Annotated in this window: 82 protein-coding genes and 1 pseudogene; 46 read left to right on the forward strand and 37 right to left on the reverse strand. The window is 66.9% G+C overall.

Annotation, left to right across the window (positions count from 1 at the left end):
• Window positions 1-87: 87 nt before the first annotated feature.
• A complete protein-coding gene (locus AC5P7E_RS09195) occupies window positions 88-960 on the reverse strand; it encodes a DMT family transporter (RefSeq protein WP_099490393.1) in 873 nt (290 codons plus the stop codon).
• A 115-nt stretch (window positions 961-1,075) separates the two neighbouring features.
• On the opposite strand from AC5P7E_RS09195, the gene AC5P7E_RS09200 reads away from it, so the two are divergent.
• Together AC5P7E_RS09200 and AC5P7E_RS09205 are read left to right on the forward strand one after the other, a co-directional pair.
• Window positions 1,076-2,020 carry a LysR substrate-binding domain-containing protein gene (locus AC5P7E_RS09200; RefSeq protein WP_005408722.1) on the forward strand — a complete coding sequence of 315 codons (945 nt, stop codon included), beginning with the start codon at window positions 1,076-1,078 and terminating at the stop codon, window positions 2,018-2,020.
• 68 nt (window positions 2,021-2,088) lie between these two features.
• Entirely contained in the window at window positions 2,089-2,382 is a 294-nt protein-coding gene (locus AC5P7E_RS09205; protein ID WP_005408721.1) for a hypothetical protein, read from the forward strand.
• Between the two features lie 31 nt (window positions 2,383-2,413).
• Here AC5P7E_RS09205 and AC5P7E_RS09210 read toward each other — a convergent pair whose 3' ends face one another.
• A complete protein-coding gene (locus tag AC5P7E_RS09210) occupies window positions 2,414-3,202 on the reverse strand; it encodes a DUF4349 domain-containing protein (RefSeq protein ID WP_005412726.1) in 789 nt (262 codons plus the stop codon).
• Window positions 3,203-3,225: 23 nt separating this feature from the next.
• Window positions 3,226-3,582 carry a GFA family protein gene (locus AC5P7E_RS09215; RefSeq protein WP_012479600.1) on the reverse strand — a complete coding sequence of 119 codons (357 nt, stop codon included), beginning with the start codon at window positions 3,580-3,582 and terminating at the stop codon, window positions 3,226-3,228.
• A gap of 112 nt (window positions 3,583-3,694) precedes the next feature.
• On the opposite strand from AC5P7E_RS09215, the gene AC5P7E_RS09220 reads away from it, so the two are divergent.
• Together AC5P7E_RS09220 and AC5P7E_RS09225 are read left to right on the forward strand one after the other, a co-directional pair.
• A complete protein-coding gene (locus AC5P7E_RS09220) occupies window positions 3,695-5,503 on the forward strand; it encodes a DUF885 domain-containing protein (protein ID WP_005408718.1) in 1,809 nt (602 codons plus the stop codon).
• A gap of 145 nt (window positions 5,504-5,648) precedes the next feature.
• Window positions 5,649-6,644: a polysaccharide lyase gene (locus AC5P7E_RS09225; protein WP_099527836.1), complete on the forward strand. Its 996-nt coding sequence runs from the start codon at window positions 5,649-5,651 to the stop codon at window positions 6,642-6,644.
• Between the two features lie 9 nt (window positions 6,645-6,653).
• Here AC5P7E_RS09225 and agp read toward each other — a convergent pair whose 3' ends face one another.
• The 3 genes from agp to AC5P7E_RS09240 all read right to left on the reverse strand — a co-directional run bounded on the left by agp (window position 6,654) and on the right by AC5P7E_RS09240 (window position 11,536).
• Window positions 6,654-7,877, reverse strand: a complete 1,224-nt coding sequence (agp, locus tag AC5P7E_RS09230) for a bifunctional glucose-1-phosphatase/inositol phosphatase (RefSeq protein ID WP_111173844.1) — start codon at window positions 7,875-7,877, stop codon at window positions 6,654-6,656.
• A gap of 67 nt (window positions 7,878-7,944) precedes the next feature.
• The gene (smrA, locus tag AC5P7E_RS09235; RefSeq protein WP_049454688.1) at window positions 7,945-9,777 is read right to left on the reverse strand and encodes a multidrug efflux ABC transporter SmrA; all 1,833 of its coding nucleotides are present in this window, start codon (window positions 9,775-9,777) and stop codon (window positions 7,945-7,947) included.
• A gap of 199 nt (window positions 9,778-9,976) precedes the next feature.
• Window positions 9,977-11,536, reverse strand: coding sequence for a serine hydrolase (locus tag AC5P7E_RS09240; RefSeq protein WP_043034840.1), 1,560 nt, complete (start codon window positions 11,534-11,536; stop codon window positions 9,977-9,979).
• A gap of 110 nt (window positions 11,537-11,646) precedes the next feature.
• Between AC5P7E_RS09240 and AC5P7E_RS09245 the strand changes: the two genes are divergently transcribed.
• Genes AC5P7E_RS09245 through AC5P7E_RS09255 form a run of 3 tightly spaced genes read left to right on the forward strand, consistent with a single transcriptional unit; the run spans window position 11,647 to window position 13,887 of the window.
• On the forward strand, window positions 11,647-12,090 hold the full coding sequence (locus AC5P7E_RS09245) for a VOC family protein (RefSeq protein ID WP_087803324.1): 444 nt from the start codon (window positions 11,647-11,649) through the stop codon (window positions 12,088-12,090).
• Complete coding sequence (locus tag AC5P7E_RS09250) at window positions 12,087-12,905, forward strand: DUF72 domain-containing protein (protein WP_062607480.1); 819 nt, start codon at window positions 12,087-12,089, stop codon at window positions 12,903-12,905. Before AC5P7E_RS09245 ends, AC5P7E_RS09250 begins: the two co-directional genes overlap by 4 nt.
• Window positions 12,906-12,939: 34 nt before the next feature.
• Window positions 12,940-13,887, forward strand: a complete 948-nt coding sequence (locus tag AC5P7E_RS09255) for a DMT family transporter (RefSeq protein ID WP_012479593.1) — start codon at window positions 12,940-12,942, stop codon at window positions 13,885-13,887.
• Window positions 13,888-13,932: 45 nt separating this feature from the next.
• Here AC5P7E_RS09255 and AC5P7E_RS09260 read toward each other — a convergent pair whose 3' ends face one another.
• The 6 genes and pseudogenes from AC5P7E_RS09260 to AC5P7E_RS09285 form a co-directional block, all read right to left on the reverse strand.
• Entirely contained in the window at window positions 13,933-15,093 is a 1,161-nt protein-coding gene (locus AC5P7E_RS09260; protein ID WP_329761612.1) for an AAA family ATPase, read from the reverse strand.
• Window positions 15,094-15,256: 163 nt separating this feature from the next.
• A complete protein-coding gene (locus AC5P7E_RS09265; RefSeq protein WP_087803326.1) occupies window positions 15,257-16,327 on the reverse strand; it encodes a sensor domain-containing diguanylate cyclase in 1,071 nt (356 codons plus the stop codon).
• 144 nt (window positions 16,328-16,471) lie between these two features.
• A complete protein-coding gene (locus AC5P7E_RS09270) occupies window positions 16,472-17,194 on the reverse strand; it encodes a pseudouridine synthase (RefSeq protein WP_005408708.1) in 723 nt (240 codons plus the stop codon).
• Between the two features lie 34 nt (window positions 17,195-17,228).
• A complete protein-coding gene (locus AC5P7E_RS09275; RefSeq protein WP_087803328.1) occupies window positions 17,229-18,893 on the reverse strand; it encodes a sensor domain-containing diguanylate cyclase in 1,665 nt (554 codons plus the stop codon).
• A 109-nt stretch (window positions 18,894-19,002) separates the two neighbouring features.
• Window positions 19,003-21,425, reverse strand: a pseudogene (locus AC5P7E_RS09280) (putative bifunctional diguanylate cyclase/phosphodiesterase).
• Window positions 21,426-21,643: 218 nt separating this feature from the next.
• Window positions 21,644-23,599: a DEAD/DEAH box helicase gene (locus AC5P7E_RS09285; RefSeq protein WP_043034837.1), complete on the reverse strand. Its 1,956-nt coding sequence runs from the start codon at window positions 23,597-23,599 to the stop codon at window positions 21,644-21,646.
• Window positions 23,600-23,866: 267 nt separating this feature from the next.
• Between AC5P7E_RS09285 and AC5P7E_RS09290 the strand changes: the two genes are divergently transcribed.
• Window positions 23,867-24,088 carry an RNA-binding S4 domain-containing protein gene (locus AC5P7E_RS09290; protein WP_005408703.1) on the forward strand — a complete coding sequence of 74 codons (222 nt, stop codon included), beginning with the start codon at window positions 23,867-23,869 and terminating at the stop codon, window positions 24,086-24,088.
• Between the two features lie 11 nt (window positions 24,089-24,099).
• Here AC5P7E_RS09290 and ubiM read toward each other — a convergent pair whose 3' ends face one another.
• From ubiM to AC5P7E_RS09310, 4 genes are all read right to left on the reverse strand, one after another.
• A complete protein-coding gene (gene ubiM / locus AC5P7E_RS09295; RefSeq protein ID WP_111117851.1) occupies window positions 24,100-25,278 on the reverse strand; it encodes a 5-demethoxyubiquinol-8 5-hydroxylase UbiM in 1,179 nt (392 codons plus the stop codon).
• A gap of 79 nt (window positions 25,279-25,357) precedes the next feature.
• Window positions 25,358-25,747 carry an MAPEG family protein gene (locus AC5P7E_RS09300; protein ID WP_005412709.1) on the reverse strand — a complete coding sequence of 130 codons (390 nt, stop codon included), beginning with the start codon at window positions 25,745-25,747 and terminating at the stop codon, window positions 25,358-25,360.
• An 11-nt stretch (window positions 25,748-25,758) separates the two neighbouring features.
• Complete coding sequence (locus tag AC5P7E_RS09305; RefSeq protein ID WP_043034835.1) at window positions 25,759-26,319, reverse strand: DUF4019 domain-containing protein; 561 nt, start codon at window positions 26,317-26,319, stop codon at window positions 25,759-25,761.
• 58 nt (window positions 26,320-26,377) lie between these two features.
• Window positions 26,378-27,541 carry a COG3904 family protein gene (locus tag AC5P7E_RS09310; protein ID WP_005408698.1) on the reverse strand — a complete coding sequence of 388 codons (1,164 nt, stop codon included), beginning with the start codon at window positions 27,539-27,541 and terminating at the stop codon, window positions 26,378-26,380.
• Window positions 27,542-28,122: 581 nt separating this feature from the next.
• Between AC5P7E_RS09310 and AC5P7E_RS09315 the strand changes: the two genes are divergently transcribed.
• The 3 genes from AC5P7E_RS09315 to AC5P7E_RS09325 all read left to right on the forward strand — a co-directional run bounded on the left by AC5P7E_RS09315 (window position 28,123) and on the right by AC5P7E_RS09325 (window position 31,767).
• A complete protein-coding gene (locus AC5P7E_RS09315) occupies window positions 28,123-29,601 on the forward strand; it encodes an AlkA N-terminal domain-containing protein (RefSeq protein ID WP_495222838.1) in 1,479 nt (492 codons plus the stop codon).
• Window positions 29,598-30,089: a methylated-DNA--[protein]-cysteine S-methyltransferase gene (locus AC5P7E_RS09320; protein WP_021202265.1), complete on the forward strand. Its 492-nt coding sequence runs from the start codon at window positions 29,598-29,600 to the stop codon at window positions 30,087-30,089. The genes AC5P7E_RS09315 and AC5P7E_RS09320 overlap by 4 nt, the downstream gene beginning before the upstream one ends.
• A 427-nt stretch (window positions 30,090-30,516) precedes the next feature.
• Window positions 30,517-31,767 (forward strand): alkaline phosphatase family protein, encoded by a 1,251-nt coding sequence (locus tag AC5P7E_RS09325; protein WP_062607475.1) that lies wholly within the window; start codon window positions 30,517-30,519, stop codon window positions 31,765-31,767.
• A 103-nt stretch (window positions 31,768-31,870) separates the two neighbouring features.
• On the opposite strand, the gene AC5P7E_RS09330 is transcribed toward AC5P7E_RS09325, so the two are convergent.
• Window positions 31,871-32,050 carry a 30S ribosomal protein THX gene (locus AC5P7E_RS09330; protein ID WP_004150462.1) on the reverse strand — a complete coding sequence of 60 codons (180 nt, stop codon included), beginning with the start codon at window positions 32,048-32,050 and terminating at the stop codon, window positions 31,871-31,873.
• A 110-nt stretch (window positions 32,051-32,160) separates the two neighbouring features.
• Window positions 32,161-32,574 carry a MerC domain-containing protein gene (locus AC5P7E_RS09335; RefSeq protein WP_008264835.1) on the reverse strand — a complete coding sequence of 138 codons (414 nt, stop codon included), beginning with the start codon at window positions 32,572-32,574 and terminating at the stop codon, window positions 32,161-32,163.
• A gap of 136 nt (window positions 32,575-32,710) precedes the next feature.
• Between AC5P7E_RS09335 and AC5P7E_RS09340 the strand changes: the two genes are divergently transcribed.
• The 5 genes from AC5P7E_RS09340 (at window position 32,711) to AC5P7E_RS09360 (ending at window position 39,140) form a co-directional block, all read left to right on the forward strand.
• Window positions 32,711-34,918, forward strand: a complete 2,208-nt coding sequence (locus AC5P7E_RS09340; RefSeq protein ID WP_005408693.1) for a TonB-dependent receptor — start codon at window positions 32,711-32,713, stop codon at window positions 34,916-34,918.
• A 445-nt stretch (window positions 34,919-35,363) separates the two neighbouring features.
• Window positions 35,364-35,534: a hypothetical protein gene (locus AC5P7E_RS09345; protein WP_162792530.1), complete on the forward strand. Its 171-nt coding sequence runs from the start codon at window positions 35,364-35,366 to the stop codon at window positions 35,532-35,534.
• A 201-nt stretch (window positions 35,535-35,735) separates the two neighbouring features.
• Window positions 35,736-36,302 carry a TetR/AcrR family transcriptional regulator gene (locus AC5P7E_RS09350; RefSeq protein ID WP_019659167.1) on the forward strand — a complete coding sequence of 189 codons (567 nt, stop codon included), beginning with the start codon at window positions 35,736-35,738 and terminating at the stop codon, window positions 36,300-36,302.
• Window positions 36,302-37,975, forward strand: a complete 1,674-nt coding sequence (locus tag AC5P7E_RS09355; RefSeq protein ID WP_076739891.1) for an MFS transporter — start codon at window positions 36,302-36,304, stop codon at window positions 37,973-37,975. Before AC5P7E_RS09350 ends, AC5P7E_RS09355 begins: the two co-directional genes overlap by 1 nt.
• A 10-nt stretch (window positions 37,976-37,985) precedes the next feature.
• Entirely contained in the window at window positions 37,986-39,140 is a 1,155-nt protein-coding gene (locus tag AC5P7E_RS09360) for an HlyD family secretion protein (RefSeq protein ID WP_099523291.1), read from the forward strand.
• A gap of 60 nt (window positions 39,141-39,200) precedes the next feature.
• Here AC5P7E_RS09360 and AC5P7E_RS09365 read toward each other — a convergent pair whose 3' ends face one another.
• The 7 genes from AC5P7E_RS09365 to creB form a co-directional block, all read right to left on the reverse strand.
• The gene (locus tag AC5P7E_RS09365; protein WP_004150412.1) at window positions 39,201-39,692 is read right to left on the reverse strand and encodes a Fur family transcriptional regulator; all 492 of its coding nucleotides are present in this window, start codon (window positions 39,690-39,692) and stop codon (window positions 39,201-39,203) included.
• A gap of 34 nt (window positions 39,693-39,726) precedes the next feature.
• A complete protein-coding gene (gene gltX / locus AC5P7E_RS09370) occupies window positions 39,727-41,130 on the reverse strand; it encodes a glutamate--tRNA ligase (RefSeq protein WP_076739585.1) in 1,404 nt (467 codons plus the stop codon).
• Window positions 41,131-41,283: 153 nt separating this feature from the next.
• Complete coding sequence (locus tag AC5P7E_RS09375; protein ID WP_032964382.1) at window positions 41,284-42,861, reverse strand: M20/M25/M40 family metallo-hydrolase; 1,578 nt, start codon at window positions 42,859-42,861, stop codon at window positions 41,284-41,286.
• 169 nt (window positions 42,862-43,030) lie between these two features.
• Window positions 43,031-43,441, reverse strand: a complete 411-nt coding sequence (locus AC5P7E_RS09380; RefSeq protein WP_111173828.1) for a hypothetical protein — start codon at window positions 43,439-43,441, stop codon at window positions 43,031-43,033.
• 10 nt (window positions 43,442-43,451) lie between these two features.
• On the reverse strand, window positions 43,452-44,771 hold the full coding sequence (gene creD, locus AC5P7E_RS09385) for a cell envelope integrity protein CreD (protein ID WP_099527829.1): 1,320 nt from the start codon (window positions 44,769-44,771) through the stop codon (window positions 43,452-43,454).
• A gap of 81 nt (window positions 44,772-44,852) precedes the next feature.
• Window positions 44,853-46,313, reverse strand: a complete 1,461-nt coding sequence (creC, locus tag AC5P7E_RS09390) for a two-component system sensor histidine kinase CreC (protein ID WP_114618495.1) — start codon at window positions 46,311-46,313, stop codon at window positions 44,853-44,855.
• Window positions 46,314-46,316: 3 nt separating this feature from the next.
• A complete protein-coding gene (creB, locus tag AC5P7E_RS09395; protein WP_114618496.1) occupies window positions 46,317-47,042 on the reverse strand; it encodes a two-component system response regulator CreB in 726 nt (241 codons plus the stop codon).
• Between the two features lie 35 nt (window positions 47,043-47,077).
• Here creB and AC5P7E_RS09400 point away from each other — a divergent pair, with 35 nt between their 5' ends.
• The 4 genes from AC5P7E_RS09400 (at window position 47,078) to AC5P7E_RS09415 (ending at window position 52,852) form a co-directional block, all read left to right on the forward strand.
• The gene (locus AC5P7E_RS09400; protein WP_109814381.1) at window positions 47,078-47,935 is read left to right on the forward strand and encodes a 23S rRNA (adenine(2030)-N(6))-methyltransferase RlmJ; all 858 of its coding nucleotides are present in this window, start codon (window positions 47,078-47,080) and stop codon (window positions 47,933-47,935) included.
• Window positions 47,936-48,030: 95 nt separating this feature from the next.
• Complete coding sequence (locus tag AC5P7E_RS09405; RefSeq protein WP_004150340.1) at window positions 48,031-48,576, forward strand: GNAT family N-acetyltransferase; 546 nt, start codon at window positions 48,031-48,033, stop codon at window positions 48,574-48,576.
• A gap of 149 nt (window positions 48,577-48,725) precedes the next feature.
• Window positions 48,726-52,190 (forward strand): transcription-repair coupling factor, encoded by a 3,465-nt coding sequence (gene mfd, locus AC5P7E_RS09410; RefSeq protein ID WP_114618497.1) that lies wholly within the window; start codon window positions 48,726-48,728, stop codon window positions 52,188-52,190.
• Between the two features lie 44 nt (window positions 52,191-52,234).
• The gene (locus tag AC5P7E_RS09415; protein ID WP_005412694.1) at window positions 52,235-52,852 is read left to right on the forward strand and encodes an HD-GYP domain-containing protein; all 618 of its coding nucleotides are present in this window, start codon (window positions 52,235-52,237) and stop codon (window positions 52,850-52,852) included.
• A 476-nt stretch (window positions 52,853-53,328) separates the two neighbouring features.
• On the opposite strand, the gene AC5P7E_RS09420 is transcribed toward AC5P7E_RS09415, so the two are convergent.
• Both AC5P7E_RS09420 and gpmA read right to left on the reverse strand, forming a co-directional pair.
• Window positions 53,329-55,422, reverse strand: a complete 2,094-nt coding sequence (locus tag AC5P7E_RS09420) for a M13 family metallopeptidase (protein WP_005412666.1) — start codon at window positions 55,420-55,422, stop codon at window positions 53,329-53,331.
• Between the two features lie 161 nt (window positions 55,423-55,583).
• The gene (gpmA, locus tag AC5P7E_RS09425; protein WP_005408679.1) at window positions 55,584-56,333 is read right to left on the reverse strand and encodes a 2,3-diphosphoglycerate-dependent phosphoglycerate mutase; all 750 of its coding nucleotides are present in this window, start codon (window positions 56,331-56,333) and stop codon (window positions 55,584-55,586) included.
• Between the two features lie 94 nt (window positions 56,334-56,427).
• On the opposite strand from gpmA, the gene nfi reads away from it, so the two are divergent.
• The gene (gene nfi, locus AC5P7E_RS09430; RefSeq protein WP_111193595.1) at window positions 56,428-57,102 is read left to right on the forward strand and encodes a deoxyribonuclease V; all 675 of its coding nucleotides are present in this window, start codon (window positions 56,428-56,430) and stop codon (window positions 57,100-57,102) included.
• A 38-nt stretch (window positions 57,103-57,140) separates the two neighbouring features.
• On the opposite strand, the gene AC5P7E_RS09435 is transcribed toward nfi, so the two are convergent.
• Entirely contained in the window at window positions 57,141-58,121 is a 981-nt protein-coding gene (locus AC5P7E_RS09435) for a cation diffusion facilitator family transporter (RefSeq protein ID WP_111173825.1), read from the reverse strand.
• Between the two features lie 221 nt (window positions 58,122-58,342).
• On the opposite strand from AC5P7E_RS09435, the gene AC5P7E_RS09440 reads away from it, so the two are divergent.
• Window positions 58,343-59,269 carry a hypothetical protein gene (locus tag AC5P7E_RS09440; protein WP_005408676.1) on the forward strand — a complete coding sequence of 309 codons (927 nt, stop codon included), beginning with the start codon at window positions 58,343-58,345 and terminating at the stop codon, window positions 59,267-59,269.
• Between the two features lie 45 nt (window positions 59,270-59,314).
• Here AC5P7E_RS09440 and AC5P7E_RS09445 read toward each other — a convergent pair whose 3' ends face one another.
• On the reverse strand, window positions 59,315-61,564 hold the full coding sequence (locus tag AC5P7E_RS09445) for a TonB-dependent siderophore receptor (protein ID WP_099524886.1): 2,250 nt from the start codon (window positions 61,562-61,564) through the stop codon (window positions 59,315-59,317).
• Window positions 61,565-61,851: 287 nt separating this feature from the next.
• Between AC5P7E_RS09445 and AC5P7E_RS09450 the strand changes: the two genes are divergently transcribed.
• On the forward strand, window positions 61,852-63,267 hold the full coding sequence (locus tag AC5P7E_RS09450; RefSeq protein ID WP_329761609.1) for a GGDEF domain-containing protein: 1,416 nt from the start codon (window positions 61,852-61,854) through the stop codon (window positions 63,265-63,267).
• 82 nt (window positions 63,268-63,349) lie between these two features.
• Here AC5P7E_RS09450 and AC5P7E_RS09455 read toward each other — a convergent pair whose 3' ends face one another.
• A complete protein-coding gene (locus AC5P7E_RS09455; protein ID WP_062606842.1) occupies window positions 63,350-64,567 on the reverse strand; it encodes an MFS transporter in 1,218 nt (405 codons plus the stop codon).
• A gap of 75 nt (window positions 64,568-64,642) precedes the next feature.
• Here AC5P7E_RS09455 and AC5P7E_RS09460 point away from each other — a divergent pair, with 75 nt between their 5' ends.
• From AC5P7E_RS09460 to AC5P7E_RS09545, 18 genes are all read left to right on the forward strand, one after another.
• Window positions 64,643-65,092 (forward strand): winged helix-turn-helix transcriptional regulator, encoded by a 450-nt coding sequence (locus AC5P7E_RS09460; protein ID WP_062606841.1) that lies wholly within the window; start codon window positions 64,643-64,645, stop codon window positions 65,090-65,092.
• Window positions 65,093-65,165: 73 nt separating this feature from the next.
• Complete coding sequence (locus AC5P7E_RS09465) at window positions 65,166-66,293, forward strand: metallophosphoesterase (protein ID WP_062606839.1); 1,128 nt, start codon at window positions 65,166-65,168, stop codon at window positions 66,291-66,293.
• A 131-nt stretch (window positions 66,294-66,424) separates the two neighbouring features.
• Complete coding sequence (locus tag AC5P7E_RS09470; RefSeq protein ID WP_076739576.1) at window positions 66,425-67,108, forward strand: response regulator; 684 nt, start codon at window positions 66,425-66,427, stop codon at window positions 67,106-67,108.
• On the forward strand, window positions 67,105-68,484 hold the full coding sequence (locus AC5P7E_RS09475; protein WP_005412674.1) for a sensor histidine kinase: 1,380 nt from the start codon (window positions 67,105-67,107) through the stop codon (window positions 68,482-68,484). The genes AC5P7E_RS09470 and AC5P7E_RS09475 overlap by 4 nt, the downstream gene beginning before the upstream one ends.
• Window positions 68,485-68,563: 79 nt before the next feature.
• Entirely contained in the window at window positions 68,564-69,400 is an 837-nt protein-coding gene (locus AC5P7E_RS09480) for an alpha/beta hydrolase (RefSeq protein ID WP_005412675.1), read from the forward strand.
• A 1-nt stretch (window position 69,401) separates the two neighbouring features.
• On the forward strand, window positions 69,402-69,761 hold the full coding sequence (locus tag AC5P7E_RS09485; RefSeq protein WP_012479558.1) for an EamA family transporter: 360 nt from the start codon (window positions 69,402-69,404) through the stop codon (window positions 69,759-69,761).
• Window positions 69,758-70,156, forward strand: a complete 399-nt coding sequence (locus AC5P7E_RS09490; RefSeq protein ID WP_005408666.1) for a DMT family transporter — start codon at window positions 69,758-69,760, stop codon at window positions 70,154-70,156. Before AC5P7E_RS09485 ends, AC5P7E_RS09490 begins: the two co-directional genes overlap by 4 nt.
• 10 nt (window positions 70,157-70,166) lie before the next feature.
• Window positions 70,167-71,369, forward strand: a complete 1,203-nt coding sequence (locus AC5P7E_RS09495) for a DegT/DnrJ/EryC1/StrS family aminotransferase (protein WP_043035540.1) — start codon at window positions 70,167-70,169, stop codon at window positions 71,367-71,369.
• Window positions 71,370-71,543: 174 nt separating this feature from the next.
• Entirely contained in the window at window positions 71,544-72,260 is a 717-nt protein-coding gene (locus tag AC5P7E_RS09500) for an MtnX-like HAD-IB family phosphatase (protein WP_005408664.1), read from the forward strand.
• A 63-nt stretch (window positions 72,261-72,323) separates the two neighbouring features.
• Window positions 72,324-73,724 carry an aspartate aminotransferase family protein gene (locus AC5P7E_RS09505; protein ID WP_005408663.1) on the forward strand — a complete coding sequence of 467 codons (1,401 nt, stop codon included), beginning with the start codon at window positions 72,324-72,326 and terminating at the stop codon, window positions 73,722-73,724.
• A 29-nt stretch (window positions 73,725-73,753) separates the two neighbouring features.
• The gene (locus AC5P7E_RS09510) at window positions 73,754-74,818 is read left to right on the forward strand and encodes a GNAT family N-acetyltransferase (RefSeq protein WP_062606836.1); all 1,065 of its coding nucleotides are present in this window, start codon (window positions 73,754-73,756) and stop codon (window positions 74,816-74,818) included.
• Window positions 74,819-74,821: 3 nt separating this feature from the next.
• Window positions 74,822-75,706, forward strand: a complete 885-nt coding sequence (locus AC5P7E_RS09515) for a hypothetical protein (RefSeq protein ID WP_012479555.1) — start codon at window positions 74,822-74,824, stop codon at window positions 75,704-75,706.
• Window positions 75,707-75,852: 146 nt separating this feature from the next.
• Entirely contained in the window at window positions 75,853-76,212 is a 360-nt protein-coding gene (locus AC5P7E_RS09520) for a bleomycin resistance protein (protein ID WP_043035544.1), read from the forward strand.
• Window positions 76,213-76,280: 68 nt separating this feature from the next.
• Window positions 76,281-76,493, forward strand: a complete 213-nt coding sequence (locus AC5P7E_RS09525; RefSeq protein WP_005412680.1) for a ParD-like family protein — start codon at window positions 76,281-76,283, stop codon at window positions 76,491-76,493.
• Window positions 76,494-76,503: 10 nt separating this feature from the next.
• A complete protein-coding gene (gene map / locus AC5P7E_RS09530; protein WP_171039729.1) occupies window positions 76,504-77,295 on the forward strand; it encodes a type I methionyl aminopeptidase in 792 nt (263 codons plus the stop codon).
• 91 nt (window positions 77,296-77,386) lie between these two features.
• Window positions 77,387-77,770, forward strand: coding sequence for a BlaI/MecI/CopY family transcriptional regulator (locus AC5P7E_RS09535; RefSeq protein ID WP_005408657.1), 384 nt, complete (start codon window positions 77,387-77,389; stop codon window positions 77,768-77,770).
• On the forward strand, window positions 77,767-79,236 hold the full coding sequence (locus AC5P7E_RS09540; RefSeq protein WP_114618500.1) for a M23/M56 family metallopeptidase: 1,470 nt from the start codon (window positions 77,767-77,769) through the stop codon (window positions 79,234-79,236). The genes AC5P7E_RS09535 and AC5P7E_RS09540 overlap by 4 nt, the downstream gene beginning before the upstream one ends.
• A gap of 109 nt (window positions 79,237-79,345) precedes the next feature.
• Window positions 79,346-81,544: a TonB-dependent receptor plug domain-containing protein gene (locus AC5P7E_RS09545; protein WP_231347502.1), complete on the forward strand. Its 2,199-nt coding sequence runs from the start codon at window positions 79,346-79,348 to the stop codon at window positions 81,542-81,544.
• Window positions 81,545-81,594: 50 nt separating this feature from the next.
• On the opposite strand, the gene AC5P7E_RS09550 is transcribed toward AC5P7E_RS09545, so the two are convergent.
• On the reverse strand, window positions 81,595-82,215 hold the full coding sequence (locus tag AC5P7E_RS09550) for a LysE/ArgO family amino acid transporter (protein ID WP_005412684.1): 621 nt from the start codon (window positions 82,213-82,215) through the stop codon (window positions 81,595-81,597).
• Window positions 82,216-82,321: 106 nt separating this feature from the next.
• Here AC5P7E_RS09550 and AC5P7E_RS09555 point away from each other — a divergent pair, with 106 nt between their 5' ends.
• The 5 genes from AC5P7E_RS09555 (at window position 82,322) to AC5P7E_RS09575 (ending at window position 87,999) form a co-directional block, all read left to right on the forward strand.
• Window positions 82,322-83,218, forward strand: coding sequence for a LysR family transcriptional regulator ArgP (locus AC5P7E_RS09555; RefSeq protein WP_043035547.1), 897 nt, complete (start codon window positions 82,322-82,324; stop codon window positions 83,216-83,218).
• 78 nt (window positions 83,219-83,296) lie between these two features.
• Window positions 83,297-84,697 carry a TolC family protein gene (locus tag AC5P7E_RS09560; RefSeq protein ID WP_024958230.1) on the forward strand — a complete coding sequence of 467 codons (1,401 nt, stop codon included), beginning with the start codon at window positions 83,297-83,299 and terminating at the stop codon, window positions 84,695-84,697.
• Window positions 84,690-85,703 carry an HlyD family secretion protein gene (locus tag AC5P7E_RS09565; protein ID WP_099498139.1) on the forward strand — a complete coding sequence of 338 codons (1,014 nt, stop codon included), beginning with the start codon at window positions 84,690-84,692 and terminating at the stop codon, window positions 85,701-85,703. Before AC5P7E_RS09560 ends, AC5P7E_RS09565 begins: the two co-directional genes overlap by 8 nt.
• Window positions 85,688-86,875, forward strand: a complete 1,188-nt coding sequence (locus AC5P7E_RS09570) for an ABC transporter permease (protein ID WP_099498138.1) — start codon at window positions 85,688-85,690, stop codon at window positions 86,873-86,875. The genes AC5P7E_RS09565 and AC5P7E_RS09570 overlap by 16 nt, the downstream gene beginning before the upstream one ends.
• The gene (locus tag AC5P7E_RS09575) at window positions 86,872-87,999 is read left to right on the forward strand and encodes an ABC transporter permease (protein ID WP_043035551.1); all 1,128 of its coding nucleotides are present in this window, start codon (window positions 86,872-86,874) and stop codon (window positions 87,997-87,999) included. Before AC5P7E_RS09570 ends, AC5P7E_RS09575 begins: the two co-directional genes overlap by 4 nt.
• A gap of 128 nt (window positions 88,000-88,127) precedes the next feature.
• On the opposite strand, the gene AC5P7E_RS09580 is transcribed toward AC5P7E_RS09575, so the two are convergent.
• The 6 genes from AC5P7E_RS09580 to AC5P7E_RS09605 all read right to left on the reverse strand — a co-directional run.
• On the reverse strand, window positions 88,128-88,496 hold the full coding sequence (locus AC5P7E_RS09580; RefSeq protein WP_032965667.1) for a glycine zipper 2TM domain-containing protein: 369 nt from the start codon (window positions 88,494-88,496) through the stop codon (window positions 88,128-88,130).
• A 166-nt stretch (window positions 88,497-88,662) separates the two neighbouring features.
• Window positions 88,663-90,885 carry a methyl-accepting chemotaxis protein gene (locus AC5P7E_RS09585; protein ID WP_043035552.1) on the reverse strand — a complete coding sequence of 741 codons (2,223 nt, stop codon included), beginning with the start codon at window positions 90,883-90,885 and terminating at the stop codon, window positions 88,663-88,665.
• Between the two features lie 210 nt (window positions 90,886-91,095).
• The gene (locus AC5P7E_RS09590; protein WP_227860328.1) at window positions 91,096-91,470 is read right to left on the reverse strand and encodes a hypothetical protein; all 375 of its coding nucleotides are present in this window, start codon (window positions 91,468-91,470) and stop codon (window positions 91,096-91,098) included.
• A gap of 80 nt (window positions 91,471-91,550) precedes the next feature.
• Window positions 91,551-91,895 (reverse strand): DUF596 domain-containing protein, encoded by a 345-nt coding sequence (locus AC5P7E_RS09595; protein ID WP_024958502.1) that lies wholly within the window; start codon window positions 91,893-91,895, stop codon window positions 91,551-91,553.
• Complete coding sequence (locus tag AC5P7E_RS09600) at window positions 91,892-92,176, reverse strand: hypothetical protein (protein ID WP_133050740.1); 285 nt, start codon at window positions 92,174-92,176, stop codon at window positions 91,892-91,894. Before AC5P7E_RS09600 ends, AC5P7E_RS09595 begins: the two co-directional genes overlap by 4 nt.
• On the reverse strand, window positions 92,173-92,504 hold a 332-nt coding region (locus AC5P7E_RS09605), incomplete at its 5' end, for a hypothetical protein (protein WP_495213570.1). The genes AC5P7E_RS09600 and AC5P7E_RS09605, both read right to left, overlap by 4 nt.

Here is a 92,504-nt window from a genome sequence, read left to right on the forward strand (position 1 = left end):
GGTTACTTTTCTTTGCGTACAAAGAAAAGTAACGCCCATGAACAGTGAAGCACCTTCAGCACGCGCAACGCGCAAAACGCCAATTCCTCAGCCCTTCTGGCTCACCGCCACGCTACCCAGAATCAACACACCCGCAATCAACATCTGCACCGTCACCGCCTCCCCCAGGAACAACCACGCAAACGCCGCGCCGAACAGCGGAATCAGGTAGGTCACCGTCGACGCCCGTGACGGGCCGATACGGCCGATCAGGCGGTAGAACATCAGGAACGCCAGCCCGGTGCAGGCCACGCCCAGTGCGACGGCCGCGCCCCAGGCCTTCAGCGGAATCGCCGCCTGCGGCCAGTGGCTCACCGCCATCGGCAGCATCCACAGCGAGGCACACGACAGCGTTGCCGCCGCCGCTGCCGCCGACGGCAGGCCGGTCATGTGCCGCTTCACCAGGTTCACGCCCAGGCCGTACAGCAGCGAAGCCGCCGCACCGGCCAGCACCGCGGTGCCGATACTCAGGCCGGAAACCTTGGCGGTGGCCAGCACCACTACGCCAGCGAAGCCAACCAGCAAGGCACCGGCGCGGCGCATGCCGATCTTCTCGCCGAAGAACAGGAAGGCGATCAGCGCTGCGAACAGCACGGTCATCGCATTGCAGATCGCGCCGATCGCCGCCGGCGCCTGTTCCGCTGCATAGGCGAACAACACGAACGGCAACGCCGAGTTGATCAGGCCGATCGGCGCCAGCCACAGCCAGCGCCGCGGCGGGAACTGCGCGCGGGCGCGCCACAGGAACGGCAGCAGCACCAGCGCACCCAGCACCAGCCGCACCTCGACCAGCGCGAACGGGCCGAACGACGGCACCGCCACCCGCATGAACAGGAACGAGCAGCCCCAGATGGCGCCCAACAGGGTCAATTCCAGCGGCGTGCGCCAATCGCGCTCGGCCGCCTGTGGGACCGCATTCATGCCTTGCCTCCGTACATCGTCAATTCCTCGCCAAGGGGAATAGGATCAGGCGCAGACGCCCGCCGCACAAGCGCGTAGTATCGCTGCCAGCCACAAATATGGTTTGAGGCTCGACATGCTGCTACGCCCTTCCCTGCTACCCGCACTGGCCGTGTTCGCGGTCGCCGCGCGCCACCAGAACTTCGCCCAGGCCGCGCAGGAGCTGCACCTGACCGCCAGCGCGGTCAGCCACCACGTGCGCCGCCTGGAAGAGGTGCTCGAGGTGCGCCTGTTCCTGCGCCACGCGCGTGGCGTGCGCCTGACTGCCGAGGGCCGGCAACTGGCCGACGCCGCCAGCGCCGCCTTCACCGATGTCGCGGCCGTCGCCCATCACCTGCAGCCGGATGCCGACAGCGTGCCGCTGCGGATCACCACGCTGCGCTCGCTGTCCTACTGCTGGCTGCTGCCACGGCTGCCGCGCTTCACCCAGGCCTACCCGCACATCCGCATCGAACTGCATACCGGCAGCGGGCTGGATCGCTATGACGACAACGGCCCGGAAGTGGGCATCCGCTACGGCCTGGGCCAATGGCCCGGCCTGCGTGCGCAGCACCTGATGGATGACTACCTGTTCCCGGTCGCCTCACCGGCACTGGCCGGCGTCGAAACGCTGGTCGATCCGGCGCGCATCGCCGACCTGCCGCTGCTCACCGACCTGTCGCCGCAGGGCTGGCGCGACTGGTTCCGCCACGCCGGCGTGCGCACGCCGTCGCCGCTGCCGCCCATGCACACCTTCGCCGACAGCACCGATGCGATGCGTGCAGCGGTGTATGGCATGGGCGCGGTGCTGGCGCGAACCCACATCGCCCAGCCCTATCTGCAGCGCTACGAGGTGGTGCGCCTGCCCGGCCCGGCACTGAAGGCGCGCTATGCGTATCACGTAGTGCATGCCGAAGGACAACCGCCCAGCCCGGCCGCACGCCTGTTCATCGACTGGCTGCTGGAGCAGGCGCAGGACGAACGCACACCGATTCCCGCATTGCCGGACAGCCTGCTCGGACGCCCGGCCACACGCGCCTGACTGCACCCTCACCCGTTCTTTGCCCGGCGCTGGCTAGGCTGCAGGCAACTCCACAACGTACCTACGCCATGGCCATGCTGCGACTGCGCATCACCGGAACTGAAGACGACGCCCGTGCCATCAGCGACCTGCTGCTCGGCCTGGAGGGCATCGAGCATGTCGAGGAAACCGACGATCTGATGCCGCACATGGACGACGACGATTCCAGCTCGGCCGGGCTGTCCGACGACATCGGCCCGGGCATCCATGAGCTGGAAGTGGAAGTCGGCAATGAAAGCACCGCGCAGAAGGTGCGCGACGCAGTGCAGGAACTGGCGCTGGAGCTGGATGTGTTCGTCGAGTACGAGACCGACGAGGGCTGATGCCGGCGGGCTGCCGGCATCAGCCCCCATCTCAGAGGTTGGGCGGCAGCTTGCGACGGCGGCGGCGCCACCATGCCCGCACACCCCAGGCCGCGATCAAGGCCAGCACCGCCACCGGCAGCAGCGCGGCAACGGCTCGGATCAGGAACGCAACGCTGGTGCTGAGGATGCTGCCCGACTCGCTCAGCGCCTCGCCGATCTCGCTGCGGCTGCGCTGGCCGGACGTGGTATCGAAATGGATCGTCACCAGCTGGGTATCGATGCGCCGGCGCTGCTGCGCGGCATCCTTGCTGGCCTGCTCGACACCCGCCTCGATCTCGGACAGCCGCGTGGTGATCGCCATCAGGTCCTCGATCTTCAGGTCCTTGCGGTCCTGGTAGGCCAGCAGCCGCGCGTGTTCCTTCTCCAGCCGCGCCTTGGTCAGCGCGGTGTCGGCCACGGCCTGCGCGAGGTCCTCGGCACGCGTGTTGCGCGACTGCAGCGTGCCGCCCTCACCGGCCAACGCGATCAACGGCTCGGTGCCCTTCGGTGCAATCCGCACCTTGACCTCGCCGCTGGGCTGCTCGCCGCTGCGCTGGTCTACCTGCAGCACCGCGCAGTCACCGAACTTCGCGCTCTGGCAGGCCTGTGCCACCTGCTGGATGCGCGGTGCGATCTGCGCCGCTTCCAGTTGCACCTGCACGTCGTGTTCGTAGGCGAGGAATGCGCCTTCCGGTGAAGCGATGGCAGCCTCGGCCGCCGTGGCGCCCGCATCCGCCGCCATGTCGCCCTGCTTGGCGCAGGCGCCCAGCGCCAGCAGCAGCACCGGCATTGCTGCCATGCACGTCCACGCGCGCACCGGCCTCACAGTGCGGCCCCGTCGTAGGAGGTCACCGCCAGCGTGGCCAGATCCACTGCAGGCACGCAGCGCACGTTCACCGCCACCATCGGCATACCGCTGCGTGGATCCACCGCCTCGCTGTAGGGGGCAATGCCGCATTCGCGGCAATGGTGATGGTCGATGTGGGCCTTGTTGAAGTGGTAGGTGGCCACGTCCGCCGGATCGGTGCTCAGCTGGAACGCTTCGCGCGGGGCGAACCACAGCAGGCTGCCACGGCGGCGGCACATCGAGCAGTTGCAGTCGATGACGTCGCTGATCGGCGCCCCGGCCTGTACGGTGAATGCGATCCTGCCGCAATGGCAGCTTCCCTGGTATTCCATGTTCTGCGCTCCTTTGGAGGGTCCTTGTCTGCGCCCATGGTAATCCTATGGCACGGGGACAAAGCAGCCACGCGGCCCTATGCTCAGGGTTTGACCCTGTACAGGAACGCCGATGCGCCCGCATCTTCTTGCCCTCGCCCTGGTCGCCGCGCTGGCCGGTTGCCAGCCGGCCGACGCCCCGACCAACGCTTCCACCCCGGCCACCAGCCAGCAGGCCGGTGACGCGGCGGTCGATGCCGCCTTCGCCGACCTGTCCAAGCGCGCCCTGGACACCTGGATGCAGCTGTCGCCGGTCAGCGCTACCCAGATCGGTGACCACCGCTACGACAGCGAGCTGGACGACCTCAGTGCCGCCGGCCAGCAGAAGACCCTGGCCGCCTACAAGGCGCTGCTGGGCGAGCTGGACAAGATCGAGGTGGCCAAGCTGGGCCGCGAGAACCAGGTGGACGCAGCGATCCTGCGCAACCAGCTGCAGTCGGAAATATGGAACGCCGAAGTGCTGCAGTCCGGCAAGTGGGACCCGCAGCTGTACAACGGCATCGCCGGCAGCGCGATCTACGGCCTGATGGCGCGCGAGTTCGCGCCGCTCCCGGAGCGCCTGAAGTCGGCCACCGCGCGCATGGAAAAGCTGCCGGCGATCTTCGCCCAGGCCCGCGAGAACCTGGATCCGGCGCGCGTGCCGAAGATCCATGCCGAGACGGTGGCCAAGCAGAACAAGGGCATCCTCAGCATCGTCGATACCTTCATCACCCCCCACATCGGTGAACTGCCGCAGGCCGACCAGCAGCGTCTGCAGGCCGCCATCGACGGCCTGAAGAAGGCGGTGGACGAGCAGCAGACCTGGCTGGACAAGACCCTGGTGCCGAATGCCAAGGGCGACTTCCGCATCGGTGCGGAAAAGTACGACCAGAAGCTGAAGTTCGCGCTGAGCTCCTCGCTGTCGCGCCAGGAGATCGGTGAGCGTGCACGCGCCGAACTCAAGCGCGTGCGCGAAGACATGTACGGCATCGCGCAGACCGTGCTGAAGGACAAGCCGGGTGCGCCGGAGATGCCGGCCCAGCCGACCGACGAGCAGCAGCAGAAGGCCATTGAAGCTGCGCTGGAGCTGGCCTACGCCGACAAGCCGGCACGCGACAAGGTCGTCGACGATGCCAAGGCCGCACTGGAGCAGTCCACCGCGTTCGTGCGCGAGCACGATCTGATGACGCTGCCCGACGCGCCGGTGGACATCATCCTGATGCCGGAATTCCAGCGTGGCGTGGCCGTGGCCTACTGTGATTCACCGGGTCCGCTGGACAAGAACCTGAAGACCTTCTACGCCGTGTCGCCGATTCCGGACGACTGGAACGACAAGCAGGTCGACTCGTTCCTGCGTGAGTACAACTCGCGCATGATCCACCTGCTGAGCATCCACGAAGGCACCCCGGGCCACTACCTGGAAGGCTGGCATTCGGCCAAGTTCCCCTCCACCCTGCGTGCGGTGCTGCGTTCAGGCCTGTTCGCCGAAGGCTGGGCGGTCTACACCGAGCGCATGATGCAGGAGCAGGGCTACCTCAACAACGACCCGCTGTTCCACCTGGTGCAGCTGAAGTTCTACCTGCGCACGATCTCCAACGCGATCCTCGACCAGGGCGTGCACGTGGACAACTGGGATCGCGAGAAGGCAATGCACCTGATGACCCACGACGCGTTCCAGCAGGAAAGCGAAGCGGCGGGCAAGTGGGTGCGTGCACAGCTGACCTCGGCACAGCTACCGACCTACTTCGTCGGTGCGCAGGAACACTTCGACACCCGCAAGGCGGTGCAGGAGAAGCTGGGCGACAAGTTCAACCTGAAGGCGTACCACGACCAGGTACTGTCCTACGGCGCACCGCCGGTGCGTTTCGCACGCCAGCTGATGCTGGACCAGCCGATCGAGTGATCGGGGTGGTGTGAGTTGAAGCGGAGCGGCCCGGGGAAACCCGGGCCGATCTGTTTGTGGGGGATCGCCAGACCATCTCCGCATCACATGCCGGCAACATGGCCAGGCGCATCGTTCGCCGGATTCCCCCTTCCGCCGGTTTCCAATGTCTCTCCCCTTGCGCCTCGCCCTGCTGCCCACGCTGCTGGCCAGTGCGGGTGCCTTCGCCGCCTGCCCCGCGCCGCCGCCCGGCCAGCTGGACATCCGCGCGCTTGGCTACTACACCGACAAAGTCGGCTCGATCATCGACCCGGTACTGAACCAGCAGAACAAGGACGCCACTGCACCGCTGGACCGCTATGCCGCCGACGTGGCGCGCATGAGCGATGACTACCTGCGCAACGGTGACCCGGCAGCGGCACAGTGCACGCTGAGCTGGTTGGGTGCGTGGGCCGACGACGGCGCCATGCTCGGGCAGATGATCCGGGTCAACAACGATCAGTCGTTCTACATGCGGCAGTGGATGCTCGATGCGGTAGCAATGGCCTACCTGAAAGTGCATGACCAGGCCAACCCGCAGCAGCGTGCGCGTATCGATCCGTGGCTGCAGAAGCTGGCACGGGCCAATCTGGCGTACTGGGACAATCCGAAACGGCGCCGCAACAACCACTACTACTGGGGCGGGCTGGGCGTGCTGGCCACCGGACTGGCCACCGACGACGACGCCCTGTGGCAGGCCGGCCACGCCGCGTTCCAGAAGGGCATCGATGACATCCAGGACGATGGCAGCCTGCCGCTGGAGATGGCCCGCGGGCAACGGGCCCTGCACTATCACGACTACGCATTGGCGCCACTGGTGATGATGGCCGAGCTGGCGCGGCTGCGCGGCCAGGACTGGTATGCCAGCAAGGACCATGCAATTGACCGCCTTGCCCGCCGCGTCATCGAAGGCAGCAAGGACCCTGCATGGTTCAACCAGCACACCGGCGTTGCCCAGTTGCCCCTGCAGGCCAGCGGCTGGGTCGAGTTCTACCGCCTGCGCTCACCTGACGGCGGCGTGTTCGACGCCGCGCATGCACGCGGCCCGTTCCACTCGCCACGGCTGGGCGGCGACCTTACGCTGATGGCCACGCAGGGCATCGTGCGCACGCCGCTGCGTTAGCAGCGCGCCTCAGCGGGCTTTCGGATGCAGCACGCGCTGGAACTCGGCGACGGTGCACCCCTGAGCCGCGCACCCCGGCACACGCAGCACGACGCGGCCCGGCGGCTGCGCGTTGGCCAGCGGCAGCGCATCGCGCAGCTGCGCGGTGGTCGGGTAGACGTAGGCCAGGCGGATCCGTTCCACCCCGCTGTGGCGATCACGCCAGCGTTCGAACTGCAGCAGGCCACCGATCGGTGTCTTCTCGTACTGCCCCGGCAGGCTGTAGTCGCTGATTCCCAACGCCGCCAGCACGGAACCGATATTGGAATCGTGACCGACCAGCAGGGTCACCTTCGGCGACGCCGGGTCGTCGAACAACGCATTCACTCTTGTCAGCAGCGGAGCGGCCACATCCCGCGCCACCTCGGGCGTTCCGAACAGGATGTCCTGGTAGCGGTTGCGGATCTGCGCCAGCGCCTGCCATTGCGCCTCGGTGGTCAACCGGCCCCAGCCTTCGCGGGGGATGCCACTGCCCTGGTAGTGCTCCATCAACAAGGCATCGACCAGCCCGCTGGCCAGCGCCAGTGATCCGGACGCGCGAGGCTCCTTGCCCGGTTCCGTACTGAAGGTGGTATCGGCCAGCGCCAGATGGCAGTCGCTGTGCCCCTTGCATGCCGCCGACTGCGGATAGCGGGTGATCTCCTCCACCACGGACAAAGCCGGTGCCAGGTCCACTGCGGCCAGCGCTCGCTGCATTGACTCCAGCGCGCGCGTGCGGAATGCCGCGTCGTCGCGGCGGATCACCGGATCGAACAACGGATCCATCGAGCCCAGCGGCATGCGCTGTTCGACCGCAATATGGCAGCCCGGGAAAGCACCGGCAACGAAGAACTGCGCGGTGGCCTGGGTGCGCTGCAGGCTGTTGGCGTACGCGTGGAAGTCATCCTCCTGCGGGCAACCCGACACCGGCAACAGCTGCGCCTGGCGCAGCCACTGGGCGATGTAGCGGCCCATGTAGACCTCCAGCACGCCTCCCTTGGTAGTCAGCTCGCCCGGTGCCACCTCCCAGCGCGGCCAGGCCTCGGGCGTCGCATTGGCCAGCGCGCCGGAGGCCACCACCGGCGCGCGCAGGTTGTGACGGCTGAGCAGGACGACCTGCTTGAGCTGGTCGCCGTCCATGGGTGCCGGCGCAGCCGTGGCAACCGTGGCAACCAGGCTGAGTGCCAGCAACAGGGAACGCAGGGGGCGGATCATGCAGGTCTCCGGAAACACGCTGGCGTCAGAGCCCTTTCCTGCGGAAAGGGATCCGACCCCGAAGCGATCATTGATCGGCAGCAACAAATCCACCGGTCTGCCGCGCCCACAACCGTGCGTACAGGCCACCGGCCGCAATCAGCTCGGCATGGCTGCCGGTCTCCACGATTCGTCCCTGGTCCATCACCACCAACCGGTCCATGCGCGCGATGGTCGACAGCCGGTGCGCGATCGCGATCACCGTCTTGCCGCCCATCAGCTCATCCAGGCTGTCCTGGATCGCCGCTTCCACTTCCGAGTCCAGTGCCGAGGTTGCTTCGTCCAGCACCAGGATCGGTGCGTCCTTCAGCAGCACGCGGGCAATGGCGATGCGTTGGCGCTGGCCACCGGACAGCTTCACACCGCGCTCGCCGACATGTGCGTCGTAGCCACGACGCCCCTGCCCGTCCACCAGCGTATCGATGAAGGCTTCGGCACGTGCCTTGGCCACCGCAGCGCGCAGCTGCTCATCGGTCGCGTCTGGACGGCCGTACAGCAGGTTGTCGCGGATCGAGCGGTGCAGCAGCGAGGTGTCCTGGGTGACCACACCGATCTGCTGGCGCAGGCTTTCCTGGGTGACGTAGGCAATGTCCTGGCCGTCGATCAGGATGCGGCCGCTTTCCAGGTCGTACAGGCGCAGCAGCACATTGACCAGGGTCGACTTGCCGGCCCCCGAAGGACCGACCAGGCCGATCTTCTCGCCCGGCTTCACCACCAGGTCCAGGCCTGCGATCACGCCACCCTTCTTGCCGTAGTGGAAGTGGATGTCCTGGAAATGCACGCCGCCACGGGTCACCTGCAACGGCACTGCATCCTCGCGGTCCTGCACGGTCAGCGGCTGGGCGATGGTGGTGATGCCATCCTGCACCGTGCCGATGTCCTCGAAGATGCCGTTGATGGTCCACATGATCCAGCCGGACATGTTGTGGATGCGGATCACCAGGCCGGTCGCCAGCGTGATCGCACCGACGGTGATGTGGCCGCCATTCCACAGCCACAGCGCCAGCCCACAGGTACCGGCGATCAGGAAACCGTTGACGATGGCGATGGTCAGGTCCATGCCGGTGGTCACCCGGGTCTGCGCGCGGTGCTTGACCGCCAGCTCCTGGATCGACTCGGCCACGTAGGCCTGCTCGCGCCCGCCATGGGCGAACAGCTTCAGCGTGGGAATGTTGGTGTAGCCATCGACGATGCGGCCCATCGCCTTGGAACGCGCTTCGGACGCAATCCAGGCCCGTTCCTTCGCGCGCGGCACGAAGTAGACCATGATCACCGCATAGGCCAGCAGCCACAGGATCAGCGGCACCATCAGCCGCCAGTCGGCCTGCGCGAACAGGTACAGCGCGGTGCCGGTATAGACCACGATGTACCAGAGCGAATCGACCATCTGCACCGCCGACTCGCGCAGCGAGGTACCGGTCTGCATCACCCGGTTGGCGACGCTGCCGGCGAAGTCGTTCTGGAAGAAGCTCAGGCTCTGCCGCACCACATAGTTGTGCATCAACCAGCGCGAGCGGTTGCTCAGGCCGGGCACGATGGCCTGGTTGACCAGCAGGTTGTGCAGGCCGACCAGGATCGGACGCGCGATGACCGTGATGAACAGCATCCAGCCCAGGTCGTTGGCATGGCGCTTGAAGAAGTCGGCACCGGGCTGCTCGGCGACCATGTCGACGATGCGGCCCAGGTAATCGAACATCGCCACTTCCACCAGCGCCAGCAGCAGGCCGGCGATGAGCGTGGCCAGCAGCACCGGCCACACCGGGCGCAGGTAGTGCAGGTAGAACGGCAGCACCTTGCGCGGAGGCATCCGCCCGTCCACGGGCGGGAACACCGGAATCAGGGATTCAAACCAACGGAACATCGCATTCCCTCGCCATCTTTAGCTGGCGGAGTATCCCATGCCGCATGTGTACGCCGGCCGACGATCGCTGCGGCTGCGGTCGTGCCGGCCGCTGGCCGGCACCCTTGCGACGCATCCGGGGATCATGAGGTTGCCGGCCAGCGGCCGGCACTACCCATCGGATTCGTCAAACGTCAGCGCCGGGCCACGCCCGGCGGCGTCATTTCACTGGGGTGAACAGCAGGTCCTGGAAATCGAAACTGAAATCGGTCAGGTCGGAAATCGGCTGCATGCGCACCTCGCGCACCTTGCCGTCCGGGTCCAGGCTGAAGTTCACGAACGCGTCGGCGTTGAGCGAACGGTCGTCCCAGCGCACGATGAAGGTGTCGTGCTGCCAGTGCTCCAGGCGTCCGCTCAGCTGCGCGGTCTTGGCAAAGCGCAGGCGCAGTCCCTTGCCCTCGGCACTGACCTGCATGTCGCCATACCAGCGGTCGCGGAACATGCCTGTGTAGCCGGCCAGCGCCAGCGACGGCCTGCTGCCCTTGTCGCGCGCGCTCTGGTGCTTGGCCCACGCCTCGTCGGCCTTGTCCTGTCCCTTGGCCACGGCCTTGGCATAGGCGTCCACCCAGTCATGCTTTTCACCGCCCAGGTAGGCATCGAGCACACTCAGGGTGATCGCATTGAACGCCGCGCCCACTTCCTGATTGGTCAGCACCACCACGCCCAGTTTCTCGCCCGGTACCAGGGTCAGCCGCGAAACCATGCCCGGCCAGCCACCGGTGTGCCAGACCAGCTTCTGCCCGCGGTAGTCGCTCAGGCTCCAACCTTCGCCATAGCCGGCGAAGTTGGCCCGAGCCGGTGCCAGCTCCGGCACGCTCGGCGCCGGGATCGACTGCGGCGTGATCATCCGCCACATCTGCTGCTGGCTCTTCTCGGAGAACAACGGCGTGCCGTCGGCCAGTTTGCCTTCGGCCAGCTGCACCTGCATCCAGCGCGCCATGTCGTGCGCGCTGGAATAGATGCCGCCGGCGCCGGCATTGTTCGACCAGGTCAGCGGCGCGACGGTGCGCAGGTCCTTGAAATCGTACTTGGCGTGGCCGACCGCGGCCTTGTCGCCCGGCTTCAGGTGATCGGCGTTGTAGCGCGTGCCGGCCATGCCCACCTTGTCGAAGATGCGGGTCTGCAGGAACTGCTGGTAACTCATGCCGGAAACATGCTCGATCACCTGCTGGGCGACCGCGTACAGGATGTTGTCGTACGCATAGCCCTCGCGGAATCCACCCTTCAGCGGCACCTTGCCCAGCCGCTCCACCACTTCGGCATTGCTGTAGGAGGTGGTCGGCCAGAACAACAGGTCACCGGCGCCCAGGCTCAGTCCGCTGCGATGCGACAGCAGGTCGCGGATGGTCATCTGGCCGGTCACGAACGGATCGGACATGCGGAACGACGGCAGGTGGTCGATCACCTTGTCGTCCATCTTCAGCTTGCCGTCCTCGGCCAGCAGGTTCAGCGAGGTGGCGGTGAACGCCTTGGTGTTGGACGCAATGGCAAACAGCGTATCGGCCTGCACCGGTTCCGGCTTGCCCTGCTCGCGCACGCCCCAGCCGCGCTCCAGCACCACCTCGCCATCCTTGACCACCGCCACCGCAATACCGGGCACGTCGAACTGCGCGCGCACGCGCTCGACGGTTGCATCCAGCTCCTGCAGCTGCGCCGGGGTGGCAGCGCTCGCCATGGTCGTGCACGCCAGCAGCACGGCTCCTCCAATCCAGGGTTTCATCCAGCACGATCTCCGAACAGGGGTGGCGGCCATGTGCAGGCCGTCACCGGGGTTTCGCGGGATGGTAACGTTCTGCGTTGCACCCTGCCCTGTGCCATAGGAGGGGTGTCATGGGCGGGAACGGCCAACCGAGCAGCGGCTCCACCATCATTCCGTGCCTGCGCTACCGCGATGCGCAGGCTGCCATCGACTGGCTGCAGCGCGCCTTCGGCTTCCATGCCCAGGCCGTCTACGCCGATGGCGATACGGTGTTCCATGCGCAGCTGACCTTCGGCACCGGCATGATCATGCTGGGCTCGGCCAGCAACCAGAGCGCGTGGAGCGAGCATGCGGCGATGCCTGATGAGGTCGGCGGCCGCCAGACGCAGAGTGCCTGCGTGATCGTCGCCGATGCCGACGCGCACTACGCCCGGGCCAAGGCCGCCGGTGCCCGAATCGTCATCGACATCGCCGACCAGGACTACGGCGGCCGTGGCTATGCCTGCGCCGACCCGGAAGGCTACCTGTGGTGGTTCGGCAGCTACGACCCGTGGCGCGCGGACCACGGCCAGTGACCGCCGGAGCGATCCGCTGCGGCATCGGTGGCTGGGTGTTTCCCGAATGGCGCGGCGGCGTTTTCTACCCCGTGGGCCTGCCGCAGCGTGAAGAACTGGCCCATGCCAGCCGTGCCCTGCGTTGCATCGAAATCAACGGCACCTTCTACCGCACGCCCACCGCGGCGCAGTGCGCGCAGTGGGCCGCACAGACGCCGGAAGGCTTCCGGTTCTCGATGAAGGCGCCACGCTACCTGGTGCAGCGCCGCGACCTGTCCAGCACGGTCGAGGCGGCCGCGCCCTTCCTGCAGGCGGCGACCGCGCTCGGTGACCGGCTGGGCCCGCTGCTGTGGCAGTTCGATCCACGGCATCCGGCCGACGCCGAAGCACTGGAACGGCTGATGGCACAGCTGCCGAAGCATCTGGACGGGGTGCCGCTGCAGCATGCGCTGGAGGTCCGCAACGCCGAGGCACATGGCCCGGCACTGGTCGACGCCGCCCGCCGCCACGGCGTGGCGCTGGTGATCGAGGACAGCGACGAGGCGCCATTGCACGGCGATGTCAGTGCCGGCTTCGTCTATGCGCGAATCAAGCGCAGCCAGGCCCGCTTGAACGAGGGCCTGCCGGCGCCCGTGCAGCAGCGCTGGGCCGAACGCGCACGCCGCTGGTCACGCGGTGAACCAGTGGATGACCTGCCCTGCCTGGCCGCGCCAGCTCCGGAAACCCCGCGCGAGGTCTACCTGTTGTGCATCGGCGCGGGCAAGGCACGCAACCCGGCGGCGGCGATGGCACTGCAGCGGCGGGTTGACCAGGGCAGCGATCCCACACGCGGGTAGCGCTGCGACGTTCGCCTTGCCTCACAATAGGCGGATGAGCACACCCGACACCCGCAAAGCGCTGTGGCAGATCCACTTCTGTGTCCTGCTGTGGGGCGTCACCGCCATCCTCGGCAAGCTGATCACCCTGCCCGCATTGCCGCTGGTGTGGTGGCGCATGCTGCTGGTGACGGCGATGCTGGCCCTGCTGCCGCGGGTCTGGCGCGGGCTGCGCACCCTGCCCCTGCGGCTGGTGGCCGGTTACGCCGGCATCGGTGCGCTGGTCGCCCTGCATTGGCTGACCTTCTACGGCGCGGTGAAACTGGCCAATGCCTCGGTGGCCGCCACCTGCATTGCACTGGCGCCGGTGTTCACCTCGATCATCGAACCCTGGGTAGCCAAGCGGCCGTTCCAGCTACGTGAACTGGCGTTCGGCCTGGCGGTGCTGCCGGGTGTTGCGCTGGTGGTCGGTGGCGTGCCCGACGGCATGCGCCTGGGTGTCTTGATCGGGGCGATATCGGCGCTGCTGGTGGCGGTGTTCGGCTCGCTCAACAAGCGCATGGTCAGCCACGCCGATCCGCTCACGGTCACCGCCCTGGAGCTGGGTGCCGGCACCCTCACCCTGACCCTGCTGGCACCGCTGATGCCCTACCTGCTGCCAGCACTGGCCAGCCCGCTGTGGGTGGTCCCGAATCTGCATGACGGCATCCTGCTGCTGGTGCTGGCCGGGTTCTGCACGCTGCTGCCGTTCGCCCTGGCCCTGGTCGCACTGCGCCACCTGAGCGCCTATACGGTGCAGTTGGTGACCAACCTGGAGCCGGTCTATGCGGTGGTGCTGGCGGTGGTGCTGCTGCGCGAGCAGCACGAGGTCACGCCGTGGTTCTACCTGGGCGTGGCAATCATTGTCGGCGCGGTGTTCCTGCATCCGCTGCTGAACCGCCGCAAGCCGGTGCAGCACCCGGAGATCCTTGGCACGGCCGAAGCACGCAACATCGCCGATTGAGTGCATCCCCGCATGGCGTGGATCTACCGGATCCGGATCGATGTCTCAACGCTGCGGCCAATGCCAGGCCGGCGCATCCAGCAGGCCCTGCCCGCTCAGCAGCGTGCGGCCCTGCTCCTTGTGCAGATGCAGCGAGTGGCAGCCCGGCGCCTGCTCCAACGCCGCGATCAGCCGGCTGGCGTGTGACACCACCCACACCTGGCTGCGCGCACTGGCGGCGATGATCAGCCGCGCCAGCGCCGGCAGCAGGTCCGGATGCAGGCTGGTCTCCGGCTCGTTCAGCACCAGCAGCGGCGGTGGCCGCGGCGTGTGCAGTGCCGCGGCCAGCAGCAGGAATCGCAGGGTACCGTCAGACAATTCGGCCATCGACAACGGCCGCAGCAGCCCGGGCTGGTGGAATCGCAGGGCCAGTCGACCGTCCAGCTCTTCGAAGCCGACCGTGGCGCCGGGGAAGGCATCATCGACACTGCGTGCCAACGCAACCGGATCTCCGATCTCGAGAATGGTCACCCAGGCCGCCGCCAGATCCCGCCCGTCGTGATGCAGCACCGGCGTGCGCGTTGCCATCGCCGGTTGTCGCGCCGGGGCATCGGCGTCGCTGCGGAAATGATCGTAGAAGCGCCAGCGACGGATGTACTCATGCAGGGCGATGGTTTCCGGCATGCGCTGCGGATCGCCGACCTGGGTGAACAGGCTGTCGAACAGCGACAACCGGTCATCCACGAGATCCCAGCCGTGCGCATGGCGTTGGCGCACCATTGCCCCACGGCGATCGACCAGCAGGTTGGCGCTGCGCAGGAACGGCCCGGCCCAGATCGCCTCCGCCTTGATCTGCGGATCCAGCGCAAACGCGGAACGGCTGGGTGGCGGGTAGCCCAGGTCGATGGCATAGCCGAACTCGTCGGTGGTGAATCCCAGCTTCAGCCCCACTGACGCCTGCCGGGGTCCGCCCTGCAGCGGGATCTCGCCGGCCGCAACCCGGCGATCGATGGATTCGGGGCCGGCCCACAGCGCCGAACCAAGCCCGCCTTCGCGGGCCAGCACCGCCGCGACGCCGCCCTGGGCGGTTTCCGCCAGCAGGCGCAGCGCGCGGTACAGGCTGGATTTGCCACTGCCGTTGTCACCGGTGACCACGTTCAACGGCTGCAGCGGCAGTACCAGCCCGTGCAGCGAGCGATAGTGGGCGATGGCCAGGGTCTGCAGCATGGCTGGTATCCGTGGAAACAGGGACGTCATGCTGGCCGGTTCTGATCGCAGGAGCTGCGACGCCAAGTGAAACGGGAAGAGCATCCACGCATGGCGTGGATCTACTGGAGCGGCATCGAGTCATCCACGCGTCGCATGCGTTCAACGCGCGAACCGCCGTGTTTCAGCCCGCCAGCTCCACCCGGTTGCGACCGTTGCCCTTGGCCCGGTACAGCGCCTTGTCGGCGCGCGCCAGCATCTCATCCACGCTTTCACCGGGCTGGTGCTGGGCCACACCAATGCTGATCGTGACCGGGAATCCCAGCGGCAGATCCGCCACGGCCAGGCGCAGGAACTCGCATTGCAGTTCGGCCGTGCGCAGATCAGTGCCCGGCATCACCGCCACGAACTCCTCGCCGCCATAGCGCGCGGCCATACCACGGCCGGCAAAATGCGAACGCAGCAGCACGCCCAGCTCAGCCAGTACCCGGTCGCCGGTGGCGTGGCCCTGGAAGTCATTGATGTGCTTGAAATGATCGATGTCCAGCAGGGCCACGCAGGCTACTCCCGGCTGCCCATCGATCTCCGCCACCGCCTCTTGCAGTGCCGCTGCCATCGCGCGGCGGTTGGGCAGGCCGGTCAGCGCATCGGTTCGGCTCTGTTCGGCCAGGTCGGCATTCTGCGCCAGCAGCACGTCCTGGTACTCCGACAGCAGGCGCTCGTAGTCATCGCGTTCCAGCATGTGCTTCTGGATGTCGAGCGCGAAACGACGCAGCTCCATCACCAGCATCACCTGCCGTGACAGCGCGGCCAGCGCCTCGGCCTTGTCGCTGGGCAGGTGCTGCGGCTGTGCATCGAACACGCACAGCGTACCCAGCGGCAGGCCATCGGAACTGATCAGCGGCGCACCGGCGTAGAAGCGGATGTGCGGGTCGCCGGTCACCACCGGGTTGTCATGGAAGCGGATGTCCTGCAACGCATCCTCGACCACCATGATTTCGTGCGGCTGCAGGATGGCGTGGCCACACATCGATTCGCTGCGCAGGTTTTCCGCCGCGTCGATGCCCTGGATCGACTTGAACCATTGCCGTTCGACGTCAATCAGGGTCACCGCTGCCATCGAGGTACCGCAGACCGCCTTGGCGATCGCCACCAGGTCGTCGAATGACTTCTCGCGCTGCGAATCAAGGATCCGGTAGCGGTACAGCGCCTGGAGCCGAAGGGCTTCGTTGGCAGGCTTGTCGGGCTTGATCATGCAGCGTCACGTTCCGGCAGGTCACTGCAAAGTCTAGCTGATGCCGGCGCGTAATCCGCACAACGGGTAGTGCCGGCCGCTGGCCGGCATCCCGCGCGCATTCGATGCCTGGAGCAGCCGGCCAGCGGCCGGCACTACCGCGCGTTACCAGTCCAGCTGCTTCGGCAGCAGGCCCTGCAGTTCCTGCTCGGTCAGGTTGCGCCACTGGCCCGGCTTCAGCGCGCCGATCTTGATGTTGTCGATGCGCACGCGGCGCAACTGGGTCACGCGATAGCCGAATTCGGCGGCCATCAGGCGGATCTGCCGGTTCAGGCCCTGCTGCAGGGTGATACGGAAGCCGAACTTGGCGATGCGCGAGGTCTTGCACGGCAGCGTCATCTGGTCGTGGATGCGCACGCCGCGCGCCATGCCGCGCAGGAACTCATCGGTGACCGGCTTGTTCACCGCCACCAGGTATTCCTTCTGGTGGCCATTTTCGGCGCGCAGGATCTGGTTGACGATGTCGCCGTTGCTGGTCATCAGGATCAACCCCTCGGATTCCTTGTCCAGGCGGCCGATCGGGAAGATGCGCTGTTCGTGGCCGACGAAGTCGACGATGTTGCCCTTGACCGAAGTTTCGGTCGTGCAGGTGACGCCTACCGGCTTGTTCAGTGCGATGTAGACGTGGCGGCGGGCGCCGGGCTTGCGTGCCACGCGGGCGCGCAGCGGCTGGCCGTCGACCAGCACCTGGTCTTCCTCGCCCACCACCGCGCCGGTACCGGCCGGATGGCCGTTGACGGTAACGCGGCGCGCGGCGATCAGGCGATCGGCCTCGCGGCGGGAGCAGAAGCCGGTGTCGGCGATATGTTTGTTGAGTCGGGTGGTCATCGGCGCATTATCCGGCATCGCCGCCCGCTGCGCTTCATGCCAGGGCGGGCGGATCGAGCTCCTCACCGTCGAAGACCCGGTTGCGGCCCGCCCGCTTTGCCACGTACATGGCATGGTCGGCGCGCCGCAGCAGCCCGGCCAGATCGTCCTCGCCCGGTCGCCACTGCGCCAGGCCGATGCTGGCGGTCACCTCCAGCCCCGGCACCTGCAGGGCCTGGCCAGCCTCGGTGATGCGCTGGCGCAGGCGGTCCAGCCGTGCCGACGCCGCCTCGCGCGGCATGCCGGGCATCAGCAGCAGGAACTCTTCGCCGCCCATCCGCACCACTTCGTCCTGGCTGCGCACCGCCGCGCGCAGGGCACGCGCCACCGCCACCAGCACCTGGTCGCCCACTGCGTGGCCGTGGCGGTCGTTGATGTCCTTGAACAGGTCGATGTCGAGGAAGCCGATCACCAACGGGCCGCGCTCACGGTCCACCCGTTCCAGATGGCGGGCCAGCTGCTGCAGTCCGGCGCGACGGTTGGGAAGCCCGGTCAGGCCATCGGTCTCGGCCAGCTGGCGAAGTTCATCACGCTGCTGGCGCAGCCGGCCCAGCCGCTGGTTCAACGCATAGGCGGCCATCATCAACAGCCAGGTCACCGCCAGCTGCAGCGCCTCCACCCGGTATTCCAGCAGCCACGCAGCACCACAGGCATCGGCGATGATCAGTACCAGCATCGGTGCCAGCGCGGCCAGACCCGCCTGTGCCCAACGGTCGCCGCGCCAGCGTGCCCAGACGCCGACCATCAGTGCCAGGCCACATCCGGACAGATAGGACACCTGCAAGCCCTTCGCGACCCAGGCCAGATGCTCCGAGCGCAGCCACGGCACCAGCACGGCCAGCGCCATCAGGGTCCACAACACCGCCAGTTGGGCCGGGCGCGATCGAGGCAGCACGCGGTCGCCTCCGTTCAGCCGCCACAGCGCCGGCAGCACCAGTGCCTGGGTCGCAGCGGTCAGCGCCAGCAGCCACCAGGCGCCGTGCTCGCCCACCGGCAGCCAGGGTTCCGGATAACCGCTGAGCCCGCCGAGGATGGCCTGCCACAGCACCATCACGGTGGTGCCGGCGATGTAGACCAGGAAACTGCGGTCCCGGGTGGTCAGGAAGGCCATCAACGCCGACAGCGCCAGCGCGATCGCCACCGCGATGCAGGCCGCGCGCACCAGCAGGCGGGCGGTGTCGTTCTGCTGCACCGGGCTGGGCGCGCCCAGCCGCAGGGTCGGCACCCAACGTGCCTTCAGCGGTGTCTGCCAGGAGACCAGGAACGGCTCATGGCTGCCGGCCGGCGGCACGGCCACCAGGCCGATGCCAGCCCGGAAACGTGAATCGCGGGTGCGCGCATCGTGCATGTTGCCGCAGATCTCGCGGTCGCCATGCTGGACGCGCACTTCACCGGCGAAGACGTTGAACACGTCCAGCGCCTGCGGTTGCCCTGACCAGCCCTGCGGCGGAGCCGGTACCAGCACCTGCTGGCGGGCGCCGGACAGCATCTGCGGCGTGCATGCGCGGTGCGGCGTCGGCTCGTCGGTAGCGCCGCCGACCAGGAGATAATCATGGCCCGACACGGCCTCTGCAGCCTGAAGCGGCCACGGCAACGCCAACCACACCATCAGGACGGCCAGCACCGCTCCTGTTCCATACCGCCACTGCCTGCCGCCCACGCCACGTCCTGTTCCTGCTTACGTCCGCGCCCACTGCGCGCCGCCCCTGGCGCGCATTATCGCAGCCGGGCACGCCGCGCATGTGTAGACCAAAGTCGGCGCCCGCGGTTCAGCCAGCCGCCGGCGGCCCCTTCACCGCGACCAGCCGTACCGGGCGCAGATCGACCAGGGTCAGCCGCTCCAGCGGCTGCGGCCGTTCGATGGCATAGCCCTGCAGCCCTTGCACGCCAAGCCGGGTCAGCGCACCGGCAACCTCGGCGGTCTCCACCCACTCGGCCACCACTTCCATCTGCAGCTCGCGCCCGAGCTCGCTGATCGCGCGCACCGTGGCGTGGCTGACCGGGTCGGTATCCATGTCGCGCACGAAGGCGCCGTCGATCTTCAGGATGTCCGCCGGCAACTGGCGCAGGTAGCCGAAGGAAGACAGGCCGGAGCCGAAGTCATCCAGCGCCATCCGGCACCCCCGTGCCTTCACCGCATCGATGAAGGCGCGGGCCTGGCTGAGGTTGCTGATCGCCGCGGTCTCGGTGATCTCGAAGCACAACTTGGAGGCCAGCGCGCGGTTGCGCTCGAGCAGGTCGCAGACGAAGGCGAGGAATCCCGGCTCGGCGATCGACTGCGCGGACACGTTGACGTTGCACAGGCCCAGCTGGCGCACGTGCGCCGGGCACACCTGCAGGTGGCGGAACAGCAGCCCGAGCACGTGCCGGTCCAGCGCCACTGCCATGCCATAGCGCTCCACCGCCGGCATGAACTGGCCGGGCAGATGCAGACTGCCATCGGTACCACGCATGCGCACCAGCACCTCGTAGTGCAGGTAGGACGGATCGCCCACGCGGGCGATGCGCTGCGCATACAGCAGCATGCGATTCTCGGCCATCGCCAGGCTGACGCCCTGCAGGCGCTCGGCCTCCTGCCGCCGCTCCTCCAGCGCCATGCGGTTCTCATTGAAGCAGTGCACGCGGTTGCGCCCGGCCTGCTTGGCGGCATAGCAGGCGCTGTCGGCAGCACTCATCAACCAGTTCACGTCCGGCGCATCTGCACTGACCTCGACCACGCCGATGCTGCAGCTCAGCTGCGGGCTGCCCTCGCTGATCGGAAACGTGGCCTGGCCCAGGTTGCGGATCACCCGCTGCAGCACCCGCTTGGCTTCGTCCTGCCCGGCATGGGCGAGGAACACGGCGAACTCGTCGGCGCCCAGGCGGCCGACCCAGTCACCGTCACGCACGGCCGCCACCAGATAGTCGGCGAAACTGCGCAGCATCTGGTCACCGGCGGCATGGCCGAAGCTGTCGTTGACCAGCTTGAAGTGGTCCAGGTTGATGTAGCACAGCGCATGCGTACCGCCATCACTGCGTACCTGCAGCAGCGCACGCTCCAGCAGCCGCTCGATCTCGCGGCGGTTGATCAGGCCGGTCAGCGGATCGTGGCTGGCGTGATGCTCGATCTCACGTGCCAATGCATGGTTCTGGCTGACATCCTCGATGATCGCAAACACCGACAGGCCACCTCCCGCGCTGCGCACACCGGTGCCACTCCAGCGCCCCCACACCAGGCTGCCATCGCGGCGGCAGAAGCGCAGTTCGCTCGGCCGCAGCTGCCGGTCCCAGTCGATGCGGCCGACGCCATCGATGACCAGTTCGCCTTCCATCAACAGATCGCCGAGCGACATCTGCAGCAGCACGTCGCGTCGGTAGTCGAGGATGTCGGCCATCGCCTGGTTGGCTTCGATCACCTTGCCGTCGGTGTCGAGCTTGAGCATGCCGACGTTGGCCTGGTAGAAGGCCGCACGGAAGCGGCTTTCATGCTCGGTCAGGTCCTTGCCGACGCGGCGCGCGAGGGCCACCGCCATCAGGCTGATCGCCAGCACCGACAACCCGCCGACCACAAGCGTGGCGATCCGTACCATCGTGGCCATGCGCAGCAACGCTTGCGAAAATGCCTGCGCCTGCACCTGCAGCCGCCGGTCCAGATCACGCAGTTGTTGCAGGTACCGATCGCGGTCCGCCGCTGGCAGCACGCCTTGGGCGTGCCCCGACTGCAGCTCGGCAACCAGCCGCTGCACGGCCAACAGATCATCGTCGGTCTGTCGCCACAGCGTGGTTGCTTCCCGGAATGCACCGATGTCGCGTGCATAGCGGAACGAGAACACCAGGCGCGGGATATCGGCGCGCGCGTTGCCACCCTGCAGGAAGCCCTGCCTGGCCTTTTCCTCGTCCGGTACCGCCTGTTCCAGCGCCAGCCGGGCCTGCAGATCGCCCAATGGAATCCGCAGCGCCTGGCGCGCGTCATCCAGGTCCTGGGCATGGCCACGCGCCAGGTAGCGGCTCAGCGCAGCGGTTGCATCCTGCTGCCCTCGTGACCAGTACCCTGGCCGGCAATCCAGGCGGTCGAGGCTGCCTGCAGTTCCTGGATCAACGCGGACAACGCGACCAACCCGATCGCCATGCCCGTCAACAACGCAAAGCGCAATCCCAGCCCACGGGTCATCGGCACCCGCCGGCTCTGCTGGTCCGTGCCACTTCTACCCATCCCGGATCCCCCCGAATGTGCTGCGGTGACAACCTGCCTTGGAACCGGCCCAGCCTATGACCGGCAATGTGTGGGCCATGCGAAAAAGGGGACGGAGGGGATTAAGTCGTTTTCGGCATAAGCGCATGGCCTGCCATTTACGACTTAATCCCCTCCGTCCCCTTTTCCTGTACGCCAGCCCGGGGGCTGGCGTTGTTATGGACGGCTGCGGGTGCGGCTTAGAAGCTGCGCGGGCCGCGCGGCTTGAAGCCGTCACGACGCGGCGGGCGGCTGTCGCGGTCACCGCCGCGGTCGCCACCATGGCCACCCGGACCACCCGGACCACCCGGGCTACCACGACGCGGACCACCCGGGCCGCCCGGGCCACGCTTGTCGAAGCGCGGCTTGAACGGACGCGGGGCCGGGTTGGTGTCTTCACCCGGAGCCAGCGCACGCATCTGCAGCTGCTGGCCGGACACCCACACCTTCTGCAGGTGCGACAGCACGTCCGGCGGCATCTGTGCCGGCAGGTCCAGCAGCGAGAAGTCGTCGTGGATGTCGATGCGGCCGATGAAGCGGCTTTCCAGGCCCGCTTCGTTGGCGATGGCGCCGACGATGTTGGCCGGCTTCACGCCATGCTGGTGGCCCACCGAAATGCGGTAGGTCTCCATGCCCTGCTCCGGTGCACCACGCGGCGGAACCTCACGGCGCGGACGCTGCTCGAAACCACCTTCGGCGTCGTCGCGACGCGGGCCACGCTCGAAGCGCGGACCACGCTCGTTGCGGTCGAAGCGATCGCCACGCTCCGGACGGTCGCCACGGTCGAAACGCTCGCGCGGGGCGCGCTCTTCACGCGGGGCACGCACCGGCGGCTGCAGCAGGAACGGGGTGTCACCCTGCAGCATCTTGGCCAGCGCGGCGGCGATCTCGATGGCCGGCACGTTCTGCTCGTTCTCGAAGCGCTCCAGCAGCTGGCGGTAGAAGTCCAGGCCGCCGGCACCGAGGGTTTCGGTGATGCGCGTGGTGAACTTGTTGATGCGGTTGTCGTTGACCGCTTCCACGCTCGGCAGCTGCATCTCTTCGATCGGCTGGCGGGTGGCGCGCTCGATCTGGCGCAGCATGCCCTTCTCGCGCGGGGTGGCGAACAGGATCGCCTCGCCGCTGCGGCCGGCACGGCCGGTACGGCCGATGCGGTGCACGTAGCTTTCGGTGTCGTACGGGATGTCGTAGTTCAGCACGTGGCTGATGCGCTCCACGTCCAGGCCGCGCGCAGCCACGTCGGTGGCAACCAGGATGTCCAGCTTGCCTTCCTTCAGCATGGCGATGGTGCGCTCACGCTGGGCCTGCTGCATGTCGCCGTTGATGGCGGCAGCGGCCAGGCCACGGGCCTGCAGCTTGCTGGCCAGTTCTTCGGTGCCGGCCTTGGTGCGCGCGAAGATGATCATCGCGTCGAACGGCTCGACTTCCAGGATGCGGGTCAGCGCATCCAGCTTGTGCATGCCGCTCACCCACCAGTAACGCTGGCGGATGTTGGCCGAGGTGGTGGTCTTGGCCGCGATGGTCACTTCCACCGGGTCCTGCAGGTAGGTCTGCGCGATGCGGCGGATCTGCGGCGGCATGGTGGCCGAGAACAGGGCCACCTGGCGCTGCTCCGGCAGCTTCTTCAGCACCGCTTCGACGTCGTCGATGAAGCCCATGCGCAGCATTTCATCGGCTTCGTCCAGCACCAGGGTCTTCAGCTCGGACAGGTCCAGGGTGCTGCGGTCGAGGTGGTCGATCACGCGACCGGGGGTACCGACCACGATATGCACGCCACGGCGCAGCGCCGACAGCTGCTGCCCGTAAGGCTGGCCGCCGTACACCGGCAGCACGCGGAAGCCCGGGATCTTCGACGAGTAGGACTGGAACGCCTCGGCGACCTGGATGGCCAGTTCGCGGGTCGGCGCCAGGATCAGGGCCTGCGGCTTGATCTGCTGCAGGTCGATGTTGGACAGTACCGGCAGCGCGAACGCGGCGGTCTTGCCGGTACCGGTCTGGGCCTGGCCCAGCACGTCGCGGCCTTCCAGCATCGCCGGGATGGTGGCGGCCTGGATCGGCGACGGGGTTTCGTAGCCGATGGCGGTGACCGCCTGCATCACGGGCTCGGACAGGCCGAGCTGCGCGAACTGCAGCGGCGCTTGGGAATCTTGGGACATGGGGAACTCCGAAGGCACTGCCGTCTTCCTGGCAGTGCGATAAAAAAGGGATGGTCCGCGCTTTGGGCGCCCTTCTTATCGCGTGCCCTGGCGCTGCTCGGTCGGAGGAGATTTCACTCGCTCAGAGCGGGATGATACCGCATTGATCCTGAACGAGGCGTACAGCTTTCCGTGCGCGTGCCGTCATGCCCCGTGCTGGCGCACAATACGCGCCCTCTTCCCGGCCCGGCCGCTGGCCTGCGCCCCTCTTCCCAGGAACCCCGCTCCATGCAGATTCTCGAATTCGACCTCGACGGTGACTACGTCGAACTCAAGCAGCTGCTCAAGCTGGCCGACCTGGTCACCAGCGGCGGCGAAGCCAAGATGGTCATCAGCGAAGGCCTGGTGCGGGTCGACGGCGAAGTCGAACTGCGCAAGGCCTGCAAGATCCGCGCAGGCCAGGTGGTCGAGTTCGCCGACAGCCAGATCCGGGTGCTGGCCGCCGGCTGATGTGAGGCTGTTCAGGCTACGCGCTGGGTCAGGTGCGAGGCAATCAGCTGCCTGAACGGTGCCACGCCCTGCGCCAGGCGCAGGCCGGCCGCCCGCAGCAGTCGCGCCGGGCGGCGATCGTCGGTGTACAGGCTGGCGATCGCATTGGTGGCCTCGTACAGCGGCCGCGACGCCAGCCGGTGACCCCGCTGGTAGCTGGCCAGCATGCCGGCGGCGGCAATGTCGGCACCGCGACGCTGCTGCGCGACGATGCCCTGCGCCAGCCGCTGTGCGCTGGCCAGGCCCAGGTTGAAGCCATGCGCGGTGACCGGGTGCATGCCGACGGCGGCATCGCCGATCAGCGCCGAACGCTCGCCAACAAAACGGTGCGCGTACACACCTACCAGCGGATACGCCTGCGGCGTGGCCACCGGCTGCATCCGACCCAGCCGATGTTCCAAGCAAGCACTGATGGCCTCGCCGAAGGCCACCTCGTCCATCGCCAGCAGCGCGTCGATCTGCCGCGGCGGCAGCGTGATCACCGCCGAGGCCTGGCCCTCGTTGAGCGGCAGCAGCGCCATCGTGCGGCCGTAGCCGAACCATTCCCAGGCAGTGTGGCGATGGTCGCGCTCGACCTGCATGCGGCACACCAGCATCGACTTGCCGAAGTCGCGCATCTGCGCACCGATGCCGAGCATGCGGCGGGTGGCGGAGAAGCGGCTGTCAGCGGCCACCAGCAGCCGCGCATGCAGTTGGCTGCCGTCATCGAGTTTGACAACGTGGCCCTGCGCATCGGCTTGCACGCCCTGCACCTTGCGCCCGTCGAACAGTTCCACGCCGTCCTGGCCCTGCACCGCATCCCATGCGGCACGGCGGATCAGATGGTTGGGTACCAGCCAGCCCAGCGGCTGGCCGTCGACCTGACTGCTGGCGAAGGTCAGCGCGAACGGCGAGCCGCCGTTCATCACCTTGGCATCGCGCAGTTCAGCGACTTCGGCCTGCGGCAGGCGCTGCCACAGACCCAATTGCTCCATGCTCTGCCGCGAGGCATGGGTCAACGCGATCTCCCTGCCATCGAAGGCGGCCTCGGCCAGGGCCTGGCGCGGTTGCACTTCGACCAGCCCGACCTGCAGCCCGCTGCCGGCCAGCGCGCGCGCGAAGCACAGACCTGCCGGTCCGGCGCCGACCACCACCACGTCCATCCTGCGCATGCGCGCCTCCTGCCGTTGATTCAGTCCGCGCCAGCATAGCGCCGCGCACCTGAGCGGCCTTGATCTGGATCAGGCCGACTTACAGAAGTGCGAACACCAGCGCCAGGATCGACAGCAGCGACACCAGCCACACCAGGCTGCGCACGTAGGGCACGCCTGCGGCGTACAGGGGCAGATAGACCACACGCGCCCAGAAGTAGGCCTGCGCCGCCAGTGCAGTGGTGTCGTTGCCGCGACCGGCCACGACCACCGCGATGGCGGCGGCGGCGAAGAACGGGAACGTCTCCAGGAAATTGGCCTGCGCACGCTGCAGGCGCCCGGCCAGTGGGCTGACCGGCTTTGCGTCGCCATCGCGTGCCGAGGCATTCCACTTCATCCCGCGCTCGCGGGTGACCACGGTGGAGGTGGCGAAGATGTAAACGAAGCCGAGCAGGACCGACCAGGCCAGCATCGTCAATTCAGTTGCCATCATTCATCTCCTCAGGGTGCCGACGCACGCAGGCTGTAACCGGCCAGACGCCACACCTGGTCCTCGTCGAAACGGAACGAGACCAGCTCGCGCACCGGCTGCGCGCTGTTGGCGAAACGGGTCGGGAAACTGACGTTGATGTACAGCCCTTCCGGCACTGCGGCACCTGCGCTGTACTTGACCCGGGTGATGGTGGGCTGGCCACGCCCAGCCAGCGCACCCAGGCGCGTGCGCTCGGTGGTCAGCTGGCTGACGAATGCGGCCTTCGGTACTGCACGGCGCGCGACGGCGGAGGCGCCATCCCACAGTTCGCCGGCGCGGTTGGCATCGACCAGCTGTGCGGCTTTCAGTGCAGCAGCGCCCATCTCGGCATCCTGTTTCTGCACCTGGGCCTGCTGTGCAGCGGTCAACGCCGGAGCACCGGCGGTGGCTGGCTTCGCAGCCGCTGGCGAGGCCGGGGCCGGGCGTGCCGGAGCCGGTGCAGGCGTGGCCGGCGCAGGCGTGGCCGGCGCAGGTGCCTGCGCCAATGCGGTCAGGGGCAGCAGGGACAGCAGCAGGAGCACGCGCTTCATGGACACCGCCGGTTTTCTGGAGAGAACCGCAGTCTACGCCAGCGCGGTGACTATGCCGTCAGCGTGCCGGGGCGTTGCCCTCCACCGCTGCCGCATCAGCCTGCGCGGCGGGCGCGGCGGTGTTCACTGGCGCCTGTTCGGCCACCGGCGGCGGCTCCGACGGTGCCGGTGGCAGCGTTGCCACATCGATCTCCGACAGTGGGCTTTCTTCCGGGCACACCGCATCCGGGAAACCGAAGCGCTGCTTCAGTGCCTGGCCGCAGCTGTTGATCGATTCCATGTCGGCGCCTTCGCGCTTGCACTGCTGGTCGAAGGCAATCAGGAACGCGTCCTTGCGTTGCACGAAGTCGTCACCACAGGCCCGCATCTGCTTGATCCGTTCCAGATCGTCCTGCACCGCGTTGGTGCCGTCCAGGCCGTACTGGCGCAGCTCATCCTGCGTAAGCAGGCGCAGGCTGCGGTTGGGCACGGTCATCATCAGGTCGGCCACACCCACCGCCACGCCGTTGCGCTGCAGGTAGTCCTTCACGTTGTCGTAGACCTCGTGCAGCTCGCGGTTGAGTTCCGCGCGCGAGGTGGCCTTGGAGCTGATCCGCATCATGCGGTGGATGCCGACCTTGCCCGACAGCAGGCGGTTGTCACCGGCAGCCAGCACGAACACGCAGGCACTGTGGCAGATCGAGCCCTCGCGCACCCAGATCGTCCAGCCCGATTCACCGATGCTGTCGCCGGCGACAATCGCCGATTCCACCTGGCCGCCGCTGGAATCCAAGTCGAGGATGCGCTTGTGGATCTTCTGCTCGTCAGCGACCACGGCCAGTCGCCACATCATCTCGGCGAAGCCCGGATTGATCTTGCCGGCGTAACGCACACGCATCAGGCCGCGCTCGGCGCACGGCGCCAGTGCCTGGGTGATCTGTTCGCGCTGCAGGCCCTCCAGCTCGACGCCATCGCCCGCCTCACCGGCGTACTCGGTACTGCAGCTGACCCAGGCGCGGCCATTCTCCAACTGCGCCTGCGGCCACGGCCGATCCGCCCGGCTGCGCGGCGGCGCCGGCGGTGGTGGTGCATCGGCGGCATTGATCGACACCATGTTCTCACCATCGCTGGCCGGCGCCCGCGCGGCCTTGTCGGCGGCGGTGACATTGCCCGGATTCTCCAGCTGGCTGCAGCCCGCCAGGGCAAGGCACAACAGGGGCAACCAGCGGAGTTTGGCGGACATCGGGCAACCGGTCTTCACGTGAGCAAGAGCCACAGTCTACCCGTCCGGGGCACGCATTCAGCGCGTGGCACTGAACCCCTTCTGACCCTTGGGAAAAGCGTGTCGACCAAGGTCGACACCCACCAACAGCAGCGCAGAACGCCCGCAAGACATGTCGCAGGAACCTCTCGAAGGCGGGGTGGGTCCGGTTGCAGGGGCGTGAGCGCCATGGGCCCGAGGCATGCCTCGGGCGGGTTGGGCAGGACGCCCAACCCCGGTCTTGCCGTGTGCGCAGGACAGCGCACACGAGCAAGCGGCGACCGAGCTACATGGGTGAGGGCGCTTTGCTTGCGAAGCACTGCTTCGCAAGCGCCCGAACGCACAGCCGCCAGCGGCTGGGCCGGGCCCCGGAGGGGTACTTGCAGCGTCCCCTGCAACCGGACCCACCCCGCCCTGCCGCAGGAAACCAGCTTCTGCTGTTGCCGTTGCCGGCCAGCGGCCGGCACTACCACGGGGGCAGGGCGCAGCCCGGCCTGACCCCCTTCAGCATCCATGTCCGAATGTGGCGAGTATCCCTACCCGCACACGCCTAGACTGGCGCCATGGACACCGACCTCGCCCTCGACACCGCCGCCTGCGACCGCGCCCGCCTGGCCCGTGACGCACGCTTCGACGGCGTTTTCTTCACCGCCGTGCGCAGCACCGGCATCTATTGCCGCCCCGTCTGCCCGGCGCCGCCGCCGAAGCCACGCAACATCACCTACTATCCGACCACTGCCGCGGCCGCTGCTGCCGGCTACAGGCCGTGCCTGCGCTGCCGCCCCGAACTGGCACCGCAGGCCCAGCAGGCACTGGCCGGGCAAACCGTGCAGCGCGCCCTCGCCATCATCCACGGCGGCTTCCTGCAGGAGCAGCCCGTTGCAGACCTCGCGCAGAAGATCGGCCTCAGCGCGCGCCAGCTGCAGCGCCTGTTCGTCGAACATCTCGGCGCAACACCCGGACAGATCCATGCCACCCACCGCCTGCTGCTGGCCAAGCAACTGCTGACCGAAACCACGCTGCCGGTGACCGATGTTGCGCTGGCCGCCGGCTACAACAGTCTGCGCCGCTTCAATACCGCCTTCCTGCAGGGCTGCGGCATGGCACCGACGGCGCTGCGTCGCCAGCACCAGCCGCTGGCCGCCGATGACGGCGGCCTGGTACTGCGGCTCGTGTACCGCCCACCGTTGGACTTCCCGCGCATGCTGGCCTTCCTGCGCAAGCGCAGCCTGCCTGGCATCGAACTGATCGGCGAAGACAGCTACCAGCGCGTGCTCGGCACACCCGAGCGCCCCACCCTGCTGCGCGTCACCGCCGACCCGAAGCGCCCGGAACTGCGTCTGCAGCTGGGTGCGGTCGACCCGCGCCTGATCCCCGACATCGTGCGCCGTGTGCGTCGTGTGTTCGATCTGGACGCCGACCTGCAACAGGTGCACGCCGCGCTGGGCGAAGAACCCTTGCTGGCACGCGGCATCGCCGAACGCCCGGGGCTGCGCGTTCCGGGCGGCTGGGATGGCTTCGAGGTCGGCGTACGCGCCGTGCTCGGCCAGCAGGTCAGCGTCGCCGCCGCCACCACCTTTGCGCGGCGTCTGGTGGATGCGTATGGGGCGCATCTGCCGGGCATGCCGTCCGAGTTCGATCGCCAGTTCCCAGCGCCCGAGGTGCTGGCCGAGGCGCCGCTGGAATCGATCGGCCTGCCGCGCAGCCGCGCCGCCACGGTGCGTGCGCTGGCCGCTGCATGTGCCAGCGGCCAGCTCGACTTCGGACCCGGGCAGGCCCTGGAAGACTTTGTTGCGCGCTGCGTGGCATTGCCCGGCATCGGCCCGTGGACCGCGCAGTACATCGCCCTGCGCGGGCTCGGCCAGCCCGACGCCTTCCCCGCCGGCGACCTGGTGCTGCAGCAGGTGCTCGGCCACGCACAGGGCCAGCGCCTGAGCGAACGTGCAACTGAAGCGCGCTCGCAACCGTGGCGCCCGTGGCGCGCCTACGCCGTGCTGCACCTGTGGCACCTGTCCGGCACGTTCGTTGGAGAACCGACATGACCCTGTTGTTTGATCGCTTCGACAGCCCCATCGGCGTGCTGACCATCGCCGGTGATGAGCGTGGCCTGTCACATGTGCTGTTCCCGGAAAACCGCCATCCGGCACGCGGACGCGACGACTGGCACTACGCACCGGATGCGCTGCCGGAAGCGCGCGAACAGCTGCTGCAGTTCCTGCACGGCGAACGCAGCAGCTTCGACCTTGTGCTGGCGCCACGTGGCACGCCGTTCCAGCTGCGGGTGTGGCAGGCGCTGGCACTGATTCCGTTCGGCCAGACCTGGAGTTACCTGCAGCTGGCGCAGCACCTCGGCCAGCCCAGTGCGACCCGCGCGGTCGGCGCGGCCAACGGGCGCAATCCGCTGCCGATCATCCTGCCCTGCCATCGCGTGATCGGCAGCAACGGCGCATTGACCGGTTTCGGCGGCGGGCTGGAAACCAAGGCGGCACTGCTGCGGCTGGAACAACGCCAGGCCCCGCTGTTCGCCTGAGAGGGCTGGCCGGGCTGCGCCCGGCACCCGCAGAGGCTAGAGCAACAGCAACAGCAACAGCGGGCTTCCTGCGGGGAGGCAGGGTGGGTTCAGTTGCAGGGGACGCTGCAAGTACGTCCCTGTAAGCTCGGTCGCGCCATCCATGGCGCTCACGCCCCTGCAACCGGACCCACCCAGCTTCGACAGGTTCCGGCGATCTGTCCGGACGTCATTCTGCGCAACTGTTGGTAGGTGTCGACCTTGGTCGACACGGTAGATCCACGCCATGCGTGGATGGAAGCATCAGGGACATGTCTGGAGAAAAGCCCCCCCTTCCTGTTGAAGGGGGCGCGCCGACAGGCGCGGCGATAAGGAAAAATGCGCGGACACGGGGCGCGATAGCGCGCCGTGTCTTGGGCGCGTCATTGCGCGGGCTTATCATGCGTGGATGACTTCCGTACGCCTGACCTGCGCGCTGGCGCTGCTGCTGCCATTGGCCGCCTGCACCACCGCGCCCGCCCCTTCCGCCTCCGTTCCCGGTTCCGCCGCTGCGGCTTCGCCTCCGAAGCTGCTGCTGATCTCCATCGACGGCCTGCGCGCCGATGCGCTGGACCGTGGGCTCACTCCGAACCTGCAGCGACTGATCGACGGCGGCGTGCGTGCACGCTGGATGACGCCGTCCTATCCGTCGCTGACCTTCCCCAACCACTACACCATCGTCACCGGCCTGCGTCCGGACCACCACGGCATCGTCAACAACAGCATGGACGATGCAACCTTGGGCCGTTTCGAACTGAGCAACCGCGACGCGGTCACCACCAGCGGCTGGTGGGGTGGCGAACCGATCTGGGTCAGTGCCGAGAACGCTGGCGTACGTTCGGCCACCACGGCGTGGCCGGGCAGTGAGTCTGAAATCCGCGGCGTGCGCCCCAGCAAGTGGCGCGTATACGACGGCAAGGAACCGCTGGAGCAGCGGGCCGGCATCGTGCTCGACTGGCTGGCACAGACCGATGCTGATGCACCGCGCCTCACCACGCTGTACATGGAACACGTGGACAAGGCCGGCCACAACTACGGCCCCGGGTCGAAGGAGTACGCCGACGCCATCGTGCGCGCCGACCAGATCGTCGGCCAGGTGCTCGACGGGCTGCAGCAGCGCGATCTAGCCAAGACCACCAACGTGATCGTCGTCTCCGACCACGGCATGGCCAGCGTCGCCGACGGCAACGTGATCGCCACCGAGTCGATGGCCGACCCGGCCATCGCACGCAATATCAGCCAAGGCCAGTCAGTGGGTTTTGCGCCGGTCGCCGGCCGCGAAGCGGAAGCCGAACGCGCCCTGCTCGGACGCCACGCGCACTACGAATGCTGGAAGAAGGAGAACCTGCCGGCACGCTGGCACTACGGCACGCATCCGCGGGTTCCGGCCATCGTCTGTGTCATGGATGAAGGCTGGGATGCCCTGCACCAGGAGAAGATCGCCAAGCGTGCGAAGCAGGATCGAGGTTCGCATGGCTACGACAACGCACTGCCTTCCATGCGCGCAGTGTTCGTGGCCGGCGGCCCGTCGTTCCGCCAGGGCCTGGTGATCGATGGCTTCGACAACGTCGATGTCTATCCGCTGCTGGCCCACCTGCTGCAGGTACCGGCCGCGCCGAACGATGGCAATCCGGAAACGCTGAAGAAGACACTGCGCTGATGCGGTTGTAGAGCCGAACCCACGCTCGGCTCACCGGACAGGCATAAAAAAAAAACGCGGCGCCAGGCGCCGCGTTTTTCATTGAACCGGTCGTTCGACCGGATCAGGCCTTGGCGACGGCCTTCTTCGCCACAGCCTTCTTCGCCGGAGCCTTGGCCACGGTCTTCTTGGCAACCGGAGCGGCGGCGCCTACGGCGACCTTGCTGGCGGTGTGCGAACGGGCGTTGCCATAGCTGGCGTTGTAGCGCTTGCCCTTGGCGGTCTTGCGGTCACCCTTACCCATGTCTTCAACTCCTCAAATGTGAAATCTGGTTACCCCGTACTGACACGGGTTCGGCGGGGCCGCCTTGCTGGGCGCCCCCGCGCACGATCGAAAATCCTATCACGGAGCGCCTAGTGCGCGCAGCTGGCGTCGTGCACGTGACCGTGGTTGAGGCGCAGGTTGACCAGATGGGCCACACCCACCAGCAGGCCACCGATGGTCATCACCACCGCGTGCGGCACCGCATTGTGGTGCAGCGGGTCATACAGCACGCCGGCCCACAATGCGACCAGACCGGGAATCAGGAAGCCCAGCGCACGCAGCGCACCGTGCCGGCGGTAGCCCCAGACCAGGCTGAACAACCCCAGCAGGGTCACGAACACCACCAGCGCCTGTTCCACGCCGTCGCTCAGCCAGAACGACAGCCCCAATGAAGGCGCTGCGGCCAGCAGCACCGGGATCACCGCGCAGTGCACCGCGCACAGCATCGAACCAGTGGCGCCGAAACGGTCGAGCAGGTGGCGCAGGCGTGAGGACAGGGACATGACTTCCAGCAGGGTCGGCGAATCGTTATGGAATAATATAACATCCCTCTCCGACCCGCACGGTTTCCCTCCCCCCTGTCCCATCGACGGGATTCGTGCGCCCCGCGATTGATACATTGTAACAAAGGACCCGTCCATGCCCGCCCATACCCCACGGCTCAAGCCGCATTCCCTGGCCCTGGCGCTCGCCGCCCTGCTGCCGTCCGTCGCCTTTGCAGCCGGCCAGGACACCGCCCATCGTGACCGCCACCTGACCGAGCTGTCGTCGGTGCAGGTCACCGCGTCGCCATTGCAGGGTGATGCCGAATCGCTGGCGCGCCCGGTGGAGGTGCTGGCCGGTGAACGCCTGGACGAGCAGAAGGCCGGCACCCTCGGCGATACCGTGGCCAAGCTGCCCGGCGTGCAGAGCACCTTCTTCGGCCCCGGCGTCGGCCGCCCGATCATCCGTGGCCAGGAAGGCCCGCGCGTGGCCGTGCTGTCCAACGGCATGGGGAACATGGATGCCTCCACGGTCAGCGCCGACCACGCCACCAGCATCGAACCGTTCCTGGCCGACCAGATCGAAGTACTGAAGGGCCCAGCCACGCTGCTGTTCGGCAGCGGCGCCATTGGTGGTGCGGTCAATGTGGTCGACGGGCGCATCGCGCGCGAGCTGCCGGAGCGGCCGCTCAGCGGTCGTGCCGAACTGCGCGGCAATTCGGTGAACAACGAGCGCAGCGGCATGTTCCGCCTCGATGGCGTCAGCGGCAACGTCGTGCTCCATGTGGATGGCCTGGTCCGCAATGGCGACGACTACCGCATTCCCGGCTACGCGGTGATCGACAGCCTGGAAGACCACCACGACGACCACAACCATGATCATGCGGGCGAGGAAGGCGAAGAGCCGCGCCGCGGCCGCCTCGACAACAGCTCGATCCGCACCCGCGCCGGTGGCGTCGGCGCAACGTGGCTGGGCGACGGCGGCTACTTCGGCGTATCGGCCAGTACCTACCGCACCAACTACGGCATTCCCAATGGCGCGCACGTGCACGCCGATGGTGACGATCATGGCCATGACCACGGTCACGACCATGGCGACGAAGAGGAAGGCGGCGACGAGCACGACGTGCGCATCGACATGGTGCAGAACCGCTTCGAGACCAAGGCCGGCATCTACAACCCGGTCTCGTTCCTGAAGAACATCAACGCACGCGTGGCCTACACCGACTACGAACACGTGGAGCTGGAAGCCGGTACGCCGTCGACCCGCTTCACCAACCGCGGCATCGAAGCGCGCCTGGAAGCGGTGCAGCAGCAGATCGGCGGCTGGGACGGCGCCTTCGGCCTGCAGTTCGGCAACAGTGATTTCGGTGCCAAGGGCGAAGAGGCGTTCGTTCCGGATACCGGCACGAAGAACATCGGCCTGTTCGTGCTGCAGGAAAAGCAGTTCGGCCCGTTCAAGCTGGAACTGGGCGGCCGCCACGATCAGGTCAAGCTGGACCCGAGCGGTGACTACCGCCGCCGCACGTTCGGCGCCACCAACCTGTCTGCCGCTGGCATCTGGAAGCTCAACGATGCCGTTGACCTGCGCATCGGCGTGGACAGCTCCGAGCGAGCACCGACCAACGAAGAGCTGTATGCCGCCGGCGCGCACATCGCCACCCGTTCGCTGGAAATCGGCGACGCCAACCTGAAGACCGAGCGCGGCCAGCGCGTGGAACTGGGTATCCACACCCACAGCGAGCGCCTGGACTTCTCCGCGTCGGTCTACCAGACCAGGTTCAAGGACTTCATCTACCTGGCCGACACCGGCATCACCGAGGGCCTGCCAGTGCGCACCTGGACGCAGCAAGACGCGGTATTCCGCGGTGCCGAGGCCGAAGCGCTGGTACACCTGTTCGAGGGCGGCGCCGGTGACTGGGACCTGCGCCTGTTCGGCGACTATGTGAAGGCCAAGCTGGATGGCAGCGGCAGCCGCAACCTGGACATCGCCGTGCCGCATGGCGACCACAACCACAACTACACGGTGGAACTGGCCAACACCGGCTATCTGCCGCGCATCGCACCGGCCCGCGTCGGCGCCGACCTGCGCTGGTCGAAGGACGGCTGGCGCGCTTCGGTCGGTGCGGTGCGCTACAGCCGCCAGAAGGACGTCGCCCAGAACGAAGCCCCGAGCGACGGCTACACTCTGGTCGACGCGCATCTGGCCTACCGCTGGGATCGCAACGCCAGCAACAGCTACGAGGTGTTCCTGGATGGCAGCAACCTGACCAACCGCGAAGTGCGTCCGCATACCTCGCTGCTGCGCGACTACTCGCCGCTGCCAGGCCGTGGTGTCGCATTCGGCATCCGCGCGTTCTTCTGACCGGCCTACGCCGTCGGAACATTACCTGAGGGGGCCGAAAGGCCCCCTTTTTTGTCGTATATGGCATGAACTGGTGAAAGCGGCGCACTACCGACGCATCACCATCTGCTACGCGGCTAGACTCAGCCCGGTGTCAATCCAATAGATAAACTGAGCGGAAACATTTGCATGGCCCTGAGTCTCGATGCCGAACTGGAAGAACGCTTCCTTGCAATCGCCAAACGCGGGAGAACCGCTTGGCTGGCCGGCGACATTGCGGAGGCAGAGCATCGCTTCCTTGAAAGCTGGGACATGATTCCGGAGCCGAAATCTGCTTATGACTACGGCCAGATTACATCGTATGGAATAGCTGTCTTCTATCGCGATACCGCCCAATTTGAAGGCCAGAGCGTGGGCGATGGTCGCCAGAGACATCTATGGAGAAGGCGAAGCTGCGAGCGTGTCCATGGACGAACTCGCCGCCACCATCCAGTTCGAGTCCGGAGACCTGGATGGGGCCTACACACTATTTGAACCGCACTACCGGAAGTACGGCCGTCGTGTCTTTGAGGGCCACAAGAAGGGGTTCATTGATTTCATCAAGAGCAGGAAGAAAACTGGAAAGGTGGATCAGTGAGCCGCTAGCCCGTTCGCATCCGCTCCAGATACTCATCCACGCATGGCGTGGATCTACTGCCCCCTACGGGAGCCGTGGGGTTCCTACATATCGCTGCTACACCATCACACATCCGTCACAAAGATGTGCGTACCACAACAAGCGGACAATCCCGTCACCCAATGTCTCGCCAATCGGACACTTTTGTCCGAAAATAATTCCATGACTGCCCAACGTGCCGATGCTGCTGCCCGCCGTGCCCTCATCCTCGATGCCGCCGATCATGTGTTCGGCCAACATGGTGTCACCGCCCCGCTGGACCTGGTTGTCGAACGCGCCCAGGTAGGCCGCGCCACCCTGTACCGCAATTTCCCCGACCGCACCGCGCTGATCCAGGCGCTGCTGCAGCGCACGGTCGACCGCATCCGGCGCCAGGTCGAGCAGCTCGGTGACCGCGACGACGCCCTGTTCGAGGTGTTCGAGGGCATGGCCCAGCGCATCATTGATTCGCCGGCATTGGCCGATTACTGGCGTGCGGTCGATTCGGACGTGCCGTCCATGCGCGCCGCGCGCGAGACCGTGCGCGACCTGCTGGAGGAACCGATCGCGCGCGCCAAGGCCGCCGGGCTGTGCCGTGCCGACCTGGAAAAGACGGATATTTCACTGATCTCGGGCATGCTGGGTGCGGCCCTGCGCGGCAAGACCCGCGACGAGCGCGCCCAGTTGGCCGGGCGCGCCCTGCAGCTGCTGCGTGGGGGTCTCCAGGGAGCTGCCAGCGAGGCCCGTTGATGGTCCAGCCGTATCTGAAGCCGGTTCCGGATTGGGAGGAGCACGAAAAGCCGACCATGCCCGGTTCGGCATCGATGCCCTGGCACCCGCCGTATCGGCGCGCGGCCTATGCGCTGGTATCACTGCTGGTGGCGATCACCGGCGGCCTCGGCAATGCGCTGGTCACCGCCAACCTGCCGTTCCTGCAGGGCCAGCTGGCGCTGACCCCGACCCAGGGCAGCTGGCTGGTGGCCGCCTATGCCATGGTGAATGTCACCGCCAACCTGCTGGCCTTCAAGTTCCGCCAGCAGTACGGCATCCGCCTGTTCGCAGAGATCGGGCTGGGCCTGTACGCAGCGCTGGCGGTACTGCACCTGTTCGTCGGCAGCTTCGAGACCACGATGCTGACCCGCGCCGCCAGCGGCTTCGCGGGTGCGGCCTGTTCGACACTGGGCACGCTGTACATGCTGCAGGCGCTGCCGCGCCGCTTTACCGGCAACCTGCTGGTGGTCGGCGTCGGCCTCTCGCAGCTGGCGGTGCCGATCGCCTGGATCGTTTCACCAGGCCTGGTCGATACCGGCCAATGGCATCAGCTCTACTCATTCGAAGCCGGGCTGGCACTGTGCGCGTTCGCGGCAGTGGTGGTGCTGAAGCTGCCGCCCGGCATCCAGGTGAAGGCCTTCGAACCGCTGGACTTCCTCACCTTTGCCCTGCTCGCACCGGCCGTCGCGCTGCTGGTGATCGTGCTGGCGCAGGGCTACACCCGCTGGTGGCTTAACACGCCGTGGCTGGGCTGGGCCCTGGTCGCCTCGATCGTGCTGTCCACCACCGCCTTCATCATCGAGCACTACCGGCGCAATCCGCTGCTGCAGACACGCTGGCTGGCCAGCCTGCCCGTACTGCATTTCATCGTCGGCGCCTTCCTGATCCGCTTCCTGACCACCGAGCAGTCCTACGGCGTGGTCAACCTGATGCGCACGCTCGGCATGGGCCCTGATCAGTTGCGGCCGCTGTTCGTGGTGATTCTTGCCGGCGTGATCACCGGTATCGCCGGCACTGCACTGACCTTCGGGCCCAAACGGCTGATCCCGCAGCTGCTGATGGCGATCCTGCTGCTGGGCGCCGCCGCGTTCTTCGACCAGCACCGCACCAGCATGGATCGGCCGCACGACTTCTACGCCAGCCAGTTCCTGGCCTCGGTCGGTGCCGGCATGTTCATGGGCCCGTTGATCATGCTCGGCATTTCCGCCGCGCTGAAACAGGGCGTGGACCACATGATCACCTTCCTGGTGACGCTGTCGATCACGCAGACGCTGGGCGGCCTGGCCGGCTCGGCCGTGCTGGGGACCTTCCAGCTGCATCGCGAGCAGCTGTATTCCAGCGCGCTGACCAGCCAGCTCGACCCGGCCGATCCGGTGGTGGCACAGCGCCTGCGCATCCAACAGCAGCTGTACAGCGCCCAGATCACCGATCCGGTGCTGCGCAGCGCGCAGGGCAGCGCGCAGTTGGCGCAGACGACGCGCCGTGAAGCCAACGTACGCGGCTTCAATGATGTGTTCACACTGAGCGGTTGGTTGGCCATCGGCTTCCTGTGCTGGTTGCTGTTGCTGTCGCTGCGCACCGCCGTGCTCAAGCAATGGCGCAAGCGCCACCCCGCTTCCCCCGCTGTGGCCACGCCGGCCGCGCCTCGCTGAGTTCTCGACCATGCCTCCCGTCCCGCCCCGACCCGACGACGCCGACAACGTGACCCCACCGCCGCCGACCGACGCGGCGCCTGCCCCCACGCCGGTAGAACCCGCTGTCGCGCCGAAGTACCTCAAGCCCAGCGCGCGCAGCGTGGTGGTGATGGTCGTGGTGGCCCTGCTGGGCATTGCGCTGATCCTGCGCGCCTGGCACCTGTGGCCGTTCACCAGCAGCGTGATGGTGACCGACAACGCCTACGTGCGCGGCCAGATCACGGTGATGGCGCCGCAGGTGAACGGCTACGTGACCGAAGTGCTGGTGAAGGATTTCCAGCATGTGACGCAGGGCGAGCCGCTGCTGCGCATCGATGACCGCATCTACGCGCAGCGTGTCGCCCAGGCGCAGGCGACGCTGGACAGCGCACGCGCGGCCCTGGCCAACTCGGACCAGTCCCAGGCGCAGAACCGTGCGCAGATTGCCTCCGCCCGCGCCACGTTGTCGGCCGGGCAGGCGGAGCTGCAACGCTCACGCAACGAGACCAAGCGCTACGAGGAACTGGCCGCGCAGCAGCTGGTATCGATCAACGATCGCGACAAGTTCCGCACCGCGCAGGCTTCGGCGCAGGCCAGCGTGCAGCAGTCGCAGGCGCAGATCCGCATCGCCGAGGAGACCCTGGTATCGACCCAGGTAGCGCGCAAGAGCCTGGAGGCCCAGGTGGAGAGCGCGCAGGCGCAGCTGGAACTGGCGCGCATCGATCTGGCCAACACGGTGATCCACGCGCCGCGCGACGGCCAGATCAGCGAAGCCAGCGTACGCGTGGGCCAGTACGTCGCCGCCGGTTCGCAGCTGCTGTTCCTGGTACCTGACACGCTGTGGGTGGTGGCCAACTACAAGGAAGGCCAGACCTGGGGGATGGCGATCGACCAGCCGGCCACGTTCTCGGTGGACGCGTTCCAAGGCCAGGTGCTGCGGGGCCGCGTGCAGGAGATCGCGCCCGCCACCGGGTCGGAATTCAGCGTGCTGCGCCCGGACAATGCCAGCGGCAACTTCACCAAGGTGGTGCAGCGGCTGCCGGTGCGGATATCGATCAACAAAGGCCAGAAGCTGGCCGCGCAGCTGCGCCCCGGCATGTCGGTGATCGTGCGGGTGGATACCCGTTCCAAGGCGATGGACTAAGACGCAGGCCCTGCCGCACCGTTTCCAAAATGCCGGCCAGCGGCCGGCACTACCGTTGCGTTAGCCGGCGCAGCGCGCGCAGAGGCCATGCACTTCCAGGGTCTGCGCCTGCGGCTGGAAACCCAGCTCCTTGGCGCGCTTCTCCAGCTGGGTGACGATCTCCCGGTCTTCCAGCTCCACCGCGCTGTGGCAGCTGTTGCAGATCAGGAACGGCACCGAATGCGCGGCGCTGCTGGGATGGTGGCAGGCCACGAAGGCATTCACCGATTCCAGCTTGTGCACGAAGCCATTGGCCATCAGGAAGTCGAGGGCGCGGTACACGGTGGGCGGGGCATCAGCACCCACGCCCTTGCCGTTGCGCACCCACTCCAGCAGCTCGTACGCCTTGACCGGCTTGCCGGCCTCGGCGATCAGCTTCAGCACGTTGGCGCGGATCGGGGTCAGGCGCAGCCCGCGTTCGCGCGAGACGCGCTCGACCACCGCCACGAAGTCCGATGCGTCGTGGACGTGGTGGTGCGGGGCGGTACAGGCAGTGGCGGTCTTGGCGGGCATGCGTGTTCTCCGGTTCGGGCCTGGCAAGGATGCCTCAGGCCGTTGCTACCTTGGTGATGGCCACATCAATGCGTTTCAAGGCCTGCTCGCGGCCGGCCAGGTAAACGGTATGGGAAATGTCAGGGCTGACCTGGGTGCCGGTGATGGCCACGCGCAGCGGCTGGGCGACCTTGCCCATGCCGATTTCCAGCGCTGCGGCCGCCTCGTGCAGGGCGACGCCCACCGACTCGGCGGTCCATTCCGGCAGGGCGGCCAGCAGCTCGCGGGCCTTGCCCAGCGCCACCTCGGCACCGGCCTTGAAGTGCTTGGCCACCGCTGCTTCGTCGTACTCGGTCAGCGGCTGGTACCAGACCACGGCCTTCTCGGCCATTTCCTTCAGGGTCTGCACGCGTTCACGCAGGGCGATCACCACGTCCTCCGGGGCCGGGCCAGCGGCCACGTCCAGGCCCAGCTTCTGCAGCTGGTAGACCAGGTGCGGCACGATCGCGGACACGTCCTCGGTCTTCAGGAAGTGCTGGTTGACCCAGCCCAGCTTGGCCATGTCCAGGCGCGAGGCCTTGGAATTGCAGTCCTTCACGTCGAACAGATCGATCAGTTCCTGGCGGCTGAACAGCTCCTGGTCACCGTGCGACCAGCCCAGGCGGGCCAGGTAGCTCAGCAGCGCGTCCGGCAGGTAGCCGGCGTCCTTGTACTGCATCACGTCGGCCGCGCCGGTGCGCTTGGACAGCTTGGCGCCCTGCTCGTCCAGGATCATCGGCATGTGGCCGAACTTCGGCACCGGTGCGCCGATGCCTTCGTACAGGTTGATCTGGCGCGGGGTGTTGTTGATGTGGTCGTCGCCGCGGATGACCTCGGTGATGCCCATGTCCCAGTCGTCCACCACCACCGCGAAGTTGTAGGTGGGGTAGCCGTCCGGGCGGAAGATGACCATGTCATCCAGCTCGCTGTTGGCGATCTCGATGCGGCCCTTGATCAGGTCGTCGAACACCACCGTGCCTTCCAGCGGGTTCTTGAAGCGGATGACGCGGTTCGGGTCGTCCCTGCGCGGCAGGCCCAGCTCGCGCGCGGCACCGTTGTAGCGCGGCTTCTCCTGCCTGGCCATGGCGGCCTCGCGCATCGCGTCCAGCTCTTCGCGGGTCTCGTACGCGTAATACGCCTTGCCGTCGGCCACCAGCTGTTCGGCCACTTGCAGGTAACGGGCGACGCGGTCGGTCTGGTAGATGGGGCCTTCGTCATAGTCCAGGCCCAGCCACTCCATCGCCTCCAGGATCGCGTCGATCGCGCCCTGGGTGCTGCGTTCACGGTCGGTGTCCTCGATGCGCAGCACGAACTCGCCGCCACGGTGGCGGGCCTCCAGCCAGCAGTACAGCGCAGTGCGGGCACCACCGATGTGCAGGTAGCCGGTGGGACTGGGGGCGAAGCGGGTGCGGCAGGTCATGGACGGCTCGAGGAACGGGAATCCCCCGATTTTACCAGCCCTCCGCCCCCGACGGAAAAAGGGGACGGAGGGGATTAAGTCGCGATTGCCCAGCCTGGGGCGCTGCAACCGGGAAACGGAGGGGAGAAACGACTTAATCCCCTCCGTCCCCTTTTACGGTTCCACCTTGCGCGGGAACGGCTGCTCGCGCATCGCGGCGTTGTAGGCGAACGAGGCGACGATGGCTGCGGCCTGCTTGAGGTCCTCCGGTTCGGCGTGGTCCCAGGTGTCCAGGTGGCTGTGGTGGACATTGGTGAAGTAGTCCAGCCGGTCCTGGATGAACTGGAAGCCCGGCAGGCCGATGCGGTCGAAGCTGATGTGGTCGGTGCTGCCGGTGTTGCGGGTGGCCACGGTGGTGGCGCCCACGTCATGGAACGGCGCCAGCCAGGCTTCGAAGATCGGCATCGCCGCCAGGTTTTCCTGCGCATAGATGCCGCGGAAGCGGCCCGAGCCGTTGTCCATGTTGAAGTAGACCTGGAACTTGCCGTAATCGCGGGTCTTCTGCAGCGCGCCGGTGGGCTCGCGCAGCGAGGCCGGCAGCGCCTTCTGCGCCGGGTCGGTGGGTTCCGGGAAACGACCGAAGTGCTTGGCCACATAGGCCTGCGAGCCGATCAGGCCCTGTTCCTCACCGCTCCACAGCGCCACGCGGATGGTGCGCCTGGGCTTGGCGCCGGTGGCCTTGAGGATGCGCATCGCCTCCATCATCACCGCCACGCCAGCCGCGTTGTCGGCCGCACCGGTACCGCTGTGCCAGGAATCCAGGTGCGCGCCGATCATCACCACTTCATCGGGCTTGCTGCTGCCACGGATCTCGGCCAGCGTGTTGTAACCGGGCTGGTCGGCCTCATCGGTGAAGCGTGCTGCCACATCCACGCGCAGGCGCACCGTCTGCTTGGCCTCCAGCGCGCGCACCAGCGGATTGAAGTGCTCGCTGATCATCGCCAGCTCGGGGATGCCCACCGACTCACCGGCCTTGCGCGAACCACCACCGGCAACCCGGATGATGCCGTTGTCCCAGCTGCTGATGCTGATCGAGGCCAGCGCGCCCTCTTCCACGAAGAACGCATTGACCTTGGTCGCCAGCTGCTGGCGTTCCTGATACTCCTTGACCCGCTTGGCACGCTCGGCGGTGGCGTCCTTGTCCTTGGGCAGGGTGAACTCCTGCAGGCCTTCCAGCGAGGTGGCGTCGTGGCGATGCGAATCCGCCTCGGTGCCGCGCTTGTACTCGCGCGCCTCGTCCAGCAGCAGGATCTTGCCGCGCAGCTTGCCGCGGTACTTCTCGATGTCTTCGGGCTTCTTGATCTCGACCTGGACCAGCTCGCCTTCAACCGGCCCCTTGGTGCCCGGCGTCCAGGCCTTGGGCAGTGCATGCAGCGGCTGCACGCGGTCGCCCAGCATCTCCACGCTCGCCGAAGTGAACTCCCAGCCGCGCCCGAAGTCGTCGAAGGCCTCGTCGTGGACGTTGTCCAGCTTCCATTCGTTGAACTTGCCGCGGGTCCAGGCGTTGGCGCGACCCATGGCCGGCGAGTTGGTCAGGCGCGGCCCGATGCGCTCGGTGAGATAGCTGAAGGTGTCCATCACCTGCGAACGGTGGAAGGCCTCCTGGCGGATGCGGCTGACCATGTCCAGGTCCACCGTCTCGCGCTGCTGCGCTCCAGCGTTGCCACCCATCGCCAGCGCTGCGGCCAGCATGCCCCACTTCAACACATCGCACCCCTGCCCTTCGGCTCGATCATCAACTCGTCGAGTCTAGCCATCAGGGGCGCGGGGATACCGTCCCATCGGTCATGGGCGGGAGCGTGCGAACCAAGGTTCGCACCCACAACAGTAGATCCACGCCATGCGTGGATGAACAGCCCAATCACCCGCTCCATCCCAACCACAACTGTGCCCGTTCCGGCAGCAGCAGCAACCAGTGCCGCCGGTCGATGCTGCTGCAGCCGTACACCGCCGCGTGTGCGGGCCAGTCATCCAGAAGGCCACCGATACCGATCTCGGCCAGCGCCTCCGCCCCGGCCTTCCATGGCCGGTAGCGCGGCACCCGGCCAGCCACCGCGCCGCGTCCCTGCCGCGCGCCCTGCAGCCAGCGCAATCCCTGCGCCTGCAAACCTTCGCAGGTCACCGCCGCCAGCTGGAAGCGGACCAGGCCGGGGGCGATCCGCGCCCCCGGCAGGGCCGCCAGCACGCCATGTGCCTGCAGCAGTGCATCCACTTCCAACAGGGCCGGAATGCCCTGCCGTGCCCGTTGCCGCAATCCCTGGCGCCAGCCCATGGCCTGCTCCTTACTTCAGTTCCGCGCCGAGCGCGTACCAGTCGACCCGGCGGGTCACCCACATCGCCAGCGCCAGGATCACGAACAGCAGCAGCGAACCCATCAGCAGCGCGTTGTTCTCCGACACCAGCAGGCCATACAGCGCGCCATACAGCACGGTCAGCAGCGCCGCGAAGCCGAGGCCGCGCTTCCAGTGGCCCAGCACATTGGCCAGGTACACCGCCTGCAGGCCGATACAGGCCACCGCCGAGACCAGATAGGCCTTCCAGAACGCGATGTGCTCGGACAGGCTGATCAGCAGCAGGAAGAAGATCGCCAGCGCCAGGCCCACCATCAGGTACTGCAACGGGTGGATACGCAGCGACTTGATCAGCTCGAACAGGATGAAGCCGACGAAGGTGAGCAGCACGAACAGCACGCCGTATTTCGAGGCACGGTCGGCCTGGGTGTAGGTATCGACCGGATCGACCAGCGACACCGTCACCGCCTGCGATTCGACCGCACCATCATTGCGCAGCTGGCGCTGGGCATCGGAGGCCAGCGAGGACACCGCCCAGCGTGCATCGAAGCCCTGCGCATCAACGCGGCGTTCGTTGGGCAGGAACGCGCCGCTGAACGACGGATGCGGCCAGCTCGAACGCAGCGCGATGTGGGTGTCATCGCCCAACGGCACCACCGACAGCATGCGGCTGCCATCCAGGCGCAGCTCCAGTTCAACCGTGCTGGCAGCCAGCGTGCCGCCCTGATCCGCAGCGAAACCGGCCACCGGTGCGTGCAGGCCTCGCCCCACCTCGCTGGCCGCGCCAACGCCCGGCAGCAACCGCAGCTGCTTGCCATCCACGCGCAGGTTCGGCGTACCCACCAGGCCACGCACATCGGATACACCAACCGCGACATACGGCTGGCCGTAGCTGCGGCCGGCCTTCACCGGATAGTCGTCTGCGGCGAAGGTCGCCTTCATCTGGCCGTTCCAGCTGTACACCGGTACCTTGAACAGGCCCACTTCGCGCTGGCTCGGCAGCATCTCGCCGCCCACCTCCAGCGACGCCGGCATCTGCAGCCAGTGCCCCTCGGTGACCTGTATCTCGGTCTTCTTGACGCCCAGCGGGTCGACCAGTTCAACCTGCTTGCGTTCCACCCATGGCACCACCCGCACCGGACCCACCAGCTGCTGTGCACCGGCGCGGCTGTCGGCCACCCGCGAGAACGCCTCGTCGCGGTATGCGCTGCGTTCGTTGATGACCCCGCGGATCATGGTCAGCGGCACCAGCAGCAGCAGGGTCAGCCCGCCGACAATGGCGAACCTCAGCAGCATCTTCAGGGATTTCATGGTCCATCCTCGTTGGAGAGGGCTGCAGGATGGACCGCTGGGGTGAGCAGGGTTTGTGGCGAATTTGAAGCGAGTGTGAAGTCAGCGGCGCGGGCGCTGGCCCGGCGCACCCGATGGCAGCCACAGGCTGGCCACGGTGCCGCCGCCCTCGCGGACGTCGACACTGGCGCGTCCATCGTGCAGGCGCGCGACTTCCTGCACGAATGGCAGGCCCAGGCCGGAACTGCGCCGCCCGCTGCCGGGCCGCGCCAGCGAATAGAAGCGTTCGAACACCCGCTCGCGCGCATAGTCCGGGATGCCGGCGCCGCGGTCGGCCACCTCCAGGCGCACGCCCTGCCCGTCCACCTCGGCCTGCAGCGCGATCTCCGCGCCGGAGGGCGAGAAGGCAATCGCGTTGTCGATCAGGTTGTGCAGCGCCTGCCGCAGCAGGTAGCCGTCGCCCTGCACCCGCAGGTCGGGCACGTTGCCGATGTGGACCCGCACACCGGCCGCCTGCGCGCGCACCTGCGCGGCCGCGGCCGCATCGGCCAGCAATGCCTGCAGCGCGATCGGATCGCGGGTCTGCAGCCAGCCGTGCTGTTCCACTTCGGCCAGCGCCAGCAGCTTGTCGATGGTCTCGGTCAGCCGTTCCTGCTGATCGACAATGCTGCGCGCGAAATGCACGCGGTCCGCTTCGGGCAGCGGCTCCTGCAGCAGTTCGGCGGCACCGCGGATCGCCGCCAGCGGGCTCTTCATCTCGTGCGTCAGCGACTGCACGTACTGCTCGACGTAGGCCTTGCCTTCGAGCTTGCGGCGCATCGTTTCCAGCGCCTGGCCGAGATCGCCGATCTCGTCGCGACGGCGCCGTGGTGGTGGCACCGGTTCGCCCGCGCTGACCGCGCGTGCATAGCGGCTGAGCTGGCCGAGGCCAGTGGTCAGCCACATCGTCACCAGCACGCCGACCAGCGCCGACAATCCGATGAGCCAGGCACCGCGCTCGATGATGGCGCGCTGGCTGGCGGCGATGAACGGATCGATGCTGCGGTTGGGCTGGGCCAGGCTGAGCACGCCGATCAGGGTGCGGCCATCGGCCGGGTCGTATACCGGCGCCGCCACATGCATCACCGTATCGCCTTCCTCGCCCGGAATCTCGGGGCTGGAACGGGCACCGTATTCGCCACGCAGGGTGCGGTAGACATCATTCCAGCGCGAATTGTCGCGGCCAAGGTCACGGCCCAGCGAGTCGTAGATGACGATGCCTTTGGCATCGGTGATGGTCACCCGGTAATCCAGCGAGCGCTTCGGGAACCGCCAGACCATCGCCTTCAGGTCACGCTGGCGTGCCTTGGCGAGGTTGCGGGTGAAGCTGCCGCTGCGGATGGTGCCGGCCTTGACGTCGGCGGCGGCCATTTCGGCCAGCACGTTGGCCGCATCGACCAAGGTCGATTCCATCGCCTGGCGCACACCGGGCTTCACTTCGTTGACGAACACGCGCATCACGAAGAACGCCGCGATGCCGGTGATCAGGAAGAAGCCCAGGAACAGCTTCAGTACCAGGCGCATCGGCTAGACCTCCAGCGCGTAGCCAAGGCCACGGTGGGTACGGATCGGGTCTTCGCTGGCACCGGCCGCGCGCAGCTTGGCGCGCAGCGTCTTTACATGCGTATCAACGGTGCGGTCGGCGCTGTCGGCGCTGCTGTCCCAGCCACGGTCCATCAGCTGGGCACGGCTGAGGATGGCGCCCGGGCGCTGCAGCAGCGCTTCCAGCAGCGCGTACTCGTAGCGGGTCAGGTCCAGTGCCTGGCCACGGAAGCGGATGCGCCGGCCTTCGCGGTCGATGGCAAAGGCGCCATGTTCCTGCCAGCCGGCATCGGCGCCGGGTGCTGCCACGACCGGTGCCGCGCGGCGCAGGCGCGCACGCACCCGTGCCACCAGCTCGCGCGGCGAGAACGGCTTGGTCATGTAGTCGTCGGCGCCCAGCTCCAGGCCGAGCACCCGGTCCACTTCGTCGTTGCGGGCGGTCAGGAAGATCACCGGCAGCTGCGCCGACGGCCCGGACTGCGCGCGCAGTCGCCTGCAGACCTCGAAGCCGCCCAGGTCGGGCAGGCCCACGTCCAGCACCACCACGTCGATATCCCCGGCCTGCAGCCGTTGCAGGGCCTCGCCGCCCAGCAGGCAGTGGCTGGCGGCATAGCCCTCGCTGCGCAGCGCATAGAGCACGGTTTCGGCGATGGCGGCTTCGTCCTCGACCACCAGGACATGGGCAACAGGAGCTGTCATGGCGCGCAGCATAGCCGCTGCGGCCGCCGCCCCGTACACTGCCGCCCATGAACTATCGCCACGCCTTCCATGCCGGCAACCACGCCGACGTGCTCAAACACATCGTGCAGTTGGCCCTGATCGACAGCTTCAAGCGCAAGGACAGCCCGTTCTTCGTGCTCGACACCCACGGCGGTGCCGGCCGCTACCTGCTGGCCAGCGAAGAGAGCCGCAAGACCCTGGAGGCCGAATCCGGGATCATGCGGCTGATGGCCCAGCCCAAGCTGCCGGAGGTGGTCGAGCGCTACCTGAAGGCGGTACAGGCCGACAACCCGGTGGGCGCCCTGACCAATTATCCGGGCTCGCCGCTGCTGAGCGCGCAGGCCATGCGCCCCCAGGACCGCATGGCGGTCTGTGAGCTGCAGGAAGCCGAAACGGCCACGCTGAAGGCCCTGTTCGCCCATGACAGCCGCGTCGACGTTCGGGCGGGCGATGGCTATGCCCTGCTGCGTTCGCTGCTGCCGCCGAAGTTCAACGGCAGCAAGATCGGCCGCGGCCTGGTGCTGATCGACCCGCCCTACGAAGCCCAGGATGCCGAGTACCAGGCGGTGCTGGCCGCCCTGGCCGAGACCCTGGCACGCTGGCCGCAGGCCACCTGCGCGGTCTGGTTCCCGATCAAGCAGCGCCGCACCATCCTGCATTTCCTGCGCAAGGCCACCGCCCTGCCGGTGAAATCGGCGATGACGATCGAGTTCCTGGTGCGCCCGGACGACTCGCCGCTGCGCCTCAACGGCAGTGGCATGCTGCTGCTCAACCCGCCCTGGCAGTTCGACCGGGTGGTCGGCCCGGCCCTGCCGGCGCTGCGCCAGCACCTGGGCGAACCGGGTGCCAGCACCCGCCTGGATTGGCTCAAAGCCCCCGAATAACGGCCTTCACGAGGCTGTACCGCCGTGAGCCTTTCGTTCACGGAATGCAGCCCCGGTGATGCCACAATCGATGGACCACCAAGGAATCACCCGGTATGGCCACTCGCAACCGCATGCCGCCCTGGCATGAGATCTTCAAGGCTCCCAGCGGCCACGAGCTGCTGATCCGCCCCATCCGCCCGGAAGATGGCGCACCGCTGCAAGCGGCGTTCAGCCTGTTCGGACCGGAAGAAATTCGTGATCGTTTCCTGCAGGCGGTGACCGAGCTGTCGCCGGAAACCACCCAGCGCCTGACCCACCCGAATCCCAAGACCGAGATCACCCTGGTCGCTGCCGAATCCCTGCCTGCTGGCGAAGCAGTGGTCGGTGCGGTCGCCCGGGCCTCGATCATCCCCGGTACCCGTGAAGCCGAGTACGCGATCCTGATCAGCCGCTTCCTGATCGGCCAGGGCCTGGGCCGGCAGCTGATGCGCAAGCTGGTGAAGTGGGGCCGCGGCAAGTACCTGGACCGCCTGTACGGCGACGTTGCCGCCGAGAACGAGCCGATGAAGCAGCTGGCCGCCTCGCTGGGCTTCAAGCCGGTGCCGCACCCGACCGGTGCCGAAGGCCTGGTGCGGATGGTGCTGGAGCTGGACAACTGACGGATGCGCCGGGCCCTGCCCGGCCATGCCTCCCGGTAGTGCCGGCCGCTGGCCGGCATTGTGTTCCCCCAACGGCACGTGAGGCCGTCGGCAAACGGCCGGCACGACCCACCGGGCTTCGATCGGGCTTCTGCTAAAATCCGGGGTCCATGTCGCGTACCTCATACCCCGCCCCGCCGCTGCCGCGCGCCGGCCAGCTCCGCGCCTGGTGGCGCGCCCCCGCCTCGCCGACCGCCCTGGCCTGGTACCTGGCCCAGGCCGCGCGTGCGCATGACGCCCCGCTGCTGGTGATCGCCCGTGACAACCACGGTGCCAACCAGCTCGAAGCCGACCTGCAGACCCTGCTTGGCGGTGACCCGGCCCTGCCGGTGGTCGCCTTCCCGGACTGGGAAACCCTGCCGTACGACCGCTTCAGCCCGCATCCGGACATCATCTCGCAGCGCTTGTCCGCCCTGCACCGCCTGCCGGCGCTGAAGCGCGGCCTGGTGATCGTGCCGGTGCAGACCCTGCTGCAGCAGCTGGCCCCGCGCAGCTATGTGATCGGTGGCAGCTTTGACCTGAAAGTCGGCCAGCGCCTGGACCTGGAAGCCGAGAAGCGTCGCCTGGAAAGCGCCGGCTACCGCAACGTGCCGCAGGTGATGGACCCAGGTGACTTCGCGGTGCGCGGCGGCCTGCTCGACGTGTTCCCGATGGGCGCCGACGAGCCGCTGCGGGTAGAACTACTGGACGAGGACATCGACTCGATCCGTGCCTTCGATCCGGAAAGCCAGCGTTCGCTGGACAAGGTCGAGGCGGTGCACATGCTGCCCGGCCGCGAAGTGCCGATGGACGAGGCCAGCATCGCACGCGTGCTGGCCACGCTGCGCGAGCGTTTCGATGTGGATACCCGGCGCAGTTCGCTGTACCAGGATCTGAAGTCCGGGCTGGTCCCGGCCGGCGTCGAGTACTACCTGCCGCTGTTCTTCGAACGCACCGCGACTCTGTTCGACTACCTGCCCGACGGCAGCCTGCCGGTGGTCTGTACCGGTGCGTATGAAGCGTCCGTCGCGTTCTGGGCGCAGACCGCGGACCGCTATGAGCAGCGCCGCCATGATGTGGAGCGCCCGCTGCTGCCGCCTTCGGCGTTGTACCTGTCGCCGGAGCTGCTGCGCGAGCGCCTGAACGATGCCCCGCGCATCGAGGTGTGGTCGGCTGACCACGCGCGCATCGCCGATGCCCATGCGCTGGGTGACCAGCCGCTGCCGCCGCTGCCGGTGGCCGCGCGCGAGGCCCCCGCTGGCGACGCGCTGAAATCCTTCCTCGGCCACTATCCGGGCCGGGTACTGATCGCCGCCGATTCGCCCGGACGTCGCGAGGCCCTGCTGGAAGTGCTGCAGGCCGCCGAGCTGAAGCCGCCGGTGGTGGCCGACCTGCCCAGCTTCCTCGCCGACGATGCGCGCTTCGCGATCGCGGTGGCACCGCTGGAAGATGGCTTCGCACTGGACGATCCGCGCATCGCGGTGCTGACCGAGCGCCAGCTGTTCCCCGAGCGCGCCGGCAGCACCCGCCGCACGCGCCGTGCCGGCCGCGAGCCGGAAGCGATCATCCGCGACCTCGGCGAACTGACCGAGGGTGCACCGATCGTGCACGAGGACCATGGTGTCGGCCGCTACCGTGGCCTGATCGCGATGGACGTCGGCGGCATGCCCGGCGAGTTCCTCGAAATCGAATACGCCAAGGGCGACCGCCTGTATGTGCCGGTCGCCCAGCTGCACCTGATCAGCCGCTACTCCGGCGCTTCAGCGGAAACCGCGCCGCTGCATTCGCTCGGTGGCGAGCAGTGGAGCAAGGCCAAGCGCAAGGCCGCCGAAAAGGTGCGCGACGTCGCTGCCGAACTGCTGGAGATCCAGGCCCGTCGCCAGGCGCGTGCCGGCCTGGCACTGCAGGTGGACCGTGCGATGTACGAGCCGTTCGCAGCCGGATTCCCGTTCGAGGAAACCCCCGATCAGCTGGCCGCCATCGACGCCACCCTGCGCGACCTCGCCAGCAGCCAGCCGATGGACCGTGTGGTCTGCGGCGACGTCGGTTTCGGCAAGACCGAGGTGGCGGTGCGTGCGGCATTCGCCGCCGCCAGTGCCGGCAAGCAGGTGGCCGTGCTGGTGCCGACCACGCTGCTGGCCGAACAGCATTACCGCAACTTCCGCGACCGCTTCGCCGATTACCCGCTGAAGGTCGAGGTGCTGTCGCGCTTCAAGAGCACCAAGGAGATCAAGGCCGAGCTGGAAAAGGTCGCCGCCGGCACCATCGACGTCATCGTCGGCACCCATCGCCTGCTGCAGCCCGACGTGAAGTTCAAGGACCTGGGCATGGTCATCGTCGACGAAGAGCAGCGTTTCGGCGTGCGCCAGAAGGAAGCCCTGAAGGCGCTGCGCGCCAACGTGCACCTGCTGACCCTGACCGCCACGCCGATCCCGCGCACCTTGAACATGGCCATGGCCGGCCTGCGCGACCTGTCGATCATCGCCACGCCGCCGCCGAACCGGCTGGCGGTGCAGACCTTCATCACCCAGTGGGACAACGCGCTGCTGCGCGAAGCCTTCCAGCGCGAGCTGGCACGTGGCGGCCAGCTGTACTTCCTGCACAACGACGTGGAAAGCATCGGCCGCATGCAGCGCGAGCTGTCCGAGCTGGTGCCGGAAGCGCGCATCGGCATCGCCCACGGGCAGATGCCCGAGCGCGAGCTGGAAAAGGTGATGCTGGACTTCCAGAAGCAGCGCTTCAACGTGCTGCTGTCGACCACGATCATCGAATCGGGCATCGACATCCCCAACGCCAACACCATCATCATCAACCGCGCCGACCGCTTCGGCCTGGCCCAGCTGCACCAGCTGCGTGGGCGCGTGGGCCGTTCGCACCACCGTGCCTACGCCTACCTGATCACCCCCGACCGCCGCGCGATCACCCCCGACGCTGAGAAGCGCCTGGAAGCGATCGCCTCGATGGACGAGTTGGGCGCCGGCTTCACCCTGGCCACGCACGATCTGGAGATCCGCGGTGCCGGCGAACTGCTCGGCGAGGACCAGAGCGGGCAGATGGCCGAGGTCGGCTTCAGCCTGTACACCGAGCTACTGGAGCGCGCGGTACGCAGCATCAAGCAGGGCAAGCTGCCCGACCTGGATGCCGGCGAGGAAGTGCGTGGTGCCGAGGTCGAACTGCATGTGCCGGCATTGATCCCGGAAGACTACCTGCCGGACGTGCATACCCGCCTGACCCTGTACAAGCGTATTTCCAGCGCGCGCGACAGCGATGCGCTGCGCGAACTGCAGGTGGAGATGATCGATCGCTTCGGCCTGCTGCCGGATGCGGCCAAGCACCTGTTCGCCATCGCCGAGCTGAAGCTGAAAGCCAACGCGCTGGGCATCCGCAAGCTGGACCTGGGTGAGAACGGTGGCCGCATCGTGTTTGAGTCCAAGCCGAACATCGATCCGATGGCGGTGATCCAGCTGATCCAGAAACAGCCAAACCTCTATGCCATGGAAGGGCCCGACAAGCTTCGCATCAAGCATCCGCTGCCGTTGCCGGAGGACCGCTTCAACGCGGCCCGCGCCCTTCTGACCACCCTCGCCCCGGGTTGATCGCCCCCGAATACCCCGCACCGGTCCCCACCCGGTGCGGGCGGATGACCATGTTTCCTGACGCCGTACCCGCCCCCGACCTGCTGCATGCACAGGCCTGCCTGATCGATGCCCTCTCGATGTCGCTGCAGATGCGCGACGCTTACACCCGCCACCATTGCGACCGCGTTGGCCTGCTCGCGCAGCGCCTGGCCACGCACTGCGATCTGGATGACGAGGCCAGTGCGCAGATCGGCCTGGCCGCGCGCTTCCATGACATCGGCAAGATCGGCATTCCCGATGAGGTGCTGCTGGCCCCGCGCCGGCATACGGATGAGGAGCGCGCGATCATGCGCGAGCATCCGGTGCGCGGTGAACACATCTTCTTGGCCACCGGCCGCAGCGATGCGGCACCGGTTGCGCGGCTGATCCGCGCCCATCACGAAGCGTTCGATGGCAGTGGCTATCCCGATGGGCTGCGCGGCGAGAGCATTCCGTTGGGCTCACGCATCGTCACCGTTGCGGATGCCTATGACGCGATGACCAGCGTGCGTCCCTACCGTGCCGCGATGGAACACGAGACGGCACTGCGCATCATTGACGAGCAATCCGGTGGTCTGATCGACCCTTACGTTCTGCAACGCTTCCATCGCCTGCTGGCGCAGGAACCTGAGCTGGCCTGAGATCTTCCCGCACGTGAAACGACCCGCCGGTAGAGTCGACTGTTAGTCGACTGCTCCTCGGATCGAAAAAATCCCGCGCTGCGCGCGATAGTCGACCAACGGTCGACTCTACCAAGCGGACTCCGTCGAACCGGTTGGTCGACTCCCGGCACGTGAAACGACCCGCCGGTAGAGTCGACTGTTAGTCGACTGCTCTTCGTCCAGATCGAGAAAATCCTGCGCTGCGCGCGATAGTCGACCAACGGTCGACTCTACCAAGCGGATTCCGTCGAACCGGTTGGTCGACTCCCGGCACGTGAAACGACCCGGCGGTAGAGTCGACTGTTAGTCGACTGCTCTTCGTCCAGATCGAGAAATCCCGCGCTGCGCGCGATAGTCGACTAACAGTCGACTCTACCGATCCGGTGTCATCGTGCCGGCAAACAAAAGGCCCGGCGTTCGCCGGGCCTTTCGCATCACGCATCACGGGTGATCGGTTACCAGATCACCACGCGCTTGTCGTCGGCACGCACCATCGCGTCGCCGGCCTTGCACTGGAACGCCGCAGCGAAGGACGGCATGTTCGACGGTGCACCGTTGGCTCGGAAGTTGGCCGGCGCATGCGGGTCGGTGTTCAGGCGTACGCGCAGCTCACCGTCGGTGAAGTTGCGGCGCCACACGGTGGCCCAGTTCATGAAGAAGCGCTGGTCCTGGCTGTGGCCATCCACTTCCACATTCGCCTTCGGGTCTTCCTTCAGCGCCATCTGCAGTGCGTCGTAGGCCACGGTCAGGCCACCCAGGTCGCCGATGTTCTCGCCCAGGGTCAGCTTGCCCTTCACGAACACGCCCGGCACCGACTCGTAGCCATCGAACTGTGCAACCAGCTGGTCGGTACGCTCGGTGAAGGCCTTGCGGTCGGCGTCGGTCCACCAGTTGTCGAAATTGCCGTTGGCGGCGAACTGGCTGCCCGAGTCGTCGTAGCCGTGCATCATTTCGTGGCCGATGACCGCACCGATGCCGCCGTAGTTCAGCGCCGGATCGGCCTTGGCGTCGAAGAACGGCGCCTGCAGGATCGCCGCCGGGAACACGATCTCGTTCTTGGTGGCGTTGTAGTAGGCGTTGACCGTCTGCGGGGTCATGCCCCACTCGGTCTTGTCCACCGGCTTGCCGATCTTGTCCAACATGTAGCGGTAGTTGAACGCACGCGCTGCCTGCATGTTGCCCAGGTAGCTGTCGCCGTTGGTCTGCAGGCCCGCCCAGTCACGCCACTTGTCCGGGTAACCGATCTTCGGGGTGAAGCTGGCCCACTTTTCTAGTGCCTTCTTCTTCGTTTCCTCGCCCATCCACGGCAGCTGCTCCAGACGCGCCTTCAATGCCTGCGACAGGTTCTCCACCAGGTGCTGCATGGCCACCTTCGACTCGGCCGGGAACACGGCGTCGACGTACAGCTGGCCAAGGGCTTCACCCATGCCACCGTTGACCGACTCCAGCACGCGCTTCCAGCGCGGCTGCATTTCCTGCTGGCCGCGCAGGGTCTTGCCATAGAACTCGAAGTTGGCCTTCTCGAACTGGCTGCTCAGGTACGGCGAGGCGTCGTCTATGGTGTGGAAGCGCAGGTAGGCCTGCCAGGTGCTGGCCGGCACATCGGCCAGCATCTTGTCCATTTCACCGAAGAAGCCCGGCTGGGCCAGCGAGAACTTCTGTGCGGCCGGCACCTTCAGGGTGTCGAACAGCGCGGTCCAGCTGAAGTTCGGGGTCAGCTTGTCGGCGTCTGCGGCGCTGAGCGGGTTGTAGCGCTTGGCCGGGTCACGCATTTCGATGCGCGACATCGAGGCCTTGGCCAGGCGGGTCTCAAAGGCCATCACGGCCTTGGCCTGCTCGGCGGCCTGCGCGGCGTCCACGCCGGACAGAGTCAGCACCTGCGCGATGTAGGCCACGTAGGCGTCGCGGATCTTGGCCTGCGCATCGTCGAAGTAGTAGCCCTTCTCCGGCAGGCCCAGGCCGCCCTGGCCGACGTAGGCGATGACGTTGGCCGAATCCTTGTAATCAGCATTGGCAAACAGCGAGAACAGCACGCCCTTGCCCTCGGCCTGGCTGTCGCGCAGGTACTGGGTGATGGCGGCGGTATCGTTCAGCGCGGTGATCTTGTCCAGCTGCGGCTGCAGCGGCGCGAGGCCGGCGGATTCGATCTTGGCTTCGTCATTGCCGGTCTTCCATATGTCACCGATCTTGGCTTCCACCGAGCCGGCCTTGGCCTGGCTGGCGGCGGCCTGCTGCACCAGCGCGTGCTGCACTTCCAGCGAGCGCTCGCGCAGGATCTCGAAGCTGCCCCAGGTGGTCTGGTCACCCGGCACCGGGTTGGCCTTCAGCCACTTGCTGTTGACGAAGCCATTGAGGTCGGTACAGGCCGAGATGGCCGGATCCAGGTCGGCGCTGTTGAGCGAGATCAGCGGCGTCTTGATCTGCGACAGGTCGAAGGCCGGTTTGGCGTCGGCACCGGCCGCCGGTGCGGTTTCGTTCTTGCCACAGGCCGCCAGCGAGGCAGCGATGGCGATGGTCAGGCCCAGCGGGACCAGGTTGCGGACGTTCATGAGGCTCTCCTGCGGGTAATTTCACAGGGTAGCCGGGGAGGCCCACGACAGGGACCGGCCAAAGGTCACAGGGGGAACGCCCGTGGTCGCAAGCGGGTGTGTGCGGACCGTTGGTCCGCACACACCCAGCAGAAGAATACCCACCAACGGTGGGTATCTACTTATTTCGCCTTGCCCTGGTTGGCCACGGCTTCAGCAGCCTTGCGCGCCGCTTCCGGGTCGCCCAGGTAGCGGAACGACTGCACCGTCAGGTCGTCGTTCAGTTCGAACAGCAGCGGGATGCCGGTCGGGATGTTCAGCTCGAGGATTTCCTCGCGCGAGACATTGTTGAGGTACTTGTACAGCGCGCGCAGCGAGTTGCCGTGGGCGGTGACCAGCACGGTCTTGCCGTCCTTCAGCTGCGGCGCGATCGCGTCGTGCCAGTACGGCAGCACGCGATCCAGGGTGGTGGCCAGCGATTCGGTGCCCGGCAGCGCGTTGCGGTCCAGGCCGGCGTAGCGGCGGTCATGGATCGGGTGGCCCGGATCTTCCAGCTCCATCGGCGGCGGCGGGATGTCGTACGAACGGCGCCACACCTTGACCTGCTCCTCGCCGTGCTTGGCGGCGGTCTCGGCCTTGTCCAGGCCCTGCAGGCCGCCGTAGTGACGCTCGTTGAGGCGCCAGGACTTGTTCACCGGCAGCCAGTCCTGCTCCAGCTCGGCCAGCGCACCCTGAAGGGTGTGGATGGCGCGCTTCAGTACGGAGGTATGGGCGACGTCGAACTGCAGGCCTTCCTCGCGCATGAGGCGACCGGCGGCGGCCGCTTCCCGGCGCCCCTGCTCGGTCAGGTCGACATCGACCCAGCCGGTGAAGCGGTTGTCCAGGTTCCACTGGCTCTGGCCATGGCGCAACAGTACGAGTTTACGGGTCACTGCAGGGTCTCCAACGCGAGGAAAGGCAGGCCGCCATTGTAGCCCCGGCTGCCGCTCACCGGGCCGTGGCGCCGCGCATGCGATGCTCCAGCCAATGAACACGGTGATCGACCCCGGGCGCTGGGAAGGCAGCGTCGCCGCTGCCCGCGCGCAGCAGACCCAGCTTGCCAGCCGCGTGGAGCGCCAGGACCGCCTGCCCAACGACGTGCGCTGGCTTGCCGGGCTGGATGTGGGCTTTGAGGACAACGGTGCCACCACCCGCGCCGCAGCGGTCCTGCTGGATGCGAAGACATTGCAGCCCGTGGCGCAGGAAATAGCGCGCATTCCCACGGTGATGCCGTACATTCCCGGCCTGCTCAGCTTCCGCGAGCTGCCAGCGTTGTTGGCCGCGCTGGCACTGCTGCCGCGGGCGCCGGATCTGGTGTTCGTCGATGGCCACGGCATCAGCCATCCGCGCAGACTGGGCGTGGCCGCGCATCTGGGCGTGGTCACCGACCTGCCGAGCATCGGCGTGGCCAAGTCGAAACTGGTGGGCCGGTTCGTCGAACCAGGTGCCGAAGCAGGCGCGCATACGCCATTGATGGACGGTGACGAGCAGCTCGGCTGGGTGCTGCGCAGCAAGGTGCGCTGCAAGCCGCTGTTCGTGGCCGGCGGCCATCGGGTCAGTGCCGATACCGCGCTGGACTGGGTGCAGCGCACCCTGCGCGGTTACCGGCTGCCGGAGCCGACCCGGCTGGCGGATCGGCTGGCTTCACGTCGGGACGAATAGCTGCGCCGGGCATCTCCCGGCACGAGCGTCATCTTCGATCAGCGATGCACGTGACCGCGATGGCCCTGCGCGTCCTCGCCGTGGTCATGGCCTTCATGGGCCTCGTGCTCACCGCCCTTGGCCGGCGCCGGTTCACCACAGGCCTCGCCGCAGTGGTCCGCTTCGATCTGCAGCGTCACGTGCTCGATGCCGAAGTCATCGTGCAGGCGCGCTCCCAGCTCGCGGCGCAGCGCGTCGGCATCGGTGCCATCGCGCATCACGACATGCGCGGTCAGCGCCGGCGTGCTGGAGGCCAGCGCCCACACGTGCAGGTCATGCACGTCCATTACCGCGGCATGGCTGGACAGGCTGTCGCGCACCTTGGCCACGTCCATGCCCTTGGGCACGCCTTCCAGCAGCACGTTGATCGCCTCGCGCATCAGCACCCAGGTGCGCGGCAACACCCACAGGCCGATCAGCACCGCCAGGATCGGATCGATCGGCTTCCAGCCGGTGAACTGGATCAGCACCGCACCCGCAATCACCGCCACCGAGCCGAGCATGTCCGCCCACACTTCCAGGTAGGCGCCCTTCACGTTGAGGCTCTCGCCGCTGCCGGCCTGCAGCAGGCGCATCGAGATCAGGTTGATGACCAGGCCGGCCGAGGCGATCACCAGCATGCCGGTGGAGGCGATCTCCTGCGGCTTGCTGAAGCGCCCGACGGCTTCCCACAGGATGTAGCCGGCAACCACGAACAGCATCGCGCCGTTGATCATTGCGCCCAGCGCTTCCAGGCGCGCATAGCCGTAGGTGCGACGCGCATCCGGCGGGCGCCGGCTCAGCCGCACCGCGACCAGCGCGATCATCAGGGCCAGCGCGTCGGTGGCCATGTGTGCCGCGTCGGACAACAGCGCCAGGCTGTTGGTCCAGAACGCGCCCACCACTTCGACGACGAGGAAGGTGGAGGTCAGGCCGAGCGCCCACCACAAGGGTTTCTCGTGGCGGATCTCGGATGGCAGGTGATCGTGGTCGTGGCCCATGGCAACAGCTCCTTTGCGATGGAGGCAGGCTACGCCGGCGGCCGTGGGGAAACTATCACGGTGTTTATAACATTGCAGACTGCACGTCGCGGCTCGCCGCAGCTTGCGCCCGTGCCGGGCCACACTATGATGACCACATCCCCTCTGGATGGGGAACGGGCAGCCGGATCGCTTCGGCGTTGCTGCCCGCAATGGACACCCAAGCACAAGGAATCCGGAACATGTGGACTACCAAGACCCCCTGGGTCGCCGTCGCCGTGGCCTGCGCGCTTGGCACGGCCGCAAGCGCCTCGGCCAAGACCTGCCAGCAGAACTTCCAGGCGGTAGGCGACCCCCGCAATGGCCAGTTCTTCACCTCCGAGGTCACCCTTCCCGGCCTGAAGCCCCGCAGTGCGCTGGGCCAGCTGCGCAAGGCGGCACTCGACGAAGGCAACAACTTCGTCAGCGGTGATGTCATCACCGAGACCGAAGGCCAGATGTACGTGCTGCAGACCGACACCAAGATGCCGCTGGTCAGCATCATCACCGCCTCCAATGGCGGCAACGTGGTGGTCGGCACCAAGCTGTCACGCGGGCAGACCGCCAAGGAAGAGGACGCACGCAGCGCGCTGTGTGGCTGGCTGGACAAGCTCAAGACCGGCCCCGAAGGCGAGGCGATCGCGGAAGCCGTGCGTGTCTCCAGCGGTTTCGACAAGCCGATCCAGGCCACTGCGGTCGGCATGTCCACCGAAATGGGCAAGGACGCCAAGCGGCTGCAGCGGGAAATCAACACCGCACCGCTCAGGGCGCTGTTCTCCGGCACCAGCACCCCGCCGGATACCGATGCGATGTACCAGCCGTTGCTCGTCAAGTATTTCGGCCGTCGTTTCATCATCGATGGCCAGGTCTACACCGCCCAGCCCAACCGCTTTGCCAAGACCTTCGAGGTGGGCTATCTGGTCACCAAGATGAAGGGCATCGGTGGCATCGGCGGACGCCAGTCGAACGACGACAACAATGCCAACTTCACCGTGCACTGTGCGCTTGCGCCGGACCAGATGGCGCTGGGCGCCACCCTGCGCGAGAACGACTGGGTGAAACTGGAAGGCGTGGTCGACAAGATGGACACCGGTGGCGTCCACCTGCGCGATTGCCGGCAGGTGAAGTAGCCTTCAGGCTGCGCCGGGGAACGCCCCGGCGCAGGCCTCATCGGGTCAGAACCCGAAGCGCAGGCTGGCCCAGTACGCGCGGCCCGGCTCGTTGTAGGTCGCCGCGCCGGCATCGCTGCTGTTGGCCTCGCGGAACAGGCGCTTGTCGGCCAGGTTGTTCACGCCGAAGCCGAAGCTGACCGTCTCGGTCACCCTGTAGCGCGCGCTCACGCCCCAGATGTTGTACGCACCGCGATCCTGCAGTGCGATCGATGGGTCGCAGCTGCCGGTGCAGCGCGGATCATTGTTGATGTTGGTGGTGGCCGGCTTCTGCTTGCCGTAGAACGTGCCGGTCAGCAGCAGCGACAGCTTGTCGGTGGCCTGCCAGTCCAGCATCGTGTTGACGGTGTACTTTGGAATCACCGACAGCGGCTGGCCGGTGCGCTTGTTCTCGTTCTCCACCATGTAGGTGAAGTTGTTGCTCCACTTCAGGCGGTTGCCCTGCTCGCCCAGCAGCGGGATCACCAGGTTGCCTTCCAGCCCCTGCACGATCGCCTTCGGCGCGTTCTCCCAGCGGAAGATGCGGCCCCTGGTGTCGGCAGTCAGGCCGATCTGGGTGTAGCCGGCCTGGATCTTGTCCTTGTAGTCGTTATGGAAGTACGTCAACGAGGCCTGCCAGCCGCTCTGCGGTGCCCACTCGATGCCGAGTTCCTTGTTCAGGCTGGTTTCCGCCTTCAGGTCCGCATTGCCGCGCATGTAGCAGCCGGCGCCCAGGCTCGGCAGTGCATTCGGGCAGCCATTGCCACGGGTGTAATACAGATAGTCCGGATTCGACTGGTACAGGTTCGGCGCCTTGAACGCCCGGGCGATGCCGCCCTTCACCACCCAGTCGCCGTTGATGCGGAACTGCGCGTTGAGGCTGGGGCTGGTGTTGTTGCCGAACTGGCTGTGGTGGTCGAAGCGCAGGCCCGGGGTAACGATCCAGCGCTCACCCAGGTAGATGTTGTCTTCGACGAACACGGCGGTGGTCTGCGCATCGGCCTTGCCCCGCGCACGATCGGCCGACAGCCCCGGGATGCCGCCGCCGCTGCTGCTGGACTGGCTCATCGAGTACGGGTCGGTCAGGCGGCTGTCCAGGTATTCAAAGCCAAGCGTCCAGATGTTCTCGGCACCACCCAGCGTGGTCGGGAAGCTCACTTCGCCGTCCAGCTGGTAGTTGCGCAGTCGCGAGGTCGACCAGTCGGTGCCGTTGAAGCTGCCTTCCGGGCCACCGGCCAGGCCTTCGTTGATGCGTGAGTTGTTCACCGCCTCCACCGCAGCTGTCACCCGCGAGGTCACGTCGCCCCAGCGGCCACGATGGGTGATCGCGCCGGTGTTGCGGTACATGCGGTTGGTCTCCGCTTCGCCCTCGGCCAGTGCCGCCAGGTCAACGCCGGTCGAGGTACCGGTGGTGCTGACCGCGCGATCACCAGCGTAGATGTTGCCCTGGCGGCTGGTGCCGGCTTCGAACTCCACCACCTGGTTGGCGGTCACGTCCCAGCGCAGCAGCGCGTTGACATCGCGGTTCTTGACGCCCTCGCGGCCGGCCGGCGGCACCGCGTTGGGGTTGGTAGCGTACTGGCGGTTGAGCTCCAGCGAGTCCGCGTCGGTCTTGTTGAGATTGCCGTACAGGCGGAACGACAGGGTGTCGGTCATCGGCCCACTCAGCTGCAGGCCGACGCGTTCGCTGCCACCTTCGGCGCTGTGTTCGGGCACCAGCCCATACAGGTCCACCGCACCGGTCAGGTCGCCGGTCGGGCGCTTGGTGATGATGTTGACCACGCCGCCGGAGGCACCGGAGCCATAGCGTGCCGCCGCCGGGCCGCGCAGCACTTCGATGCGCTCGATCATTTCCGCCGGCACCCAGTTGGTGTCACCGCGGGTATTGCGCTCGCCGCTGCGCCCCATGCGCACGGCATCGCGTGCGCCGATGCGCTTGCCATCGACCAGGATCAGGGTGTTTTCCGGGCCCATGCCACGCAGGTCGATCTGGCGGTTGTTGCCGTACTGGCCCGAGGCGCTGTTGCCGGTCAGGTTGACGCCCGGCATGGTCCGCAACAGCTCGGCGATGTCGTTGGCTGGCGGCCGCCGGGCGATATCCTCGGCGGTGATGGTCGAGGTACCCAGTGCCTGGCGCGCGATCTGCGAGGCGGTGACGTGCACCGTGTCGATATCGGTGGCGTCGGTTTCGGCCTGGGCGGTCAAGGCGCTGCCCGCCAGCAGGGCGGCGACGGCAAGCGCCAGCGGGCGCGGTGAATGGACAACGGCAGGAGACATGATCAGGACCTTCTGGCAGGGCTGCGGGGCCTCTGGCAAAGGGCTTGAGGCAACGACGAGGGGGGAGGCGGAGCCGTCCTGCAGGCACCTGCAGCCCGCTCCGTGCGCGCATTCTCCCATCAATGCGAGTGATTCTCAAATGCGTTCACTCATTGCCGCAGCGGCGTCGATGTGCTTTGCGCACCGTGCAAGCCTGCACCGCGCGTAAACTGGCGGGCTACCCCGCCATCAACCGTATGCCGCCGCGGCCGATACCCGTGGTTTGCCGTACGCAGTCAGAGATCGACGTGGAACCACCCCAACTGGACGATGCCAGCCAGCCGCTGGCCGAGGCCTGGCAGCAATGCCTGCTACAGGCCGGCCCTGCCGCCACCGCGCTGCTCAAGGCCGCTGCCTCCGATGCCCCACCCGCGCTGGCCCAGCGCTTTTACGAAGTGCTGCTGCAGGACGAGCGCGCACGCCGCTTCCTGTCCCACGACCAGGTCAAGCAGCGCCTGCAGCCGGCCATGCAGCGCTGGCTGGTACAGCTGCTGACCACCGACACCGCTGGCATCGCCACCACGGTCGCCTCGCAGCGGGTGATCGGCGACGTACACGCACGGGTCGGCATCCCGGTCGACCTGGTGACGCGCGGTGCGCGCGTGCTCAAGCACGAGCTGTTCGTGCGCCTGCGCGACGACGCGCCCGACAGCGCGACCGCGTTCGCCGCCATCGCCTGCCTCAGCGCGATCATGGACATCGCCATGGAAGGCATGACCCTGGCCTACACCCATGCGCGCGAGCGCTCCACCCGTGCCGACGCCGCCTACCGGCTGTTCTCGCTGGTACAGAACGTCGGTACCGAACGCGAGCGCCAGCGCGCATTGCTGCTGGACTGGGAGAACGCCCTGCTCTACGCCCTCGCCGGCCACGTGCAGGCCAGCGACAACGCCAGCCTGGCCACCTCGGAGTTCGGCCTGTGGTTCACCCACAAGGGCATCCCCAGCTTCGGCGAAAGCAGCGAAACGCAGCAGGTGGGCCAGTTGATGGCCCGCATTGACGGCCACCTGCAGCGCGCGAGTGGCGATGCTCCGGCGCAGCGACTGGCGGTGCTGCCGGCCATCCGCGAGGACCTGGCCGCCATCCGCACCCTGATGACGCTGCTGTTCGAGCGCATCGGCGAACTGGATGCCGGCAGCGACGCGCTGACCAACCTGCTCAACCGTCGCTTCCTGCCCACCGTGCTGCGCCGGGAAATCGAGCTGGCCACGCGCAACCGCACACCGTTCTCGCTGCTGCTGCTCGACCTAGATCATTTCAAGGCAATCAACGACGGCCATGGCCACGATGCCGGCGACCGTGCGTTGCAGCACGTGGCCGGCCTGCTCGGCCAGCTCACGCGTGGCAGCGACTACCTGTTCCGCTATGGCGGCGAAGAATTCGTGGTGGTGCTGGTGGCGGCCAGCGAATCACAGGCGACCGTGATCGCCGAGAGCCTGCGCCGGCAGATCGCGCAATCGCCCGTTGCGCTGGCCAATGGCCAGGTGCTGGAGCTGACCGCCAGCATCGGCGTGGCCGGTCACGATGGTCATCCGGACTACGAGCGGTTGATGGCACGTGCCGACGCCGCGATGTACGAGGCCAAGCGCAGCGGCCGCAACCGCGTGGTGGTCGCCAGCGCGGACCTGCAGGAAGCCCCGGGGCGGCGTGCACTGCGGCGATGACGGCAGGACAGGTAGAGTCGACCGCTGGTCGACTATCGCGCGCAGCGCGGGATTTTTCGCCGTCGGAACGAAGAGCAGTCGACTAACAGTCGACTCTACCGGTTCGCGCGCCAGCCGCTGCTTTCACCGCCCCCACCCGCCATGCTGCCCACCACAGCAGCGCCAGCAACGCGATGCCTGCCCCCAGCAGGCACACAGCGGGCCAGCCATGCCGCACCTGCATCCAAGGCCCCGCCGCCGCTCCCGCACCGCTGCCCACCGCATAGAACAGCATGTACAACGCCACCAGGCGCCCATGCTGTTCTGCCGGTGCACGCAGCAACGATGCCTGGTTCGAGACATGCAGTGCCTGGCCGCCCAGGTCGAGCACGACCACACCCAGCAACAGCAAGGACAGCGAATGCGGCAGGCCCAGCAGCGGCCACCACGCGACCAGCATCAACAACAGCGCGCCGAGGCTGACCCGATGCGCGAAACCACGGTCCATCCAGTGTCCGACCCGCGCCGCCATCAGCGCACCGACCACGCCGGCCAGGCCGAGCGCGCCGATGGCTGCGGTTGACCAGTGCAGCGGCGGTGCCGACAGCGGCAAGGGTGCCGCCGCCCAGAACACATTGAGGCCGGCAAACAGCAGCAATGCCAGCGGCCCGCGCTCGCGCAGCGTTCGATCGCGGCGCAGCATGCCCTGCATCGAGCCCAGCAGCTCGCGCCAGCGTGGAGGGACCGACGGCACCGGTACTGCGGGCAGGCGCCGCCACAGCAGCGCCGCCAACGCTGCCATCACCACCGCTGACAGCAGGTAGACCCTCTGCCAGCCAAAGGCCGCCGCCACCGTACCGGACACCACGCGCGCCAGCAGCAGGCCGATGAACACGCCGCCCTGCACCACACCGACCACGCGACCGCGCTGCTCGGGCGGTGCCAGCATGGCGGTATAGGCAATCAGGCCCTGGGTCAGCGCGGTGCCCAACAGGCCTGCCAGCAGCATGCCCGACAACAGCCAGCTCGCCGTGCGTGACGCCGCCAGCCACAACAGGGCCAGCACCAGCGCGATCAACTGCAGCCGCAGCAGGCGTCGCCGGTCGCCGCAGTCCGCCAGCGGCAGCAGGCCAAGCAACGCCAGCACGCTGCCGGCCTGGGTGGCAGCCAGCACTGCGCCGGCCACGGCCCGGTCCATCGCAAAGGCGCGTGCAAGCTGATCCAGCAGCGGCTGCGCGTAGTAGACGTTGGCGACGCTGGCGCCGGCGGCAGCCGCAAGCAGGACCAGCAGCGGGCGGGGAAGCGATGTGGCACTCACCATATGGTTGCAATTTGAAACCAGATGCAGGCTATCGCCATTGGTTTTAAACTGCAACCACATTCGGAGATACCCAGCATGCACGCCGACAGCCCCTGCCCTGTAGCCCGCAGTGCCGACCTGCTCGGTGACCGCTGGGCATTGCTGGTGATCCGCGACGCCTTCGACGGCATCACCCGCTTCGGTGATTTCCAGCGCAGCCTCGGCGCGGCGCGCAACATCCTCAGCGACCGCCTGCGCCGGCTGGTCGAGGCCGGCATCCTGCAGCTGCAGCCAGCCTCCGATGGATCGGCCTACCAGGAGTACGTGCTCACCGCCGCAGGCCTGGAACTGTTCCCGCTGCTGGTCGCACTGCGCCAGTGGGGGGAGCGCCATCGCTTCGGTGCAGGCGAAGCCCATTCGCAGCTGATCGAATTGGCGACGCGGCGGCCGCTGCCCTACATGCAGCCGCGCGGGCGCGATGGCCAGCCGCTTCAGCCCACTGCCACCCGCGTGCGCAAGCTCAAGGGCGACGGGCGCGACACCTGATCCGCCCATTCGCGCACACCGACGGACGCCCGCGCCGGTTAGCATCGGATGTTTCCGCCGCTGGATGCCGCCGATGTCGCGCTGTCGCCCTTCCCTGCTGACCGCCCTGCTGTTGCCGCTGCTGGCCTGCGCCACAGCAACCACGCAGGCCCGTGAGGTTGCCGCGCCCGCCGACCACGTGCAGGCCGATGGCCCCTATGTGTTCCGCCAGGGCAACCAGCTGCAGGCCAGTTGGATCTGCGACGACAAGGTCGAGTCGCACACACTTGCCACGCAGGCCGCAGGCGCCGACATCGCCCCGCGTTGCGGCTACGAACACAGCGTGCACGTGGCCGCCCCGAATGCACCTTCGGTCTCCGTGCTGCCGGCCGTGCCGCGCATCGTGGCGCTGTCCGACATCCACGGCCAGTACGGGCTGCTGGTGCGCCTGCTGCGTGCCCACAAGGTCATCGACGCACAGGACCGCTGGGCGCTGGGCAAGGACACCCTGGTCATCGCCGGCGATGTGTTCGACCGCGGCCCGCAGGTAACCGAAGCCTTCTGGCTGCTGTATGGCCTGCAGCAGCAGGCGGCCGCCGCCGGCGGCGCGGTGCACTTCGTGCTCGGCAACCACGAGACCATGGTGCTGTACGACGACCTGCGCTACGTCAACCCGAAATACCTGCGCAGCGCCCAGCTGCTCGGCCGCAGCTACCCGCAACTGTATGGCGCCGACTCGGTGATCGGCCAGTGGCTGCGCACCCGCCCGGTGCTGCTGAAGATCGGCGATACCCTGTTCCTGCACGGCGGCATCTCGCCCGAGGCGGTGCAGCTGGCGCTGGACCCGGCACGCACCAACGCGGCCTACCAGGCCTCGCTGGGCCTGCCCAAGGCCGAAGTGAAGGCCGACCCGGCCACCGCACCGCTGTATGACGGCAAGACCAGCCCGATCTGGTACCGCGGCTATTTCGATGGCCGCCTCGACACCGCGGGTGTGCAGGCTGTGCTCGACCGCCTGCAGCTCAAGCGCATCGTGGTTGGCCATACCTCGATGCCGCACGTCAGCAGCTTCCACGGCGACCGCGTGATCGCCATCGACAGCAGCATCAAGAACGGCGAGAACGGCGAACTGCTGTTCATCGAGGGTGGCAAGCTCAGCCGTGGCCTGCTGGATGGTTCGCGGGTGCCGCTGGCGCTGGGTGAGCCGGGCCTGCAGGACTGAATGGAGGGACAGCGCGACGGTGCCGGGAGGTGCCGGCGCGCTCCACCTGCAGCCGGTTTGCGGCTACCCTCGGCAGCCGAGAGGCCCACCCCGTCCATCCGGTGGGCCTGACCGTTACAGGAGCCCCGCGCATGCGCGTTCTGATTGCTGAAGACGACCCGGATATCGCCTCCGGCCTGTGCGCCTCGCTGCGCCGGCAGGGGCACGTGGTCGACCACGTCGACAACGGTGCGCACGCCGATGCTGCACTGGGCTCGACGCAGTACGCGCTGCTGGTACTGGACCTGGGGCTGCCGCAGCTGGATGGCCGCGACGTGCTGCAGCGCCTGCGCCAGCGCGGTGATGGCCTCGCAGTGCTGGTGGTGACCGCCCGTGACGGCCTGGCCGAGCGCGTGCGTGTGCTCGACCTGGGTGCCGATGACTACCTGGTCAAGCCGTTCGCGCTGGACGAGTTCGAAGCGCGCGTGCGCGCCCAGCTGCGCCGGGTCACCAGCAATGGCAACCCGGACCTGCGCATCGGCCGCCTTCGCATCGACCTGGCCGGGCATCGGGTGTGGATCGACGACCAGTCGCTGGAACTGACCGCACGCGAGTTCGGCCTGCTGTCGGCACTGGCAGTGCGCGCCGAGCGCATCGTGTCACGCGCGCAGTTGGTGGAAGCGCTGTGCGACTGGGGCCAGGACCTGACCGACAACGGTCTGGACATCGCCCTGCACCGCCTGCGCCGCAAGCTGCAGCCCGGCGGCATGGGCATCCGCACCGTGCGCGGGCTGGGCTACATGCTGGAAGACGTGCAGGACGACAGCACCCCGTGATCAGTGGACCGCCCAGCCTGCGCCGGCGCCTGCTCGCCTTCCTGGCGCTGCCGATGCTGGGTCTGCTCACCTTCAACACGATCCTGGCCTACTACGTTGCGCTGGACTATTCCAACCGCATCCACGACCGCAACCTGATCGACGACACGCATTCGTTCGCGCAGATGCTGAGCACCATGCCGGTGACCAGCGACCTGTCGCCGCAGGCGCGCTTCCTGATCGAGTACGACCCCGACGGCCATCGCTACTTCAACGTCGACAGCAGCCGCATGGGTACGCTCAGCGGCAATGCCGACTTCAGCCCGTATGCCCCTTCTCAGGACTGCACCGGCGTGCATCCGGCGCTGTACGACGGCAACCTCAATGGCCAGCAGGTGCGCATGGCCACGGTCTGCACGCAGGCGATGAACGATCCGCAGGACCAGCTGGCGGTGACCGTGGCCGAGAGCATGGCCGACCGCCGACAGCGGGCGCGCGAGATCCTGATGATCATCATCCCGCTGATGACCATGCTGGCGCTGGGCACCGCAGCACTGGTCTGGTTCGGCGTGACCTACGGCCTGCGCATCCTCACGCCGCTGAGGACCCGCCTGGCGCAGCGCCGTGGCGAACTGGCACCGATCTCCGACGCCGACGTACCGGAGGAGATCCAGCCACTGATCAGCACCATCGACGATCTGTTTGCCCGCCAGGCGGAAATGATCACCCTGCAGAACCGCTTCATTGCCGATGCCGCGCACCAGCTGCGTTCGCCGCTGGCGGGCATGGCCCTGCACGTGGACCAGGCGCTGGCACACGGTGACCCCGATACGGTGCGCGAGGCGCTGCAGCACATCCGCCGGCTCAACCAGCGCACTGCCCGGGTCAGCACCCAGCTGCTGGCGCTGAGCCGGGCGCAGACCGTGCCCGATACCGTGGAAGCACTGGACCTGTGCGAGCTGGTGCCGCAGTGGGTTGGCATGCGCGTGCCGGAGGCGATCCGCGATGGCATCGACCTCGGCTACCGCGGCAGCCCCCATCCGCTGCGTGTGCTCGGCAACGGCGCCATGCTGCAGGAGGCGCTGGACAACCTGATCGACAACGCCCTGCGTTATGCCGGCCGCAATGCGACCGTCACGGTGGGCGTGCACGCGCTGGACGACAATGATGTCGAACTCTATGTGGAAGACAACGGCCCCGGCGTGCCCGACGACGTGATGCCACGGCTGGGCGAGCGCTTCTTCCGGGCGCCGGGCACCGCTGCCAGCGGCACCGGCCTCGGCCTGGCCATCGCGCACGAGGCGGTAGAGCACTTCGGCGGCCGCCTGAGCTTCCTCAACCGCCCGGGCGGGGGGCTCAAGGTCGCCATCACGCTGCCGCTGCTGAAGGCCCCCTGACCCGGCCCGGCGCGCTGAAAGGCTGGTGAAAATCGCGCTTGCGATCCTGCCATCCCCACTGCCGTCCCGGAGCCGCCAGGTGACCGAATCGCACGACTTCTTCCTCCCCGGTGGCCCCCAGGGCGTGCTGCTGGTCCATGGCCTGACCGGCACCCCGGCGGAAATGCGCATGCTGGGCAAGGGCTTGAACAATGCCGGCTTCACGGTGCACGGCGTGCAGCTGCCCGGCCATTGCGGCACCGTGGATGACCTGCTGGCGACCACCTGGGAACAGTGGTACCAGGGCGTGGAAGATGCGGCGGCCGCCCTGCGCGGCAAGGTCGACCAGCTGTTCGTGGGTGGCCTGTCGATGGGCGCGGTACTCTCGCTGGCGTTGGCGGCACGTCGCCCGGAGTGGGTGTCCGGCGTGGGCGTGTACGGCGCCACTTTCCGTTACGACGGCTGGAACATTCCCGCCGTGGCCCGCTTCTCGTTCCTGCTGCCGTGGTTCAAGCGCTTCAACATCGGCCGCGACCGCATGTTCATGGAAGAACCGCCGTACGGCCTGCGCGACGAGCGCCTGCGCGCGCAGGTCAGCGCCGCCATGCTGTCCGGCGACAGCGCCGCCGCCGGCCTGCCGGGCAATCCCTGGCATGCGCTGGCCGAGATGCGTGCGCTGAGCAACTGGACCCGCCGCCACCTGCACCAGGTCACCGCACCGTGCCTGGTGATGCACGCCCGCGAAGACGATGTGGCCAGCATGGGCAACGCTGAGCTGGTGATGTCGCGGGTCAGCGGCCCGAAGGAACTGGTGGTGCTGGAAGACAGCTACCACATGATCACCATCGATCGCGAACGCCGCGATGTGATCCGTCGCAGCGCGCGCTTTTTCACCGAGATCGGTGAACGCACGGGCGTGCTCAAGGCGGTGGCCTGAGATGGGGGCACTCGCCACCCTGCTGTGGCTGGCCAATGTGGTACTCGATACCGGTGGCCAGCTCGCCTTCAAGGCCGCCGCCAGCGATCCGCAGGAAGGCGAAGGACTGCAACGCTGGAAACACATGCTCAGCCGCCCCTGGCTGTGGATCGGCATCGCCTGCTACGTGCTCGAGTTCGTGGCCTGGATTGCGTTCCTGTCGCTGGTGCCGCTGTCCAAGGGCGTGCTGCTGGGCTCGATCAACATCGTTGCGTTGATGATCGCCGGTCGTTTCCTGTTCCGCGAGAAGCTCACGCCGCTGCGGGTGACCGGCATGCTGCTGGTCACCGCGGGCGTGGCGGTGGTGGGGGCCGGCTCATGAGGCGCCTGTATGTGATCGGTTTCCCGCTGCTGATGGCCTTCGACACGCTGGCCCAGCTGTGCTTCAAGTACGCCGGTGACGCCGCGCTGCCGGTCGAGGCCAACACCGCCTGGCTGCTGCGCGTGCTGTCGCAGCCGTGGGTGTATGGCGCCATCCTCGGCTACGTGGGTGCGTTCTTCACCTGGATGAGCCTGCTGCGCCATGCGCCGATCGGCCCGGCGTTCGCGGCCTCGCACCTGGAAGTGATCAGCGTGCTGCTGCTGTCGGCGTGGCTGTTGAACGAGCCACTGACCCTGCACCATCTGCTCGGTGCGGTACTGATCGTGGCCGGCATCGTCTGCCTCGGCCGCGCTGAAGCGGACGACCCGCACAGTCCCGCCGAAAGCGCGTCGTGAGTGGGCTGCGATGAGCCTGTTCGCGCGCGAACTGCCACCTACCGCTGGCCTGCCGATTCAGGCCAGCGATTTCCTGCCCGGTGGTGGCGACCTGCGCGAAGTCCTGGCCAGCCAGCTCGGCACACCGCCACTGCAGCTGACCTGTTCCGGCACGCACGCACTGCTGATCGCGCTGCGTACGCTGCGCAAGCGCGCGCCAAGGCGCGACACCGTGATCATGCCGGCCTATACCTGCCCGCTGGTGCCGATCGCGGTGCACAGCCTGGGCCTGCGCGTGCAATTGTGCGACACCCGTCATGGCCACTTCGATTTCGACCCTGGCCAGCTCAAGCGCCTGGCCGATGCACGCACGCTGGCGATCCTGCCCACTCACCTGGGCGGGCGCATCGCCGATGTCGAGCTGGCCTGCGAGGTTGCGCGCGGCGCCGGCGCCTGGGTGATCGAGGATGCCGCGCAGGCGCTCGGCGCACGCGTTGGCAACACCAGTGTCGGCCTGCGCGGCGATATCGGATTCTTCAGCCTGGCCGCCGGCAAGGGCCTGAGCCTGCACGAAGGCGGCCTGCTGGTCAGCCGCGATGACGAACTGCGTGCCGCGCTGGCCGAACATGCCGTCCAGCACGTTCGCTCCAGCCTGCGCTGGGAGCTGCTGCGCAGCGTGCAGTTGATCGGCCTTGCTGCCTGCTATCGCCCTTCGCTGCTGTCGCTGGTGTATGGCAATCCATTGCGCAGTGCGCTTCAACGCGACGATCTGGAAGAAGCGGTCGGTGACATTTTCCCGCTTGATATACCGCAGCACCGGGTCAGCCACTGGCGGCAGAACATCGGCGCGCATGCCGCGCGGCGCTTGCCGGCGTTCCTGCAGGCCGGTCGCCTGCGTGCGTTGCAGCTGCGCGTGCAGCTGGCACAGCTGCCAGCCGTTGAGGTGGTCGACGGCCTCGCCGGCAGCGGTGGCACCTGGCCACTGCTGATGCTGCTGCTGCCCAGCCAGCGCGCCCGCGATGCCGTACTGAAGGACCTGTGGCCACGTGGTCTCGGCGCCAGCCGCATGTTCATCCATGCCCTGCCCGGCTACGCGTACCTGCGCGGCATCGTGCCGCAGGACGACATGCCCAATGCACGCGACTTCGCCGCACGCATGCTGACCCTTGGCAACAGCGCCTGGCAGACCCGCGAAGAGACTGCCGAAATACTGCAGGTCCTGGCCCGCGCCTGACCCGAACGTGCACGCGTGGCCTGCCCTCCGCGCATTCACCCGTGCACCTTCCTGAACGTTTTCCCAGCCTGTCAGAAGAGCCTTTCAACAGGAAAGGAACGAGAAAGGCGGCCTGCCTACATTGAGCCTGCCCCGGCACCGGGCCGGGCGTTTCTTTCATCGACGGACCTGCCCATGCACTGGAGCATCCTGTGTGACTTCGACGGCACCATCAGCCTCGAAGATGTCATCGACTCGCTGCTGGAAAAGTACGGCCAGCCGGGCTGGCAGGAACTGGAAGACCAGTGGAAAGCGGGAAAGATCGGCTCGCGTGAATGCATGCAGGGCCAGGTGCGGCTGCTGAAGCTGGACCCGGCCACGCTCGACGCGCACCTGGACCAGGTACAGATCGACCCGGGCTTCGCCGCCTTTGTCAGCCGTGCCGAACAGCTGGGCCTGCCGCTGCGCATCGTCAGTGACGGCCTGGACTATGCGATCCACCGCATCCTGGCCAACCACGGCCTATCGCAGCTGCCGGTGGTGGCCAACCACCTGCGCTGGTGCGAAGACCATTGGGAACTGGAGTCGCCCTACCAGGCCGAAGGCTGCCGCAGTGGCACCTGCAAGTGCACCTGCGCCGCGCAGGCGCGCGCCAACGAAGCACCGCGCGTGCTGATGATCGGTGACGGCAGCTCGGATTTCTGCGTGTCCGAAGACGCCGACTTCGTGTTCGCCAAGCGCCGCCTGATTACCCATTGCACGAATGCCGGCATCGAGCATGCCGCCATCGACACCTTCCACGATGCAGTCGCACTGTTGCCGCGCCTGCTCGATGGCAGCCTGCTGCAGCCACGTCGCATCGACGCCCGCCCGCAGCCCGCCGCACTGCCCCCGCTGCTGGCCACCGCCTGAGTACTCCCTCCAAGCACGCTCCCCCGTCGCCCCTTTCGAACGTCCTTCACGGAACCGAACTGCATGAACATTTTTGACAAGAACGCCGACGCCGCTGCCTCCGACGCGCAGCTGCTGGCCGACGAAGCCCGCTACAGCTCCTTCGGCGATACCGTCCACTACGTCGACCCGCCGAAGATCTTCCAGCGCGGCGAAGGCAGCTACATGTTCGACGGTGCGGGCGTGCCCTACCTCGATCTGCAGATGTGGTACTCGGCCTGCAACTTCGGCTACAGCAACAAGCGCCTGAATGACGCGCTGAAGGACCAGATCGACACCCTGCCGCAGGTCGCCAGCCAATACCTGCATCCGACCCGCGTGCAGCTGGCCAAGACCATTGCCGTGGACATGCACGAAAAGTTCGGCCTCGACGGTCGCGTGCATTTCAATGTCGGCGGCGCGCAGGCCATTGAAGACTCGCTGAAGATCGTGCGCAACGCGCGCGGCGGCAAGAGCCTGATGTTCGCCTTCGAAGGCGGCTACCACGGCCGCACCCTGGGTGCCTCGTCGATCACCTCCAGCTACCGCTACCGCCGCCGCTACGGCCACTTCGGCGAGCGCGCGATGTTCATCCCGTTCCCGTACCCCTTCCGTCGCCCGAAGGGCATGACCCCGGACGAGTATTCCGACCACTGCGTGTGGCAGTTCGAGCGCCTTTTCGAAAGCGAGTACAACGGCGTGTGGGACCCCAAGGTCGGCCAGGCCGAGTACGCCGCGTTCTACGTCGAGCCGATCCAGGGCACCGGCGGCTACGTCATTCCGCCGCGCAACTTCTTCACCGGCCTCAAGCGCGTGCTGGACAAGTACGGCATCCTGATGGTGGTCGATGAGATCCAGATGGGCTTCTGGCGTACCGGCAAGCTGTGGTCGATCGAGCATTTCGGCGTGACCCCGGACGTGCTGGTGTTCGGCAAGGCGCTGACCAACGGCCTGAACCCGCTGTCGGGCCTGTGGGCACGCGAAGAGCTGATCAACCCGACCGTGTTCCCGCCGGGTTCCACCCACTCCACCTTCAACTCCAACCCGCTGGGCACCCGCCTGGGCCTGGAAGTGTTGAAGCTGGGCAAGGAAATGGACTACGAGCGCACCGTACCGGAAAAGGGCGCGTACTTCCTCGACGGCCTGCGTGGACTGCAGAAGCGCCACCCGGAAATCGGCGACGTCGACGGCCTGGGCCTGGCCCTGCGCGCCGAAATCTGCCAGGCCGACGGCTACACCCCGAACAAGGAACTGCTGGACCGCATGGTCGACATCGGCCTGGCCGGTGACCTCCTGCACGACGGCAAGCGCATGGGCCTCGTGCTCGACGTGGGTGGCTGGTACAAGAACGTGATCACCTTCGCGCCGTCGCTGGACATCAGCTACGAAGAGATCGACCTGGCGATCACCCTGCTCGACCAGGCGCTGACCAAGGCCAAGGGCTGAGGCTGGATGCGCTGCCGGTTCCCGTGCCGATGGAGATGACGTCACGCGCATCCAGCACCGCGCTGGAACCGGCCGCGCTGCTGGAGGGTTTCCTGGCCCACCCGCCGCTCGGATTCGAGGCAGGCCGCCTTCCCAGTGGCCTGCCGACCTTCCGTGCGCCGCTGGACCTGACCACCACGATGGACGACGCGCTGCGCAGCAAGCTGCTCGGTCTGCCGCTGTCGCGCCTGTGGCGGCCATGGATCACCTGGAAGACCCGTTTCGTCGGTGCCACCAGCACCGAGTACACCCCGCTGCCGGCGCACGTGGCGCCGGAGGCGCTGGCCGAGGACGTGACGCGTCACGCGATCGGCGATACCCGGCTGCTGGTGGTCAAGGACCTGGCCATCGATTCACCGCTGCTGGACGACGCGGCCAACGCGCACAGCGCGGCGTTCCTGCAGGCCTTGCTGGCGCGCGGCTTCGTTGAACTGGAAGGCATGCCGCTTGCCTGGGTGGCGATCGATTTCGATTCGCTCGATGGCTACCTCGGCCGCCTGTCGCCCTCGCGCCGCAAGAACATCCGGCGCAAGCTCCGTTCGCGTGATGACCTGCAGATCGACTGCATCGCCACCGGCGATCCGGCCCTCGCCGACCCACGGCTGCAGGCCGAGCTGTATGCGCTGTACCTGGGCGTGTATGCGCAGAGCGCGGTGCATTTCGACCAGCTCGACCTGACCTATTTCCAGTACCTGCTGGCCGACAGCCAGGGCCAGGGACGAATGTTCCTGTACCGCCACCAAGGTCAGCTGATCGGCTGGAACCTGTGCTACATCCACGCCGGAAAGCTGGTGGACAAGTACATCGGTCTGGCCTACCCGCAGTCACGCGAGCACAACCTGTACGCGGTGAGCTGGATGCACAACCTCGAGTACGCGCTGCTGCATGGCCTGAGCCACTACGTGGCCGGCTGGACCGACTCGCGGATCAAGGCCGAACTGGGCGCCCGCTTCACCTCCACCCGGCACGCGATCCACGCCCGTTCCCCGCTGCTGCGCACTGCCCTGCGCAAGCTGGCGCCGCATCTGCAGGGCGAACCTGATGGAGGCGGTTGAACGATGCCGTTGCGTTCTCCGTTGATCCTCGACCTGGACGGTGGCGTGCTGCCGCTGCCCCAGGCGCAGACCCTGGCCCTGCCGCAGTGGCACGACCCGCTGCGCTTCGCCTGCAGCACTGCCACCCTGCACCGTTTCGCCGCCGAAGTGCTGGCGCCGCTGCCCGCGCAGCTCGGCACCGTGATGCTGGGCAGTGGCGACTTCCATCATCTCAGCCTGCCGCTGTTGTGCCGCATGCGCACACAGGCGCCGTTCCAGCTGGTAGTGCTGGACAACCATCCGGACAACATGCGTTTTCCGTTCGGCATGCATTGTGGCTCGTGGGTGAATGCAGCCAGCAAGCTGCCGCAGATCTCGCACATCCATGTGCTCGGCATTACCTCCAGCGACATCGGCCTCGGCCATGCCTGGGAGAACCACTGGCGCCCGCTGCTGGGCGGTCGCTTGACGTACTGGTGCATGGACGTGGATGTCAGCTGGGGCCATCGCCTCGGCATGGGCCGTGCATTCCGACGCTTCGAGCATCCGGAGGGACTGGTCGCCGCGTTCGCTGCCGAACAGGCCAAGTCGCCGCAGCCGACCTACCTGTCGATCGACAAGGACGTGTTCGCCGAGGACGTCGCGCGCAGCAACTGGGACCAGGGCCGATTCCAGCTGGAAGACGCACTGGTGGTGATCGAGACGCTGCGTGCCGGCGGCCTGGTCGGCAGTGACATCACCGGGGAAGTGTCGCTGGCCAACTACCAGAGCCGCTTCAAGCGCTGGTTGTCGTCGCTGGATGGCCAACCGGACATCAGCCCCGAAGATCTTCCTGCCTGGCAGGCGCGTCACCAGCAGGTGAATCGCGAACTGCTGGCGGCGATGGCCGCCGTACCGACGGCCTGCTGACCGCGTCGGTAATGCCGGCCGCGGGCCGGCGTGGCTTCGGTAGTGCCGGCCGCTGGCCGGCAATGCCAACCAAGGTTGGCATCTACCAGACCAATGCCGGCCAGCGGCCGGCACTACACTGGGCACCTACCCCAGGAGCCCTCGCCATGCCCCAGACCGTCATTCCGCAGCTGCGCATGCGCCACGCCGACACCACGCTGCCGTTCTACGTGCAGGGGCTGGGCTTCGTGGTCGACTGGGAACATCGCTTCGAACCGGGCTTCCCGCTGTTCGCCCAGCTCACCCGCGACGGCCAGACGATCTTCCTCACCGAACACAGCGGCGACTGCGAGGTCGGCGGCGCGGTGTACTTCATCGTTGACGACGTCGACAGCCTGCACCGCGCCTTCAGTGCCGCCAACGTGCCGATCGAGCAGCCCCCGCATGACACCGAATGGGGCAGCCGGGAAATGCTGCTGCGCGACCCGGACGGCAACCGGCTGCGCTTCGCCACCCACACGGACTGAATGACGTCGGCTTGAGATGAATATACGAAACATATACGATTCGTATATTCACACTTCGAGGGCCACCCATGGGCATCGTCAACATCGATGACACCCTGCACGACCAGCTGCGCCGTGCCTGTACCGTCTCCAGCCGCTCGATCAACGCCCAGGCCAACTTCTGGATCCGGGTCGGCATGCTCTGCGAGCTGAACCCGACGCTGAGCTTCCAGGACATCGTCGCCAGCGAGCTGCGCGCGGCCGGCGTGCAGCCGCCGCTGTTGCCTCCGGGCCAGGTCTGAGCCGATGGGCATCATCAAGCGCCCCGACGAGATCGCGTTGATGGCCGAATCCGGGCGCCTGCTGGCGCAGGTGTTCGCCGCGCTCGACCAGCTGCCGCTGCAGGGCCGCAGCACGATGGAGATCAACGAATTCGTCGAGCGCATGATCGTCGATGAGCTGCAGGCACGGCCGGCCAGCAAGGGCCAGTACGGCTTCCCGTATGTGCTCAATACCTCGATCGACAACGTCATCTGCCACGGCGTGCCCAGCACCACCGACGTGCTGCGCAACGGCCAGATCGTCAACCTCGACATCACCTTGGAAAAGAACGGCTACATCGCCGACTCCAGCACCACCTACCTGGTCGGTGAGGTCGACTACGCCGCGCGCCGGCTGGTGCAGACCGCCTACCAGGCGATGTGGAAAGGCATCGCCGCGGTGCGCCCCGGCGCACGCCTGGGCGATATCGGCCACGCCATCGCCCGCCACGCACGCAGCCACGGCTACAGCGTGGTGAAGGAGTACTGCGGCCACGGCATCGGCCAGGAGATGCATGAGGAACCGCAGATCCTGCACTACGGGCATCCCAACACCGGCATGGTGCTGGAAGAAGGGATGGTGTTCACCATCGAGCCGATGCTCAACCAGGGCAAGCCGGCCATCCGCCAGCAGCCGGACGAATGGCCGGTCTACACCCGCGACGGCAAGCTGTCGGCGCAGTTCGAGCATACCGTCGCGGTCACCGGCAGCGGCGTGCGCGTGCTGACCCTGCGCCCCGGCGAGACACCGTTGTGCGCCATCGACCGGATGGCGACCGGCTGACCTCAGCACCTCCGCGCCTTGATGTGCCTCTTGCATGGCGTGCGACATCTGTCGCACACTCACGACATCAATCGCACGCACAGGTCTGACCATGCCCCGCGTCCCAACACCTTCGAACGCCGAACTGGAGTTGTTGAAGTGCCTGTGGCGCGACGGCGCCTGCAGCGCGCGTGAATTGCACAACGCGGCAGCTGCCGCACTGGACTGGTCGTACTCGTCCACGCGCAAGACGCTGGAACGGATGGTCGACAAGGGCCTGGTGAAAGAGGGCAGCCAGCACGGTCTGAATGTCTACAGTGCCAAGGTCGGCAAGGTGGCCACCCTGGCCGCACTCAGTGCCGACTTCGCTCGTCGCGTACTGGAGATCGACGGGCCGCTGCCGACCCAGGCATTCGCCGAAAGCCGCCTGCTGAGCGACAAGGAAATCGAGCAACTGCAGGCGCTGCTGCTCCAGGATGACGAGGACCAGCCATGAGCCTGTCATCAACCGCGCCGTGGATGATCAGCCTCGCTGCGAGCCTGCTGGGGGCTGGCCTGGCCTGGTACGGCGCGCAATCGCTGCAGCGGCTGCTCAGGCTTTCACATGCGTCGACACGCTTTTGGCTGGGGGCGTGGTTGTGTGCCGTGCTGCCCCCCATGCTTGCGCTGTTGCTGCCGGTGCAGGCGGCACCGTTGCAGAAGCTGGCCAGCGCATTGCCCGTTGCGCTGGACAGCGGCACCGCCGTACTGCGGCCAGTGCAACAACTGCCTGCACTCGCGGCGACCGAGCCATTGATGGCTTGGCTGACGCCACTGCTGCTGACCGTCTATATCGCGGGGGTCATGCTGACCCTCGTTCGTTGGGCATTGGCCAGCGGCAGGCTGCGGGCCCTGCTACGCCGCAGCCACCCGCTGCAGACTGCGCAGTTGCCTGGCCCGCAATCGCACCACGCTGTGCAGGGGCTTCAGCAGGAAGGCGTCGCGTTGCGCATTGTAGAAGGCAGCGGCACGCCGTTCGCCCTGTGCAGGCCGCAGCCGCAGATCATCCTGCCCACGGCATGCCTGGCCCTGCCTGATCGTACGCTTCGCCTGGTCATCGGCCACGAGGCGGCCCACCTGCAGCGCCGCGACCCCCAGCGCGCTGCGCTGATGCGGTTTGTTGGTGCGCTGTACTGGTTCAATCCCTTCGTTCGACGCATTGCCGCGCGCATGCAACTGGCCGCAGAACTGCAATGCGATGCGCGAGCACTGGCCGAGGGTGGCGCCGCCAACGACGGCCGTCTGTTGGCCCACGCCTATGTCCAGACCCTTCGCTACGCGACGGCCGTGCAGCCGACCAGCGCCCTCACCCATCGCGATCTCGGCGGCCACCAGGTGCGCCTGCAGCACATGCTGAAGGGTGACAACGGTCGCCGCCCAGGCCTCACCAGCGTCCTGCTGCTGCTCGCACTGGGCTCTGCCTGCACAGTCGGCGTGGCCACCGTACAGGCGACCGTGGTGGCAGGACCGACGCCCGTGACGCTGCCACTCCCCATCGCATCGGTAACACTGGTGGAAGCCACGCTGCCACCTCCGTCATTCTTCATGCCACTGTCCAATGCGCGGGTCACCAGCGTGTTCGGGCACGTCGCCGACTTCCGCCAGAGCGCCCACCACGGCACCGACTTCGCCGCGCGCCGTGGCACCGCCGTGCTCGCCCCCGCCGACGGCACCGTGATCGCTGCCACGCACGCCTATCCCGATGGTGCGAACTACGGCACGGTTGTCGTGATCGATCACGGCGGTGGCTGGCAGTCGCTGTTTGCACACCTGCAGGACTTCGCGGTACAGCCAGGCCAGCAGGTGCGCAGGGGCGATCCCATCGCCCGCAGCGGCAACACCGGGCGCACTACCGGCCCACACCTGCACATGGAACTGCTGCGCAACGGAACACGAGTGGACCCGCAGCACTGGTTGCAGTAATGCACTGACCGGCGCCCTGCCGCCGCCCTCCATGCATCGTTTCGATACCCGGCCGCGGGAGGACCTGCTGCGGCCCGCTGTCCCGCCGTGACAAAGGAACCGCACGACCATGCGTCGATCTTCGCCCTCCCCGACAACACTGCGGCCACACGCGGGCGTGTGGCTCACCATTGGCTGCCTGATGGGACCAGCGAATGCCATGGCCCTTCCACCAACGACACCCTCCCCTTCAAACACGACCGATCTGGATGCAGTGCACGTCCAGTCCGAGCGCTACGACGCTCGCCGTGACGACACTGCGAGCCGCATCGTGGTGGACCGCGAGGCGCTGCAACGGCATGGCGATACCGACCTGCTGGAGGCACTCAAGCGCTTGCCCGGTGTCAGCGTTTCGAACGGCGCACCGGGCCGTCCAGGCACCGTGTCACTACGCGGCCTGGGCGCGGGCTACACGCAGATCCTGTTGAACGGCCAGCGCACACCCGCCGCTTTCAGCCTGGACTCACTGGCCACCGATCTGATCGAGCGCATCGAAATCCTGCGCGCGCCCTCCGCTGATCAGGGCATGGGTGCCATCGCCGGCACACTCAACATCGTCACCCGTGCACCGGTTGCAAAAGACAGTCAACGGCTGACGGTTTCATGGACGGATACCCAAGGGCGCATGACGCCGTCAGCGAGCTGGCGGCAGGCCCGTTCCAACCTCGACCGTGATGTTTCACTGACCGCCACGGCAACCGCCCACACATTCCTGGTGGAGGAACGCAGCAGAGAGGACGCTTGGGATGGTGTTGGTACGCCGTTGCTGCATCGACAGTCGCGCCTGCGTGCCACCGGCCAACGCAACAGCGTTTCGCTCTCGCCCTCACTGACGTTCAGAACCAGCGATGACACCACCCTTTCGCTGCAGGCCCTGGTGGACGCTTCAGACTTCCGTCGCGACATGACCATTGATTGGGACACGCTGCTGGGCCCGGCACTACGCACTCCCCATTACCGGCAACGCACGCATCTGCGCCTTGACCAGGGCCAGGTCAGTGCAGAGTGGGAGAAAAAACTGTCGGATGGAGGCAGCCTGAACCTGCGCCTGGCAATGGACGGAAACCGGGAGGGCTACCGCTTTCGCGAACAAGGACAGGATGAGGCACAGCAGGATAATCTTTTCGATCGCACCGATGCGAAGCTGCACGTGCTGGGTGGCACCACCCGCGTGAAGTGGACCCTGCCGGCGTGGGGCCGCCATACACTGCAGGTCGGTGCCGAAAGCAGCATGGACTCGCGGCGTGAATCCCGAGTGCAGCAATTGCATTCTTCCCCCAGCGAACCATCGACGGTCAGCGACCTCTCCTTCGATGCGCGGCTGAATCGCGTGGCGCTGTACGCGCAGGATGAGTTTCCCTGGGGCGCGCGCAGTGCCTTCTACGTCGGCGGTCGCTGGGAACAACTGCAGACCCGCAGCGAAGGTCGGAATTTCGCCACCACGCGTCACCGTGCCAGCGTGTTCACGCCGGTCCTGCAGGGCCTGTGGAAGCGTGCAAAGGGCAAGGATCAGCTACGGGTCTCATTGAGCCGCAGCTTCCGCGCACCAGCGCTGCGCTCGCTGGTCCCGCGTCCGTACACCTCTACCAACAACCGTCCACTGAACCCCGACGAGATCGGGAATCCATCGCTGCGTCCGGAACTGGCTTGGGGTCTGGATGCGGCTTGGGAAATGCACGGCGGTGAAGGTACTCAAGGAAGCATCGGCGGCTACCTGCGTCGCATCGATGCACCGATCCGCAATGAAACGGTGCTACGTGACGGGCGCTGGGTATCGACGCCGGTCAACGGTACCCGCGCCATGGCCTGGGGAATCGAGATGGATGGCAGGATGCCGCTGGCACGCCTGTACCGCAGAGGGCCGGATATCGAGCTGCGCGGCAACGCCACCTGGAACCACTCCCGGGTCAGGGATCTTCCCGGGCCTGACAATCGGATTGAAGACCAGGTGCCATTCACCGCCAATGCGTCGCTCGATTACCGCATCTCATCGCGCTGGAGCAGCGGCCTGGCCTACACCCATCGCAGCGGAGGCAGAATACGCTACAGCCTGAGCGAGCTGGACATCACGTCCTATCGACGCGAACTGGAAGCCTGGGCACAGTACGCGACCGAGCGGCACGGCAAGCTGCGCTTGACCGCCTCGAACCTGTTGGCGCAGGACATCGAGACCGGCCAGTGGCGTTTCGACGAAGGCGGGTCGCAGGTACTTCGCAACACTCGACGTTCCGTACCCAGCCTTCGCCTGCAATGGGAGCTCCCGCTGTGATCGATGTATGCACGAAGTACGACTCAAGCGCGCGGTACCCGACCGCGCACTCATGGCGATAGAGGACGCAACAGCAACAACGTCGCAAGGCAGAACATGAACATCGCCACGCCAGCATCCAGCACCCGCCACGCAGACGGCCTGCGGAACACCGGCTGCAACAGGCGCGCGCCATAGCCCAGCGTGCAGAACCAGATCACGCTGGCCGCGCAGGCGCCGGCTGCAAACGCCCAGCGCAGATCGCCCGGGTAGCGCGTGGACAGGCTGCCCAGCAGCACCACCGTATCCAGGTAAACGTGCGGATTGAGCAGAGTGAAGGCCAGACAGGTCAGCAGCACCTGCCGTCGATCGCCACCGTCCACGTCACCCGCCGCCAGTGCACTGCCACCGCGCCACGCACGCATCCCGGCCTGCAGGCCATACCAGAGCAGGAAGACCGCACCACCGATGCGCAGCACCTGCAGCAGCAACGGCCACTGCAGCACCAGCGCGCCCATGCCGCCCACGCCGGCCAGGATCAACGCGATATCCGCGCCGGCGCAGGCCAGCACCACCCTGCCCACATGACGTTGTTGCAGGCCCTGGCGCAGCACGAAGGCATTCTGTGCGCCGATGGCGATGATCAGGCCGGCGCCCGCGAAGAGGCCGGCGACGGTAGCGGCAATCCACATCGGGACAGGCCAGGCAGCGAGGGGACGCGCAGGGTGCGGCCAACAGCCTTGTTTAGACAAACTGATTTTTCTTTATCCTGTGCAGGAAAACTGAAGAGGCACCGGCATGGACCTGGTACACCCGCAACTGGCCGCGTTTGCCGCGGTGCTGGAGGAAGGCAGCTTCGAGGCTGCGGCACGCCGCCTGTCGATCAGCCCATCAGCACTGTCGCAGCGGATCAAGGCTCTGGAAGACCGGCTCGGGCAGGTGCTGGTGGTGCGCCAGGCGCCGTGCCGCCCCACCGCCGCCGGTGAGGCGCTGCTGCGCCGGGTGCGACCGATGCAGGCGCTGGAGGCCGAGGCATTGGCCGAGCTGCTACCCGAGCGTGGCAGCAGCGACGCTGCGCGCACCCCGATCCCGCTGGCGGTCAATGATGATTCGCTCGATACGTGGTTCGTGCCGGCCATCGCCGACCTGCACCAGCGCCATGGCTACCTGTTCGACCTGCGCATGGACGACCAGGACCACACCCTGCGGTTGCTGCGCGACGGCAGCGTGCTGGGTGCGGTCACCGCCGAAAGCCAGCCGGTGAAGGGCTGCAACGTGCACCCGCTCGGCGCCATGCGCTACCAAGCGATTGCTTCGCCCGGCTTCGCCCGCCAGTACTTCAGCGATGGCATGGACGCCACGGCGCTGGCACGCGCGCCGATGCTGGTGTTCAACCGCAAAGATGAACTGCAGTGGCGCTTCGTGCGTCGCCTGACCCGCGCGCGGCTGCAGCCGCCGCTACACTACCTGCCCTCCTCCACCGGTTTCGTCGAAGCCGCCGCGTGCGGACTTGGCTGGGGCCTGGCCCCGGAAACCCTGGCCGCGCCCGCTGTGCGCGCCGGCCGCGTGGTGGTACTGGAACCCCGCCGCTGGTTCGATGTGCCGTTGTACTGGCAGCATGCCGCCGTGCGCTCAAGCACGCTGCAGCGCATCACCCAGGCGCTGCGTACTGCGGCCAGCGGCACCCTTCGTTGAGGAAAGACCGATGACCGCAGACCCGGGCTTCACACGATGCGCACTACCGTTTGCGCACTTCTTTACCACTGGGACGGCATGGGCGTGATCGGCCGACGTACAAGGATGCACCGCGCGAAAGTTGCGTTGACCCTGGCAGCCTGCCTGCCGCTTGCGGCGGCAGCGCAGAGCAGTGCCGATGCACCCGCACTGGACTGGGAACAGGCGCGGCAACGCCTGGAGCAGGTCTCCGATGCGCTGGCCGCTGCCGATGCAGCCGTTCGCAACAAGCAGGACCTGCAGGACGCCACCCGGCTGCTGCGCCTGCCGGAGATCACCGGCGAAGTGCGCCGCCTGCAGTTCCAGAAGACGCTCACTCTGCCGCTGGGCTCACTGGCGCCGGTGGCTGAAGCCTTCGGAATCGATTCGCCGCTGTCGTTCACCGAGCGCGACTGGCGCACCCGTCCAGTGGTCACCGCGGTGCTGCCGCTGTACACCGGCGGCGTGATTCCGGCCGCGCAGCGTGCGGCCAGTGCCGCCCACGAACAGGCCAGCGCCGAGCGCGAAGCACAACGTCAATCGCTGACCGTGCAGCTGGCCCAGGCCTACTTCGGGCAGCGCCTGGCCGAGCAGGCGGTGGACGTGCGCCGTGACGTGCGCGATGGCCTCAACCGCCACCTGTCCGATGCAGAGAAGCTGGAACGCGAGGGTTTCGCTACCCGCGCCCAGCGCCTGCAGGCCACCGTGGCCCGCGACAAGGCCGAGCGCGAATACCAGAAGACGGTGAACGACCTGGCAACGCTGAAGGCCGCGCTGGCCACGCTGCTGCGCAGTGGTGGCGAGGTGCAGCCGGTTTCGCCGCTGTTCGTGCAGCGCGTGCCGCTGGAACCGGTGGCCAGCTTCGAGCGTACTGCGCAGGCGCGCCAGCCGCAGATCGCACGCCTGCGGGCCATGGTGGCGCAGGCCGAACAGGGCGTGCGCGTGCAGCAGGCCAAGCTGAAACCGCAGATCTTTGCCTTCGGCCAGTACGACTTCCGCCGCCGCGACGAAATGCTGACCGATCCGGACTGGGCGTTCGGTATCGGCCTGAAGTACACCTTCCTGTCGCCGAACTCGCGGCCGGCACAGATCAGCGCCGCGCGCGCGCAGCTGGACCAGGCCGAAGCGGGCCTGCGCGAGGCCGAGAACCAGGTCGCGCTGGGCGTGCGCAAGGCATGGAACGAACTGGAGACCGCGCGCCAGCAGTACGTGCTGCTCGACAGCAGCATCACCCAGGCACAGGAAAACCTGCGCCTGCAGGAGCTGGCGTTCCGCGAGGGCCAGGCCACCTCGCTGGATGTGATCGACGCGCGGCTCGGCCTCGGCGGTGCCCGTGTAGAGCGCGCACAGGCCGCCTACCAATACGATATTGCGCTGGCGCAGTTGCTGGAGGTCAGTGGACAGATGGACCGTTTTGAAGAATTCCGGCGCCGTGCGGACGAGGTGATCGACCATGAGTGATGTGCTGCACGACGATGCGACAACACCCCCGGCCAAGCGCCGCCTGGGCCCGATCCTGGTAGTGGCGCTGCTGGTCGCGGTGGTGCTCGGCCTGTGGCTGGCCTGGCGCAGCCCGGCCGACCAGATCCAGGGCATGGCCGACGCGGACACCATCAACGTGGCCGCCAAGATCACCGCCCGCGTGGCGGAGTTGAAGGTGCGCGAGGGCGACCGCGTGCAGCCCGGGCAGGTGCTGTTCCTGCTCGACAGCCCCGAAGTGGCCGCCAAGGAACAGCAGGCCCACGGCGCGTTGGCCGCCGCACAGGCGGTGGCCGACAAGGCCGACGAAGGCGCGCGCAGCGAAGACATCCGCGCCGCCGAAGCGAACTGGAAGCGCGCCGAAGCCGGTGCGACGCTGGCCGAAGCCACCTACCAGCGCGTGCAGAACCTGTTCAACGAAGGGGTGATGACCCGGCAGAAGCGCGATGAAGCGCATGCCCAGGCCACCAGTTCGCGCGAACTGGCCCGTGCCGCGCGCGCGCAGTACGACATGGCGTTGGCCGGCGCACGCGAGCAGGACAAGCGTGCCGCGCAGGGCCAGGTGCAGCAGGCGCAGGGCGCGGTGGCCGAAGTCAACGCCGCGCGTGCCGAAGTCGAAGGACGCGCGCCGGTGGCGGGCGAGATCAACAAGCGCATGGCCGACCCGGGCGAGCTGGTGCCGGCCGGCTACCCGGTATTCACCCTGGTCGACATTGATCGCATGTGGGTGGCGATGAACCTGCGCGAATCGCAGATGCAGGGCCTGAAGGTCGGCAGCAAGCTGCGGGGCAGCGTGCCGGCGCTTGGCCAGGAAGGCGAGTTCGAGGTCTATTTCATCAATCCGGCCGGTGACTATGCGACCTGGCGGACCACCCGCCAGTCGTCCGGCTACGACGTCCGCAGCTTCGAGGTGCGGGTGCGCCCGGTACGCCGCATCGAGGGCTTCCGCCCCGGCATGAGCGTGCTGTTCGCATGGCCCCAGCACTGAGCCCGGACCGCAACGGCTTCGCTGCTTCGTGGCGGCGCGAGCTGCAGTCGCTGCGCGGCAACCGTGCCGACCTGCTGCTGGTCACCGTGCTGCCCCTGCTGATGCTGGCGGTGATGGCGTGGATGTTCTCGCCGTCGGTGATGCGCGACATCCCCATTGCCGTGGTCGACCTCGACCACAGCAGTGACAGCCGCCTGCTGCTGCGCATGCTCGATGCCAGCCCCGGCGTACGCATCGCCAGCCAGCCGGCGGACCTGGAGGACGCGCGTTCGCAGCTGCGCAGGCTGGACGTGTTTGCCATCGTACTGGTGCCGCGCGATGTCACTCGGCAAGCGCTGCGTGGACGCCAGGGCACGGTGTTCGCCTATTACAACGCCACCTACATGACCACCGGCCAATCTGCGTCGCGCGATATCGGCGACGCAGTCTCGGCCTGGAACGCACGCCTGCTGCGCGAACGCATCGGCCTGCAGGTCGGCCCCGGCAAGCTGCGTGCGGCACCGATCGCGGTGCAATCGGACATCCTGTACAACCCTGCGCGCAGCTACGAGTTGTTCCTGCTGCCGCTGATCTTCCCAGCCGTGCTGTCGCTGGTACTGGCACTTGCGGTGGCCGGCAGCCTCGGCCGCGAGATCCGCGACGGCACCCTGCCCGCCTGGCTGGATCGAACGCCGTGGTCGGTGATTGCGGGCAAGGTCACGCCGTACATCCTGTTGTTTTCGCTGTATGGCGCGCTCGGCATCGGTTACCTGGCCTGGCTGCGCGGCGATGGTGTGGCCGGCAGCGCGCTCCTGTTGCTGCTCGCACAGCCACTGTTCTACCTGGCCACGGCCGCCTACGCATTGTTCTTCGTCGGCGTCACCCGCGACATGGGTACCGCGCTGTCCGCGGTCGGCCTCAGCATCGGCACCGCACTGGCGTTCTCCAGCGCTACCTTCCCGGTGCTGGATGGCCCCCTGTTCACCCGCATCTGGCATCAGCTGCTGCCACTCAGCGCCTACATCAAGCTGCAGACCCAGCAGCAGTTCATCGGTTCGCCGCTGCAGGTTTCGGTGTGGCCGTTGGCCACATTGCTGCTGATGGCGGTGGTGGCAGGAGGCATTGGCGGCCTGCGCCTGATCGCCTTTGCGCGCACGCCGGAAGCCTCGCAGCCTGCGGGAGCCGACGCATGAGCGCACTGTGGCGCAGCCTGCGGCAGACCCTGATGGCGGTGCTGTGCGACCGCTACGCGATCGTTGTGATGGTCGGCGCGGTGATCCTGTATTCGTTCTTCTACCCGGCCGCGTACCGTCACCAGGTGGCCGGCAACCTGCCGGTGCTGGTGGTGGACGAAGACCACAGCGCGACCAGCCGCGAGCTGCTGCGCAAGCTCGATGCACTCCGCGTTGCACGCGTGGTCGGGCAACCGGCGGACATCGACAGTGCGCGTCAGCAGCTGGAAGCCGGCCATGCCGAAGGCATCGTGCTGATCCCGGCCAACCTGGAGCGCGACATCCTGCGCGGCCACCCGGCCAAGCTGGTGCTGCTCGGCAACGGCGCCTACCTGGGCCGTGCCAGCTGGGTGCTGGGCAGCGTGGCCGACGCACTGGGCGCGTTCGGGCGTGACGCCGTGGTCGGCCAGGCCGCCTTCATGGGCGCGCCACAGGCGCCGCCGGTCACCCTGGTGCAGCGCCCGCTGTACAACACCCAGGAAGGCTATGGCAGCGCCATCGTGCCCGGCGTGGCCGAGCTGATCGTGCACCAGACCCTGCTGATGGGCATCGGCGTGCTGCTCGGTGGTCGTCGTCTTGCACTCGGCCGGCGCCTGCGCTTCGACCTGCCGACCCTGGCCGGCATGGCGATGGGCTTCGGCCTGATCGGCCTGTTCGGCCTGTTCTGGTACGCCGGGTTCACCGCCTGGGTGCAGGACTATCCGCGCGGCGGGAACCCACTGGGCCAGCTGCTGGGCGGCACCCTGTTCATCGCCGCTACAGTGGTTTTCGGCCTGTTCGTCGGCAGCTTCTTCCGCACCCGCGAACGCGCCTTCCAGTACATCATCGCCACCTCGATCCCGCTGTTCTTCCTGGCCAACCTGTCGTGGCCGGCAGTGATGACGCCGCAACCGCTGGTCTGGCTGGCGCAGCTGCTGCCTACCACCTCCGGCATCAACCTGATGGTGCGCCTGAACCAGATGGACGCCAGCCTGGCCGACGTCAGCCACGAACTGATCACCCTCACCGTCCTGCTGCTGCTCTACGGCAGCCTCGCCACCTGGCGCCTCCTCGCAAAAAAGGGGACGGAGGGGATTAAGTCGTAAACGGCCGGTTTGGGGGATTGCGACTTAATTCCCTCCGTCCCCTTTTTCCTGCAACGAAGAACGCCGGCGTGGGGCCGGCGTTCGGGTACTGCGGTGTGGAAGGGGAAACGGGGGCCTTCGGCGATCGATCAGCGATAGACGCGTTCGCAGCGACGTTCAACCACGCGGTCACCGTTCTTCTGCTGCTGGTTGCCTTGGATCTGGCGGCCGGCCGCACCACCGGCCACGGCGCCGGCCACGGTTGCAAGCTTCTTGCCGTTACCGCCGCCCACCTGGTTGCCCAGCAGGCCGCCGATCACTGCGCCGGTAGCGGTACCCGTGATGCGGTTCGGATCGCGCGAGTTGCGCTGCACTTCCACGTTCTTGCAGACCACGCGACTGCCGTCATTGAACTTGCGTCCCTCATCGCGCGGCCCATACGTCTGCGCACCGGCCACCGACGAAGCCGCCAGCAGCGTGCCCAGCACAAGCAATCGGGTCGAGGTCTTCATGGCCATCTCCTGAGTTCCGGTATGGCGCAAGTGTCCACCTGCGGTTGGCAACCGGAAGTGAAATGCGCGTGTCCGCCGCCTCATCGGCCATCGCGCGTTCAGGAAGAGAATCCGCGCCCATCACGATCAGCCATCGTGATGGGCGCCGTCTCCCTACCGGCGTGCTGCCTTGCTAGAACTCTTCCCAGCCACCCGCATTGGCAGCCAACGTCGGCTCGATGCGCGGTGACAGCACCGCCGGGCGTCTCACCGGCGTGACCGAGGCCGCTACCGCCGCAAGCGCGCGCGGGACCGATACGGCTGCCGCGGCTGCACCGGTGCGGAACACCGACACCGCTTCGGCCAGCAGGTTGGCCTGCTCCTCCATGGAGCGTGCCGCCGCGCTGGCTTCTTCCACCAGCGCCGCATTCTGCTGCGTGGTCTCGTCCATCTGCACCACCGCCTGGTTCACCTGTTCGATACCCGAGCTCTGCTCCTGCGAGGCGGCAGAGATATCCGCCATGATGTCGGTCACGCGCTGCACCGAGGCCACGATCTCGCCCATCGTGGTGCCGGCCTGACGAACCAGCGCCGATCCATCGGCGACCTTGCCGACCGAATCCTCGATCAGGCCCTTGATCTCCTTGGCCGCACCGGCCGAGCGCTGCGCCAGCGTGCGCACCTCACTGGCCACCACCGCAAAGCCCCTGCCCTGCTCGCCGGCACGAGCAGCTTCCACCGCCGCGTTCAAGGCCAGGATGTTGGTCTGGAACGCGATGCCGTCGATGACGCTGATGATCTCGGCGATCTTCTTCGACGAGGCTTCGATGGCCGACATGGTGGTGACCACCTGGCCGACCACCTCGCCGCCCTGTGAGGCGACGCCATGCGCACCGATGGCAAGCTGGTTGGCCTGGCGTGCGTGCTCGGCGTTCTGTTTCACGGTGGAGGTCAGTTCCTCCATCGACGCAGCCGTCTCTTCCAGGTTCGCCGCCTGCTGCTCGGTGCGCCGCGACAGATCGGTGTTGCCCGAAGCGATCTCGCCTGCCGCCAGGTTGATGCTGGACGCGCTGGACTGGATACGGCCGACAATCTGCTTGAGCTGATCGACGGTGGCGTTGCAGTCATCACGCATGCGGGCGAACACGCCGTGGAAGTCGCCCTGCATGCGTACAGTGAGGTCACCGCGCGAGATCGCCTGCAGCAGGGTCGACACCTGCACCAGGTTCTCGTCGGTGGTCTGCATCAGGCGATTGAGCCCGGCCACCATGTCGCGGAAATCATAGGCGAAGCGATCTTCATCGCCGCGCAGGCTGAAGTCGCCGGCGGCTGCGGCCGTCGCCAGGCGGCGGATCTCACCGTTGATCGCCGACAGGCTGGTCTTGGTTTCGTCCATGGCCTGGGTGATTGCGGCCTTCTCGCCCGGCAACGGATCCATGTCCACTGACAGATCACCGCGGGCGTAATGCTTCATTACTTCGATCAGCCGGTTCTGCACCTGCACATGCGAGCCGACCAGCGCATTGGTCTCGTGCACCATGCGCCCGTAGTCGCCAGGAAAAGCACTCTCGTCCATGCGATAGCTGAGGCTGCCCGCGTCGTGCTGGCGGGCCAGCTCGCCCTGCGCCGCCATCACCGACTGCAACTGCGCCTGCATGCGCTGCATCGACCTGAGCAGCTGCGTCACCTCATCGTTGCCGGACGCGTCGATGCTGTTGTCCAGCCGCCCGTTGGCGATGCCGTCGGCCAGCTTCACCGCACCTTCCAGCGGGCGGGTCAGGCTGCGGGTGATGGCCCACGCGGCCAGCGAGCCCAGTAGCAGGCTCAACGCGCCGAACACGATCGACAACGTGCCGGTCCAGGATTCGGTTGAACGGTATTCCTCGCGACTGCGCTCGGTCAGTGTCTCCTGATGCCGCAGCAGGGTCGAGATCGCCTCATTCCATGCGGTGGCCAAGCCGTGCTCGGCGAGCAGTTCCTTGGCCGCGCCGTCGAAATCACCGGCCTTCATGCGCTCGTGCAGATGCTGGGTGGAGGCGTCGGTGGCCTTGCGTGCCGCGTCGATTTTCGCCACCAGGGCATCACCAGTGGCGTCGCGTGGAATCTTGATGTACTTGGCCCAGATACCGTCGTAGGTCTGCGACAGCTCCTGCGCCTTCTGATAATCCTTGTCGAAATCCTCACCGCGCTTGATCACCATCAGCCGGCGATGCATCAGCACCGCGTTGTTGGTATCCAGCATGTCGTTCAACAGCCGCATCTTCACCATGTTGACGTCCACCACTTTCTCGAACTGGGCGGACTTCAGGTGGTTTCCGTACAGCACGAGGCCAACGATGGCCACGATGAACAGCAGCAGCAAACCGAACCCGGCACCCAGCCGGGATCCCACTCGAAGGTTGCGTAAGGCGAGCATCTCAATTCCCTTGATCATGGCCGTATGATCGATGGCGGCGCAGGCAGGGGAAACTTTATGGGTCGATATTATTATATCGATCTAAAACTCTGGAACTGTGCAGACAGGTGTGAAATCAGAAAACCCACGAACGCGTTATATCCATAAGGTATATCGCCATGTGTACCGAGAATGGGATCAGGCCCGGGCCTGCCGCCCCGGCATCCAGCATTACGGAGCAGCAGGCCCCGGGAAGACCAGATCCTTCCCGAGCCTTGCCGCATAGATGCTCTCGAACTGGAAGGAGAGCACAAACCGGAACTCGCACGCCGCAGCGTAACGATTGATGAAGTGGCAGATTTCCTCCCAGGCACTTTCAAACCCGCTCGCGCGGAAATGAAACGAGCCGAGCAGGCCGACCTGCCACTTGGCTTCAATCCCTTCCGCAACGACAGCTTCCGGCGGGTCGACGATGCTGAATCCGAAGCCGGTGTAGGATGCTGGAAGATATCCACGCAGGCCGTCGGCACCGTCGGAGTACGGCCTGGATCGAGTCCAGAGCGCGCAGCACGAAACCCAGATCGGCACCGGCTTCGACTCAAGCAAGCTTCATCAAAGCTCGGTGTCGTTACAAGCCCTGACCCATTCGTCAGGATCATCGGGCGCCACCGACATGAATCGGACTACTACGTCCACTGTTCACGGCCATCTGCGCCGATCCAAACCAGACCCGCCGGAGCATCGGTCAAGAACCAGAGGCCGAATCCATCGATATCATCTTCACCAGGATTTTCGGGCCAAGCGTTTGAGATTAGCGTCAGCTGCTCCCTCCAGTCGCCTTGCAAGAACACCCCGTCCGTTGCAAGCCTCACTTTCCCTTCCCTCAACAAACGACCCATCAACTCGAAGAACGCGTCTTTTCTTTCGGAGATCCCAACACCTCCCATTTCCATCGTCATGTGCTGCCAGACGGCACCCATTGATAACCCAAACGAAGAAGTCACCACTGCACAATGAATCCCGTCTTTCATTTGAACTTCACCTCTACTCGCTTTCCATTATTTATGGATTTATCCTGCACATCAATTGTCCAACTAGCACCAGTCTTCTGCGCGCTCGTTGAAAAATCTCTAAGAGTTATCTTTGCACCAGAGCTCGTGGTTGCCGTATAAAGAAGACCCTTTCCAAGTACGACCTTCGCGACAGGCATGCGATCAGTTCCAGTCAGCTGTCTGAAATACAGCATGACATCGGATGTGCTTGCACCAATATAAACCGGAGCACCCGTACTGACTTGAGCATCGGCCTTCAAGACCTTTGAACCAAGATTAAGCTGAAAATCCTTAGGATCCAATGACTTGCTATTGTATTGGTGTGCGAGGTCATCAATTCGCTTTTGCGAGTACGCCTGAAGAACGGATTCAGGTTGTTTGAGAGACAAATCGGGCAGTTCCCGGCTTGGGCGCCCAGCCATCCATCTGCCCGCCCGCACCACCACTCGGAGCTGGCCGTATAGTCCATGTGGTTCTGCAGGTCGGTGAATGTCAGCGAGCCCGCAGTCAGTTCACTGTTGCCCGCATGGGTGCTGGCAATCGCCCCGCCCACCAGATTCACGTGACCGGCATCCACGTGATAGCCAC

The sequence above is a fragment of the Stenotrophomonas sp. YJH_SMC_25 genome (assembly GCF_059369595.1).

Bases quoted from the DNA above. Each gene is read 5' to 3' on its own strand.
- gltX (WP_076739585.1), bottom strand. From the start codon at position 41,130: ATGACCTGCCGCACCCGCTTCGCCCCCAGTCCCACCGGCTACCTGCAC.
- AC5P7E_RS09500 (WP_005408664.1), top strand. From the start codon at position 71,544: ATGCACTGGAGCATCCTGTGTGACTTCGACGGCACCATCAGCCTCGAA.
- AC5P7E_RS09305 (WP_043034835.1), bottom strand. From the start codon at position 26,319: ATGAAGCGCGTGCTCCTGCTGCTGTCCCTGCTGCCCCTGACCGCATTG.
- AC5P7E_RS09550 (WP_005412684.1), bottom strand. From the start codon at position 82,215: ATGTGGATTGCCGCTACCGTCGCCGGCCTCTTCGCGGGCGCCGGCCTG.
- AC5P7E_RS09225 (WP_099527836.1), top strand. From the start codon at position 5,649: ATGTCTCTCCCCTTGCGCCTCGCCCTGCTGCCCACGCTGCTGGCCAGT.
- AC5P7E_RS09205 (WP_005408721.1), top strand. From the start codon at position 2,089: ATGGCCATGCTGCGACTGCGCATCACCGGAACTGAAGACGACGCCCGT.
- AC5P7E_RS09270 (WP_005408708.1), bottom strand. From the start codon at position 17,194: ATGACCACCCGACTCAACAAACATATCGCCGACACCGGCTTCTGCTCC.
- AC5P7E_RS09340 (WP_005408693.1), top strand. From the start codon at position 32,711: ATGCCCGCCCATACCCCACGGCTCAAGCCGCATTCCCTGGCCCTGGCG.
- creD (WP_099527829.1), bottom strand. From the start codon at position 44,771: ATGAAATCCCTGAAGATGCTGCTGAGGTTCGCCATTGTCGGCGGGCTG.
- AC5P7E_RS09380 (WP_111173828.1), bottom strand. From the start codon at position 43,441: ATGGGCTGGCGCCAGGGATTGCGGCAACGGGCACGGCAGGGCATTCCG.
- AC5P7E_RS09485 (WP_012479558.1), top strand. From the start codon at position 69,402: ATGGGGGCACTCGCCACCCTGCTGTGGCTGGCCAATGTGGTACTCGAT.
- AC5P7E_RS09495 (WP_043035540.1), top strand. From the start codon at position 70,167: ATGAGCCTGTTCGCGCGCGAACTGCCACCTACCGCTGGCCTGCCGATT.
- AC5P7E_RS09575 (WP_043035551.1), top strand. From the start codon at position 86,872: ATGAGCGCACTGTGGCGCAGCCTGCGGCAGACCCTGATGGCGGTGCTG.
- AC5P7E_RS09315 (WP_495222838.1), top strand. From the start codon at position 28,123: ATGGACACCGACCTCGCCCTCGACACCGCCGCCTGCGACCGCGCCCGC.
- AC5P7E_RS09570 (WP_099498138.1), top strand. From the start codon at position 85,688: ATGGCCCCAGCACTGAGCCCGGACCGCAACGGCTTCGCTGCTTCGTGG.
- AC5P7E_RS09355 (WP_076739891.1), top strand. From the start codon at position 36,302: ATGGTCCAGCCGTATCTGAAGCCGGTTCCGGATTGGGAGGAGCACGAA.
- AC5P7E_RS09455 (WP_062606842.1), bottom strand. From the start codon at position 64,567: ATGGTGAGTGCCACATCGCTTCCCCGCCCGCTGCTGGTCCTGCTTGCG.
- AC5P7E_RS09435 (WP_111173825.1), bottom strand. From the start codon at position 58,121: ATGGGCCACGACCACGATCACCTGCCATCCGAGATCCGCCACGAGAAA.
- AC5P7E_RS09260 (WP_329761612.1), bottom strand. From the start codon at position 15,093: ATGCTGCAGACCCTGGCCATCGCCCACTATCGCTCGCTGCACGGGCTG.
- AC5P7E_RS09220 (WP_005408718.1), top strand. From the start codon at position 3,695: ATGCGCCCGCATCTTCTTGCCCTCGCCCTGGTCGCCGCGCTGGCCGGT.
- AC5P7E_RS09290 (WP_005408703.1), top strand. From the start codon at position 23,867: ATGCAGATTCTCGAATTCGACCTCGACGGTGACTACGTCGAACTCAAG.
- agp (WP_111173844.1), bottom strand. From the start codon at position 7,877: ATGATCCGCCCCCTGCGTTCCCTGTTGCTGGCACTCAGCCTGGTTGCC.
- AC5P7E_RS09555 (WP_043035547.1), top strand. From the start codon at position 82,322: ATGGACCTGGTACACCCGCAACTGGCCGCGTTTGCCGCGGTGCTGGAG.
- AC5P7E_RS09215 (WP_012479600.1), bottom strand. From the start codon at position 3,582: ATGGAATACCAGGGAAGCTGCCATTGCGGCAGGATCGCATTCACCGTA.
- AC5P7E_RS09560 (WP_024958230.1), top strand. From the start codon at position 83,297: ATGGGCGTGATCGGCCGACGTACAAGGATGCACCGCGCGAAAGTTGCG.
- AC5P7E_RS09300 (WP_005412709.1), bottom strand. From the start codon at position 25,747: ATGGCAACTGAATTGACGATGCTGGCCTGGTCGGTCCTGCTCGGCTTC.
- AC5P7E_RS09535 (WP_005408657.1), top strand. From the start codon at position 77,387: ATGCCCCGCGTCCCAACACCTTCGAACGCCGAACTGGAGTTGTTGAAG.
- AC5P7E_RS09515 (WP_012479555.1), top strand. From the start codon at position 74,822: ATGCCGTTGCGTTCTCCGTTGATCCTCGACCTGGACGGTGGCGTGCTG.
- AC5P7E_RS09330 (WP_004150462.1), bottom strand. From the start codon at position 32,050: ATGGGTAAGGGTGACCGCAAGACCGCCAAGGGCAAGCGCTACAACGCC.
- AC5P7E_RS09405 (WP_004150340.1), top strand. From the start codon at position 48,031: ATGGCCACTCGCAACCGCATGCCGCCCTGGCATGAGATCTTCAAGGCT.
- AC5P7E_RS09335 (WP_008264835.1), bottom strand. From the start codon at position 32,574: ATGTCCCTGTCCTCACGCCTGCGCCACCTGCTCGACCGTTTCGGCGCC.
- AC5P7E_RS09350 (WP_019659167.1), top strand. From the start codon at position 35,736: ATGACTGCCCAACGTGCCGATGCTGCTGCCCGCCGTGCCCTCATCCTC.
- smrA (WP_049454688.1), bottom strand. From the start codon at position 9,777: ATGTTCCGTTGGTTTGAATCCCTGATTCCGGTGTTCCCGCCCGTGGAC.
- AC5P7E_RS09310 (WP_005408698.1), bottom strand. From the start codon at position 27,541: ATGTCCGCCAAACTCCGCTGGTTGCCCCTGTTGTGCCTTGCCCTGGCG.
- AC5P7E_RS09200 (WP_005408722.1), top strand. From the start codon at position 1,076: ATGCTGCTACGCCCTTCCCTGCTACCCGCACTGGCCGTGTTCGCGGTC.
- AC5P7E_RS09525 (WP_005412680.1), top strand. From the start codon at position 76,281: ATGGGCATCGTCAACATCGATGACACCCTGCACGACCAGCTGCGCCGT.
- AC5P7E_RS09580 (WP_032965667.1), bottom strand. From the start codon at position 88,496: ATGGCCATGAAGACCTCGACCCGATTGCTTGTGCTGGGCACGCTGCTG.
- AC5P7E_RS09520 (WP_043035544.1), top strand. From the start codon at position 75,853: ATGCCCCAGACCGTCATTCCGCAGCTGCGCATGCGCCACGCCGACACC.
- AC5P7E_RS09445 (WP_099524886.1), bottom strand. From the start codon at position 61,564: ATGTCTCCTGCCGTTGTCCATTCACCGCGCCCGCTGGCGCTTGCCGTC.
- AC5P7E_RS09585 (WP_043035552.1), bottom strand. From the start codon at position 90,885: ATGCTCGCCTTACGCAACCTTCGAGTGGGATCCCGGCTGGGTGCCGGG.
- AC5P7E_RS09505 (WP_005408663.1), top strand. From the start codon at position 72,324: ATGAACATTTTTGACAAGAACGCCGACGCCGCTGCCTCCGACGCGCAG.
- ubiM (WP_111117851.1), bottom strand. From the start codon at position 25,278: ATGCGCAGGATGGACGTGGTGGTGGTCGGCGCCGGACCGGCAGGTCTG.
- AC5P7E_RS09245 (WP_087803324.1), top strand. From the start codon at position 11,647: ATGGGCGGGAACGGCCAACCGAGCAGCGGCTCCACCATCATTCCGTGC.
- AC5P7E_RS09255 (WP_012479593.1), top strand. From the start codon at position 12,940: ATGAGCACACCCGACACCCGCAAAGCGCTGTGGCAGATCCACTTCTGT.
- AC5P7E_RS09540 (WP_114618500.1), top strand. From the start codon at position 77,767: ATGAGCCTGTCATCAACCGCGCCGTGGATGATCAGCCTCGCTGCGAGC.
- AC5P7E_RS09375 (WP_032964382.1), bottom strand. From the start codon at position 42,861: ATGCTGGCCGCAGCGCTGGCGATGGGTGGCAACGCTGGAGCGCAGCAG.
- AC5P7E_RS09195 (WP_099490393.1), bottom strand. From the start codon at position 960: ATGAATGCGGTCCCACAGGCGGCCGAGCGCGATTGGCGCACGCCGCTG.
- AC5P7E_RS09460 (WP_062606841.1), top strand. From the start codon at position 64,643: ATGCACGCCGACAGCCCCTGCCCTGTAGCCCGCAGTGCCGACCTGCTC.
- AC5P7E_RS09470 (WP_076739576.1), top strand. From the start codon at position 66,425: ATGCGCGTTCTGATTGCTGAAGACGACCCGGATATCGCCTCCGGCCTG.
- AC5P7E_RS09360 (WP_099523291.1), top strand. From the start codon at position 37,986: ATGCCTCCCGTCCCGCCCCGACCCGACGACGCCGACAACGTGACCCCA.
- AC5P7E_RS09510 (WP_062606836.1), top strand. From the start codon at position 73,754: ATGGAGATGACGTCACGCGCATCCAGCACCGCGCTGGAACCGGCCGCG.
- AC5P7E_RS09265 (WP_087803326.1), bottom strand. From the start codon at position 16,327: ATGATCAAGCCCGACAAGCCTGCCAACGAAGCCCTTCGGCTCCAGGCG.
- AC5P7E_RS09285 (WP_043034837.1), bottom strand. From the start codon at position 23,599: ATGTCCCAAGATTCCCAAGCGCCGCTGCAGTTCGCGCAGCTCGGCCTG.
- AC5P7E_RS09240 (WP_043034840.1), bottom strand. From the start codon at position 11,536: ATGAAACCCTGGATTGGAGGAGCCGTGCTGCTGGCGTGCACGACCATG.
- AC5P7E_RS09415 (WP_005412694.1), top strand. From the start codon at position 52,235: ATGACCATGTTTCCTGACGCCGTACCCGCCCCCGACCTGCTGCATGCA.
- AC5P7E_RS09420 (WP_005412666.1), bottom strand. From the start codon at position 55,422: ATGAACGTCCGCAACCTGGTCCCGCTGGGCCTGACCATCGCCATCGCT.
- AC5P7E_RS09345 (WP_162792530.1), top strand. From the start codon at position 35,364: ATGGACGAACTCGCCGCCACCATCCAGTTCGAGTCCGGAGACCTGGAT.
- creB (WP_114618496.1), bottom strand. From the start codon at position 47,042: ATGCTGCGCGCCATGACAGCTCCTGTTGCCCATGTCCTGGTGGTCGAG.
- AC5P7E_RS09440 (WP_005408676.1), top strand. From the start codon at position 58,343: ATGTGGACTACCAAGACCCCCTGGGTCGCCGTCGCCGTGGCCTGCGCG.
- mfd (WP_114618497.1), top strand. From the start codon at position 48,726: ATGTCGCGTACCTCATACCCCGCCCCGCCGCTGCCGCGCGCCGGCCAG.
- AC5P7E_RS09210 (WP_005412726.1), bottom strand. From the start codon at position 3,202: ATGGCAGCAATGCCGGTGCTGCTGCTGGCGCTGGGCGCCTGCGCCAAG.
- AC5P7E_RS09400 (WP_109814381.1), top strand. From the start codon at position 47,078: ATGAACTATCGCCACGCCTTCCATGCCGGCAACCACGCCGACGTGCTC.
- creC (WP_114618495.1), bottom strand. From the start codon at position 46,313: ATGCGCCTGGTACTGAAGCTGTTCCTGGGCTTCTTCCTGATCACCGGC.
- AC5P7E_RS09320 (WP_021202265.1), top strand. From the start codon at position 29,598: ATGACCCTGTTGTTTGATCGCTTCGACAGCCCCATCGGCGTGCTGACC.
- AC5P7E_RS09465 (WP_062606839.1), top strand. From the start codon at position 65,166: ATGTCGCGCTGTCGCCCTTCCCTGCTGACCGCCCTGCTGTTGCCGCTG.
- AC5P7E_RS09490 (WP_005408666.1), top strand. From the start codon at position 69,758: ATGAGGCGCCTGTATGTGATCGGTTTCCCGCTGCTGATGGCCTTCGAC.
- AC5P7E_RS09565 (WP_099498139.1), top strand. From the start codon at position 84,690: ATGAGTGATGTGCTGCACGACGATGCGACAACACCCCCGGCCAAGCGC.
- AC5P7E_RS09595 (WP_024958502.1), bottom strand. From the start codon at position 91,895: ATGAAAGACGGGATTCATTGTGCAGTGGTGACTTCTTCGTTTGGGTTA.
- AC5P7E_RS09365 (WP_004150412.1), bottom strand. From the start codon at position 39,692: ATGCCCGCCAAGACCGCCACTGCCTGTACCGCCCCGCACCACCACGTC.
- AC5P7E_RS09325 (WP_062607475.1), top strand. From the start codon at position 30,517: ATGACTTCCGTACGCCTGACCTGCGCGCTGGCGCTGCTGCTGCCATTG.
- AC5P7E_RS09545 (WP_231347502.1), top strand. From the start codon at position 79,346: ATGCGTCGATCTTCGCCCTCCCCGACAACACTGCGGCCACACGCGGGC.
- nfi (WP_111193595.1), top strand. From the start codon at position 56,428: ATGAACACGGTGATCGACCCCGGGCGCTGGGAAGGCAGCGTCGCCGCT.